The 111,075-nt window shown below is 74.7% G+C and carries 105 protein-coding genes, 1 tRNA gene, 1 other RNA gene, 3 pseudogenes and 1 riboswitch (1 of these 111 only partly in view); of the genes and pseudogenes, 51 read left to right on the top strand and 59 right to left on the bottom strand.

The window, feature by feature from the left end; all coding sequences use genetic code 11:
* Positions 1-292 precede the first annotated feature (292 nt).
* The 3 genes and pseudogenes from ACSUPT_RS08020 to ACSUPT_RS08010 all read left to right on the top strand — a co-directional run bounded on the left by ACSUPT_RS08020 (position 293) and on the right by ACSUPT_RS08010 (position 2,963).
* Positions 293-868, top strand: coding sequence for a TerD family protein (locus ACSUPT_RS08020; RefSeq protein WP_351967605.1), 576 nt, complete (start codon positions 293-295; stop codon positions 866-868).
* Positions 869-968: 100 nt separating this feature from the next.
* Positions 969-2,110 (top strand): annotated as a pseudogene (locus tag ACSUPT_RS08015) (DUF475 domain-containing protein).
* 115 nt (positions 2,111-2,225) lie between these two features.
* Complete coding sequence (locus tag ACSUPT_RS08010) at positions 2,226-2,963, top strand: TerD family protein (protein WP_351968244.1); 738 nt, start codon at positions 2,226-2,228, stop codon at positions 2,961-2,963.
* Between the two features lie 49 nt (positions 2,964-3,012).
* On the opposite strand, the gene ACSUPT_RS08005 is transcribed toward ACSUPT_RS08010, so the two are convergent.
* A complete protein-coding gene (locus tag ACSUPT_RS08005; protein WP_436943873.1) occupies positions 3,013-4,041 on the bottom strand; it encodes a TerD family protein in 1,029 nt (342 codons plus the stop codon).
* Positions 4,042-4,251: 210 nt separating this feature from the next.
* On the opposite strand from ACSUPT_RS08005, the gene ACSUPT_RS08000 reads away from it, so the two are divergent.
* The 3 genes from ACSUPT_RS08000 to ACSUPT_RS07990 all read left to right on the top strand — a co-directional run bounded on the left by ACSUPT_RS08000 (position 4,252) and on the right by ACSUPT_RS07990 (position 8,869).
* Positions 4,252-5,439, top strand: a complete 1,188-nt coding sequence (locus ACSUPT_RS08000; RefSeq protein WP_351968246.1) for an HpcH/HpaI aldolase/citrate lyase family protein — start codon at positions 4,252-4,254, stop codon at positions 5,437-5,439.
* A 65-nt stretch (positions 5,440-5,504) separates the two neighbouring features.
* Complete coding sequence (locus ACSUPT_RS07995; RefSeq protein WP_436943871.1) at positions 5,505-8,015, top strand: phosphoribosyltransferase; 2,511 nt, start codon at positions 5,505-5,507, stop codon at positions 8,013-8,015.
* Positions 8,012-8,869, top strand: a complete 858-nt coding sequence (locus ACSUPT_RS07990) for an HAD family hydrolase (RefSeq protein ID WP_351968248.1) — start codon at positions 8,012-8,014, stop codon at positions 8,867-8,869. The genes ACSUPT_RS07995 and ACSUPT_RS07990 overlap by 4 nt, the downstream gene beginning before the upstream one ends.
* 137 nt (positions 8,870-9,006) lie before the next feature.
* Here ACSUPT_RS07990 and ACSUPT_RS07985 read toward each other — a convergent pair whose 3' ends face one another.
* The 3 genes from ACSUPT_RS07985 to ACSUPT_RS07975 form a co-directional block, all read right to left on the bottom strand.
* A complete protein-coding gene (locus ACSUPT_RS07985; protein WP_351968249.1) occupies positions 9,007-9,228 on the bottom strand; it encodes an FmdB family zinc ribbon protein in 222 nt (73 codons plus the stop codon).
* A gap of 69 nt (positions 9,229-9,297) precedes the next feature.
* Complete coding sequence (locus ACSUPT_RS07980) at positions 9,298-10,686, bottom strand: hypothetical protein (protein WP_361661028.1); 1,389 nt, start codon at positions 10,684-10,686, stop codon at positions 9,298-9,300.
* A 74-nt stretch (positions 10,687-10,760) separates the two neighbouring features.
* Positions 10,761-11,489 carry a DUF4097 family beta strand repeat-containing protein gene (locus tag ACSUPT_RS07975; RefSeq protein ID WP_436943870.1) on the bottom strand — a complete coding sequence of 243 codons (729 nt, stop codon included), beginning with the start codon at positions 11,487-11,489 and terminating at the stop codon, positions 10,761-10,763.
* A 204-nt stretch (positions 11,490-11,693) separates the two neighbouring features.
* Between ACSUPT_RS07975 and ACSUPT_RS07970 the strand changes: the two genes are divergently transcribed.
* Positions 11,694-11,768, top strand: a tRNA-Val gene (locus ACSUPT_RS07970).
* 1,039 nt (positions 11,769-12,807) lie between these two features.
* Here ACSUPT_RS07970 and ACSUPT_RS07965 read toward each other — a convergent pair.
* The gene (locus ACSUPT_RS07965; protein ID WP_351968252.1) at positions 12,808-13,413 is read right to left on the bottom strand and encodes a hypothetical protein; all 606 of its coding nucleotides are present in this window, start codon (positions 13,411-13,413) and stop codon (positions 12,808-12,810) included.
* 185 nt (positions 13,414-13,598) lie between these two features.
* On the opposite strand from ACSUPT_RS07965, the gene ACSUPT_RS07960 reads away from it, so the two are divergent.
* Entirely contained in the window at positions 13,599-14,681 is a 1,083-nt protein-coding gene (locus ACSUPT_RS07960; RefSeq protein WP_399217207.1) for an HNH endonuclease, read from the top strand.
* A gap of 117 nt (positions 14,682-14,798) precedes the next feature.
* Complete coding sequence (locus tag ACSUPT_RS07955) at positions 14,799-15,017, top strand: hypothetical protein (RefSeq protein WP_436943867.1); 219 nt, start codon at positions 14,799-14,801, stop codon at positions 15,015-15,017.
* Positions 15,018-15,110: 93 nt separating this feature from the next.
* On the opposite strand, the gene ACSUPT_RS07950 is transcribed toward ACSUPT_RS07955, so the two are convergent.
* Both ACSUPT_RS07950 and ACSUPT_RS07945 read right to left on the bottom strand, forming a co-directional pair.
* Complete coding sequence (locus ACSUPT_RS07950; protein ID WP_351968254.1) at positions 15,111-15,389, bottom strand: DUF2087 domain-containing protein; 279 nt, start codon at positions 15,387-15,389, stop codon at positions 15,111-15,113.
* A gap of 67 nt (positions 15,390-15,456) precedes the next feature.
* A complete protein-coding gene (locus ACSUPT_RS07945) occupies positions 15,457-16,392 on the bottom strand; it encodes a peptidoglycan recognition protein family protein (protein ID WP_351968255.1) in 936 nt (311 codons plus the stop codon).
* Between the two features lie 47 nt (positions 16,393-16,439).
* On the opposite strand from ACSUPT_RS07945, the gene ACSUPT_RS07940 reads away from it, so the two are divergent.
* Together ACSUPT_RS07940 and ACSUPT_RS07935 are read left to right on the top strand one after the other, a co-directional pair.
* The gene (locus ACSUPT_RS07940; protein WP_436943865.1) at positions 16,440-17,129 is read left to right on the top strand and encodes an endonuclease VII domain-containing protein; all 690 of its coding nucleotides are present in this window, start codon (positions 16,440-16,442) and stop codon (positions 17,127-17,129) included.
* A gap of 431 nt (positions 17,130-17,560) precedes the next feature.
* Positions 17,561-17,635 carry a 50S ribosomal protein bL37 gene (locus ACSUPT_RS07935; protein WP_099048249.1) on the top strand — a complete coding sequence of 25 codons (75 nt, stop codon included), beginning with the start codon at positions 17,561-17,563 and terminating at the stop codon, positions 17,633-17,635.
* Positions 17,636-17,710: 75 nt separating this feature from the next.
* Here the strand turns inward: ACSUPT_RS07935 and ACSUPT_RS07930 are convergent, their stop codons facing one another.
* Positions 17,711-18,268, bottom strand: coding sequence for a flavoprotein (locus tag ACSUPT_RS07930; RefSeq protein ID WP_351968270.1), 558 nt, complete (start codon positions 18,266-18,268; stop codon positions 17,711-17,713).
* An 83-nt stretch (positions 18,269-18,351) separates the two neighbouring features.
* Between ACSUPT_RS07930 and ACSUPT_RS07925 the strand changes: the two genes are divergently transcribed.
* The gene (locus tag ACSUPT_RS07925) at positions 18,352-18,636 is read left to right on the top strand and encodes a DUF2277 domain-containing protein (RefSeq protein WP_361661009.1); all 285 of its coding nucleotides are present in this window, start codon (positions 18,352-18,354) and stop codon (positions 18,634-18,636) included.
* A 12-nt stretch (positions 18,637-18,648) separates the two neighbouring features.
* Here the strand turns inward: ACSUPT_RS07925 and ACSUPT_RS07920 are convergent, their stop codons facing one another.
* Positions 18,649-19,278, bottom strand: a complete 630-nt coding sequence (locus tag ACSUPT_RS07920; RefSeq protein WP_351968258.1) for a DedA family protein — start codon at positions 19,276-19,278, stop codon at positions 18,649-18,651.
* 261 nt (positions 19,279-19,539) lie between these two features.
* Here ACSUPT_RS07920 and ACSUPT_RS07915 point away from each other — a divergent pair, with 261 nt between their 5' ends.
* Positions 19,540-20,328 carry a TetR/AcrR family transcriptional regulator gene (locus tag ACSUPT_RS07915; protein WP_436943863.1) on the top strand — a complete coding sequence of 263 codons (789 nt, stop codon included), beginning with the start codon at positions 19,540-19,542 and terminating at the stop codon, positions 20,326-20,328.
* Entirely contained in the window at positions 20,325-21,380 is a 1,056-nt protein-coding gene (locus ACSUPT_RS07910; protein ID WP_436943861.1) for a DMT family transporter, read from the top strand. The genes ACSUPT_RS07915 and ACSUPT_RS07910 overlap by 4 nt, the downstream gene beginning before the upstream one ends.
* Before the next feature lie 145 nt (positions 21,381-21,525).
* Here ACSUPT_RS07910 and ACSUPT_RS07905 read toward each other — a convergent pair whose 3' ends face one another.
* The 5 genes from ACSUPT_RS07905 to ACSUPT_RS07885 all read right to left on the bottom strand — a co-directional run bounded on the left by ACSUPT_RS07905 (position 21,526) and on the right by ACSUPT_RS07885 (position 25,210).
* Complete coding sequence (locus ACSUPT_RS07905) at positions 21,526-21,969, bottom strand: DoxX family protein (protein WP_351968271.1); 444 nt, start codon at positions 21,967-21,969, stop codon at positions 21,526-21,528.
* A gap of 156 nt (positions 21,970-22,125) precedes the next feature.
* Positions 22,126-23,778: an alkaline phosphatase D family protein gene (locus ACSUPT_RS07900; RefSeq protein WP_403499429.1), complete on the bottom strand. Its 1,653-nt coding sequence runs from the start codon at positions 23,776-23,778 to the stop codon at positions 22,126-22,128.
* 100 nt (positions 23,779-23,878) lie between these two features.
* Positions 23,879-24,079: a DUF397 domain-containing protein gene (locus tag ACSUPT_RS07895; RefSeq protein ID WP_436943860.1), complete on the bottom strand. Its 201-nt coding sequence runs from the start codon at positions 24,077-24,079 to the stop codon at positions 23,879-23,881.
* Positions 24,080-24,170: 91 nt separating this feature from the next.
* Positions 24,171-24,386 (bottom strand): DUF397 domain-containing protein, encoded by a 216-nt coding sequence (locus ACSUPT_RS07890; RefSeq protein WP_436943858.1) that lies wholly within the window; start codon positions 24,384-24,386, stop codon positions 24,171-24,173.
* Positions 24,383-25,210 carry a helix-turn-helix domain-containing protein gene (locus tag ACSUPT_RS07885; protein ID WP_436943856.1) on the bottom strand — a complete coding sequence of 276 codons (828 nt, stop codon included), beginning with the start codon at positions 25,208-25,210 and terminating at the stop codon, positions 24,383-24,385. Before ACSUPT_RS07885 ends, ACSUPT_RS07890 begins: the two co-directional genes overlap by 4 nt.
* Before the next feature lie 106 nt (positions 25,211-25,316).
* Here ACSUPT_RS07885 and ACSUPT_RS07880 point away from each other — a divergent pair, with 106 nt between their 5' ends.
* Both ACSUPT_RS07880 and ACSUPT_RS07875 read left to right on the top strand, forming a co-directional pair.
* Positions 25,317-25,577: a hypothetical protein gene (locus ACSUPT_RS07880; RefSeq protein WP_399217216.1), complete on the top strand. Its 261-nt coding sequence runs from the start codon at positions 25,317-25,319 to the stop codon at positions 25,575-25,577.
* A gap of 42 nt (positions 25,578-25,619) precedes the next feature.
* Positions 25,620-25,967, top strand: coding sequence for a hypothetical protein (locus ACSUPT_RS07875; protein WP_361660991.1), 348 nt, complete (start codon positions 25,620-25,622; stop codon positions 25,965-25,967).
* 522 nt (positions 25,968-26,489) lie between these two features.
* On the opposite strand, the gene ACSUPT_RS07870 is transcribed toward ACSUPT_RS07875, so the two are convergent.
* Both ACSUPT_RS07870 and sigJ read right to left on the bottom strand, forming a co-directional pair.
* Complete coding sequence (locus tag ACSUPT_RS07870) at positions 26,490-27,113, bottom strand: dihydrofolate reductase family protein (RefSeq protein WP_436943853.1); 624 nt, start codon at positions 27,111-27,113, stop codon at positions 26,490-26,492.
* A gap of 163 nt (positions 27,114-27,276) precedes the next feature.
* Positions 27,277-28,212: an RNA polymerase sigma factor SigJ gene (gene sigJ, locus ACSUPT_RS07865; RefSeq protein ID WP_436943851.1), complete on the bottom strand. Its 936-nt coding sequence runs from the start codon at positions 28,210-28,212 to the stop codon at positions 27,277-27,279.
* A 241-nt stretch (positions 28,213-28,453) separates the two neighbouring features.
* Between sigJ and ACSUPT_RS07860 the strand changes: the two genes are divergently transcribed.
* Positions 28,454-28,900 (top strand): YybH family protein, encoded by a 447-nt coding sequence (locus tag ACSUPT_RS07860; RefSeq protein WP_351968267.1) that lies wholly within the window; start codon positions 28,454-28,456, stop codon positions 28,898-28,900.
* 73 nt (positions 28,901-28,973) lie between these two features.
* Positions 28,974-29,534 (top strand): allene oxide cyclase barrel-like domain-containing protein, encoded by a 561-nt coding sequence (locus ACSUPT_RS07855; RefSeq protein ID WP_436943850.1) that lies wholly within the window; start codon positions 28,974-28,976, stop codon positions 29,532-29,534.
* A gap of 523 nt (positions 29,535-30,057) precedes the next feature.
* Here ACSUPT_RS07855 and ACSUPT_RS07850 read toward each other — a convergent pair.
* From ACSUPT_RS07850 to ACSUPT_RS07840, 3 genes are all read right to left on the bottom strand, one after another.
* Positions 30,058-30,684: a hypothetical protein gene (locus ACSUPT_RS07850; RefSeq protein WP_436943848.1), complete on the bottom strand. Its 627-nt coding sequence runs from the start codon at positions 30,682-30,684 to the stop codon at positions 30,058-30,060.
* Between the two features lie 520 nt (positions 30,685-31,204).
* The gene (locus ACSUPT_RS07845; RefSeq protein ID WP_351967385.1) at positions 31,205-32,410 is read right to left on the bottom strand and encodes a peptidoglycan DD-metalloendopeptidase family protein; all 1,206 of its coding nucleotides are present in this window, start codon (positions 32,408-32,410) and stop codon (positions 31,205-31,207) included.
* A 165-nt stretch (positions 32,411-32,575) separates the two neighbouring features.
* Positions 32,576-33,235, bottom strand: a complete 660-nt coding sequence (locus tag ACSUPT_RS07840; protein WP_351967384.1) for an HNH endonuclease family protein — start codon at positions 33,233-33,235, stop codon at positions 32,576-32,578.
* A 189-nt stretch (positions 33,236-33,424) separates the two neighbouring features.
* Here ACSUPT_RS07840 and ACSUPT_RS07835 point away from each other — a divergent pair.
* A pseudogene (locus ACSUPT_RS07835) lies at positions 33,425-34,165 on the top strand (ABC transporter permease); the annotation flags it as partial.
* Between the two features lie 358 nt (positions 34,166-34,523).
* Positions 34,524-35,108, top strand: a complete 585-nt coding sequence (locus ACSUPT_RS07830) for a TMEM165/GDT1 family protein (protein ID WP_351967382.1) — start codon at positions 34,524-34,526, stop codon at positions 35,106-35,108.
* A gap of 292 nt (positions 35,109-35,400) precedes the next feature.
* On the opposite strand, the gene ACSUPT_RS07825 is transcribed toward ACSUPT_RS07830, so the two are convergent.
* Positions 35,401-36,075, bottom strand: coding sequence for an HAD-IA family hydrolase (locus ACSUPT_RS07825; protein ID WP_436943846.1), 675 nt, complete (start codon positions 36,073-36,075; stop codon positions 35,401-35,403).
* A gap of 152 nt (positions 36,076-36,227) precedes the next feature.
* On the bottom strand, positions 36,228-37,430 hold the full coding sequence (locus ACSUPT_RS07820) for a peptidoglycan-binding protein (RefSeq protein WP_436943845.1): 1,203 nt from the start codon (positions 37,428-37,430) through the stop codon (positions 36,228-36,230).
* A 174-nt stretch (positions 37,431-37,604) separates the two neighbouring features.
* Here ACSUPT_RS07820 and ACSUPT_RS07815 point away from each other — a divergent pair, with 174 nt between their 5' ends.
* On the top strand, positions 37,605-39,653 hold the full coding sequence (locus tag ACSUPT_RS07815) for an MDR family MFS transporter (RefSeq protein WP_351967379.1): 2,049 nt from the start codon (positions 37,605-37,607) through the stop codon (positions 39,651-39,653).
* Between the two features lie 261 nt (positions 39,654-39,914).
* Here the strand turns inward: ACSUPT_RS07815 and ACSUPT_RS07810 are convergent, their stop codons facing one another.
* From ACSUPT_RS07810 to ACSUPT_RS07770, 9 genes are all read right to left on the bottom strand, one after another.
* On the bottom strand, positions 39,915-40,424 hold the full coding sequence (locus tag ACSUPT_RS07810; protein WP_365729936.1) for a GNAT family N-acetyltransferase: 510 nt from the start codon (positions 40,422-40,424) through the stop codon (positions 39,915-39,917).
* A 4-nt stretch (positions 40,425-40,428) separates the two neighbouring features.
* Entirely contained in the window at positions 40,429-41,133 is a 705-nt protein-coding gene (locus tag ACSUPT_RS07805; RefSeq protein ID WP_351967377.1) for an O-methyltransferase, read from the bottom strand.
* Positions 41,134-41,347: 214 nt separating this feature from the next.
* Entirely contained in the window at positions 41,348-41,758 is a 411-nt protein-coding gene (locus ACSUPT_RS07800; protein WP_351967376.1) for a transglycosylase SLT domain-containing protein, read from the bottom strand.
* A 242-nt stretch (positions 41,759-42,000) separates the two neighbouring features.
* Entirely contained in the window at positions 42,001-42,975 is a 975-nt protein-coding gene (locus tag ACSUPT_RS07795) for an ECF transporter S component (protein WP_436943844.1), read from the bottom strand.
* Between the two features lie 23 nt (positions 42,976-42,998).
* Positions 42,999-44,849, bottom strand: a complete 1,851-nt coding sequence (locus ACSUPT_RS07790) for an ABC transporter ATP-binding protein (RefSeq protein ID WP_436943842.1) — start codon at positions 44,847-44,849, stop codon at positions 42,999-43,001.
* Positions 44,846-46,075, bottom strand: coding sequence for an energy-coupling factor transporter transmembrane protein EcfT (locus ACSUPT_RS07785; protein ID WP_436943840.1), 1,230 nt, complete (start codon positions 46,073-46,075; stop codon positions 44,846-44,848). Before ACSUPT_RS07785 ends, ACSUPT_RS07790 begins: the two co-directional genes overlap by 4 nt.
* On the bottom strand, positions 46,072-46,779 hold the full coding sequence (locus ACSUPT_RS07780; RefSeq protein WP_436943838.1) for an SCO2322 family protein: 708 nt from the start codon (positions 46,777-46,779) through the stop codon (positions 46,072-46,074). Before ACSUPT_RS07780 ends, ACSUPT_RS07785 begins: the two co-directional genes overlap by 4 nt.
* A complete protein-coding gene (locus ACSUPT_RS07775) occupies positions 46,776-48,137 on the bottom strand; it encodes a prenyltransferase/squalene oxidase repeat-containing protein (RefSeq protein ID WP_436943836.1) in 1,362 nt (453 codons plus the stop codon). The genes ACSUPT_RS07780 and ACSUPT_RS07775 overlap by 4 nt, the downstream gene beginning before the upstream one ends.
* A 134-nt stretch (positions 48,138-48,271) precedes the next feature.
* A riboswitch (cobalamin riboswitch) is annotated at positions 48,272-48,339 on the bottom strand.
* A gap of 154 nt (positions 48,340-48,493) precedes the next feature.
* Complete coding sequence (locus ACSUPT_RS07770) at positions 48,494-49,183, bottom strand: TetR family transcriptional regulator (RefSeq protein ID WP_351967371.1); 690 nt, start codon at positions 49,181-49,183, stop codon at positions 48,494-48,496.
* Positions 49,184-49,449: 266 nt separating this feature from the next.
* Here ACSUPT_RS07770 and ACSUPT_RS07765 point away from each other — a divergent pair, with 266 nt between their 5' ends.
* The 3 genes from ACSUPT_RS07765 to ACSUPT_RS07755 all read left to right on the top strand — a co-directional run bounded on the left by ACSUPT_RS07765 (position 49,450) and on the right by ACSUPT_RS07755 (position 52,632).
* A complete protein-coding gene (locus ACSUPT_RS07765; RefSeq protein WP_436943835.1) occupies positions 49,450-50,769 on the top strand; it encodes a glycosyltransferase family 4 protein in 1,320 nt (439 codons plus the stop codon).
* A 61-nt stretch (positions 50,770-50,830) separates the two neighbouring features.
* Entirely contained in the window at positions 50,831-51,565 is a 735-nt protein-coding gene (locus tag ACSUPT_RS07760) for a class I SAM-dependent methyltransferase (RefSeq protein WP_351967369.1), read from the top strand.
* The gene (locus ACSUPT_RS07755) at positions 51,562-52,632 is read left to right on the top strand and encodes a prenyltransferase (protein ID WP_351967368.1); all 1,071 of its coding nucleotides are present in this window, start codon (positions 51,562-51,564) and stop codon (positions 52,630-52,632) included. The genes ACSUPT_RS07760 and ACSUPT_RS07755 overlap by 4 nt, the downstream gene beginning before the upstream one ends.
* Before the next feature lie 88 nt (positions 52,633-52,720).
* On the opposite strand, the gene ACSUPT_RS07750 is transcribed toward ACSUPT_RS07755, so the two are convergent.
* The 3 genes from ACSUPT_RS07750 to ACSUPT_RS07740 all read right to left on the bottom strand — a co-directional run bounded on the left by ACSUPT_RS07750 (position 52,721) and on the right by ACSUPT_RS07740 (position 55,216).
* Positions 52,721-53,566: a hypothetical protein gene (locus tag ACSUPT_RS07750; protein ID WP_351967367.1), complete on the bottom strand. Its 846-nt coding sequence runs from the start codon at positions 53,564-53,566 to the stop codon at positions 52,721-52,723.
* 95 nt (positions 53,567-53,661) lie between these two features.
* Positions 53,662-54,594 carry an N-acetylmuramoyl-L-alanine amidase family protein gene (locus ACSUPT_RS07745; protein WP_404142682.1) on the bottom strand — a complete coding sequence of 311 codons (933 nt, stop codon included), beginning with the start codon at positions 54,592-54,594 and terminating at the stop codon, positions 53,662-53,664.
* 34 nt (positions 54,595-54,628) lie between these two features.
* Positions 54,629-55,216 carry a class I SAM-dependent methyltransferase gene (locus tag ACSUPT_RS07740; RefSeq protein ID WP_351967391.1) on the bottom strand — a complete coding sequence of 196 codons (588 nt, stop codon included), beginning with the start codon at positions 55,214-55,216 and terminating at the stop codon, positions 54,629-54,631.
* A gap of 481 nt (positions 55,217-55,697) precedes the next feature.
* On the opposite strand from ACSUPT_RS07740, the gene ACSUPT_RS07735 reads away from it, so the two are divergent.
* The gene (locus tag ACSUPT_RS07735) at positions 55,698-57,179 is read left to right on the top strand and encodes a DHA2 family efflux MFS transporter permease subunit (RefSeq protein ID WP_399217232.1); all 1,482 of its coding nucleotides are present in this window, start codon (positions 55,698-55,700) and stop codon (positions 57,177-57,179) included.
* 114 nt (positions 57,180-57,293) lie between these two features.
* A complete protein-coding gene (locus tag ACSUPT_RS07730; protein ID WP_351967364.1) occupies positions 57,294-58,157 on the top strand; it encodes a MaoC family dehydratase in 864 nt (287 codons plus the stop codon).
* 166 nt (positions 58,158-58,323) lie between these two features.
* On the opposite strand, the gene ACSUPT_RS07725 is transcribed toward ACSUPT_RS07730, so the two are convergent.
* Entirely contained in the window at positions 58,324-58,485 is a 162-nt protein-coding gene (locus tag ACSUPT_RS07725) for a hypothetical protein (protein ID WP_351967363.1), read from the bottom strand.
* Positions 58,486-58,534: 49 nt separating this feature from the next.
* Positions 58,535-59,902, bottom strand: a complete 1,368-nt coding sequence (locus tag ACSUPT_RS07720; protein WP_403501547.1) for a hypothetical protein — start codon at positions 59,900-59,902, stop codon at positions 58,535-58,537.
* A 248-nt stretch (positions 59,903-60,150) separates the two neighbouring features.
* On the opposite strand from ACSUPT_RS07720, the gene ACSUPT_RS07715 reads away from it, so the two are divergent.
* The 4 genes from ACSUPT_RS07715 to ACSUPT_RS07700 all read left to right on the top strand — a co-directional run bounded on the left by ACSUPT_RS07715 (position 60,151) and on the right by ACSUPT_RS07700 (position 64,676).
* Positions 60,151-61,194: an ABC transporter substrate-binding protein gene (locus ACSUPT_RS07715; RefSeq protein ID WP_436943833.1), complete on the top strand. Its 1,044-nt coding sequence runs from the start codon at positions 60,151-60,153 to the stop codon at positions 61,192-61,194.
* Positions 61,195-61,597: 403 nt separating this feature from the next.
* Positions 61,598-62,437, top strand: a complete 840-nt coding sequence (locus ACSUPT_RS07710) for a Nif3-like dinuclear metal center hexameric protein (RefSeq protein ID WP_351967360.1) — start codon at positions 61,598-61,600, stop codon at positions 62,435-62,437.
* Positions 62,434-63,177, top strand: a complete 744-nt coding sequence (locus ACSUPT_RS07705; protein WP_351967390.1) for a zinc ribbon domain-containing protein — start codon at positions 62,434-62,436, stop codon at positions 63,175-63,177. The genes ACSUPT_RS07710 and ACSUPT_RS07705 overlap by 4 nt, the downstream gene beginning before the upstream one ends.
* Positions 63,177-64,676 carry a bifunctional RNase H/acid phosphatase gene (locus ACSUPT_RS07700; protein ID WP_436943831.1) on the top strand — a complete coding sequence of 500 codons (1,500 nt, stop codon included), beginning with the start codon at positions 63,177-63,179 and terminating at the stop codon, positions 64,674-64,676. The genes ACSUPT_RS07705 and ACSUPT_RS07700 overlap by 1 nt, the downstream gene beginning before the upstream one ends.
* A 40-nt stretch (positions 64,677-64,716) precedes the next feature.
* On the opposite strand, the gene yaaA is transcribed toward ACSUPT_RS07700, so the two are convergent.
* The gene (gene yaaA / locus ACSUPT_RS07695; protein ID WP_436943829.1) at positions 64,717-65,499 is read right to left on the bottom strand and encodes a peroxide stress protein YaaA; all 783 of its coding nucleotides are present in this window, start codon (positions 65,497-65,499) and stop codon (positions 64,717-64,719) included.
* A gap of 194 nt (positions 65,500-65,693) precedes the next feature.
* Here yaaA and ACSUPT_RS07690 point away from each other — a divergent pair, with 194 nt between their 5' ends.
* On the top strand, positions 65,694-67,136 hold the full coding sequence (locus ACSUPT_RS07690) for an RNB domain-containing ribonuclease (RefSeq protein ID WP_365725461.1): 1,443 nt from the start codon (positions 65,694-65,696) through the stop codon (positions 67,134-67,136).
* Here ACSUPT_RS07690 and ACSUPT_RS07685 read toward each other — a convergent pair.
* Positions 67,087-67,905, bottom strand: coding sequence for a hypothetical protein (locus ACSUPT_RS07685; RefSeq protein ID WP_399217239.1), 819 nt, complete (start codon positions 67,903-67,905; stop codon positions 67,087-67,089). The genes ACSUPT_RS07690 and ACSUPT_RS07685 overlap by 50 nt on opposite strands.
* Complete coding sequence (locus ACSUPT_RS07680; protein WP_399217240.1) at positions 67,902-68,744, bottom strand: MerR family transcriptional regulator; 843 nt, start codon at positions 68,742-68,744, stop codon at positions 67,902-67,904. The genes ACSUPT_RS07685 and ACSUPT_RS07680 overlap by 4 nt, the downstream gene beginning before the upstream one ends.
* 76 nt (positions 68,745-68,820) lie before the next feature.
* Between ACSUPT_RS07680 and rnpB the strand changes: the two genes are divergently transcribed.
* Positions 68,821-69,220: RNase P RNA component class A (rnpB, locus tag ACSUPT_RS07675), an RNA gene on the top strand.
* 428 nt (positions 69,221-69,648) lie between these two features.
* Here rnpB and ACSUPT_RS07670 read toward each other — a convergent pair.
* Positions 69,649-72,069 (bottom strand): hypothetical protein, encoded by a 2,421-nt coding sequence (locus tag ACSUPT_RS07670; RefSeq protein ID WP_436943828.1) that lies wholly within the window; start codon positions 72,067-72,069, stop codon positions 69,649-69,651.
* A 203-nt stretch (positions 72,070-72,272) separates the two neighbouring features.
* Here ACSUPT_RS07670 and ACSUPT_RS07665 point away from each other — a divergent pair, with 203 nt between their 5' ends.
* The gene (locus ACSUPT_RS07665) at positions 72,273-72,821 is read left to right on the top strand and encodes a hypothetical protein (RefSeq protein ID WP_436943827.1); all 549 of its coding nucleotides are present in this window, start codon (positions 72,273-72,275) and stop codon (positions 72,819-72,821) included.
* Positions 72,822-72,939: 118 nt separating this feature from the next.
* Here the strand turns inward: ACSUPT_RS07665 and ACSUPT_RS07660 are convergent, their stop codons facing one another.
* On the bottom strand, positions 72,940-73,167 hold the full coding sequence (locus tag ACSUPT_RS07660) for a hypothetical protein (protein ID WP_436943826.1): 228 nt from the start codon (positions 73,165-73,167) through the stop codon (positions 72,940-72,942).
* A 135-nt stretch (positions 73,168-73,302) separates the two neighbouring features.
* On the opposite strand from ACSUPT_RS07660, the gene ACSUPT_RS07655 reads away from it, so the two are divergent.
* Entirely contained in the window at positions 73,303-74,025 is a 723-nt protein-coding gene (locus ACSUPT_RS07655; RefSeq protein ID WP_436943824.1) for a hypothetical protein, read from the top strand.
* A 9-nt stretch (positions 74,026-74,034) separates the two neighbouring features.
* On the opposite strand, the gene ACSUPT_RS07650 is transcribed toward ACSUPT_RS07655, so the two are convergent.
* Both ACSUPT_RS07650 and ACSUPT_RS07645 read right to left on the bottom strand, forming a co-directional pair.
* Entirely contained in the window at positions 74,035-75,036 is a 1,002-nt protein-coding gene (locus ACSUPT_RS07650; protein ID WP_436943822.1) for a PhzF family phenazine biosynthesis protein, read from the bottom strand.
* A 247-nt stretch (positions 75,037-75,283) separates the two neighbouring features.
* Positions 75,284-76,053, bottom strand: a pseudogene (locus ACSUPT_RS07645) (SDR family oxidoreductase).
* 97 nt (positions 76,054-76,150) lie between these two features.
* Here ACSUPT_RS07645 and ACSUPT_RS07640 point away from each other — a divergent pair.
* The 3 genes from ACSUPT_RS07640 to ACSUPT_RS07630 all read left to right on the top strand — a co-directional run bounded on the left by ACSUPT_RS07640 (position 76,151) and on the right by ACSUPT_RS07630 (position 80,478).
* Positions 76,151-77,773: an alkaline phosphatase D family protein gene (locus ACSUPT_RS07640; RefSeq protein ID WP_436943820.1), complete on the top strand. Its 1,623-nt coding sequence runs from the start codon at positions 76,151-76,153 to the stop codon at positions 77,771-77,773.
* A gap of 240 nt (positions 77,774-78,013) precedes the next feature.
* Positions 78,014-79,372, top strand: a complete 1,359-nt coding sequence (locus ACSUPT_RS07635; protein ID WP_436943818.1) for a Bcr/CflA family multidrug efflux MFS transporter — start codon at positions 78,014-78,016, stop codon at positions 79,370-79,372.
* Complete coding sequence (locus ACSUPT_RS07630; protein WP_436943816.1) at positions 79,369-80,478, top strand: small ribosomal subunit Rsm22 family protein; 1,110 nt, start codon at positions 79,369-79,371, stop codon at positions 80,476-80,478. The genes ACSUPT_RS07635 and ACSUPT_RS07630 overlap by 4 nt, the downstream gene beginning before the upstream one ends.
* Positions 80,479-80,546: 68 nt before the next feature.
* On the opposite strand, the gene ddaH is transcribed toward ACSUPT_RS07630, so the two are convergent.
* The gene (gene ddaH / locus ACSUPT_RS07625; RefSeq protein ID WP_436943814.1) at positions 80,547-81,383 is read right to left on the bottom strand and encodes a dimethylargininase; all 837 of its coding nucleotides are present in this window, start codon (positions 81,381-81,383) and stop codon (positions 80,547-80,549) included.
* 175 nt (positions 81,384-81,558) lie between these two features.
* Between ddaH and ACSUPT_RS07620 the strand changes: the two genes are divergently transcribed.
* Both ACSUPT_RS07620 and ACSUPT_RS07615 read left to right on the top strand, forming a co-directional pair.
* Entirely contained in the window at positions 81,559-82,212 is a 654-nt protein-coding gene (locus ACSUPT_RS07620; protein ID WP_351967345.1) for a TetR/AcrR family transcriptional regulator, read from the top strand.
* Between the two features lie 225 nt (positions 82,213-82,437).
* Positions 82,438-83,187: a bifunctional DNA primase/polymerase gene (locus ACSUPT_RS07615; protein WP_351967344.1), complete on the top strand. Its 750-nt coding sequence runs from the start codon at positions 82,438-82,440 to the stop codon at positions 83,185-83,187.
* Between the two features lie 181 nt (positions 83,188-83,368).
* Here the strand turns inward: ACSUPT_RS07615 and ACSUPT_RS07610 are convergent, their stop codons facing one another.
* Both ACSUPT_RS07610 and ACSUPT_RS07605 read right to left on the bottom strand, forming a co-directional pair.
* Positions 83,369-84,259 (bottom strand): hypothetical protein, encoded by an 891-nt coding sequence (locus tag ACSUPT_RS07610; RefSeq protein ID WP_436946183.1) that lies wholly within the window; start codon positions 84,257-84,259, stop codon positions 83,369-83,371.
* Positions 84,240-85,202 carry an FTR1 family protein gene (locus tag ACSUPT_RS07605; protein ID WP_436943812.1) on the bottom strand — a complete coding sequence of 321 codons (963 nt, stop codon included), beginning with the start codon at positions 85,200-85,202 and terminating at the stop codon, positions 84,240-84,242. The genes ACSUPT_RS07610 and ACSUPT_RS07605 overlap by 20 nt, the downstream gene beginning before the upstream one ends.
* A gap of 141 nt (positions 85,203-85,343) precedes the next feature.
* Between ACSUPT_RS07605 and ACSUPT_RS07600 the strand changes: the two genes are divergently transcribed.
* A complete protein-coding gene (locus ACSUPT_RS07600; RefSeq protein WP_351967341.1) occupies positions 85,344-86,018 on the top strand; it encodes a PhzF family phenazine biosynthesis protein in 675 nt (224 codons plus the stop codon).
* Positions 86,019-86,107: 89 nt separating this feature from the next.
* Here ACSUPT_RS07600 and ACSUPT_RS07595 read toward each other — a convergent pair whose 3' ends face one another.
* Positions 86,108-86,779 carry a heme oxygenase (biliverdin-producing) gene (locus ACSUPT_RS07595; protein ID WP_365730123.1) on the bottom strand — a complete coding sequence of 224 codons (672 nt, stop codon included), beginning with the start codon at positions 86,777-86,779 and terminating at the stop codon, positions 86,108-86,110.
* An 81-nt stretch (positions 86,780-86,860) separates the two neighbouring features.
* Positions 86,861-87,718 (bottom strand): type I methionyl aminopeptidase, encoded by an 858-nt coding sequence (gene map / locus ACSUPT_RS07590; protein WP_399217254.1) that lies wholly within the window; start codon positions 87,716-87,718, stop codon positions 86,861-86,863.
* A 56-nt stretch (positions 87,719-87,774) separates the two neighbouring features.
* Between map and ACSUPT_RS07585 the strand changes: the two genes are divergently transcribed.
* Positions 87,775-88,005: a hypothetical protein gene (locus ACSUPT_RS07585; protein WP_351967338.1), complete on the top strand. Its 231-nt coding sequence runs from the start codon at positions 87,775-87,777 to the stop codon at positions 88,003-88,005.
* 69 nt (positions 88,006-88,074) lie between these two features.
* Here ACSUPT_RS07585 and ACSUPT_RS07580 read toward each other — a convergent pair whose 3' ends face one another.
* Complete coding sequence (locus ACSUPT_RS07580) at positions 88,075-89,349, bottom strand: MFS transporter (protein WP_436943810.1); 1,275 nt, start codon at positions 89,347-89,349, stop codon at positions 88,075-88,077.
* 45 nt (positions 89,350-89,394) lie between these two features.
* Positions 89,395-89,997, bottom strand: coding sequence for a hypothetical protein (locus ACSUPT_RS07575; RefSeq protein WP_361660410.1), 603 nt, complete (start codon positions 89,995-89,997; stop codon positions 89,395-89,397).
* 91 nt (positions 89,998-90,088) lie between these two features.
* Between ACSUPT_RS07575 and npdG the strand changes: the two genes are divergently transcribed.
* Together npdG and ACSUPT_RS07565 are read left to right on the top strand one after the other, a co-directional pair.
* A complete protein-coding gene (gene npdG / locus ACSUPT_RS07570; RefSeq protein ID WP_351967335.1) occupies positions 90,089-90,802 on the top strand; it encodes an NADPH-dependent F420 reductase in 714 nt (237 codons plus the stop codon).
* A 130-nt stretch (positions 90,803-90,932) separates the two neighbouring features.
* Positions 90,933-91,160, top strand: a complete 228-nt coding sequence (locus tag ACSUPT_RS07565) for a hypothetical protein (RefSeq protein ID WP_351967334.1) — start codon at positions 90,933-90,935, stop codon at positions 91,158-91,160.
* 30 nt (positions 91,161-91,190) lie between these two features.
* Here the strand turns inward: ACSUPT_RS07565 and ACSUPT_RS07560 are convergent, their stop codons facing one another.
* Both ACSUPT_RS07560 and panB read right to left on the bottom strand, forming a co-directional pair.
* On the bottom strand, positions 91,191-91,997 hold the full coding sequence (locus ACSUPT_RS07560; RefSeq protein WP_436943808.1) for a site-2 protease family protein: 807 nt from the start codon (positions 91,995-91,997) through the stop codon (positions 91,191-91,193).
* A 221-nt stretch (positions 91,998-92,218) separates the two neighbouring features.
* Entirely contained in the window at positions 92,219-93,118 is a 900-nt protein-coding gene (panB, locus tag ACSUPT_RS07555; RefSeq protein ID WP_351967332.1) for a 3-methyl-2-oxobutanoate hydroxymethyltransferase, read from the bottom strand.
* A gap of 229 nt (positions 93,119-93,347) precedes the next feature.
* On the opposite strand from panB, the gene ACSUPT_RS07550 reads away from it, so the two are divergent.
* Positions 93,348-94,982 (top strand): MFS transporter, encoded by a 1,635-nt coding sequence (locus ACSUPT_RS07550; RefSeq protein ID WP_436943806.1) that lies wholly within the window; start codon positions 93,348-93,350, stop codon positions 94,980-94,982.
* A 256-nt stretch (positions 94,983-95,238) separates the two neighbouring features.
* The gene (locus ACSUPT_RS07545) at positions 95,239-96,246 is read left to right on the top strand and encodes an endonuclease/exonuclease/phosphatase family protein (protein ID WP_399217259.1); all 1,008 of its coding nucleotides are present in this window, start codon (positions 95,239-95,241) and stop codon (positions 96,244-96,246) included.
* A gap of 72 nt (positions 96,247-96,318) precedes the next feature.
* Here ACSUPT_RS07545 and ACSUPT_RS07540 read toward each other — a convergent pair whose 3' ends face one another.
* The 3 genes from ACSUPT_RS07540 to ACSUPT_RS07530 all read right to left on the bottom strand — a co-directional run bounded on the left by ACSUPT_RS07540 (position 96,319) and on the right by ACSUPT_RS07530 (position 100,573).
* Positions 96,319-98,085, bottom strand: a complete 1,767-nt coding sequence (locus ACSUPT_RS07540; RefSeq protein WP_436943804.1) for an NAD+ synthase — start codon at positions 98,083-98,085, stop codon at positions 96,319-96,321.
* Positions 98,086-98,212: 127 nt separating this feature from the next.
* Positions 98,213-99,847: a multicopper oxidase family protein gene (locus ACSUPT_RS07535; protein ID WP_436946182.1), complete on the bottom strand. Its 1,635-nt coding sequence runs from the start codon at positions 99,845-99,847 to the stop codon at positions 98,213-98,215.
* A gap of 261 nt (positions 99,848-100,108) precedes the next feature.
* Positions 100,109-100,573, bottom strand: a complete 465-nt coding sequence (locus ACSUPT_RS07530; protein ID WP_351967328.1) for a hypothetical protein — start codon at positions 100,571-100,573, stop codon at positions 100,109-100,111.
* Positions 100,574-100,847: 274 nt separating this feature from the next.
* On the opposite strand from ACSUPT_RS07530, the gene ACSUPT_RS07525 reads away from it, so the two are divergent.
* Both ACSUPT_RS07525 and ACSUPT_RS07520 read left to right on the top strand, forming a co-directional pair.
* Positions 100,848-101,465 carry a DUF998 domain-containing protein gene (locus tag ACSUPT_RS07525; protein ID WP_436946181.1) on the top strand — a complete coding sequence of 206 codons (618 nt, stop codon included), beginning with the start codon at positions 100,848-100,850 and terminating at the stop codon, positions 101,463-101,465.
* Positions 101,462-102,343, top strand: coding sequence for an alpha/beta hydrolase (locus tag ACSUPT_RS07520; RefSeq protein ID WP_436943802.1), 882 nt, complete (start codon positions 101,462-101,464; stop codon positions 102,341-102,343). The genes ACSUPT_RS07525 and ACSUPT_RS07520 overlap by 4 nt, the downstream gene beginning before the upstream one ends.
* Before the next feature lie 118 nt (positions 102,344-102,461).
* On the opposite strand, the gene ACSUPT_RS07515 is transcribed toward ACSUPT_RS07520, so the two are convergent.
* From ACSUPT_RS07515 to ACSUPT_RS07495, 5 genes are all read right to left on the bottom strand, one after another.
* Entirely contained in the window at positions 102,462-102,881 is a 420-nt protein-coding gene (locus ACSUPT_RS07515; protein ID WP_351967326.1) for a CBS domain-containing protein, read from the bottom strand.
* A 191-nt stretch (positions 102,882-103,072) separates the two neighbouring features.
* Positions 103,073-103,816: a DUF305 domain-containing protein gene (locus tag ACSUPT_RS07510; protein WP_365730245.1), complete on the bottom strand. Its 744-nt coding sequence runs from the start codon at positions 103,814-103,816 to the stop codon at positions 103,073-103,075.
* 104 nt (positions 103,817-103,920) lie between these two features.
* A complete protein-coding gene (locus ACSUPT_RS07505; protein ID WP_361660436.1) occupies positions 103,921-104,580 on the bottom strand; it encodes a DUF3105 domain-containing protein in 660 nt (219 codons plus the stop codon).
* 103 nt (positions 104,581-104,683) lie between these two features.
* Positions 104,684-105,088, bottom strand: coding sequence for a hypothetical protein (locus tag ACSUPT_RS07500; protein WP_436943799.1), 405 nt, complete (start codon positions 105,086-105,088; stop codon positions 104,684-104,686).
* A 169-nt stretch (positions 105,089-105,257) separates the two neighbouring features.
* On the bottom strand, positions 105,258-106,439 hold the full coding sequence (locus tag ACSUPT_RS07495) for a PP2C family protein-serine/threonine phosphatase (RefSeq protein ID WP_351967322.1): 1,182 nt from the start codon (positions 106,437-106,439) through the stop codon (positions 105,258-105,260).
* A 189-nt stretch (positions 106,440-106,628) separates the two neighbouring features.
* Here ACSUPT_RS07495 and glnA point away from each other — a divergent pair, with 189 nt between their 5' ends.
* The 4 genes from glnA to ACSUPT_RS07475 form a co-directional block, all read left to right on the top strand.
* Complete coding sequence (gene glnA / locus ACSUPT_RS07490) at positions 106,629-107,990, top strand: type I glutamate--ammonia ligase (RefSeq protein WP_351967321.1); 1,362 nt, start codon at positions 106,629-106,631, stop codon at positions 107,988-107,990.
* A gap of 319 nt (positions 107,991-108,309) precedes the next feature.
* A complete protein-coding gene (locus ACSUPT_RS07485; RefSeq protein WP_351967320.1) occupies positions 108,310-108,966 on the top strand; it encodes a CAP domain-containing protein in 657 nt (218 codons plus the stop codon).
* A 101-nt stretch (positions 108,967-109,067) separates the two neighbouring features.
* On the top strand, positions 109,068-109,679 hold the full coding sequence (locus ACSUPT_RS07480) for a dihydrofolate reductase family protein (protein WP_436943796.1): 612 nt from the start codon (positions 109,068-109,070) through the stop codon (positions 109,677-109,679).
* 232 nt (positions 109,680-109,911) lie between these two features.
* Positions 109,912-111,075 carry the start of a bifunctional [glutamine synthetase] adenylyltransferase/[glutamine synthetase]-adenylyl-L-tyrosine phosphorylase gene (locus ACSUPT_RS07475; RefSeq protein ID WP_399217268.1) on the top strand. The gene runs 1,824 nt beyond the window's last position, so the window shows 1,164 of its 2,988 coding nt (coding positions 1-1,164); the start codon lies at positions 109,912-109,914; its stop codon lies beyond the right edge, outside the window.

The following is a 111,075-nucleotide window of genomic DNA, read 5'->3' as shown; positions in this document are numbered from 1 at the left end:
GGCCGGTCCGCGGGCACCGCACACCGCGCCCCGCGGGCACCGCACCGCACGAGCGGCCCGCAGGCACCGGCACCACCAGGCACCGGCACCACCAGGCACCGCAGCACCGCGCACCGCGTCGGCACCGCACCGCGCACCACGGCCGCACCGCACCGTCAGGCGCGGCGCCCACAGGCCGACCGGCCGGGACACCGCACCCGGCGGGGGGCGCCCACAGGCCGCCGGCCCACCGGCACGGCACCGCACCACGGGCTCACAGGACAGCAGTACGTCACCGGGGAGGATCATCGTCATGGGCGTCACGCTCGCCAAGGGAGGCAACGTCTCCCTCTCCAAGGCCGCACCCAATCTGACCCAGGTGCTGGTCGGTCTCGGCTGGGACGCGCGCTCCACCACCGGAGCGCCCTTCGACCTCGACGCCAGCGCGCTGCTCTGCCAGTCCGGCAGGGTCCTCGGCGACGAGTGGTTCGTCTTCTACAACAACCTCACCAGCCCGGACGGCTCCGTCCAGCACACCGGTGACAACCTCACCGGTGAGGGTGACGGCGACGACGAGTCGCTGATCGTGGACCTCACGCTCGTCCCCGCCCACTGCGACAAGATCATCTTCCCCGTGTCGATCCACGAGGCGGACAACCGGGGCCAGACGTTCGGCCAGGTCAGCAATGCCTTCATCCGCGTGGTCAATCAGGCGGACGGCCAGGAGCTGGCCCGCTACGACCTGAGCGAGGACGCTTCCACGGAGACCGCGATGATCTTCGGCGAGCTCTACCGCTATGGCGGCGAGTGGAAGTTCCGGGCCGTCGGTCAGGGGTATGCGTCCGGCCTGCGGGGCATCGCTCTAGACTTCGGGGTCAATGTTTCCTAAAGCTCGTCTCAGGGTTCGTGCAAGGCCCGGCGCAATCGGCGTGGAGGAGCCCCTCCCGCAGGCTTCGCCCGGGGGGACCCCCAACACGATTGGGTAGTCAGTGGTTCTGAAAACCTTCGGCTGGTCGTTCGCCGTCACGGCGCTCGGCCTCGCATTCGCCGCCTGGCAGTGGGGGTGGGAGGCGTTCGGGATCGTACTGATCCTGTCGATCCTCGAAATCTCCCTCTCCTTCGACAACGCGGTCGTCAACGCCGGAATCCTCAAGAAGATGAATGCCTTCTGGCAGAAGATCTTCCTGACGATCGGCATTCTGATCGCCGTGTTCGGTATGCGACTGGTCTTCCCGGTCGTCATCGTCGCGATCAGCGCCAAGGTCGGCCCGATCGAGGCCGTGCAGCTGGCGCTCGACCAGCCGAAGCAGTACGAGGCACTGGTCACCGACGCCCACGCGGCCATCGCCGCCTTCGGTGGGATGTTCCTGCTGATGATCTTCCTCGACTTCATCTTCGAGGAGCGGGAGCACAAGTGGCTGGCGTGGCTGGAGCGCCCGGTCGCCAAGCTCGGCAAGGTCGACATGCTGTCGGTCTGCATCGCCCTCATCGTCCTCCTGGTCAGCGCGATCACCTTCGCCACCGAGGCGCACACCAGCGCCGGCCACGCCGACAAGTCGGCGACCGTGCTGCTCTCCGGCGTCGCCGGTCTGATCACCTACCTGGTCGTCGGCGGCCTCTCCGGCTACTTCGAGGACAAGCTGGAGGAAGAGGAGGAGCGGGAGCACGAGGAGGAGGAGAAGGCCAAGAAGCAGGGCAAGCCGGTCTCCGCGGTCGGCCTCGCCGGCAAGCCGCGTTCTTCCTCTTCCTCTACCTGGAGGTCCTCGACGCCTCCTTCTCCTTCGACGGTGTCATCGGCGCCTTCGCCATCACGAACCACATCTTCTGGATGGCGCTCGGCCTCGGCATCGGCGCCATGTACGTCCGGTCGCTCACCGTCTACCTGGTCCGCCAGGGCACGCTGGACGACTACGTGTACCTGGAGCACGGCGCCCACTACGCCATCGGCGCCCTCGCCGTCATCCTGCTCATCACCATCCAGCACGAGATCAGCGAGCTCATCACCGGCACCATCGGCGTGTTCCTGATCGCCGCGTCCTTCTACTCCTCGGTCCGCCGCAACAAGCGCATCGCGGCCGAGGGCGGCGCGGACGGCCCCGGCGAGAAGGCCGAGGTCCCGTCCGGAGTGTGACGGTCACCGCACGATCCGGGGTGTGACCACCCCGGTGGTGCGGAACGCTTCCTTGCGGGGCGGCCGGGAGCTCCCGGCCGCCCCGCCGCGTATCCGTACACCTTTGGGGGGTGGCATGGCCTTCTGGGACAGCCTGCGGCAGAACAGGACGGCGCAGTTCGACTCGGGCAGCGCCGCGACCAACGCGATCGGCCTGACCCGGCGGCGTCCGACGCTCTCGCTGACCAAGCAGGGCGCCGCGACCGGCAATCTCCGCGTCAACCTCTCCTGGAAGATGCGCACATCCGACTTCGACAGCAGGCCCCGGCAGAGCGGCCGGCTGCTGCGGCACCCGCTGAAGTTCTTCCAGCCCGAACCGGTCCAGGCGCACACCAGGGCCGTGGCCAGCGTCGACCTGGACATCGGGTGCCTGTACGAGCTGGCCGACGGGTCGAAGGGGGTCGTCCAGCCGCTCGGCGGCTACTTCGGCGACCTCAACGAACCGCCGTACGTGAAGCTCAGCGGCGACGACCGGTTCGGCTCGTCCGGCGAGACGATCTTCGTCAACCTCGACCACCGCGACGACTTCAAGCGGCTGCTGTTCTTCGTCTACATCTACGACCAGACGCCCGCCTTCGACCGGACGCACGCCATGATGACGCTCTACCCGAGCAGCGGCCCGCGCATCGAGATCGAGCTGGACGAGCGCGCCCCGGAGGCCCGCTCCTGCGCGGTGTTCCTGCTGGAGAACGTCAAGGGAGAGCTGGTGGTGCGGCGCGAGGTCAAGTTCGTCTACGGCTTCCAGGGCGAACTGGACCGGATGTACGGCTGGGGCATGCAGTGGGGCCGCGGCTTCAAGACCGGGGCGTCCTGACGGCCGCGCCGCCGCGCCCCCGCCCGTCCGCCCCGGCCCCGCCCCCGGCTCACCGCTGGAACTGCGGGCCCATCGGCGGCAGCTGGAAGTACGGGTCCGGGACCGGCGCGCCGGCCGCCGCGGCCGCGGGCTGGGGCGCCGCGTGCGGGTAGCCGTACGCGGGCTGGGACGTGGGCTGCGGGTACCCGTACGCGGGCTGGCCCGCTCCGGGGTGCGGGTAGCCGTACGCCGGCGGAGCGGTCGGCGGGGGCGGCGGCACCGGGGGTACGGGCGGGATGGCGGGCGCGGCGGTCGCGCCCGGTGCTGCGGCGGCCGGGGTGACGGCGGCAGGGGTGACGGCGGCCGGGGCCGGGGCGGCGCCGGTGGCCGGGCCGGGTATCGCCTGGGTCGCGTCCGCGTCGGCCGTACCGGCAGCGGGCACTGCGCCGGTCGGCGCGGCCGCGGAAGTGGCGGAGGCGGAGGACTCGGCAGTGGAGGCCGCGGAGGGGGAGGGCAGCGACGGGGCCTGCCCGCCCTCGGAGCCCTCGCCGGACTCCTCCTCGACCGAGATGCCGAACGCCGTGGCCAGGCCGATCAGGCCCGTCGGATAGCCCTGGGCCACCGCGCGGAACTTCCACCCCTCGCCCCTGCGGTAGAGCTCGCCGCAGATCATGGCGGTCTCCTCGCCCGTCTCCGGACGCACATGGAACGACGCCAGCGCCTCGGCGTCCTCGCCCGCGGCGGCGTCGTACAGCACGATCCGCAGGTCCGGGACGTGGGCGAAGGTGCCGCCGTCCGAGGAGGCCGCGATCACCACCTGCTCCACGGACGGCTCAAGGCCCGCGAGGTCCGTCTTGACCGTGTCGGTGAGCCCGTCCTCCACCCGCTTCTTCGCCAGCCGCCGCACCGCGCCGGACGGGTGCCGGGGCTGGTTGTAGAAGACGAAGTCCTCGTCGGAACGCACCCGCCCGTCCTGGCCGAGCAGCAGGGCCGAGGCGTCCACGTCGGGGACCTCCGGGCCAGGGGTCCAGCGCAGTACGGCCCGTACGGCCGCGGCGTCGAGGGGGACGTTCGAGCCCTTCAGCATCTCGTGCGTCATGCCCGTCATCCTGCCTGGCCACCCGCCCGGCGGACAACGCGGGGGCCCGAACCGGGCGCGCCGACCGCGAGGGGCGGCACCCGGAGTCGGTGCCGGTGTCACCCGGCGTTCATATCGACGGGGAACCGGCGACACTTGTCCTTACGTACTATTACCGGCCACATGTCATCAGGCCGGAGGCGGAACGTCACGGCAGTTCGGGGAAAGCGCATGCGTCATTTCGGGCATATCTCGCCTGCTGCTCGGGCCGGGCTGTTCCATCGGGAGCCGTGCGCGTTCGACAGCCACTCGCCGGCCGAGGTCCTCGCGGCCGCGCTCGGCGCCACGCTCTACAGCCCCGCCACCCGCCCCACCCTCGCCGACGACGTGTGCAAGCAGGTCGGACGCGGTGTCGTGTCCATGGTGCTCTGCCTGGAGGACTCCATCGGCGACGCGGACGTCGCCTTCGGCGAGGAGAACCTCGTACGCCAGCTCACCGATCTGGCCGCGCGTGGCGGGGAACCGCCCCTGCTGTTCATCCGGGTCCGCGAGCCCGAGCAGATACCCGACCTGGTCCGCCGCCTCGGCCCCGCCGTACGGCTGCTGTCCGGTTTCGTACTGCCGAAGTTCACCGAGAAGCGCGGCACGCCCTTCCTTGAGGCGCTCGCCGTGGCCGAGGCCGAGCCCGCCGCGGCCGACGCGCTCGCCGGACGGCCGCTGTACGCGATGCCCGTCCTGGAGTCGCCGGAACTGCTGCACCTGGAGACCCGCGCGGACACCCTCGCCGGGATCGCCCGCGCCGTCACCGCCCACCGCGAGCGCGTCCTGGCCCTGCGGCTGGGCGTCACCGACTTCTGCTCCGCGTACGGGCTGCGCCGCTCGCCCGACATGACCGCCTACGACGTGCAGATCGTCGCCCATGTCATCGCCGACGTCGTCAACGTCCTCGGCCGCGCCGACGGCAGCGGCTTCACCATCACCGGACCGGTGTGGGAGTACTTCCGCCTCCAGGAGCGCATGTTCAAGCCGATGCTGCGCCGCAGCCCCTTCCTGGAAGGCCGCGCCGAGGCCCTGCGCACCGCCCTGATCGAACACGACCTGGACGGGCTGCTCCGCGAGATAGAGCTGGACCGCGCCAACGGCCTGCTCGGCAAGACCTGCATCCACCCCTCGCACGTGCAGCCCGTGCACGCGCTGTCCGTGGTGAGCCACGAGGAGTACAGCGACGCGCGGGACATCCTGCGCCCGGAGCGCAACGGCGGCGGCGTCCTGCGCTCCGCGTACACGAACAAGATGAACGAGGTGAAGCCGCACCGCGCCTGGGCGGAGCGGACGCTGCGGCGGGCCGAGGTGTTCGGCGTCGCCAAGGCGGACGTGGGCTTCGTCGAGCTGCTCGCGGCCGGCCTGGCCGTACCGTGAGCCGCGCCCCTGACCAGGCACGACACCTGTACCCGAGAGAGAAGAGGCACGTCATTCACGGCACGGTGTGGACGGGAAGATGGGTCGCCGAGCGGCTCGGCGTCGAACTCTCGGCGCGAGGGGGCGACGACGAGGAGCTGCGCGGCCTGCTGGGGCTCGCCCTGCGGGACAACCCGAAGAGGGCGCACCTCCTCGTCTCGCGGGTGCTCGGCAAGCACGTGCCGCGCAGCCCCGCCGTCGTGCGCGGCACCGGCTACGAGCTGGGCCGCCGCGTGCGGGCCCTGCTGGGCGAGGCGGAGGCGCGGCGCGCGGTCGTCGTCGGGTACGCGGAGACGGCGACCGGCCTGGGCCACTGCGTCGCCGACGGCCTCGCCCACGCCCCGTACCTGCACTCCACGCGCCGCCCCGTGCCCGGGGTGCGGCAGGCGGCCGGGTTCGAGGAGGCGCACTCCCACCACACCTCGCACCTGCTGCTCCCCGAGGACCCGGAGCTGCTGGCCCGACCGGGGCCGCTGGTGCTGGTGGACGACGAGTTCTCGACCGGCAACACCGTCCTGAACACCGTACGGGCGCTGCACGCGCGGTACCCGCGCGAGCGGTATGTGATCGTGGCGCTGGTCGACATGCGCTCCCCCCGGGACCGCGAGCGGCTGGCGGAGTTCGCCGCCGAGATCGGCGCGCGGGTGGACCTCGTGGCGCTCGCCGCCGGGACGGTACGGCTGCCCGACGGCGTCCTGGAGAAGGGCCGCGCCCTGGTGGCCGCGCACCAGCGGCCCGCACCGGACGCGACCGGCGACGTCGCCGCCGTACGGCGCGCCGACCTCGGGTGGCCGGCCGGGCTGCCGGACGGGGGCCGCCACGGCTTCACCCCGGAGCACCGGGCCCGCCTGGAGGCGGCGCTGCCGTCGATGGCGGCGCGGCTGGCGGAGGCACTGGGACTGGAGGTCGCGCGGGAGACCGCGCCCGGCACCCCCCACGCGCCCGCCCCCGCCACGCCCGGCACGTCCCCCGCGCCCCAGGCGCCCGCGCCCGCGGCGCCCGACGCCCGCGCCCCGCGCGTCCTCGTCCTCGGCTGCGAGGAGCTGATGTACGCGCCCCTCGCCCTGGCCGCCGCCCTGGAGGAGCGGGTCCCGCACGCCGACGTGCGGTTCTCCACCACCACCCGCTCGCCCGTCCTGGCCGTCGACGACCCCGGCTACGCCATCCGCACCCGCCTGGTCTTCCCCGCCCACGACGACCCGGCCGACGGCCCCGGCGACCGGTACGCGTACAACGTCGCCGGCGGCGGCTTCGACGCGGTCGCCGTCGTCGTGGACTCGGCCGCCGACACGCCCCTCCTGCACGCCCCGCACGGACTCCTCGGCCGGCTCACCGCGCACATCCCGCGCGTCGTGCTGGCCACCGTCCCCTCGTACGTACCGGAAAGAGCCGGCATGCTGCCCGAGCCGCTGCGCGGACCCGCGTTCTCCTCCTACGCCCCCGACGAGGTCGGCTGGCTCCTCCAGGACCTGTCCGACGTGGAGCTGGAGGCCCCCACCGAGGAGCGGGAGGAGGCCATCCAGAGCGGCGGCGCGCACTACGCCGAGTCGCTGCCCGTCGAGTACCAGCCGAGCGACGACTACCAGAAGCTGTTCCGCTCCGCCCTCGACGCATCCGCCGCCCGGATCGCCCGCGCGGTCGGCGTCGTCACCGAGACGGTCCTCGCGGAGCGCTCCCCGCGCCCTGTGCTGGTCTCCCTCGCCCGCGCCGGCACCCCCGTCGGCGTGCTGATGCGCCGCTGGGCCCGCCACCGGCACGGCCTGGACCTGCCGCACTACGCCGTGTCCATCGTGCGCGGCCGGGGCATCGACACCAACGCGCTGCGCTGGCTGCGCGCCCACCACGACCCGGCCGACGTCGTCTTCGTCGACGGCTGGACCGGCAAGGGCGCCATCACCCGCGAACTGGCCGCCGCGCTCGCGGACTTCCCCGACTTCGACCCGGAGATCGCCGTCCTGGCCGACCCCGGCTCCTGCGTACGCGTCCACGGCACCCGCGAGGACTTCCTGATCCCCTCCGCGTGCCTCAACTCCACCGTCTCCGGGCTGATCTCCCGCACCGTCCTGCGCGCCGACCTGGTCGGCCCCGACGACTACCACGGCGCGAAGTTCTACCGGGAGCTCGCCGGCGCCGACGTGTCGAACGACTTCCTCGACGCGGTGTCCGCCCGCTTCGACGAGGTCGCGGACGCCGTCGCCGCCGACACCGCCCGGCTCCTCGCCGCCGACCGGACGCCCACCTGGGAGGGCTGGGCCGCCGTGGAGCGCATCAGCGAGGAGTACGGCATCCACGACGTGAACCTGGTCAAGCCCGGCGTCGGCGAGACCACCCGGGTCCTTCTGCGCCGCGTCCCGTGGAAGGTCCTCGCCCAGCGCGGCGCGGGCGCCGACCTGGACCACGTACGGCTCCTCGCCGACCAGCGGGGCGTACCCGTCGAGGAGGTGGACGACCTGCCGTACACCTGCGTCGGGCTCATCCACCCCCGGTACACGCGCGGCGCGACCGGCGCCGACGGCCGGGCGGTGACCGCGCCGTGAACCGAGCCGCAACCGGCGCCGCGGCGCCCGGACCCGCGCTGATCGCCAGCGACCTGGACCGCACGCTCATCTACTCGACGGCCGCGCTCGCGCTGACCGCCCCGGACGCGGAGGCGCCGCGCCTGCTGTGCGTGGAGGTCTACCAGGGCAAACCGCTCTCGTACGTCACCGAGGCCGCCGCGGAACTGCTCGACGAGCTGGCCCGCACGGCCGCGTTCATGCCGGTCACCACCCGGACGCGCGAGCAGTACCGGCGCATCCAGCTGCCGTGCCCGACACCCCGGTACGCCATCTGCGCCAACGGCGGCCACCTGCTGGTCGACGGTGAGTCGGACCGCGACTGGCAGGCCGTCGTCGCGGCGCGCCTCGCCGACGAGTGCGCCTCGCTGGACGAGGTGCGGGCGCACCTGATCGCGGCGGCCGACCCGGCGTGGCTGCTGAAGGAGCGGGTCGCGGAAGACCTGTTCGCCTACCTGGTGGTGGAGCGGGCGCTGCTGCCCGACGGCTGGGTCGCCGAACTGTCCGCCTGGGCGGAGGCGCGCGGCTGGACGGTGTCCCTCCAGGGCCGGAAGGTGTACGCGGTGCCGAAGCCGCTGACGAAGAGCGCGGCGGTACGGGAGGTGGCGCGCCGCACCGGCGCCGGCACCGTCCTCGCGGCGGGTGACTCGCTGCTCGACGCGGACCTGCTGCTGGCCGCCGACCGGGCGTGGCGGCCCGGCCACGGCGAACTGGCCGACACGGACTGGCGCGCCGGACACGTGGAGGTGCTCCGGGACCGGGGCGTGGCGGCGGGCGAGGAGATCCTGCGCCGCTTCCTGTCGGCGGCGAGGACGGCGGCGGCAGCGGCGGCGTAGACGCGCGGGCGGGCCCGCAGCCGTTCGTACGACCGGGCCCGCCGCGGTGCGGGTGTCAGCCCCGTACGGACGGCCGGGCCCGCCGGGGTACGGGTGTCAGCCCCGTACGGACGACCGGGCCCGCCGCGGTACGGGTGTCAGCCGCAGCAGCCGCCGCCGCAGCACCCGCCACCGCCGCCGCCGGCGGGCCTGGCGGGTGCCGCGGCCGACGCCGTGCCGCCGACCGCGACGGTCGACAGGAGCTTCACCGTGTCGTCGTGCCCGGCCGGGCAGGCGGCGGGCGCGGAGGACTCCGCCATCGGGCGGCTCAGTTCGAACGTGTCGCCGCAGGTGCGGCAGCGGTACTCGTAGCGAGGCATACGGAAAGACTAACCACCCGCCCGCACCGGCCCACGGCCCTCACCGCCCACCGGCCCCGGCCACCGCCCTCACCGCCCACCGGCCCCGGACCCCCGCTCCTCACGGATCTGCTCCACCACCCGCGCGACCGACGCCCGCACGGCCTCCGTCTCCGTGAGGAAATGCCAGTAGTCCGGGTGCCGCCCCTCCAGACCGCCCACCGCCCGGTCCAGGCGGGCCACCGCGTCGTCCAGCGGCCCGGCGTGCCGGGGGTCCGGGGTGTGGCGGCCGTCCATGGCGAGCCGCTGCGCGTCCCGGATCGTGAAGCGCGTCCGGTCGATCTCCTGCTGCGGGTCCTTCGCCACGGCGTTCAGCCGCTGGAGCCGCTCCCCGGCGGCCGACACCGCCTCGTCCGCCGCGTTCAGCAGTGCCCGTACCGTGCTCAGCAGCGCCGTCGCGTCCGGCCACCGCTGCTCGTCCCGCGCCCGGGCCGCCTCCGCGATCTTCCCCTCCGCCTGCCGTACGGACTCCGCGGCCCGCTCGGGCACCGGCTGGAGGTCCTGCCAGCACGCCAGGCTGAACCGGCGCCGCAGCTCGCTCAGCACCGGCTCCACGGACGCGGCCCGGTTCGCGAGGGCCTGCGCCCGCGTGCGGAGCGACACGAGCCGCCGGTCGATCTCGGCGGCACGCTCCGGAAGCCGCTCGGCGTCCGCCCGTACCGCCTCCGCCTCCCGCAGCACCCGGTCGGCGCGCTGCAGGGTCTCCGCCACGCCGTGCCGGCCCGCGCCTTCGTTGAGCCTGGTCAGCTCGGGCGCGAGGGCGGCGAGGCGGGCCGCGAGGTCGTCGGCGCGCAGCCCCGCACCGCGTACGGAGTCCAGCGCGCCGCTCGCCGCGAGGAGCGCGGCACGGGCCCGCTCGACGGCCGGGGCCAGCCGCGCCAGCTGCGTCTCCGCCGTGGCCAGCAGCGGGGCGAGCCCCTCCTCGAACCGCTCCAGCTCGCCCCGCACCCGCACGAGCTCGTCCTTCGCGCGCGTCAGGTCCGTGCGGGCGCCCGTCGCCGCGGCCGGATCCAGATCGACCCGGTCCAGGTCGTAGCGGTCGACGGCCTCGATGTACGTCTGGCTGACCTCGTCGATGCGCCGCCCCAGCGCGGCGAACCCCTCCGCGGCGCGGCCCGCGGCGGGCGAACGGTCCACCGCGGCGATCGTCTCCATGGAGATCCGCAGGCCCCGCTGCGCGGTGTCCAGCTCGTAGAACGCGGCCGCGGCGGCGTCCTTCGCGGCCTGCGCGTCGGCCCGCAGGCTCTCGACGCGCCCGCCGCCGAACCAGCGCCGCGTACCGCCCCCGGCGCCGCCGCCCGCGAGCGCCCCGGCCGAGCCCAGCACCCCGGCGGCGGCCGCGACGAGCAGGGGCAGCGGCAGCAGTACCAGGGCGAGCGCGTCCGCCGCGTGCCGTCGTGCGCCGCGTGTCCCCGTCACATCCGCTCCCCGTACCGTCCGTCCGAGCTGACCCGGTTCATTCTCCCACCGGGTAGGACGAACGGGAGAGCCGATCAGTTCGCGGTACGCACCGTCACGTCGCCGTTCTCGCTGTACGCGGTCACCGCGCGGGAGCTCTTCGCGTCGTGCGGCGCGTCGGTGGTGACCTTGCCGTTGTCGGTGCCCGCGGTGACGGCGTACGGCGCCGCGGCGGCCGGCAGCTCGACCACGACGCCGCCGTTGGAGCTGTGCGCCGCGACCCTGGTGGGGGCGCCGCCCAGGGCGAGGCGGATGTCGCCGTTGTCGCTGCGGGCCGAGACGGTACGGGAGGTGGCGCCGTCCACGCGGAGGACGCCGTTGTCGGTGCCGAGGTCGAGCGGCCCGCGCGCGCCGCGCACGGTGACGTCGCCGTTGTCGGTGCGCACCGTGAGCGGCGCGGCGAAGCCGTCCGACGAGACGGTGCCGCTGTCGCCCCTGACGGTCACGGCGACACCGCGCGGGACCTTCACCTCGTACCGGGCGTCGCAGTTCTGCACGACGGCGTCGCAGGCCACCCGCAGGGTCAGCGTGCCGCCGTCCATCCGCCACGCCGCGTCGGGCCCGCTGCCCAGCATGACCCAGCCGTCGACCTGCCGCGTCACCTCGACGCCCGTCACGTCGGCGGGCACCAGGACGACGTCGCCGTCCCCGGAGTCCACGGTCAGCGCGTCCCCCCGGAACGCGAACACCTTCCGCTCCTCGGGCGCCCCCGCCGCGTCGACACCCCCGCACCCGGCGACCCCGAACAGCAGCACCCCCACCACGGCGACGGAACGGACGGTACGACGACGAGCACCCTCAGCGACCACGAGCTTCCCCCGGTACGAAACCACTACGACGCGCCCCACGCTACGTACCGCCCCCTCGCCCCCACGATCCGGCGGCCCACCGCCACGGGGGTGGGGCTAACCCCCGCAACGGTTTGCGAACCCCACCAGGGGGCCATGTACGCTGTTGCCTCACTCCACGGGTGCGTAGCTCAGGGGTAGAGCGCTGCTCTTACAAAGCAGATGTCGGCGGTTCGAAACCGTCCGCGCCCACCACCACGAAGGCCCTCGCCGATCACGGCGGGGGCCTTCGGCGTCCGGCCCATGCGGCTGACGGCCTCACGTCGGGGTGTCCTGCGCGACGTGCGTGTACACGTTCATGGTCGCGGCGCTCTGGCTGTGCCCGATGCAGTGACTCCCGAGCTCATAGCGTCACCGCTTCGAGCCAAGGTAGGTTGCGCCCCACGCCCCATGTCAGCAGTTCCGCCGCCCACATGTCCCGACTGCGCCCAGACTATGAGGACCGGCGGCCTTGTCCTCAGCGGCCGGGAGGATGACGGCGCGCGAGCCTGCCGCATGCTGTGGCGCTGCCCCGCTCGGCACGCCTGGTGGAAGTGGCGGACCGTCCGGATGACCCGTTGGAGCCCTGTCCGCACCCCCGGCTCTTCCGGTCCTGACATCCACGGCTGACATCTACGAGGGCGCACAGCCGCGTCCGCGAACCACCGGTGACCTGTAGCAGTTACACCCAGCACCGCCGCCGAACTCGATCCGCGCGCCTCCGGCTACATTCACCGGATGAGTACCCCTTTTGATGATCCGGTGAGCTGCGCGTTCTGTATGGGAGCCACCGACGTCGGCCCCTCGGGTGATGGCGTCACGTTGGAGATCTCTCGGGCCGGGGAAGAGAGCGTGCAGTTCCTCTGGGCCCACATGAGCTGTCTGGACGAGCACCTCCACAGGCACATCACCCGAGGCCCATGGCTCGACGTCTAGAAGCGTGTTCCTCCCGTGCCCGATCGAGCAGGGAATGCCGGGGAACACCGGGTGATCACGGTGCGCGGGCACGGAAGCGACCCCCGACCCGGTTGTCTGGTCCGGGGCCGTTCATCTGCGGTGGGTGTGGGGTTTGAACCCACGGTGACATCGCTGCCACGACGGTTCTCGAGAATGCTTCAGCCCTGGTTGTAGTGCGCGAACACGTGGGAGCGCTCGCGCTCTCAGCTCCAGTCAGGTCGGTGCGATGGCAGGGCCCAGCCTTGGCCGACTCGAAGGTGGGGAGGCCATGGGGCCGGTGGTCAGTCTGGGAGGGGGCCTATTCGCTTCTTGCCTGCGGCGGCAGAGGGAGCCGCTCGTGGTGGTGCCAGATCAGGTAGCGGTCTTCCCGGCGAAGTTCCGCAGAGCCCCATTCAATGCGCATGACTCCTTCAGCCATGGAGCAGGCGTAGGCCACGAGGACGAGCTGGGTGTCCTCTGAGAGCAAAGCGAGGTCGGGGTGCGCATCCGGCTCGTCCAGCTCGTCGAGACCGAGATCGAAGGCCTGCTGCATGGGTTCGGGGCCGTGCCGGCGGATCAGGTCGGCCCGGAAGCCCGTTGCCCGGCGAAGCCGTGCTGCCGTGACAGGGACGTCCTTCTTCGCGTAGCGGAAGGGATAGATCACATGGCCGCTAAGGATCATGAGCGTCCGTCCCTGCAAGCGCACCGGAGTGGCCTCAGGGAGCGAGCCGAGCCCCACTTCCAGTTCCTCGTACTGCGCGGCGTAAAGGCCGTGTCCGTATGCCTCCAGTGTCTGCGTCTGCACTCCTTCGTGCCCGCTGCGCGCTCGGGCATGGGCGCGAACCAAGCTGGCTGGGATCAATTCGATCAGTTGGTTAGCGGTGTCACCGAAGATCTTGTCGGCCCACCCCGTCACGGTCCCCATCGCGTACCGTCCTTCCCCCCTGCGGCACGTGAGTGCCGGCCAGCATTCAACGGAACCGTGCAGAGGCTGACCCGTGCAAGAGGGCGTGGGGCGTACGACGGGGCGCACGGTGCCATGGTGTCCCGGCACCGGCTGCGCCGGGTGGTGGCAAGGGGAGTGTCAGCGGCTGGCCGTACGCTGCCGCCATGCGCAGAGTAGCGATCACGCAGGAGGCCGTACTCAAGGCCATCGCGGAGTACGACCGGCTGGGCCCGGACAGGTTCTTGGAGAAGTACGGCTTCAAAAAGGCCCGATCGTATGTCGTGGTGCATGACGGGCGTCAGTACGACTCGAAGGCCATCGCCGGCGTGGCGCACCAGTGGGACCACGGCCGACCCCTCAAGCCTGACGAGTTCAGCGGAGGCAGAGAGCACGCCGTGGCGTGGCTGGAGCAGGCAGGGTTCCAGGTCAAAGCCGTCAACAATCCTGACTGGGCCAGGGACGAGATCATCCTCGCCTGCCAGCTTGTGATGGAGAACGGCTGGAAAGGGCTGGACGCTCAGGACGCCAGGGTGGTGGAGCTGTCACGCCTGCTGCAACTCCTCCCCATCCATGCTGAGACGGAACGCAACGAAAAGTTCCGCAATCCGAACGGAGTGGCGCGCAAGACGTTCGACATCGCCACGCGGCATCCGGACTACCAGGGCAAGCCCACCAATGGCAGTGCCCTCGACCGCGCGGTGCTGATGGAGTTCCTTGCCCGGCCTGACGAAATGACCGCGGCTGCACGGCTCATTCGCCAGGGCATCACGGCCGGCGAGCTGCAGAGCCTCCCGCTCACCGAGGACGAGGCGTTCGGTGACGACTACAGCGCCCCCGAAGGGCGGCTCCTCATGCGGCGGCACCAGGCCCGCGAGCGCAGCAAGAGCCTGCGCAAGAAAAAGATCGCGTCCGTACTCAAGCGTGGCGGACGGCTGGAGTGCGAAGCCTGCGGGTTCGACTTCGAGCGGGTCTACGGCGACCGCGGTGCCGGGTATATCGAGTGCCATCATGTGGTGCCGCTGCACGAAGCGGGCGAAGGGCAGACCAGACTCCGCGATCTCGCTCTCATATGTGCCAACTGCCACCGCATGATCCATCGACGCGCTCCATGGCCGACTCCGGCGGAGCTGCGGGCCTCAATAGAGCAGAAGCAAGCAGCCGACAAGCGTGCAGCGGAATCCTTGGCGCGGCAGCGCACGGCGGCTGATGTCCAGGTCCCAGTGCCCGTGACGGACCTCCGCTGCTGACACGGACGTCGGCTCACGGCGGCAGCCCAGAAGAGCGCGGCCGCTCTCCGCGGACGAGTTCACCGCGCGGTGGCGGTGGGGCTGGGCGTGGGGATTCGCGGGTGGCAGGATCGCGGTGTGAACTGGGGGACTTGGAGTGAGCGGTTGAGCGTCGCGCTCGACTGGGTCGGGCTGGGTGTGTCCGGGATGATGCTTTTCTGGGCCGTCCAGGATTACCGGGACGGCGGGTCCGTGCGGTGGGTGGGTCTCGGGGGCGTGCTCGTGCTCGTCGGCCTGTGGGTCGTGGGGCGCGGGATCGTGCGGCGGCGGCGCGGGGACCGCGCCGGTTCGCCTTAGGGGGACGCCCGCGTGGAGTTCTGGTCCCGTACGGCGCCGTCTTCGGGTTCGTGCCCGCCCGGGCGCGGGCGCGTATGACGACCCGGCCCGGCGTCAGGCCGCCGGGGAGCGGTGATAGGCGCTGCCGTCCCTCGTACGCGTCAGGTGCCCCGACGTGACCAGGTAGCGGCGCAGCGCCGAGCAGTCCTCGTGGACCGTCCGCAGCGCCTCGTTGACCTCGGGCTCCGTATAGGTGCGCCGCTGCTCGAACAGGGTCTGCGCCAGGTGCGCGAGGAGCTGCTCGCGACGGGCCTGCTTGCGAGGGATGGCCGTCAGGCGGCCGGCGCCGTCGAAGAGGGCGGACACGCTGTGCGATGTGGGGTGCTCGGACATGCCCGGCAGCCTCGCAGTCACGCGTCCGCCCCGCAACGGGATTACGGCGACGCCCCGTTGCCCCCGCTCACAGCGTCCAGAACGGGCCCGACACCGAGCGGTGCAGCAGCCGCACGGGCCGGTGGTCGGGGGTCCTGGCGCGGACCATGAACCGCAGATGACGTCCCGCGCCCACATCCGCCGTGGACGTGAACTGGTGCCCGCCCGCCCCGTACGCCCGGATCGGCAGGTACAGGGAGCGGTCGCCGCCGTTCTTGTCCGTCGTGTAGAAGCAGCCCTCGATCACCGTGTCGGCCGGCGTGTCGTCGCCGAACAGCAGGTGCACGACGGTGTGGTGCCGGACCGGACCGACCAGCAGTATCGCGGTGCGGAACGACAGCCCCGCCCAGTTGCCGGACGCGAGCTCCATGTCGGCGGCGTTGGACTCGTTCAGCAGGTTCGGCACGGGGTCCTCCTCGGGCGGTACGGGTGCCGTGTGGCCGCTGGCGCGGTTCACGATGCCGGGGAAAACGACTTTCCGGAACTGGTCCACCCGCGCGTCCCCCGGGCACGCGGTGCCCCCCGACGACCAGGCGGAGTGCAGCCGGTGGTAGCCGTAGCCGGGGTCGTCGTGGGTGCGGCAGATCCGCAGCGGCAGTCCGTGGTGCTGGTGCAGCCACACACCGACCCGGATCAGCTGCTCGATCTGCTTGTCCGTCCACGGGTCGGTGTGCTTCAGATTCGACGCCGTCTCGATCGACACCGCACCGGTGCCGTCGGGGCGCCTGTTGGCGGCGTAGTTGGAGTCGGCTCGGGTCTCCGTGCCGATGTACTGCGCGAGGTCGCCCTCGTAGCCGAGTCCGAAGTGGGACTCGAGCGAGCTGGACTTCCAGTACTCATAGAGCCGTTGCGCGGTCCATGGCGCGGCCAGGCTGTGGACGATGAACTGCGTGGGCCTGATAGCGGGTTGCTGATCGCTCTCTGGCTGGAGCTCCATCTTCCTGGCGAACGGGCACCAGGCCATCAGGGTGCCTCCTTCTGATTCGAGTGCCACTTCCGGGGGATGCCGATATGGACGCGCTCACCTGTACTGTCGAGGGCTGCAGCCGTCCTGTCCGCGTGCGTTCGCGTGGTTGGTGCGCGATGCACTACGGGCGATGGCAGCGCCATGGGGATCCGGGCCCCGCGGCCGCGTATCGCGTGCATGACGGCGCGGCGACGGAGGCCCGCCGATGCGAGTTCCCGGGATGTACGCGGAAGTACATCAGCAAAGGGCTCTGCGCGAGCCACAACTGGCAGCGCAATGTGGGGCGTGAGCTGACCGCGCTGCCGGACCGCCGGTCCGTCAAACCACATGACCGGAACGCGCGGGGCGAGAAGCAGTGCCGCACCTGTCTCCTTTGGCTCGACCCCGACAGCTTCAACCGGAACGCCGCCGCCAAGGACGGGTTGCAGGGAAACCGCCGAAGCTGCGGACGGGACGCGCAGCGGAAGGCGCTGTACCGGCTGCCGCCTCAACGCTACGCGGACATGCTGGCGCGCCAGGGGGGTGTGTGCGCCATCTGCAAGCAGGCCGAGAGCGACGGGAGCGCCCTCTCCGTGGACCACGACCACGGCTGTTGTCCTGGTTCCCGCGTCTGCGGCGACTGCGTCCGCGGTCTGGTGTGCCGTGCCTGCAACCAGGGACTTGGCAGATTCCGTGACGATCCGGGACTTCTGCGCGCCGCAGCGGCCTACCTTGAACGGCACGCATCCCGGTAATCGTGCCGGCCGGATCGCCGGCCGGCCTTCCGACTTCGGCTGCGACTCCCTGCGCGCAGCCCCCGGATACCAGGCCATGCGTCTCCTCCTCGGGGCGGGCGAGAGGTGCCTCATGGGCTGTGCGGTGGGGGGTGCGGCACCTGACAGTGAGTTGCCCGGTGCGGGCCGTGGTCACTCGGCGCGGCGTGCAGTTGCCAAAGGGGAATGAACGTGCGCGGTTCGTTGGCATGGAGGGCGCGCGGGAGGCGGGTGACCGGGGCGCGGGCGGCGGTGGGGGCGCCGCCGCTGTCCGTGCGGGTGGCCGCGCGTCGCGGTGGCCTGGGGTGCCGTGCCCGTGCGGGGCGTTCCGGGCGCACCTAGACTGACGGGTGCCCGTAATGCACGTACTGCCCGAAACGCCCCCCCCGCGGGGCCATGAAGGGAGCGACCCCATGTCGAAGCGCGGCAACAAGCGGCGGGCCCGTAAGGGCAAGAAGGCCAACCACGGCAAGCGGCCCAACGCCTGAGCGGGCGATGAGGCGGGCCGGTACGGCACGTGCGTACGTACGCACGTGCCGTACGCGCCGGGGCGGCCCCGCGCCTCACTCCGGCCCGTGTGCCGGCTGCGCCGCGTCCACCGCGTCCAGGGCCAGGGCCCACGGGAAGCCGGACGGCCAGTCCTGCCCCGGCGGGTCGGGGACGTAGCCGCCCTCCCCGTACAGCACCGTCACGCCCGCCGCCCGCAGCGTCTCCACCGACCGGTCGAACTGCGGGTGGCGTACGTACGCCGCGTTCGCGCACGGCATCGCGACGATCGGGAGGCCCTTGCCGATCGCCTCCGCCGCCACGCCCACCACGAACGCGCCGGTGATGCCGAGCGCCCAGGAGTTGACCGTGTTAAACGTCGCCGGGGCGAACAGCACCGCGTCGGCGGGCGGCCAGACATCCGGATCGCCCGGCCGCTTGTACGCGAAGCGCACCGGGTGCCCGGTGAGCGCCGCCAGCCCGTCGAGACTCGGCTCCAGCCACTGGGCGGCGCTCGGCGTCAGCCCCAGGCAGACGTCCCAGCCCCGCGCCTGCGCGTCCTCGATCACGCTCGCCACCTCGAACACCGGCGGGGCGGCCGAGCAGAACAGATACAGAGTCCTCGCCTTGATCATGGAGTTCATCTGATCACATGCCGGACGGGTGCATCCTGGCAGTGAGCGAAGTGATGGTCCGCCCGAGAGCCGTGAGGTCCGGTATGTGCCGCAGTATCAAGACCCTCCGTCCGCCCGTGCTGCCCGAGGAGGCCACCGAGGACGACATCCACGCCGCCGCGCTCCAGTACGTGCGCAAGGTCTCCGGGTTCCGCGCGCCCGCCGCGCACAACCGCGAGGTCTTCGAACGCGCCGTCGCCGAGGTCGCGGACGCCACGCGCCGGCTGCTCGACGGGCTCGAAGTGCGCGGCTCCGGCACGGCCAGGCGGTCCGGCGGCGGGCGGCCGGACGCCGTGCCCGCCGCCGTGGGGAGCGGCGACGCCGCCTAGAGCGCGCCGCCGCTACGAGGCCGGCGCGGGGGCCTGTGCCTGCTCGGGGCCCGGGCGCCGCACGACGTACGCGGCGATGCTCCCCGCCAGGAACAGCGCCAGCACCGACACCGCCGCGCTCAGCCAGGTCGCGCCCAGCCACTGGCCGCCGAAGTAGCCGACGCCCACGCTGTACGAGGCCCACGCCACCCCGGCCAGTACCGACCACGGCACGAACTCCCGTGCCCGGCGCCGCGCCGCACCCGCGCCCAGCGACACCACGGACCGTCCGGCCGGGGCGAACCGGGCGATGACCACCAGGGCGCCGCCGCCGCGCCGCAGGGCCGTGCCGAGACGTTCCTGCGCCGTGGTGAGGCGCCGGGAGCGAGCGATGGCCCGGTCGAGGCGGGGCCCGCCGCGCCAGGCGAGGCGGTACGCGACGAGGTCGCCGATCACCGAGGCGGTGGCCGCGCACGCGGCGAGGGCGATGAGCGAGATCCCGCCAGGCGCCGCCGTCGCGGTCGCGGCGGTCGCCGCCGTCGCGGCCGAGATCAGCAGGACGCCGCTCGGCAGGACGGGGAGGAACACGTCCAGCACCACGGAGACGGCCACCGCGGCATAGACCCATGGGCTACCGGCCAGCCACCGCACGCTCTCCAGCACCTTGACTCCCCACCTCCACCCCCGAGAACGCGCAACAGCGTACGCCTTACGCGTCATCGCGCGTGCACGAAGGGCAGCGGAGGACCGACGCGTACCGGCCGCCGGGCGGCGAGATCCCTCCCTGGATCCCGCCGTCGTCGTCCTTCCCCCCGGGGGTCCCCGCCGTCTCGCCGCCGCCGGTCGCCCTCCCGCCTGTGGCGAGCCCCTCAAGCTAGGCTCCATCTAGGTAGACTGACCTACCCAATAACGGAGAGGTGGGCGATGAGCGAGACCGGTACGGCCGCGCCGCGGCCCGGCAGGCGGCGGGGTGCCGCCCGGGAGCGGCTGCTCGCCGCCGCGGCGCGCCGCTTCTACGCGGACGGCGTCGCGGCGACGGGGATCGACACGATCACCGCCGAGGCGGGCGTCGCGAAGATGAGCCTCTACAACAACTTCGCGTCCAAGGCCGACCTGGTGCGCGCCTACCTCGACGCGCGCCACGAGGAGTGGCTCGACCTGTACCGGCGGCGGCTCCAGGAGGCACGGGCCCGCCGGGAGGGCGGACGCCAGGACGGCGGCGGGGCGCCCGACGGCCGGGACGGGGCGCCCGACTCGCGCGACGGAGTGTCTGAGGGCCGCGACCGGGCGCCGGACGGCCGCGAGGAGGCGCCGGACGGGGCGCCGGACAGGCAGGACCGGGTGTCGGACGGGCGGGACCGGGTGTCGGACGGGCGGGACGGGGTGCTGGCGGTCTTCGACGCCTACGCCGACCACGCGGCCCTCGCCTACGAGCACGGCTTCCGCGGCTGCGGCCTGCTGAACGCCGCCGCCGAGCTGCCGGCCGGCGACGAGGGCCGGGCCGTGGTGCGCCGCCACAAGGAGGAGGTCGAGGAACTGCTCGCCGGGCACCTCCGGGAGCTGCTGCCCGGCCGCCAGGAGGAGGCGCGGAGGGTGGCCGAGCACCTGTCGTTCCTGCTGGAGGGCGCGATGGCCCGTGCCGGGCTCGAAGGCGCCGGTACGCGGCTGGACCACGCGCGGGCGATGGCGGCCGACCTGCTGGACCGGCTGTGACGGGCCCCGCCGGGCACGGGCGCGGCGGCACCGCGTCGGGCGCGGGCGTGGGCGCGGTGTGCGTGCTGCTGGCCTCGGTGCTGTGGGGCACCACGGGCACCGCGGCGACGTTCGCCCCGTCGGTGGGCCCGCTGGCGATCGGTGCCGTCGCGATGGGCCTGGGCGGGCTGCTCCAGGCGCTGGTCGCGGCGCCCCGCATCCGCCGGGAGGTCCCGCTGCTGCGGGCGCGGAGGGGGACGGTACTGCTCGGGGCGCTGTCGGTGGGCGCCTACCCCCTGGCGTTCTACAGCTCCATGCACCTGGCGGGCGTCGCGGTCGGCACGGTCGTGTCGATCGGCGCCGCCCCGCTCGCCTCCGCCCTGATCGAGCGGGTCGTCGACGGGCGCCGCCTCACGCGCCGCTGGACGGCCGGCGCCGCTCTGGGGCTTTCCGGCACGGTGCTGCTGTGCGCCGCCGAAGCAGCGGGCGCCCACTCGGGGGCCGGGGGGCGCTCGGCGGCGCAGACGGTGCTCGGCGTGGGGCTGGGCCTGGTCGCGGCGGTCACCTACGCCCTGTACTCCTGGGCGGCCCACCGCCTGATCAGCCGAGGCGTCGGCTCGGGCGCGGCCATGGGGGCGGTGTTCGGGCTGGGCGGGCTGCTGCTGATGCCGGTGCTGCTGGCGACCGGGGCGCCGCTGCTCGACTCCGGGTCGAACGCGGCGGTGGGGCTCTACATGGCGGTGGTGCCGATGTTCACCGGTTACATGCTGTTCGGCTGGGGGCTGGCGCGCGTCCCGGCGAGCACCGCGACCACGCTCTCGCTGCTGGAGCCCGCCGTCGCGGCCGTGCTGGCCGTCCTGGTCGTCGGTGAACGGCTGCCGCTGCTCGGATGGGCGGGCATCGCCCTGGTCGTCTGCTGCCTGGCGGTGCTGACCGTGCCGACCGGCACCCGCACCCGGCCGCGTACCAGGGTCCGTGCCCGGTTCGGGACCGGGGCCCACGCGCCCGCGGGACGCCGGACCGTCCGTACGGACCCGGCCCCGTCCGCGCAGGAGGACGCCGTCGCGCCGTAACGGCCGCCGCACCGGGGGTTGTCCGCGCACCCAGGCGTCCACGCGCCCGAGCGGCGACGCGCCCGAGTGGCGGCGCGCCCGGACGCCGCGGCCCCGGCGGATGACCGCCGCGGGGCCGGGCCTCCGGGCGCGCGCGACGGGAACGTCAGGCCGCCACCGTCGTGCGCTGCCGCGCGTCCTCCCGGCGGCCGGCGCCGAACAGGGTGTCCAGGGCGAGCGCGCCGGGGCCGGTGAAGACCAGCAGGAACAGCGCCCAGCAGAACAGCGCCGCCGTCTCGCCGCCGTTCTCCATCGGGAGCAGGCCGGACGGCTGGTGCGCCGTGAAGTACGCGTACGCCATGGCACCCGACGAGACAAAGGCGGCGGCGCGGGTGCCCAGGCCGACGAGGATCAGCGCGCCGCCGACCAGCTCGATCACCGCCGCGTACCAGTACGGCCAGGTGCCGGACGGGACCGTGGCGCCCGAGCCGTCCGCGCCGCCGAGGACGCCGAACAGCTTCGCGGCGCCGTGGCAGAGGAACAGCAGGCCGATGACGACCCGGAACAGCGCCAGCGCGTACGGCTGGGCTTGCTGGAGACGGCTGGTGATCGAGGACATGGGGGGCTCCTTCGGCTGGGGACTGAACCGATGCGCCCCACGTTAGGCACCCCTAAGCATTACTTGCAAGTTCAATATTCAGGTGTGTGGAGACATTCGGCCAGCGGTGGCCGGTGGCCGGAAATCACCCCCAGGCGCCCGCCCAGCTCACCCCCAGACCCGCTCGTGGTCCGTCACCAGCCGCCCGTCCCGGCGGGCCCGCTCCAGCTCCAACCGCGCCGAACGCCCGTCGAGCGTCAGCGTCATCAGGTGGTTGCCGAACCACGGCCCGCCCGTGCGCGACCAGCCGGACTCCGCCGCGCCGACCCGCCCGTGCCGGGCCAGCGCCCGCCCCAGCCACCGCCCCGCGCGGCTCCAGCCGAACCGGAAGCCCAGCCTCAGCGCGTACGGGATGCGCTGGTGGATCGGCGAGCACGTCAGCTGCAGCACCCGCGCCGCCGTGCCGGGCAGCTCCGGCTCGGCCGCGTACGCGTGGTGCACGTCGCCCGACAGGACCGCCACCGTCGCCGGGGCGTCCGGCCCCCCGGCCGCCTCCGTCAGCAGCCCCGTCAACCAGGCGTACGACTCCGGGAACGCCGCCCAGTGCTCCAGGTCCGACCTGCGGCGCAGCCACTCGCCCCGCCGCGCCCAGCGCTCGCCCCGCTCGCCCCGGCACAGCGCGGCGTTCCACCGTTCGGCGTCGTGGATCAGCGGCGGCAGCAGCCACGGCAGGGAGCTGCCGAGCAGCAGGTGGTCCCGGTCGGCGCGGCCCTCCAGCACCTGATCGGCCACCCAGCGGGCGTCCTCCTCGCCGAGCATGGCCCGCTTCTGCTCGTCGAGCACGCGCCCCGCCCGCGTGTCGACCATCACGAGCCGGGTGCGGCCGAAGTCCCGCCGGTAGCTCCACCGGATGCGCGCGGGGTCGGCGTCCGCCTCGGCCGCGAACCTGCGGAGCGCCGCCGTACCGTCCGGGACCGCGCGCACCCGCGCGTACAGCGGGTCGACGGCCAGTTCGGCGGGGGAGAGGTTTCCCAGATGCTGGTGGACCCAGTACGACATGAGGCCGCTCAGCAGCCGCTCCCGCCACCAGGGCCGCCCGCGCATCCCGGCCAGCCACTCGGCGCTGGTGTTCCAGTCGTCGATCACGTCGTGGTCGTCGAAGATCATCAGGCTGGGCACGGTCGAGAGCAGCCAGCGGACCTCGGGGTCGAGCCAGGACTCGTGGTAGAGCCGGGTGTACTCCTCGTAGTCCGCGACCTGTTCGCCCGGCGGCTCGGCCAGGTTCCGACGTCCGGCCAGCCACTGCCTCGTCGCGTCGGACGGCATGTCCGCGTACACCTGGTCGCCGAGGAGGAGCAGCACGTCGGGGCGTACGGCCTCCGGGTCGGCGGCCAGCCGCGCGGCGAGCGCCCCCAGCGCGTCGGGCCCGGCGGGACGGCGGCCGACCGCGCCCGTCGCGGCCCAGCGGCACGACCCGAACGTGACCCGCAGCGGCCGGTCCGGCGCGGCGCCCGGCGTGGTCAGCGTGCTCGGCGGGAACGGCGAGTCCGGCAGCGGCCACACGCGCTGCCCGTCGAGCAGCACCTCGTACGGGGTGGTGGTGCCGGGCGTCAGCCCCGTGACCGGCACCAGGGCGTAGTGGTGCCCCGCGATCCGGAACGTACGGGCGCTCCCGCCGGCGCCGTCGGCGCACCGCACCTCGGCGGTGCCGGGACCGTCGGCCTCGACCCACACGGTCGCCGCCGGGCGGTACGCGATCCCGCTCGCGTCCGGCCACTCCACGTACCTCAGCAGCGGCCCCAGCCGCAGTCCGGCAGCCATGTCCGGCCTCCCCTCCGTCACCCCGCCCGTACGGTACGGGAACGGGCCGGACACCGGTGACGGAGGGCGCCCCAACTGGGCGAACTGCCAGGCGTTTTGGTCAGACAGTGCCCGTCTTGACGCTCGCGACGAACGCGGCGAAGGCACGGGCGGTGACGCGCAGGTGGGGTCGGGTCGGGTTCTTGGAGTCGCGGAGGGGGACCACGCCGTGCGAGGCGGCGAGGTCGGCGGCGATCTCAACGCACTGGCCGCCGTTGTCGCTGTAGGAGGACTTGTACCAGTGGGGGGATTCGGTCGTCACGGGGTGCCCTTTCGTCGATGGATCGGGACTGCTTGCCGTGCGGCCCGCGCCCTTGCCGCGTTGCGACGCGCGGCGGCAAGGGCTGGTCGGGTCAGACCGTGCCGAACTCTCCGGCCTTGACGCCCGCCACGAACGAGACGAACGCGCTGGCCGGGACGGTCAGGGAGGGGCCGGTGGGGTTCTTGGAGTCGCGGACGGGGACCACGCCGTGCGAGGCGGCGAGGTTGGCCGCGATCTCGATGCAGGCGCCCCCGTTCTCGCTGTAGGAGGACTTGAACCAGTGGGGGGTTGCGGTCGTGGTCGTCACGGGGTGCCCTTTCGTGCCTGTTTGATCATGGCCACGGATGCTGCCTGCGACAGCGCTTCAGCCTGCAGTTGATGGTAGGCCGTCAGAAGGGGCAACACCGAGGTGCTTTCTCGCTCAAGGAAGCCCCGCTGTGCGGATTCGGCGTACGACACGAGCGAGCGATCCGGCATCGTCAATACGTAGAGCGGCAGGCTGAGCGGGCGCCGGTGTCCCATGGTGAACGGGGCGACTTGCAGGACGGTGTTCGGCAGCTCGGCAAACTCGATCAGCCGGTCAAACTGCGCCTCCATGACCGCTGGTTCTCCGACAGGTCGGCGGATGCAGCTCTCGTCCAACACCACAAAGACCATCGGTGGCGGCGTTCGGGCCAGCGTTGCCTGTCGCTCCGTGACGAGCGAGTTCCGCTCCTCCGCCTGGCCGGGCGTGATCGCCCCTCTCCGGAGGGAGCTTTCCGTCAGCACTGCGGCGTACTCCGCGGTTTGGAGGAGTCCGGGGATAACGCCTACCTCGTACAGTCGGATCTCCGCCGCGCGACCTTCATGCTCAATGAACTCTGGAAAGCCCTCCAGCAGCGAACCGTGCCGCATCTCGCGCCACTCCCGCTCGAACGTGTCGCCCGCGCCCAGCGCGGCGTCAGCTCGGCGAGCGAGGCGCAAGGTTGGCATCTTGCGGCCGGTTTCTATGGACGAGAGGTGTGTGCTGGAGTAGCCCATCTCGGCGCCCAACTCATCCTGTGTCCAGCCGCGTTCGACGCGCAGCCTGCGCAAACGTGCCCCGAACGCGGCCTGCGGCGAGCTGTCCGGGTCCAACTCCTTGATGTTCAACGGCCTAACACCGACTTTCCGTCCTTCCCCGACACGTTGAAGCGGTTACGACTCTAGGTCACGCTGGCAGCCCTTGGTAGTGGTGTGACTACACAGAGGAGTTACCGTGCCCGGAGAAACCGTACAGCCGGTGCCGCAGGGCCCCGTGCCCGTTCCGATGACCGGCACCCTCGTGGTGGACACCAGTCGTGGTGACCGGGTCGGGGAGTTCCGGGGGGTGGCCGGCCCGTACTGGGCGTTGCGGCCGGTCTGCGGCGGGGCGGAGTGGGAGGCCGAGCCCGAGGCGGTGCGGCGGGCGACCCGGGAGGAGCGCCTGCACGCGGAGATCGAGCGGTGGAACGCCCGGAGCCGGGGCGAGGTGCTGTGACCCGTACGCGCCCGTTCCCCTTCTCGCCGTCAGGAAGTACCCATGCTCCAGTGCACCGCCGTCACGTCCGTCACCTCATCGCGGGGGGAGGTCGGTTACCCGTTGTGCGAGTTGGGCGCGGGGCACGAGGGGGAGCACGCGCAGTACTGCTGGGACGACGACGCGACAGGCGGGGCGGTCTGGTTCCGGTGGGGTGCGCGCGCCGGGCACTTCGCCGTACTGCCCTGGTGCGAGGCGGCGGGAGGCGAGTACGGGGACGCGTGCATGTTGTTCCTGGACCATCCGGCCGCGCACTCGTGGGACGTCACGGACCCGACGCTGGAGGCCGTACGGGAGGATCTGGAGCGGCGGTTCCCGGAGCTGATCCGGCAGCCGAGGCCGGAGTCGTAGGGGGAATGGTGGGGTCGGGGGCGATCCGTCTCCGCCCCACTGTCGGCGGGGATGTTCCCCCCGTGGCCTGGCCGCGAGCCGGCCACGCGCCGCGTGTGGGGGGGGATGGCGGCGAACACGCCGGCTTGGCGCATGTGCCGCTGCCCGGGAGGCGGTGAGAGGCGCCTCGCCGGTCGTGTCGCGGCCGTTCGGTCGGCGGGCCTTGAGGTGTCCGCCGGTCGCCAGGGTCGCTCGGCCGGGACGGGTCGGGGCGGAGCGCGGGCCGGCGAGCGAGCATGTGTTGGCGCATGGCGGGGCAGAGGCCGCTCATGCCGCTGAGAGAGGTGTCGTCGGCCGTCATCCGGGCGACGGCACCGAGCCGGTGGACGAGCCGTTGCCGGGCGGTCGCGGTTCCCCACGTCCAGTCCCGGTGCGGAATGCGGGCCAGGTGGGCGGTGCTCTCGCGGCGTGCCCGCTCGACCGGCGCGTCGCTGCGGAGCAGCCGGCCGGCTGGCCGGCTCGATCGCGGCGGGTGTCGGTCCCTCAGCGGTCGCGGCCCGTTCCCGCCTGTGGGGCCGGGCGGGTGAGGCGGGTGAGTGTGACCCCGTTGGGGAAGGCGGTGCGCTCGGCGACGTCGAAGACGGTGGGGTCGAAGACGCCGTCGACCAGCGGGATCCCGGCGCCGGACACGACCGGATAGGTCTTGATCAGCAACTCGTCGATCTCGGGCAGCAGGGCGCCCGCCAGCCGGCCGCCTCCGCAGAGCCAGATGTCCAGGCCGCTGCCCGCCTCCGCCTTGAGCCGGCGCACGAGGGCGAGCGGGTCGCCCGGCGCGACGGTGACGGCCGGGTCGGTGTCCGGTGCGAGGGTGCTGGACACGACGTACTGGCGCAGGTGCGCGTACGGGCTGGTGACCCCGTGGTCGAGGGAGAGGCGATAGGTGCCGAGGCCCATGACGACCGTGTCGAAGCGCCGGTTGGGGGCTTCGGCGACGTCGGCGGCAGCGCGGTAGGCGGTCGGGACGGTCTCCGGGTACAGGGAGTTGACCCAGGCGGCGTACGTGGCGGCCTGCTGCTCGTCGCCCTGCGGGAAGAAGCCGAATTCGCCGTCGGGTCCGGCGATGCGGCCGTCGAGCGAGACGGCGATGTAGTACACGAGCTTGCGCAACTGTGACCCCCAGCGAAGTACTGCGTTTGAAGTGCTTTGAACGTAGTACTGCGGCTGGAGTGGTGTCAACGGTGGGCCGGATCGACCGCCGGCGCGCGGCCCTCTCCGGACGGGAGGGGCCTCTTCTCCGGGCCGGACGGACCTCTCCCGGTGAGGCGTAGGGTCAGTCCCGCCGCCAGGGGCGGAGCTTCTCGGGGTTGAGTACGGCCCAGATGTGCCGGATCCGGTCGTCCGCGATGTCGAACGCGTAGACCGCCAGGAGGGCGTCGTCCAGGTGGGCGGCCAGGCCGGGCTGGCCGTTGACGGTGCACTCCCGGAACGTCAGCCGGTCCGGGAGCGCCCGGCCGGCGAGGAAGCCGGCGACCTGCTCGGCGCCCTCGACCGGATGGGCCAGCGCCGTGACCAGACCGCCGCCGTCGCCGACGGCGGTGGCATCCGGGTCGAGCAGCCCGATGAGGGCCTTGATGTCCCTGGCCTGCCAGGCCAGCTTGAACTCCCGCACCACGCGGGCGCGTTCGGCCGTGGGGGAGAGGGGCGCCCGAGCGGCGTCGACGCGGCGGCGCGCCGAGGTGGCGAGCTGACGGCAGGCGGCGGGGGTACGGCCGACGATGTCGGCGACTTCGGCGAAGGGGTAGCGGAAGACGTCGTGGAGGACGAACGCGACGCGCTCCGCCGGGGTCATCGCCTCCAGGACGACGAGGAACGCCATGCTGACCGACTCGTCGAGCGTGACGTGGTCGGCCGGGTCGGCGGTGCTGTCATCCAGGGCGCCGGCGGTCCACTCGGCACGCGAGGGCAGCGGCTCCGGGACCCACTCGCCCACGTACTGCTCCCGCCGCGCCCGCGCCGAACGCAGCACGTCGAGGCAGACGCGGCCCGCGACCTTGGTCAGCCACGCGGCGGGTGAGGCGACGGCCTCCTGCTGCGGCCGGGTCATCGCGTACCAGCGGGCGTACGTCTCCTGCACGACGTCCTCGGCCTCCGCGAGGGAGCCGAGCATGCGGTAGGCGAGGTTGATCAGCCGGCGGCGTTCACCCGTCAGCACGCCCGCCACCGGGTCGAGTCGGCCGTCCTGCGTCGCGGTCGGGCTGAGCGTCATGGTCGTACGGCTCCCTCGGTCGGATGGTCCCTCACCACCATGACGGGGCGGCGCCCCGGAATGTGAGGCCGGCGGCCCCGCCTGACATTCCGCCGGGCCGTCTCGTCGTATCGGCGTACGGGTCAACGGCACACGGAAGCGGACGGAGACGCGGTCTCCGTCGCCGCGGTGCCCAGAGCGGGCCGCGGCCTGATCTTCCCCTGCCGCAGCACACCACGGCACCCCATTGAAGGAGTACGCGATGACCAGCCACGAGACCGAGCTCCGGGCGCTTCTGGCGAGCCGCGCCGAGGCCCAGCAGACCAAGGACATCGACCGGCTGATGTCCTTCTACGCCCCGGACGCCGTCTACTACGACGTGGTGCCCCCGCTGCGGTTCACCGGGACCGACGAGATCCGGCGCAACTTCCTGCGCTGGTTCGACGGGTACGCCGGGCAGATCAGCCTGGACACGCACGAGCAGACCCTCGTGACCAACGGCGACACGGCGTTCGCGCACATGCTCCACCTGGACTCGGGGGAGCGCAAGGGCGGCATGCAGGCCGCGATATGGGTGCGGGAGACGGTCTGCCTGCGGCGGACGAACGGCACCTGGTCGATCACGCACGAGCACATCTCGATCCCGATCGACCCGGTGACCATGACGGTCTGGCTCCCGACGGACAAGGACCAGGCCGCCCCGGCGTGACCCGCCCGTCCGGGCCGCCGTCGGTCCGGCACGGACACCGACGTGGGGCGGGACGCTCGAAGGCGACCCGCCCGTGGAATCCACAGTGAGGAGCATCCAGATGGTCACCAGCGGTACGGAATCACCTGTCACGGGCCGGGGCGAGGGGAAGCGCCCGCGCGGGCGGGCGAGGCTCATGCGCTTCGGAGCGGGAGCGCTCGCCGCCGTCGCGGTCGGGGTGTGGGCCGTCGGCAGCGCGAACGCCGGACCGGCGAAGGGGCGCGTCGAGATCCTGGAACTGAAGGTCCAGAACGACCAGTACACGGCCGCGGACCTCGGCCCGGCGGGACCGAGCCTGGGCGACATGGACGTGTACTCCGGCACGGCCGTCAAGGACGGTCGCAGCGTCGGACGCGGGGGCGGGTCGTGCCAGGTCGTCCACATGAAGGGCGACGAGGTCACGTCGCAGTGCGTGATCACGATGGAGGTCGCGGAGGGCTCGGTGACGATGCAGTCCCTGTGGACGAAGGGAGCGCCCACCCTCGACATGGCCGTCACCGGCGGCACGGGCGCCTACCGCAACGCGCGCGGCATCGCCCGCTTCTGGGACATCGCGACCCCGAACGAGCGCGCGCGGCTGGAGATCACCCGCTGAACGCCCTGCCGCGCCCCCTGGCTGCGGGGGCGGGGGCGCGGCGGGGCGCCGCCTCAGCGGGGCGCCGACGCCTGGCCGCACCCCTGCCGCGGGGCGGCGCCGACGGTGCTTCTTCGTGCGACGTTCGGTCCCTGAGGGGTGGGGGTTGGGGCGCTTGTCCCCTTTGTCGAATTCGGTGAAAGTGGCAAGGAACGGGCCCGTGGGCCCCTAGAGTTGCAGGTCAAGAAGAGTGCTCCCCGCGCCAGCGGGGATGGTCCCCAGTTCGCCTTCACGTAGGCGAACCGCCGGTGGTGCTCCCCGCGCCAGCGGGGATGGTCCTCACCAGCGCCACGTCACTGACGAAGGCCATCGGTGCTCCCCGCGCCAGCGGGGATGGTCCCACAGTGCCCCCGGCCGTACGACGAGTGCTCCCGGCGTCAGCGGGGATGGCCCCCACGGCTACCCGCCCTACCCCTACATCGCCGTGTGCTCCCCGCAGCCCGCGGGGATGGGCCCTCCGGCTTGCCGCGTGCGGGTGTCGAGTTCAGTACTGGCCGTCGAGGGCGGAGGCGGATTCCGCGCGGAAGCACGCCGAGACGACCTTGAAGTGGAGCATGGTCTGGGCGCCTCCATCCTTGTACGCGGTGACGTGCAGGGTGAACTGCTCGTTCCGGTTCTCGGCGTAGATCTCGGGGTCCTGGTTCTCGCTGGGGGCTTTGCCGTCCTTGGTGATCTTCCAGCCGTTCTCGTCGAGCGCCTTGCGCAGATTCCGCATGCCGGTGTCGACCTGGTCGTCGGTCAGCCCGTACACCGACCAGGGATGCGACGTCGAGAACAGGTCGTCGCCGTACTCGTAGCAGCGGGAGACCCCCGGACCGGGCTCGGTCACCTTGCCCTTGACCCCGGTCATCGCGAGCAGGCGGCTGGAGACGCCCCTCGCCTTCGTCCGTGCCTGGTCGGGGTCCATCCGCACCGGCGTGTAGCCGAGCCGTTCCGTACTCGAACACCCCGCAGTCAGCGCCGACAGCGACGCGACGGCGACCACGAGAGCCAGGGCCCTGACACCGGAGACCGCCCGGCGTCCGACCGCGCTTCCCCTGCCGACCCGTTGCCCCAAGCTGTACTGCTTGGCGGCTTCGGTCTTGAGGTCGTTCCGCTCGGCCCGCGACATCGGTGCCCCTCCACGGTGAGTCTGTCCTACGGCCCGCCAGGGCTCCCGCAGTCAACCTAACGGCGTAGTGGGTAACGGCTCTGAGTACACGTACTCATCTGCGGCAGCGGCGCCGTCAGCCTGCGACGTGCGGCGACTCCAAGGGCCCGCGGCCGGCAGGGCCCCCGTGTGGGGGGGTGATTGTCAGGTGAGTGAGGCACGCGTGAGGCCCAGGCGTTCGATGCCTTTCGGGAGATGATCGTCTCCGCGGCGCGGGAGTTCCCGGGCCGCTATCCGGGGCTGGTGGACCACGGAGTGCTCCCCGCGCCCGCGGGGATGGCCGTTGGCGTCATGAGGACGATCTCGTGGTGTAAGCCGGGGAGGGGCGGCGTGAGCGGGCCGTGGTGGTGCCGGGGGAGGAGGAGTGCCTTCTCGGCCCGCTCCCGGTGCGGCGCTTCACCGTCGCGTCCTTGGACTGCACGTCCCGGCGGGCGCGGGTGCGGACGCGGGTCGTGGTGTGGCCCGCGTCCGCATCGGCGTGTCAACAGTAGCCGTTGACGGGGCCGTTCACGCCGGTCCACATGTAGGCGTCGCTCACCCAGGTGCCGTCGGAGAGGCGGTTCCACAGGGCGGTGCTGCCGTACCGGCCGGTGTGGGTGGTGCCGTTTCGGGAGCAGGACACCGTGACGGTGGCGCCGTCGGCGACGGTGCCCACGACGGCGTACCCCGTACCCGGCCCGCTGCGCTTGTTCAGGGCCGTACCGCTGCCGTTGGTGTCGATGATGCCCTGGGTGAACCCGAGTGCGCCGTAATTGTAGAGCTGCCCGCCCGCGGCGACGCGGTGGCTGCCGTGCAGTGCGGAACCGCTGTAGGCGGCGCCGCCGTTCTCCGGGCGCCAGCGGCCGAAGTCGTGGCCCGCGATCCCGATGTAGGCGCCGTTCTGCCGCAGCGCGAAGTGGACGTGGCGGCCGGTCGACGAACCGCCGCAGGTCACGTCGTTGCCCGTGTAGCCGAGGTACGCGCCGGCGGCCACGGCGGCGCCGTCCACGGTGATGTTGTTCACCAGGTGGTAGTAGTCGGTGGCGTAGCCGCGGTCGTGGACCACGCGGATCCAGCCCTTGCACATGGTGTACGCGGTGCCGCCGCGCGGGGCGCGCACGATCTGGTCGCCGCCCGCGAAGTCCAGGGAGCTCCACGGCGTGTTGGACCCGGACCAGCCGTGCGGGCCGCTCGTCATGTACCAGGTCTGGCCCACCGTGAAGGGCAGCGCCATGCCGGTGCGGTAGTCGCCGTTGGCCAGCTGGGTGGTCATGCCGCCCTCGGCGGTGCCGGAGGCGAACGCGCGCCGCTCCTCGGCCCTCAGCACCGGCTCGGCCCTGGTGGACAGGCCGGTGAAGGCGGGCTCGCCCTCCAGGGCGACCTTCCACGCGCCGTTCTCGCGGTGCGCGACGAACAGCCAGCCCTGGGGCAGCTCCGCCGAGCCGGGTGCCGTGGCGAGGACGGCCGTGCCGAAGGCCCAGCCGCCGGCCTGGCGCTTGACGCTGACGCGCGGGTTGGTCTCCGTACCGGACCTCATGGCCGAGCGCGCCTTGCCGCGCAGGTGCTCCGTGACGGCGGCCTCGGGGCCGCGGTCGGCGGCGGGCGCCGCCGGGGAGGCGGCGGAGGCGGCGGGGATCGCGGTCATGCCGAGGGCGAGTGCGGCCGCGAGGGTGCAGGTGCGCGCGACGGCGGTGAACCGTCTGAACATGTGGACTCCGTTTCACCGGGGAAAGGCGGGGGGTGGCATGTTCACGACAATGCAATCTACGCGCGATGAGGCGCCGGGAACAGATGTGCTTCCCGGGAAGGGCGTGGCGGGCGTCCCGGCGGGGAGGGGTCGCCGGGACGCCCGCTCACACGGCGTGACGTATCGTCAGGAGCAGTTGTTCAGGACCGACTGGAGCGCGCTCTTCTCGGCGGAGTCCACCGACAGGTTCCAGTGGTACTTCACGTGCACCCACATGCGGGCGTACGTGCAGCGGTACGCGGTGCGCGGCGGCATCCACTCGGCCGGGTCCTGGTCGCCCTTGGCCTGGTTGACGTTGTCCGTGACCGCGATCAGCTGCGGGCGGGTCAGGTCGTTGGCGAACGAGCGGCGCTGCGTCGTCGTCCAGGAGTTCGCCCCCGAGCGCCACGCCTCCGCGAGCGGCACCACGTGGTCGATGTCCAGGTCGGAGGCGACCGTCCACGTCGCGCCGTCGTACTCGGAGTACCAGCTGCCGCGGATCGCCGCGCAGTTGGAGTCCTGCACCACGTTCACGCCGTCGCGCTCCAGGACGACCTCGCGGGTGTTGCAGGTGTCGTACTGGGTGATCCAGTGCGGGAACAGGTCGCGGCTGTACCCGGTGGAGGAACCTTCCGCCTTGACCGTGAGCTGGCTCAGGTACGTGCGCGCGGTGGCGGCGCTGACGGGGGTGGGCGGGGCGGCCTGGGCGGCGGGCGCGGTGGCCAGCAGGCCGGTGACGGCGAGGGCGGCCGTCGAAGCGAGCACGGTGATGCGGCGCGCCAGTCGACGCGCGTAGACGCGGGACATGCGAACTCCCTGGATCGGTGGGGGCGTTGGCCTCGGCGCCCGGTGGGCGCGCCCGGCCATGGTGGTGGCGCCGGGTGTCCTGCGGATGGGCGCCAGGTAACAGAGTGGCGACATGGACACGTCACATCAAGGGCCGTGTCCAGTTCTTGACAAACGGACAGGAGCCCGCACGCGCCCTAGGGTTGAGCCGTGTTGCTGCCGGTCGACCTCACCCTCGGCGCCGTACTCGCCGTCCTCCTCGCCTCCGCCGCCGCCGTCACCGCCCTCGCCCGGCTGCGCCCGCCCCGCGAGACCCTCACCGCCGGGCTCCGCGCGGCCGTCCAGCTCGCGGCCGTCTCGCTGGCCATCGGCTGGGTCGTCGGAGCCCTACCGCTGCTCCTCCTCTTCCTGCTGCTCATGTACGCCGTCGCCGTCCGCACCGCCGGGCGGCGCCTCACCCCCGGCCGCACCTGGTGGTGGGCCGCCGCCCCCATCGGCGCCGGGGTCGCCCCGGTCGTCGCGGCCCTGCTGCTCACCGGCCTCGTGCCGCCGCGGGGCATCGCCCTGATCCCCGTCACCGGCATCCTCATCGGAGGGGCGCTCACCGCCACCGTCCTCGGCGGGCGCCGCGCCCTCGACGAGCTCGCCACCCGGCACGGCGAGGTCGAGGCCGGGCTCGCCCTCGGGCTGCAGCCGCGCGACGCCCGGCTGGAGATCGCCCGGCCGGCGGCCGCCGACGCCCTGCTGCCCGGCCTCGACCAGACCAGGACCGTGGGCCTCGTCACCCTGCCGGGCGCGTTCGTCGGGATGCTGCTCGGCGGGGCGTCACCGCTGCACGCGGGCGCCGTCCAGCTGTTCGTGCTGGTCGCGCTGATGGCGGTGCAGGCCGTGGCCGTCGCGGTGGTGCTGGAGCTGATCGTCCGGGGGCTGCTGCGCCGCGAGGAGGCCGGCCCGCGGGGAGCGCCGGCCCCGGCGGCCGCGGTCGCGGGCCCGCCGCCCTCCGGGGCGGGAACCGGCGGCGCGCGGGCCTCCCGGGGGCGGCGCTGGGCGCTCCGCCGGAGGTCGCGTACCCTGGACGGAGCAGAAGGGGAGTAGCTCTTCGCCGGACCGTCGACATACTGCTGGGCCTCGCGCCCGGCCGGCGCCCGGAGGCGGCTCGTAGCAGGGACCGCCAGCGAGACCTTCGGCACCAGCAGAATCCATGTACCCATGGCCTCTGCCGTGCCGAAGCGACCCCGGAAACGCGCGGACGCGCGAGCGAAGGTCTCTCGGCGGGGCGGCGGCCCCAACCGATTGAGGAATCCAGCCCGTGCTGAGCTTCACGATCATGGCGATCACCTTCGGTGTCGTCTTCCTCGCCGAACTCCCCGACAAGACCGCCCTCGCCGGCCTCATGCTGGGCACCCGCTACCGCGCCTCCTACGTCTTCGCGGGCGTGGCCGCGGCCTTCGTCGTCCACGTCGCGCTCGCCGTCGCCGCGGGCAGCGTCCTCACCCTGCTGCCGCACCGGCTGGTGCAGGCCTTCGTCGGCGTGTTGTTCCTCGCGGGCGCGGCGATGCTGCTGCTGAAGAAGGACGACGACGAGGAAGAGAAGATCAAGGCGCCCGCCGACCAGTCGTTCTGGAAGGTCTCCGGCGCGGGCTTCATGCTCATCCTCGTCGCCGAGTTCGGCGACCTGACGCAGATCATGACCGCGAACCTCGCCGCACGCTACGACGACCCGCTCTCCGTCGGCCTCGGCGCGGTCCTCGCCCTCTGGGCCGTCGCCGGGCTCGGCATCGTCGGCGGGCGGACCCTGATGAAGTACGTGCCGCTGCGGCTCATCACCAAGGTCGCCGCCTGCCTCATGCTCGCCCTCGCGGGCTTCAGCCTCTACGAGGCCGTGATGGGCTGAGCCGGGGCCACCCGTACGACGAAGGCGGGGCCGGGTCCGCCCGCCCGTATCGGCTCGGGGGGCCGGTGCGCCTGTACGGCGCGGGGCCGGTGCGCCTGTACGGCGCGAGGCCGGGCCGCCGGCCGTACGACAGGGGACCGGGTCCGCCCGTACGACAGGGGACCGGGCCCCCCGTACGAAACGGGGCCGGGTCCGCCCGTACGAAACGGGGCCGGGCGGTCGGTCGCCCGGCCCCGTGCCGGGGCGCGGCCGGTCGGCCGGGCGGTTCGCGGCCCGGTCGCCCGGACGCGGATCAGGCCGTGGCGCTCAGGCGGATCGCCCCGTCGGCGCCCGCCTCCACCCGCAGCCGGGTCAGGTCCGGTACGTGCAGGTCGGGGCCGTACGCCGCGGCGCGCGGGCCCACGCCCACGACCCGCATCCCGGCGGCCCGGCCGGCCGCGATGCCCGCCTCCGAGTCCTCGAACACCACGCAGTCCGCCGGCGTGAAGCCCAGCTCCGCCGCGCCCTTCAGGAAGCCCTCCGGGTCCGGCTTGCTCGCGCTCACGCACTCGGCGGTCACCCGCACCTCCGGCATCGGCAGCCCCGCCGCGCCCATCCGGGCCACCGCCAGCGCGGCGTCCGCCGAGGTCACCAGGGCGTGCGGCAGCGCCGCGACCGACTCCAGGAACGCGGGCGCGCCCGGAACGGGCACCACGCCGTCGAGGTCGGCGGTCTCCTCCGCCAGCAGCTCCCGGTTCTCCGCGTGGTTCAGCTCCATCGGGCGGTCCGGCAGGAGGACCGCCATCGTGGCGTACCCCTGGCGGCCGTGCACCACCTTCAGCGCCTCGTCCGGGTCCAGCCCGTGGCGCAGCGCCCAGCGCCGCCAGACGCGCTCCACCACCGCGTCCGAGTTCACGAGCGTGCCGTCCATGTCGAGCAGCAGCGCGCGGGCGGTCAGGGTGGCGGGGGCGGAAGCGGTGGCCGGCATGGCACTCCAGACGCGGGAAGACAAACGAAGTGGGCCCGCCCGCCGGTCAGGGAATACGGGCGGGACCACTTTGTTTTTGTACGATACAAAACAAAGGGCGTGCGGCGCCACCCCGGCCCCTGTGACACATCTCCCGGCGCCGCGGCGCCGGCTCAGCCGCCGCTCGTCTCGCCCTCCAGCGCCGCCCGCGTGGCCGGCCCGTAGACACCCGGCGCGTCCCCGGTGATGCCGCGCCGCTCCTGGTACTCGGCGACGGCGCGCTCGACGTTCTTGTCGTAGCGGCTGTTCATGGCGTTGTCGTAGACGCCGATCTCCCGCAGCCGCTTCTGGAGCTCCAGCACCTCCTCGCCCCGGTCGCCCCGGCTCAGGGTCGAGCCGCTCACCTGCCCGGTCTCCCGCGTGGGGCTCGGGGCCTGCGAGCGGGGCCGTGCCGAGGCGGTCTCCCGCACCTCGGGCGCCTCGACCGGGACGGGCTCCGCCGAGGTGCTGGGCGTGGCCGGCGCGGACGGCGAGGTCTCCGCATCGGACGGCGGAGCGGACTCCTCCGGCGAGGCGTCGACGCTCGGCGACGTGCTCGCGCTCGCGTCCACCGAAGGCCAGGGCGGCGCGCTCAGGTTCGGCTCGGGCGCCACCCGGTCGGAGGTCTCCTCCCCGTCGAACAGGCCGCTCGCGAACGCGGCCGTGCCGGCCACCGCGACGACCGCCGCCACCGCCGCGATCACCGCCCCCGGCCGTTTCCGGCCGCCCTGCTGCCGCCGCGACCGGCGCGGACCGGGCGTCACGTCCACGCCGTACTCACCGCCGGTGCCGCCGCCGTACGGGGCGTCGGGAGCGGGGTGGCCGTGCGGGGCGTGCGCTCCGTACGGGCCGGGCGCCTGGTGCGGGGCCTCCGGGGGGTACGCGGCGTGGGCGTCGTACGGGGCGTACGCGGCCGGGGCCGCCCCGGCGCCTTCGGCCGACCCGGCGCCTCCCGGCGCGCCGCCCGGCAGTGCCGCGCCCAGGTACAGCGGCGCCGTGGTCTCCACGTCCGGCTCCGGCTGCCCGGCCCCCTGGCGCGCGGCCGACGCGGGCGGCGTCCCCTGCGCGGGCGGTGCCTCCGGCGGGAGCGGTACGCCCGTGGCGGCCGGCGGGGCCTGCGGAGCCGGGCCCTGGCCGTACCCGTCCGGTGCGACCGGAGCCGTACCGTGCGGCTCCGCGCCGTCGGCGGCCGGGCCGGACGGCGGCTGGAGGTTCACGTACGGGCGAATCCGCAGCGGCTCGAAGGCGGCCTGCCCCGCGCCGGTGCCCCGCGCCCCGCCGCAGGCGCATCCCGCGCCCTGCGGTCCCGCGGGCATGCCGCACTCAGGACAGACCATTCCGGCCACTGTGGGTCCCTCCCCTAGAGGTCCTGCTGACTGAATACCGCCCCCATGAACTGGCAGCGATTATGCAGCCCCGACGTGACGTGCCCAACATCCGAATCCGGTCTCGGCAGGCCATAACGGGGCACACCGCCCACGATGGATGGGGAAACAGAGAAGGAGGCGCCCATGACGCGGCCAGTCAGCACTCCGGCCACCAGCCCCGCCCCGGGAGCGGGCTACAACCGGCGCGCGGTCCTGGTGCCCATCGGGGCGCTGCTGCTGGGCATGCTGCTCGCCGCACTCGACCAGACCATCGTGTCGACCGCCCTGCCGACGATCGTCAGCGAACTGGGCGGCATGGACCACCTGTCGTGGGTCGTCACCGCCTACATGCTCGCCTCCACCGCCGCCACCCCCCTGTGGGGCAAGCTCGGCGACCAGTACGGGCGCAAGAGGCTCTTCCAGACGGCCATCGTCATCTTCCTGCTCGGCTCCGTGCTGTGCGGCGTCGCCCAGGACATGCCGCAGCTCATCGCCTACCGCGCGATCCAGGGCCTGGGCGGCGGCGGGCTGATGGTGCTGTCCATGGCGATCGTCGGCGACCTCGTCCCGCCCCGCGACCGGGGCCGCTACCAGGGCGTGTTCGGCGCGGTCTTCGGCGCGACCAGCGTCCTCGGGCCGCTCCTCGGCGGGGTCTTCACCGAACACCTCAGCTGGCGCTGGGTCTTCTACGTCAACGTGCCCGTCGGGATCGTCGCCCTCTTCGTCATCGCCGCCGCCCTGCACATCCCCGTCCACCGCACGCCCCACCGGATCGACTACCTCGGGACGTTCCTGATCGCCTCCGTCGCCACCTGCCTGGTCCTCGTCGCCTCCCTCGGCGGCACCACGTGGGAGTGGGGCGACGCCCGGATCATCGGCCTCGCCGTCCTCGGCCTGATCCTGCTGGCCCTCTTCGTCCGCGTCGAGCGGCGCGCCGCCGAGCCGGTGCTGCCGCTGCGGTTGTTCCGCATCCGCACCTTCACGCTCGTCTCGGTCATCAGCTTCGTCATCGGCTTCGCGATGTTCGGCGCCATGACCTACCTGCCGACCTTCCTCCAGGTCGTCCAGCACGTCAGCCCGACCATGTCCGGCGTCCACATGCTGCCGATGGTCGCCGGCATGCTGCTCACCTCCACCGTGTCCGGGCAGATCGTCAGCCGCACCGGCCGGTGGAAGGTCTTCCCCGTCGCCGGAACCGCCATCACCACCGTGGGCCTGCTGCTCCTGCACCGGATGGAGACCACCAGCCCCACCTGGGAGATGAGCCTGTACTTCTTCGTCTTCGGCGCCGGGCTCGGCCTGGTCATGCAGGTCCTGGTGCTGGTCGCGCAGAACGCCGTCGGCTACGAGGACCTGGGCGTCGCCACCTCCGGCGCCACGTTCTTCCGCTCCATCGGCGCCTCCTTCGGCGTGGCCGTCTTCGGCACGATCTTCACCGGCCGGCTGACCGGGAAGCTGGAGGACTCCCTCTCCGGCCAGGACATCCCGCCCGGCGCCACCCCGGACGCGGTCGCCGCCGACCCGCGCGCCATCGCCGAGCTGCCGCCCGCCCTGCGCCCCGCCGCCCTGGAGGCGTACTCCAGCTCCATCACGGACGTCTTCCTCTACGCCTCGCCCATCGTCCTGGTGGCCTTCGCCATCGCCTGGCTGCTGCGCGAGGACCGGCTGCGCGGCTCGGTCACGGCGCCCGACCCCAGCGAGACCCTGGCGTCCAACCCGGTCGAGCGGTCCTCGTACGACGAGGTGGCCCGCGCCCTGTCCGTGCTCGGCTCCCGCGAGGGCCGCAAGGCCGTGTACGAGAAGATCACCGCCCGCGCGGGGCTCGATCTGCTGCCCGCGGCCAGCTGGCTCGTCCTGCGCATCCGCCGCCACGGCACCGTGGAGCCCGGCCGCCTCGCGGAGAGCGCGAACGTGCCGCTCCGCGCGGTCACCGAGGCGTCCCGGCAGGTGGAGGAACGGGGCCTCGCCCGCCGCGAGGGCCTTCAGCTGATGCTGACCGACGAGGGCGTGGAGGTCGCGGCCCGGCTGGCGCGGGCCCGCGAGGAGTCGCTCGCCGAGATGCTGGGCGACTGGTGGGGGCCCGACCGGCCCACCGACCTCGTCCAGCTGGTGGAGGAGCTGACCGCCGAGCTGTGCGGCTCGGACCGGGAACGCCCCGGCGCCGGGCCGGCGCACCCGGACCACGGGGCGTGAGGGCCGGCGGGGGCCGGACCACCGGGCGTGCGGGCCGGCGGGAGCGGACGCCCTAAGGGGCCGGCGGCGCGGCCGAGCCGGGGCCCGAGCCGTCGGGCCGGACTTGGAGGCCCGAGCCGTCGGGCCGAGCCCGGGGCCCGCGCCTGAGCCGGGGGCCCGGCCTAGCCCAGGGCCCGCGCCTGAGCCGGGGGCCCCGGGCCGTGCGGCCGTACCGTCGCGGCCGCGCCGGCCCCGTCGCGGCCGCGCCGGCCCCGTCGCGCCTCACCCGCCCGCTGCCAGCTCCTTGCCGTACCAGACCTCCATGTACGGGCCCTCGCAGTACGCCGGGATCTCCCGGTAGCCGTTGCGGGTGTACAGGGCGCGGGCCTCCACCAGGTCCAGGCGGGTGTTCAGCACCATGCGGCGCGCGCCCAGCTCCACGGCCGCCTCCTCCAGCGCGGCCAGCAGCAGCCGCGCGCCGCCCGTGCCCCGGAAGGCGTGCCGGACGAAGACGCGGGTCAGCTCCGCCCGCCCGGCGTCGAGCAGCAGCACCCCGCCGCAGGCCGCGGGCTTCCCGTCGTACCGGCCCACCAGGAACTGCCCGGTCGGCGGCGCGAGGGCCTCCACGCCGTCGCCGGCCAGCCCCTCGTCCACCTCCCGGGAGGTGGCGGGGCGGCGCCAGTAGCGGCTGGCCACGTCGTCGTAGTAGTCGCGGCGCAGCGCGGTCGCGTCCTGCGTGTCGTACCGCTCCGGGCGTATGTCCCAGCCGGCCGCGAGGCCGTTCGCCGTCATGGCCTCAGGACACCACCCGGGCGATGAGCAGGCCGTCGTAGCCCTTCACGCCGACCGTCTGGACCGCCGTCGCGTCCAGCCGGGGGTCGCGCGCGACGAGGTCGAACATCTCGCGGGTGGCGACGATCGCCTCGTCCGACGACTCCTCGTCCGTGATCTTGCCGCCGCGCACCACGTTGTCCACCACGATGACGCTGCCCGGCCGGGTCAGGCGCAGCGCCCACTCGACGTAGTGCGGGTTGTTCTTCTTGTCCGCGTCGATGAAGACCAGGTCGAACGGGCCGGCGCCCTCGGCCTCCAGCTTCGGCAGCGAGTCCAGGGCGGCGCCGGTGCGGACCTCCGCGATCCGGTCGAGGCCCGCGCGGGCCAGGTTCAGCCGGGCGACCTCGGCGTGCGCGGGGTCGTACTCCAGGGAGACCAGCCGGCCGTCCGGCGGCAGCGCCCGCGCCAGCCAGATCGTGCTGTACCCGCCGAGCGTGCCGATCTCCAGGACCGTGCGGGCGCCCTGGACGCGGGCCAGCAGGTGCAGCAGCTTGCCCTGGTTGGGCGCCACGGCGATCTTCGGCAGGCCCGCCTCGTCGCTCGCGGCGAGCGCGGCGGTCAGCGCCTCGTCGGCGGGGGCGAGCTGGTCGGTGAGATAGGCGTCGACGGCGGTCCAGCGGGCCTGCGGGTCCGCCGCGTCCTGGGTGCCCTGTGTGTGCTGAGTCATGGTCAGGAACGTAGTCGAACAGGGCCGCCGGCGCGGACCCGTTTACGCCCGCGCACGGCCGCGGGCACGGCGAAGCCCCCTGTGAGCGTACTCACCGGGGGCTTGTCGCCACAGCCTGCCGCGGGGCGTACCGCGCGGGGCGGCGGTCCGGCGCCGGCCGGTCGGCGGTGCCGGGGACTCACCGCCCGCGGGCCGCCGCCCAGGGGGTCGCGGCTCAGTACCAGTGGTTGTTCTGCCAGAACTCCCAGGCGCCGCACGGGCTGCCGTAGCGGTCGTTCATGTAGTCCAGACCCCACTCGATCTGGGTGGCGGGGTTGGTCTTCCAGTCGGAGCCCGCCGTCGACATCTTCGACGCCGGCAGGGCCTGAACCAGGCCGTACGCACCGGACGAGGCGTTCGTCGCGGTGTGGTCCCAGCCCGACTCGTGCTCGACGATCTTGCTGAAGCACTGGTACTGGCCGGCCGGGACCATCTTCTTGGCGATGGCCTGCGCCGAGGTCGGCGCGGCGGCCGAGGCCGGGGCCGTCACCGCCATGACCGCACCCGATGCGCCCAGCAGCACGGTGGCTGCGGCGACGGCGGACTTGTTGCGGGCGGAGAAGCGGCTGGAGATGGAGCGGAACACGTAAGAGACCTCACGTCGGGGACAGGGCTGCCGCAGGCATGCCGGAACCAGGGCCCGGGGGAGTCCCGGCGGCTCGGAGGCTTGCCATGAGGCACGGTGCGGCCGGACCGCGAGGCGGTCGCGCTGCCGTCGGTGCCCGGCGACGTCATCCACCAAAGCAGGGCCGCCGGGTCCTGGCAACGCCCCCGAGTACGAGGCGCGACCGGAGAACGGGCCCCGCCGCGCGGCCCCGCCCGGACGCGTCAGCCCAGGTCGCCGCGGGCGGACCGGGGGCCCTCGGCGACCCCCGCGGGGCTACTAGCCGGGGTCGTATGTGACGTGGCTCCTGTGGGGCGCCTCACCCCGGAATGCCCCGGATAGGGCTTTTCGTCGCCTTCGAATGTGACCTGGGCCTCGAAGGCGGCCCGTCGAGTCGCACGCCGGAGCGCCTTCAGCACCGTCGATCCGATGGTCAGCGTCAGCACCACCGTCAGCGCGGCCCGCCCCAGATCCCAGCCCATGGAGGTCGCCAGGCAGTACGCGGCGAACCGCACCAGGTTCTCGTGGACCGGCTCGCCCGCGTGGAACGCGATCCCGCTCGACCCCTCCGGCAGCGCCAGCACCCACCCCTGGAGATTCATCGCCGTCCCGTACGCGAACGACGCCGCCGCCCCGTACGCCGCGAGCATCAGCAGCTCGCCCCGCCCCCGCAGCCGCCCCGGCCCCGGCAGCAGCCCGGCGCCCATCGTGAACCACGCCATCGACAGCATCTGGTACGGCATCCACGGCCCGACCCCGCCGGTCAGCAGCGCCGAGGCGAACATCGTCACCGCGCCCAGCACGAAGCCGAAGCCCGGCCCCAGCACCCGGCCGCTCAGCACCATCAGGAAGAACATGGGCTCCAGGCCCGCCGTCCCCGCGCCCAGCGGCCGCAGCGCCGCCCCCACCGCCGCCAGGACGCCCAGCATCGCGACGGCCTTCGCGTCCATGCCCGCGTCGGCGATCGTCGCCACGACCACCCCGACGAGCAGCGGCAGCAGCCCCGCGAACAGCCACGGGGCGACCCCCGCGTGCGCCCGCGCCAGACCCGAGCCGCCGTCCGCGAGCAGCGGCCAGCCGAACGCCGCCACCCCGACGGCGCTGATCAGCACCAGCGCGGCCACCGCGCGCGGCCCGAGCCGCACGGGCCGCGCCCGCCCCGCCGGACCCTTCGACGCGACCACCCCGGACTCCCGCACCTCGGATCCCTGCGCCCGTGCTCTCACAGGGCAGCCTCCACCTGGGCGACGGTCAGCCACGGCTGCGGGGCCAGGACCTTCGCCACCTGCGGCGCGAACGCCGGGGACGAGACGACCACCTCGTGCGTCGGCCCGTCCGCGACGACCTCGCCCTCCGCGAGGATCACCACCCGGTGCGCCAGCTCCGCCGCCAGCTCCACGTCGTGCGTGGCCATCACGATCGCGTGCCCCTCCGCGGCCAGGCGCCGCAGCACCTCCACGAGCCGCGCCTTCGCCGCGTAGTCCAGGCCCCGCGTCGGCTCGTCGAGCAGCAGCAGCCGGGGCCGCCCGGTCAGCACGACGGCCAGCGCCAGCGCCAGCCGCTGCCCCTCCGACAGATCGCGCGGATGCGTGTCGTCCGGGACGCCCGGCAGCAGCCCGGCCACCAGTGCCCGGCAGGCCCCCGGCTCCGCCCCGGCGTCCTCGTCGGCCGCCGCGCACTCGGCGGCCACCGTGTCCGCGTACAGCAGATCGCGCGGCTCCTGCGGCACGAGGCCCACCTCGCGGATCAGCTCGGCCGGCGGGGTGCGGTGCGGGACCCGCCCGGCCACCAGGACGCGGCCCGACGTGGGCGCGACCATGCCGACGAGCGAGCCGAGCAGGGTGGACTTGCCCGCGCCGTTGCGCCCCATGAGCGCCACGGTCTCACCGGACCGCACGACCAGGTCCACACCGCGCAGCGCCTCGACGCGCCCGCGTGTGACGACGAGGCCGTCCACACGGGCGGCGTCCGGTCCGGCGGGCTCACGGGAACCGCCGCCCGCGCGGCCGGTGCGGTCCGTACGGCCCGAGCGGCGGCGGAACGGCCACCAGGAAGCCCCCGCAGCCGTGCCCGGATGCCCGGCGGTGTCACGCGGACCGGTGACCGCGTCGGCGGCGCCCGGAACGACGGCGTCCACCTGCGCGGCGCCCGGAACGGCGGGGTCCGCCTGCGCGGCGCCCGGGTTCGCGGCGTCCGCCTGCGCGGGGGCGCCCGGAGACGCCGCCCGCGCCGGCACCCGTACCGGCTCCGGCTCGCGGTCCGCCAGGCGTTCCCGGAGGAGGGCGGCGCGGCGGCGGGCCTCGCGTACGGTCAGCGCGGGCGGCTCCCAGCCGGCCAGCCGCGACAGGCCGACCACCGGCGGGTACACGGGCGACACCCGCATCACCTCCGCGGGGGCTCCCACGACCAGGGGCGCGCCGGGCTCCCGCAGCAGCGCCACCCGGTCCGCGTACTGCACCACCCGCTCAAGACGGTGCTCGGCCATCAGCACGGTCGTGCCCAGGTCGTGCACCAGCCGCTGGAGGACGGCCAGCACCTCCTCGGCGGCGGCCGGGTCCAGCGCGGACGTCGGCTCGTCCAGCACCAGCACCTTCGGGTGCGTCGTCAGCACCGAGCCGATCGCCACGCGCTGGCGCTGCCCGCCCGACAGGGTCGCGATGGGCCGGTCCCGCAGCGGCGCGAGGCCCAGCAGGTCGAGGGTCTCCTCGACGCGCCGCCGCATCACCCCGGCCGGAAGGCCCAGCGACTCCATGCCGTAGGCGAGTTCGTCCTCCACCACGTCGGTGACGAAGTGCGCGGCCGGGTCCTGGCCCACCGTGCCCACCACGTCGGCCAGTTCGCGCGGCCGGTGCGTACGGGTGTCCCGCCCGCCGACCGTGACCCGGCCCCGCAGCGTGCCGCCCGTGAAGTGCGGGACGAGGCCCGAGACGGCGCCCAGCAGCGTCGACTTGCCCACGCCCGACGGGCCGACCAGCAGCACCAGTTCGCCCTCGGGCACGTGCAGGTCCACGTCCCGCACGGTCGGCCCGGCGGAGTCCTCGTAGGTCACCGTCACGTTCTCGAAGCGGATCACCGGGGCTCCTCGCGGTCTTCGTCAACGGCCCGTGCGGCCTGAGCGGCGGCCTGTGCGGCCCGTGCGGCCCGTGCGGCCCGTGCTGCCTTAGCGGCCTGTGGGGCCTGTTCGGTCTGTTCGTTCTGCGTGGCCCCGGCGGCCTTCGGCACGGGCGCCACGAACGCGGGCACCAGGCCCACCAGCACGGACAGCGCCGGCCACAACGGCAGTCCGGGGGCCGTCAGCGGGGTCACCCCCGGCCGCAGCGCGTCCCCGGCGGGCCCGGCCGCCGCCCACGCGACGAGCGCGGCCACCGCGACCCCCGACCCGGCGACCAGCCAGGTGCGCGGACCCCACCGGTCGGGCCGGTAGCGGGTGCGGGGCGTGCGCCTGCCGCCCAGCCACAGCCCGCCGAGCGCGGCCGCCACGCCGCCCGCGAGCAGCGGCACCCCGTAGCCCGCGCCCTCCACGGCGAGCAGCCCGTACGTGCCCGCGCACACCCCGAGCAGCCCGCCCAGCGTCAGCGCGGTCGTCGTGTGGCGTACGGCGGGCGGCACGGCGGCCGTGCGCCCGTACCCGCGCGCGTCCATCGACGCGGCCACCGCCACCGACCGCTCCAAGGCGCCCTCCAGCACCGGAAGGCCGATCTGGAGCACCGCCCGCACCCCGCCCGTGGGCCGCCCGCGCAGCCGTCGCGCGGTGCGCAGCCGGGCCACGTCGGCGACCAGGTTCGGCGCGAACGTCGTCGCCACGACCACGGCGACCCCCGCCTCGTACAGCGCGCCCGGCAGCGACTTCAGCAGCCGCGCCGGGTTGGCGAGCGCGTTCGCGGCGCCCACGCAGACCAGCATCGCGGCCAGCTTCGCCCCGTCGTACAGGGCGAACACCAGCTGCTCGGCGGTGACCCGGCCGCCGATCCTGATGCCGCGCGCCCAGTCGGGCAGCGGCACCTCGGGCAGCGTGACCAGCACGTGCGTGCCCGGGATGGGCGAGCCGAGCAGCGTGGAGAACAGCACCCGGACCACCAGGACGGCCAGGCCCAGCTTGAGGAACGCCCCGTAGGAGCGGGCCCAGGGCGCGTCGGTGCGGCGCGCGGCGACCACGTACCCGGCGACGCCCACGACGAGGGCGAGCAGCAGCGGGTTGGTGGTGCGGGACGCGGCGACGGCCAGACCGAGCGCCCAGAGCCACCAGGCGCCCGCGTGCACGGCGTTGGAGCGGTGCGCCTCGGGAGCGCGCAGCCTCATCGCCGGCCGCGCCGCCGGGCCCGTACGAGCGCGGCGGCGCCGAGCGCGGCGACGGCGGCCGCCCCCGCGTACAGGCCGAGCTGCGGGCCGCCGTCGCCGTCGGCCGCCGCCTCCGGCGCGGCCGCCGTGGCGGACGGCGCCGAGGGGGTGGCCGGTCCGGTGGCGGGGGTGTCGACCTGCTCGCCGCACCCCTTCTCCGGGTAGCCGGAGATGGCGCACAGCAGGGCCTGGCTGTCGTAGCGCAGCGGCGCCGCCACGGCGGCCAGGGCCTCCGCGCCGGTCGCGTCGGCCGCCACGCGCGCGCAGGCGGTGCGCGGGGCGGGCGGGGTCCCGCCTGCCGGGGCGTCGGCGGGGGTGCCGAAGTCCAGGACCAGCGCCACCCGCTTGCTGCCCTCCCGCGCCGGGGTGTCCGCGCAGATCGCCGCGAAGTCCGGGGCGCCGCGGGGCCGGTCGGCGTCCCGGCTGTCGGCGCTGACCGCGAACCGGTAGCCGTGCACGGCGCCGTCGGCGGGCCGGATGGTGGCCGGGCCCTGCGTGGCGTACGCCCAGGTGCCGCCCGCGCCGCCCTCCCAGAACGACCAGTACCGGTACCCGGCGGCGTGCGCGGTGCCCGACGCGAGGGGCACGCCGGCCAGCACGGCCAGGCACGCGGCGGCGGCCGTCGCGCCGAACCGGCGGCGCGCGCGGGGGGAGCGGCCCGTCACGGCTTGCGCTTCCCGCGTCCGCTGAGCAGGAAGCCGACGCCGGCGCCCGCGGCGAGGAAGATCGCGACGATCAGCCAGACCGGGTACGAGGGGCCGTCCTCTTCCTCCGCGGCCTTCTCCTGCCCGGCCTCGGGCGTCGAGGCGGGCTCGGGTCCCGTCGCGTTGAGCTGCCGGACGAGGTCGGCGCCGCCGAAGTCGCGCGGGTCGGCGCCGGCCGTGTGCGCGGCGAGGATCAGCTGCGCGTACGCGGCGGGGCCGCCCTCCTTCGCCCACGCGGCGCTGTTCTTCTCCAGCCAGGCGATGCCGGTGTCGGCGGCCTCGCGGTGCCCGGCGGCGGCCAGGGCGAGCACGGCGTCGGCGGTGTTGCCCACGTCCGGCAGGTCGGCGGGGGCGGTCGCGCCGGGCATGGGCGGCAGGTTCAGATGGCCGGTCCGGCCGATGACGGCCGTCAGGTGGGCGGCGCCGTTGCGGGCGGCCCGCTCGGCGGTCGGCTTGGCCGCGTCCACGCAGGTGGGCTTCTGGTCCGGGGTGACGCCCCGCACCAGCAGGTGCTTGCCGAGCCCGGCCAGCACGGCGGCGGCGGTGGCGTCGCCGTTGGGGCGCAGGGTGCCGTCCTTCTCCGGCTGGTAGGCGAAGGCGCCGCCGCCCGGCTCGGCCGTGCAGGGCAGCGCGAAGGCGAGCAGCGCGTCGTACGGGTTCCTGCCGGCCGCCGAGCGGAACTCGCCGGGGCGCTCACCGGTGCCGGCGAGGGCGCTGATCACCAGGGAGGTGGAGTTGGCGTCGCTGGGGGAGCCGGGGTTGTAGCCCCAGCCGCCGTCCTTGTTCTGCACCTGCTTCAGCCACGCCACGGCGTCCTGCCGGGCCTTGAGGGTCTTGTCCTCGTGGCTGTCCACGCCCTTGAGCGCGTGCAGGGCGACGGCGGTGGCGTTGGTGTCGAGGAGCAGGTCGTCGGCGCACGGCTTGGAGGTGTCGGCGCGGAAGGACGGGAAGCCGCCGTTCGCGCACTGCTGGCCGAGCAGCCAGGCGACGGCCTGCCCGGCGGGCTCCACGCCCGTCGACTGCTGGGCGAGGAACGCCAGCGACTGCCGCCACACGCCGTCGTACGTGGGGTCCTTCGTGCCGTACAGCCCGGCGGGTATCGCGGGGGCGGCGGGCGTCCCGGGGGCGGCGGGGGCCGCGGGCGCGGCCGGGGTGGCGGGGGCGGAGGCGGCCGGTTCGGCGGGCGCGCCGGTGGCCGTGGGGGCGGACGGGGCCGGCGACGGGGCGGCGAGCGCGGTGGGGGCGACTGCTCCCGCGCCGGCCGCGAACAGCACGGCGGTGGCGGCGAGCGCCGTGGCGCCGCGGCGGACGGTGGTCATGGCGGGGTGCCTCTCTCGCGGGGGCCGGTGGCCGGGCACCGGCGCGCGAGGGCACCAGGCTCGGCTCCGTACTCCTCGACGGTGCCGGTCACCGGGCCGTTCCCGGGGACGCGAGCCGGTCAGACCCGTGACGAGGCATTCCGGCTCACCGCGTGGGCGGTTCACGGTTGCGGGGTCAGCGCCGGATTTGCACCGGCTTCCCCCCGTACGGGCATGAAGCGACGCCCACACTCTACCCGCGCCCCCGGAACCCGCCCCCAGAGCCCGGAGCCCTACCGCGGCAGCGCGGCAGCGGAGCGCGGCTCGCAGGGTGGTGCCGGTTCACGGGGTCAGGCGCGGGCACGTGGGGCGCGGGGTCAGGGGGCCGGGGGGAGGAGGCGGCAGGCCGTCCGGAGGTCGGTTTCGACCTGCTCGATCGACGCCCGCCCGGACAACCACGAGATCAGCGCGGAGTACCACGTGTGCTCCACCACCCGCACCGCCGCCAGCTCCTCGGGCCCCGCCCCCGCCGGCCCTGCCGCAGGCAGCTCCTCCGCCCCTGCCCCCGGCAGTGCCCCCGCCCCCGCCGGCCCCGCCGCAGGCGGCTCCTCCGCCGTCGGCGCCAGCCGCATCGCGTCCAGGATGATCGCCGTCGTCTGCCGCGACACCGCCTCCACCTCCTCGCTGACGCTCCGGTCGGCGAACGTGAGCGCCCGCACCATCGCGTCCGCCAGCTGCGGCTCCCGCTGGAGCGCCCGGAACGCCCGCATCAGCGTCTCCGCGACCCGCTCCGCCGGGCCGTCCCCGTCCGGGGGCCGCTTCCGCAGCGTCGCGTGGAGGCCGTCGAGCTGGTCGCGCATCGTGGCCACGAGCAGATGGACCTTGGAGGGGAAGTAGCGGTACAGCGTGCCGAGCGCGACCTCCGCCTCCTCCGCCACCTCCCGCATCTGCACGGCGTCGAAGCCGCCCCGGCCCGCCAGGCGCACGCTGGCGTCGAGGATGCGGCGGCGGCGTGCCTCCTGCCGTTCGGTCAGGGGCGGCGGCACCGGCCTGCCTTCCACTGTCATAGGTCCCCGTCGATCCGTGCGTCGAACGTGTCCGTCGTATCCGTGCCGTGCCGTCGTGTTCCGCGCCGTGGTGCGCGACAGTATGGCCCCGCCCCCGTCGTGGCGCGAATCACCTGTTCCGGCCCTCACAGCGGCGCTACCTGCCGGTAGATTCGAAGCTCATCCGAGCGCCCGGGAACGATCAGCAACGCTCAACTCTGAAACTTGTTCTAGATTAGCGCGACCGGTTACGCTCCGCCGAAACGCAGGGATGGAAGGGGCCGCGAGTGACCGCTGAGGCCGTAGCGACAGGCCCCCGCGCGGGTGCGGCGGCCGACGCCGGGCGCCCGCTGCGCATCGCGCTCCTCACGTACAAGGGAAACCCGTTCTGCGGCGGCCAGGGCGTCTACGTACGGCACCTCTCCCGCGAACTGGCGCGCCTCGGGCACACCGTCGAGGTGATCGCCTCCCAGCCGTACCCGGTGCTCGACGCCGTCGGCGAGGGCGTCACCCTCACCGAGCTGCCCAGCCTCGACCTGTACCGGCAGCCCGACCCGTTCCGCACGCCGGGGCGCGACGAGTACCGCGACTGGATCGACGCGCTGGAGGTCGCCACCATGTGGACCGGCGGCTTCCCCGAGCCGCTGACGTTCTCGCTGCGCGCCCGCCGCCTGCTGGCCGCCCGCCGCGGCGACTTCGACGTCGTCCACGACAACCAGACGCTCGGCTACGGGCTCCTCGCCCCGCTCGGCGCGCCGCTGGTCACCACCATCCACCACCCCATCACCGTGGACCGGCAGCTGGAGCTGGACGCCGCCGCCGACTGGAAGCGCCGCGCCTCCGTACGCCGCTGGTACGCCTTCACCCGCATGCAGAGGCGCGTCGCCCGCCGGCTGCCCTCCGTCCTCACCGTCTCCGGCTCCTCCCGCCAGGAGATCGTCGACCACCTCGGCGTCCGCCCCGACCGCGTCCACGTCGTCCCCATCGGCGCCGACACCACCCTGTGGTCACCCGACCCGTCCGTGCCCGAGGTCCCCGGCCGGATCGTCACCACCTCCAGCGCCGACGTGCCCCTCAAGGGCCTCGTGTACCTGGTGGAGGCGCTCGCCAAGCTCCGCACCGAGGTCCCCGACGCGCACCTGGTCGTCGTCGGCAAGCGCGCCGAGGACGGGCCCGTCGCCCGCGCCATCGAGCGGTACGGCCTCGACGGCGCCGTCCGGTTCGTCAAGGGCATCAGCGACGCCGAACTGGTGGACCTGGTGCGCGGCGCCCAGGTCGCCTGCGTGCCCTCCCTGTACGAGGGGTTCTCGCTGCCCGCCGCCGAGGCCATGGCCACCGGCACGCCGCTGGTCGCCACGACCGGCGGCGCCATCCCGGAGGTCGCCGGAGCCGACGGCGAGACCTGCCTGGCCGTACCGCCCGGCGACGCCGGCGCCCTCGCCGCCGCGCTCGGCCGGCTCCTGGGCCCCGACGGCGCCGGACTGCGCGCCCGCCTCGGCGCCGCCGGCCGCGCCCGCGTCCTGGAGCGCTTCACCTGGGCCCGCGCCGCGCAGGGCACCGCCGACCGGTACCGCGAGGCGCTCGCCGCGCACGGAGCCCGCCGGTGACGGCCGCCTGCCCCCTCGTACCCCCGCCCACCGCCACGGACCGTGAAAGCAGGCCCCGCACGTGCTGACCGTCGACTTCACCCGCTTCCCGCTCGCCCCCGGCGACCGCGTGCTCGACCTGGGCTGCGGCGCCGGACGGCACGCGTTCGAGTGCTACCGGCGCGGCGCGCGGGTCGTGGCCCTCGACCGGAACGGCGACGAGATCCGCGAGGTCGCCAAGTGGTTCGCCGCCATGAAGGAGGCCGGCGAGGCCCCCGAGGGCGCCACCGCCACCGCCATGGAGGGCGACGCCCTCAACCTGCCGTTCCCCGACGCCTCGTTCGACGTGGTGATCATCTCCGAGGTGATGGAGCACATCCCCGACGACAAGGGCGTCCTCGCCGAGATGGTCCGCGTCCTCAAGCCGGGCGGCCGCATCGCCGTCACCGTCCCCCGCTACGGCCCCGAGAAGGTCTGCTGGGCGCTGTCCGACGCGTACCACGAGGTCGAGGGCGGCCACATCCGCATCTACAAGGCCGACGAGCTCCTCGCCAAGGTCCGCGAGGCCGGACTGCGCCCGTACGGCACCCACCACGCGCACGCCCTGCACTCCCCGTACTGGTGGCTGAAGTGCGCGTTCGGCGTGGACAACGACAAGGCCCTGCCCGTCCGCGCGTACCACAAGCTCCTCGTCTGGGACATCATGAAGAAGCCGCTCGCCACCCGGCTCGCCGAACGGGCACTCAACCCGGTCCTCGGCAAGAGCTTCGTGGTCTACGCGACCAAGCCCCACCTCCCGGCGGACGCCGCGCTGTGATGCGGCCCGAGCGCACCGAACGCCTGACCCTGCCCGGCGTCCTGACCGCCGGTCAGGCCGCCGAGACCGCCGCCGCCATCCTCGCCGTCCAGCGCGCGGACGGCGCCATCCCCTGGTTCCGCGGCCACCACCTCGACCCGTGGGACCACACCGAGGCCGCCATGGCCCTCGACACCGCCGGGGAGCACGAGGCCGCCGCCCGCGCCTACGAGTGGCTCGCCCGCCACCAGAACACCGACGGCTCCTGGTACGCCGCCTACCACGACGGCGACGCCGGGCAGCCGACGGACCCGGCCCGCGAGACCAACTTCTGCGCGTACCTGGCCGTCGGCGTCTGGCACCACTACCTGGCCACCGGCGACGACGCGTTCCTCGACCGCATGTGGCCCGCCGTCTACGCCGCCGTCGAGTTCGTCCTCGCGCTCCAGCAGCCCGGCGGGCAGATCGGCTGGAAGCGCGAGGCCGACGGCACCCCGGTCACCGACGCCCTGCTCACCGGCAGCTCGTCCATCCACCACGCCCTGCGCTGCGCCCTCGCCATCGCCGAGCACCGGGAGGAGCCCCAGCCCGACTGGGAGCTCGCCACCGGCGCCCTCGCCCACGCCGTCGCCCGCCACCCCGAGCGGTTCCTCGACAAGAGCCGCTACTCGATGGACTGGTACTACCCCGTCCTCGGCGGCGCGGTCACCGGCGCGGCGGCCAAGGAGCGCATCGACAGCCGCTGGGACGAGTTCGTCGTCCCCGGCCTCGGCGTGCGGTGCGTCGTCCCCAACCCGTGGGTCACCGGCGGCGAGAGCTGCGAACTGGCCCTCGCGCTCTGGGCGATCGGCGAGTCCGACCGGGCCGTCGACATCCTGCGCTCCATCGGCCACCTGCGCGCCGAGGGCGGCCTGTACTGGACCGGGTACGTCTTCGAGGGCAACCGCGCCGTCTGGCCCGAGGAACTGACCACCTGGACGGCCGGGTCGCTGCTCCTCGCCGTCGCCGCGCTCGGCGGCGACGAGGCCACCACGGCCGTCTTCGGCGGCGAGCACCTCCCGAGGGGCCTGGCCCCGGACTGCTGCTGAACCCGCCGGACCCGTCCGCGGACGAAACGGGCCCGCCCACCAGCCTTCCGGCGTGGTGGGCGGGCCCGTTCTCCCGTAGCGGCGGGGATCAGCCCCGCTGGATGCCCGTCGTGTCCTGGAGGACACCGCGGCGGCCGTCCTGCGTCTGCGCGACCAGGGCCGCGCCGCGCTGCTCGACGGCCAGGTACCAGGTGCCCGGCGCCAGCTCCGCGATCGGGGTCGGCGAGCCGTCCTCCGCGTACAGCGGCCGGGCGACCGGCACGGCGAACCAGAACGGAGAGAAGTCACCGGCCGGCGCGCCCTGCTGGGCCGCGGCCGGAGCCCCCTGCTGCTCCGGCTGCGGCTGCGGGTGGGCGCCGTCCGCCGGACCCGGCTGGCCCGGCTGCTGGCCGGCGGCGGGGTAGCCGTAGCCGCCCGTACCGCCCGGCTGGCCGGCGAACTGCTGGCCGCCCGGGTAGCCGTAGCCCGCGCCGCCCGGCTGGGCGCCGTACGGCTGCGGGGTCTGCGGCTTCGGGGCGCCCATCAGCGGCGCCTTCAGGGCCGGGACCAGCGGGGACGCCACCGCGCCCGCGGCGAGCGCGATCGTGGCGAGCAGGCCCAGGATCATCCCGGCGCCCGCGGAGCTCATGTCGATGATCGTCCAGAAGGCCGTCCACAGCGCGAAGACGGTGAAGGCGAGACCGAACTGCCCCAGGTCGAGACCGGCCACCTTGCGGCCGGGCATGGCCCGCGAGACGACGACGAGCGCCGCGCCGATGATGCCCGCGATGTACACGCTCATCACCAGGCCCAGGTCGTCCCAGGCGTTGGGCAGGTCGCAGCTCGTCCCGGTGGCGCATTCGACGCCGTACAGGCTGAGGAACGAGGCGATGAACAGCACCACCGCTGCTCCGATCACCACGCCATCGCCTCGAGTGAGGGAGCGGATGTTCACGTGAAAAGTCCTTCGTCGGTTCGTGTCGTCGTCAGGGGGTGGCGCGAAGCACGGGGGGCGCCCCATCGTAGGGACGAATGTATCGTCCGTACGGCCTACCCGAGCAGGTAGGTGCTGACCCCGTTCGCGATCCCCTGAGCGGCCTTCTGCCGCCACGCCGCGTCCGACAGCGAAGCGGCGTCCTCCGGGTCACGCATATTGCCGCATTCGACGAACACCTTGGGCACGGTCGACAGATTCAGCCCGCCGAGGTCCTTGCGCACGTCCAACCCCGTACCGCCGCCCAGGTAGTTGGCCGGGGCGGAACCGGTCGCCCGGGCGAACTCGGCCTGGACGCGCTCGCCGAGCCTACGGGACGGCTCGACGATCGGAGCCGTGTCGGCCGCACCCGCCTTGACCAGGCCCGGAAGGATGACGTGGTGGCCGCGGTTGCCGACCGCCGAGCCGTCGGCGTGGACCGACACCACGGCGTGGGCGCCCTTGCCGCCGCCCGCCTGGTTGCCGATGCGGGCCCGCTCGTCGATGCACGGCCCGAAGGGCCGGTCGGCGTCGTGGGTGGTCACGACGGTCGCGCCCATGCGTTCGAGGACGGCGCGGAGGCGGCGCGACACGTCGAGGGTGAACGCGGCCTCGGTGTAGCCGTCCCGTGTGGAAGTGCCGGTCGTGTCGCACTCCTTGCGGTTGGTGCCGATGTCGACCTGTTTGTTGATCTCCGAGGTGTGCTGAAAATTCCCCGGATTGTGACCTGGGTCGATCACCACGACCTTCCCGGCGAGCGGCGCGGCGGACGCGCCCGGTGCCGTACCGGACGGCGCCGGCGTGCCGGCCGAGGGTGACGTGCCGGCCGACGCCGGCGCGGGGGCGGCGCCCCCGCCACGTCCGTCGGTGCCGGGCCGGCCGCCGCCGCCCGGTCCCGCGCCCGCCAGGGCCCACCCCCCTGCGAGCAGACCGGCCGCGGCGAGCGGCACGGCGGCCAGGAGGACGGCCTTGCGGATACGGGCGCGCTGGTGCGTGTCGTCGTCGTACACGCGGGCGAGCCTAAGCGGTGCGCGTCCTTCCGGCTCAGTGGCCGGGGGCCGTTCGGCGCAGTACGCGCAGCGAGTCGGTGACGGAGACCTCGGTGAACGCGCCCGACTCCAGCGCCCGCAGATAGATCCGGTACGGGGCCTGGCCGCCGTCCGCCGGGTCGGGGAACACGTCGTGGATGACCAGCAGGCCGCCCTCGGCGACGTGCGGCGCCCAGCCCTCGTAGTCGTTGGCGGCGTGCTCGTCGGTGTGCCCGCCGTCGACGAACACCAGCCCGAGCCGCCCGGCCCACACCCGCGCCACCTGCGGCGACCGCCCGACGACCGCGATGACGTGGTCCTCCAGGCCGGCGGCGTGCAGGGTGCGCCGGAACGTCGGCAGGGTGTCCATCAGGCCCACCTCCGGGTCCACGACGTCCGGGTCGTGGTACTCCCAGCCGGGCTGCTGCTCCTCGCTGCCCCGGTGGTGGTCGACCGTGACGGCGACGGTCCCGGCCGCGCGCGCCGCGTCGGCCAGCAGGATCGTGGAGCGCCCGCAGTAGGTGCCGACCTCCAGCAGCGGCAGCCCGAGCCGCCCCGCCTCGACGGCCGCCGCGTACAGCGCGAGCCCCTCCCGTACGGGCATGAACCCCTTGGCCGCCTCGAAAGCGGCGAGCGTCCCCGGCGACGGCAGCGGGCTCGGCCCGGCGCCCGGCTCGCGGCTCGGCTCCGGGCTCTCCGGCGTGGGTGCGGGGCTCATGGCGGGTCCTCCAGGTCGTGCGGAACGGGTCGTGGGACGGGACGTACAGAGGGGCCTGCGGGACCGTCGTGGGACGGGTCCTGCGGAGGCGCCGTACGGCCGCGCCGTGCGGACAAGCGGAGAGCCATCGTCCCCCACCCCCCGCCACCCTCCGACGGCACCCCGGTCCCTGGCGCCTGTCGTGTGGATCCGCCCGACCCCGCCTTCGGCGACGGCCGTGGGACGTGGGCGACCGACGACAACACCGCAGGGTGCGCGTGCCGGCTCCGCGGCGGCCCGAGACGAACCAGGAGGCAGGACCTAAGTCCGCGGGCCCACGTCCCGTACCCCGTTATCGGGATGTACGGGGCGCCGCCCACCTGCGACCATGACGGTCATGGCCCAGCCCCGTACCGGAACCACCCCGACGAAGACCGCCGCCGATCCCCAACTCCCCGACCGCCCCTGGGCGGTGATCCTCGCCGCCTGCGCCGGCACGTTCCTCGTCGTCCTGGACGTGTCCGTCGTGAACGTCGCGCTGCCGTCGATGCGCGCCGACCTCGGCATGTCCGCGCTGGCGCTGCAGTGGGTGGTGAACGCCTACTCCATAGCCTTCTCCGGGTTCATGCTGCTCGGCGGGCGGGCCGCGGACCTGTTCGGGCGGAAGCGGATGTTCCTGGTGGGCCTGGCCGTGTTCACGCTGGCGTCCGTCGCGGGCGGACTGGCGCAGGAGGGCTGGCAGTTGCTCGCCGCGCGGGCCGTGCAGGGCCTCGGCGGCGCCGTGCTGTCGCCCGCGACGCTGACCATCGTCACCAGCGCCGTACCGGAGGGCCCCGCCAGGACGCGGGCCATCGGCACGTGGGCGGCGGTCGGCGCGGGCGGCGGCGCGGCGGGCGGCCTCGTCGGCGGCCTGCTCACCGAGCTGCTCGACTGGCGCTGGGTCCTGCTGATCAACGTCCCGGTCGGCGCGCTCGTCCTGATCGCGGGCGCCCTGTGGGTGCGCGAGTCCCGCACGGGAGCGGGGCGCCGGCTCGACCTGCCCGGCGCGGTCCTCGTCACCACGGGCCTGGCGACGTTCGCGTACGGCGTCGTGCAGACCGAGCAGTCCGGCTGGGCCGACCCGGCGACCCTGGTGCCCCTCGTCGGCGGACTGGTGCTGCTGGCCGCCTTCGTGGCCGTCGAGTCCCGCACCCGCGAACCGCTCATGCCGCTGAAGGTGTTCCGGGCGCGGGCCGTCTCGGCGGCGAACGTCACCCTGTTCGTCATCGGTTCGGCGACGTTCTCGTCCTGGTTCTTCATGACGCTGTACGCGCAGAACATCCTCGGCTACGGTCCGCTGGCCGCCGGGGCCGCCCTGATGCCCAGCTCCGCCGCGGTCGTCGTCGGCTCCAAGCTGTCGCCCCGCCTGATGCCGCTGCTCGGCGCCCGGCGGCTCGCCGTCGGCGGCGCGCTCACCACGGCGACCGGCTTCGCCTGGCAGTCCCTGATGGACGTGGACGGCGCCTACCTGACGGACGTGCTGGGGCCCGGCATCCTGATGATGACCGGCGTCGGACTGGTCCTGACCCCGCTCGCCTCGATGGCCACGTCCGGCGCGGCGCCCGGCGACGCGGGCCTCGTCTCGGGGCTCGTCAACACCTCCCGCACCATGGGCGGCGCCGTCGGCCTGGCCGTCCTGTCCACGGTCGCCGCGTCGGGCGCGGCCGGGGCCACCACTCCGGAGGCTCTCACCGCCGGGTACGCCCTCGCCTTCCGCACCGGCGCGGGCATCCTCCTCGTGGCGGCCGCGCTGATGCTGCTGTGGCTGCCCCGCCCGGTGACCGCCGCGACCACCGCGACGAGCGACGCGCCCCGCGCCGACCGGGCCTGACGCACGGGCCGTCCCGCCCGCCGCGCGCCGGGCGTCCTTCCGCGCGGGCGGCGGCCGCGCTATACAGGCCGGGCCCGGAGCCGTACCCCCGCCGCGACGAGGAGCGAGCCGACCATGCCCATCGACGTACCGAGGGTTCTGGGCGCCGCGCCCCGGACGCGGCACCTGAGCTGGGACGACGCGGACGTCCGGCTCTACCACCTCGGGATCGGCGCGGGCGTCCCCGCCGCCGACCCCGCCGAACTGCGCTACACCCTGGAGTCCCGGCTCCACGTCCTGCCGGCGTTCGCGACCGTCGCGGGCGGCGGGCCCGGCGTCCTCGCCGCGCTGACCGTGCCGGGCGTCGACGTGGACCTGGCCGCCGTCCTCCACGCCGGCCACCGGCTCGCCGTCCACCGCCCGGTCCCGCCGCGCGGCGACGCGACCGCCACGTCCCGCGTCACCGCCGTGTACGACAAGGGCGGGGCCGCCCTGCTCGTCCTGCGCTGCGAGACCGCCGACGACGACGGACCCCTGTGGACGACGGAGGCGGACCTCCACGTACGCGGCGAGGGCGGCTTCGGCGGCGGACGCGGCCCCTCGGGCGTGCCGGAGGGCGCACCGGAGCGCGTACCCGACCGGATCGTGGAGCGCCCCGTACGGGAGGACCAGGCGCTGCTGTACCGGCTGTGCGGCGACCGCAACCCCCTGCACGCCGACCCGGAGTTCGCCGCGCGCGCCGGGTTCGACCGGCCCGTCCTGCACGGCCTGTGCACCTACGGGATGACCCTCAAGGCGGTCGTCGACACGGCGCTCGGCGGGGACGTCGGCCGCGTCCGCTCGTACGGCGCCCGCTTCACCGGGCCGGTGTTCCCCGGCGACACCCTGCGCTTCCACCTGTGGGAGGACGGCGGGGACGTGCACGTCACCGTCACCGCGCCCGGACGGGGCGACGCGCCCGTCCTCACCGGCGCCGTCTCCGGTGCGGCGGCGCCCTGACCGGCCTTCCGCGGCCCGCCGGGAACGCCGGGGCCGGCGGGAACGCCGAGGGCCGGCGGGAGCGCCGAGGGCCGCCGGAAGCGCCGAGGGCCGGCGGGAACGCCGAGGGCCGCCCCGGCAGGCTCCGGGACGGCCCTCTTCTCGACTCGCCTTCGGTCGGCGGACGTTACGCCGCGCCACCGCCCTGGCCGGACTCCCTGCGGTGCCGGCCGTGCGGCTGCGCCGACGTGTCCTCCGACGCCGCCGGGCCCCCGCGGTGCTTTCCGGAGCCGCCGGCGTCCCCGTGCGCCCGCGTCGCCTGGGTCGTGTCGGTGCTGGCTTCAGACATGTGGTGAAGTCACCCCGTAATGATCGCTGTTGTCGTGCGGCCCGTGAGTCTAACCGGGCACCGCGCGCCCCGTGAGCGGTGCCTGCTGCAACGGCACCGGCCGGCGCGCACCGCCCGGAACCGCGCCGCCGTCCGCGCTCCCACCTGCGGGTTCACCCGGCCCGGGGGCCGCCGCCCCGTCCCGTACGGGCGCGGCCGCCGGCGCTCCCGCGGCCCCGGGCCCCGGCTCCCGCGAGGGCGTCCGCGCACCGGTGCCGGGCAGGGGACCGCGGACCTCCCGCACGGGGCCCGGCGCGTCCCGCAGGGGGCCCGCGGCCTCCCGTACGAGCGCGTCCGCCGCGCCCTCGATCCGGGCCAGCCCGCACGGCACCGAGGCGTTCGCGTACGGCAGCGACAGCACGCCCTCCCGCGACCACAGCCCGGCGCCCGCGAACCAGCCCTCCGGCGCGGGAAGTTGCAGCAGCCGGCCCGCCGCGGGCCGCCACACCCCGACCCAGCTCCCGGCCGCCCCGTCCACCCGCAGCGCCACCGCGCACGCCTCCGGGGTCAGCACCTGCCCCGGCTGCACCGCGAACGGCGTCAGCACCGCGTCCGCCGACCGCAGGCACTCGGGGAACCGCACCGGCCGCGTACTGCCCAGCACGCCCCAGCCCAGCCGCTCCCGGCCCGGTGACGGGGCGTCGGAACCGATCAGCAGCAACCCGCTGTCCAGGTCCGCCAGGAGCAGCCGGTCACGGCTGTCCTCCGTGATCTGGAGCAGCGGCGTGACCTCCCCGCCGCGCCGCAGGTCCACCGCGACGGTCTTCACGGGCCCGCCGTCGGCCTCCCGGTCCAGGGCGAGCAACCGCCCCTCCCGGTCCAGCCACACCCCGCCCGAGCAGCGGCCCGGCACCTCGGCGACGTGCTCCGGCCCCGCCGCGCCACCCGCCACCCGCCAGACGCCCGTCGAACGCCCGCCCGGCACCAGGGCGTACGCGCACCTCCCGTCCGGCGCGGGCGGCAGCAGCAGGACCGATTCCGCAGCGACCGCTCCCAGCGGCAGCTCACCGGTCTCCGGACCGGTCGGGTACAGCAGCGAGAACATCTGGCGCTCCGCCACCCGCCGCGCGATCAGCACCCGCCCGTCCGCGAGCGGCAGCAGCTGGGCGTGCGGGTCCTCCGGCTGCCCGAGCGGCAGCGGAACGGCGTACGGCTCGGGCCCGTCGAGCGTCCACCGCTCGGGGTACAGCGCCTCCCCCTCGCCGGCGAGCCGGGCCGCGTAGGAGCCGTCCGCCGCGATCGCGAACCCGGACCCGTACCGGGACGCGGACACGGGCCCGGACCCGGCGGCGTCCGCGCGGGCGGTGTCCCGGGCGCCGTCACGGGTGGTCTCCCGGATTCCGTTTCCGGCGGCGGTCTCGATGGCACAGGCTGTCATGGCTCGTCACCTCCGGGCCCCGACGCTAGTTTTCGCCATTCCGCCCGAACGGCACGAGCCGCCGCGCTTCACACATAAGGGTGGCCCTCACCCGGTTCGCCTGAGGGGAAGGGGGGCGGTGTGCTGGCCTGAAACAGGTGGCGAGTAAGGTAAGGCGACCCTAAGCGGAATTTCACGGTCCATGGTCCACGCTCCACGGTCCGGGTTCCGCGGGGCCGTCCCCGTCCCCTGTCCCTTCAGGAGCCACCATGTCCGTACGGTCCGTACGACGCCGACGCGGCACCGCCGCCGTCATCGCCCTCGCCGCCGCGCTGTCCCTCGCGGCCTGCGGAACCCAGGACAAGGACGCTCCGGACGCCAAGCCCGGCGCCGCCGACAAGAAGTCCGTCGCCCAGGGCGGCCAGGACTTCGGGGACGCCCGCGCCAAGACCGCGGCGCTCGGCACCGACGCCAAGCCGGGCCAGTTCCCGCGCACCGTCACCCACGCCATGGGCAAGACGGAGATCAAGGCCGCGCCGAAGCGGGTCGTCGTCCTCGACGTCGGCGAGCTCGACAACGTCGTCTCCCTCGGCATCAAGCCCGTCGGCTACGCCCCCGCCGAGGGCGACCCGGACCTGCCGAGCTACCTCGCCGAGGACGGCGGCAGCCCCAAGAGCGTCGGCTCCATCAACAGCCTCAACCTGGAGGCCATCGCCGGTCTGAAGCCGGACCTCATCCTCGGCAGCCAGCTGCGCGCCGCCGACAAGTACAAGGAGCTGTCGAAGATCGCCCCGACGGTCTTCTCGCTGCGCCCCGGCTTCACGTGGAAGGAGAACTACCTCCTCAACGCCGCCGCGCTCGACAAGACCGCCGAGGCCAAGGCGAAGCTCGCCGCGTACGAGGCGAAGGCGAAGAAGCTCGGCGCGGACATCGGCGCCGACAAGCCGACGATCTCGATGGTCCGCTACCTGCCGGACCGCATCCGCCTGTACGCCCGCGCCTCCTTCATCGGCGTGATCCTGGACGACGCGGGGCTGCCGCGGCCCGCGAACCAGCAGATCGACGACCTGGCCACCGAGGTCAGCCCGGAGAACATCGACGCGGCCGACGCGGACTGGATCTTCACGGGCGTGTACGGCGACGTGAAGAAGACCAAGCGCGACACCGCCGAGGCCAACCCGCTGTGGAAGAACCTCAAGGCCGTCAAGTCCGGTCAGGCGGTCGACGTCCCGGACGAGACGTGGTACCTCGGCCTGGGTGTCACGGCGGCGGACCGGGTCCTCGACGACCTCCGCACCCACCTGGTCAAGTAACCACCCCCCGCCCCCACCAGGTGCCCTTGCCCCCTGGACCCTCGGACCCCCAGGGCCTCCCGGCCTCCGGGTCCCTTGACCTCCTGGGCCTCCGGGCCCCCCGGGTCGCTGAACCCTCTGGGCCTCGGCCCCTGGAACTCCGGGGCCTGGGACCCCAGGGCCACAACGGGGCGGGGCCCGGTACAGCGCGCCTACCGCTCAACAGGGGCGGGCCCCGGTTCGGCGCCTGGCGGGCACAACGGGGCGGGGCCCGTGCCGCTCAGGTCCCGGAGGCCGGGGCTCACCGGGGGCTCGGGCCGGGAGCCGGGGCTCAGGGGGCTGGGGCTCGGGTCCAGGAGGTCGGCGTTCGAGGGGGGCTCGGGCCCTGGGAGGGGGTGGCGGCGTTGCGGGTAGCCTTGTGCCCGTGCCACGCCTTACCGAAGTCCTCGCCGAGCTCGACGCCCTCTGGCCCCCCGAGCGGGCCGAGCAGTGGGACGCCGTCGGCACCGTCTGCGGCGACCCCGACGCCGAGATCGACCGCGTGCTCTTCGCCGTCGACCCGGTCCAGGAGATCGCCGAGGAGGCCATCCGCCTCGGCGCCCAGCTCGTCGTCACCCACCACCCCCTCTACCTGCGCGGTACGACGACCGTCGCGGCCTCCCACTTCAAGGGCCGCGTCGTGCACACCCTCATCAAGCACGACATCGCCCTGCACGTCGCGCACACCAACGCTGACACCGCCGACCCCGGCGTGTCCGACGCCCTCGCCGGCGCCCTCGGCCTGCGCGTGCTCGGCCCCCTCGTACCGGAGAACGGCCTCGGCCGGATCTGCGAGCTCGACCCGCCGGAGACCCTCCGCGACTTCGCCGACCGCGCCGCCCGGCGGCTGCCCGCCACCGCGCAGGGCATCCGCGTCGCCGGCGACCCCGACGCGACGGTCCGCCGGGTCGCCGTCAGCGGAGGCTCGGGCGACAGCCTGTTCGACGCCGTGCGCGCGGCGGGCGTCGACGCGTTCCTCACCGCCGACCTGCGCCACCACCCGGCCTCCGAGGCCACCCAGCACTCCCCGCTCGGCCTCGTCGACGCGGCCCACTGGGCCACCGAATGGCCCTGGTGCGAACTGGCCGCCTCCCAGCTCGACGAGATCTCCGACCGCCACGGCTGGAACCTGCGGGTGCACGTCTCGAAGACGGTCACCGACCCGTGGGCCGCCCACCACACGTCCTCTTCCGCTCACCACACCTCTCCTGGAGCCCCCAACTGAACGCCGCGCCCGCCGACCAGATCCGCCTCCTCGACGTCCAGGCCCTCGACACCCGCCTGTCGCAGCTCGCCCACAAGCGCCGCAGCCTGCCCGAGCACGCCGAGATCGAGTCCCTGACCAAGGACCTGACCCAGCTGCGGGACCTGCTCGTCGCCGCGCAGACGGAGGAGAGCGACTGCGCCCGCGAGCAGAAGAAGGCGGAGCAGGACGTCGACCAGGTCCGCCAGCGCGCCGTCCGCGACCAGCAGCGCCTCGACTCGGGCGCCATCACCTCCCCGAAGGACCTGGAGAACCTCCAGAAGGAGATCGTCTCCCTGTCCAAGCGCCAGGGCGACCTGGAGGACGTCGTCCTGGAGGTCATGGAGCGCCGCGAGTCCGCGCAGGAGCGGGTGGGCGAGCTGACCGAGCGCGTCGCCTCCGTCCAGGCCAAGGTGGACGACGCGACCGCCCGCCGCGACCGCGCGCAGGAGGAGCTGGACGCCGAGGCGGCCGCCGTCGCCAAGGAGCGCGAGCTGGTGGCCGGTTCCGTGCCGGCGGACCTGATGAAGCTGTACGAGAAGATCCGCGGCCAGCAGGGCGGTGTGGGCGCGGCCCGCCTGTACCAGCGCCGCTGCGAGGGCTGCCACATCGAGCTCAACATCACCGAGGTCAACGACGTCCGCTCCGCCCCGGCCGACGCGGTCGTACGGTGCGAGAACTGCCGCCGCATCCTCGTCCGCACCTCGGAGTCCGGCCTGTAATGAGCGGTGCTGCGGGGGTGCGCGAGCTGATCGTGGAGGCCGACGGCGGCTCCCGGGGCAATCCGGGCCCCGCCGGGTACGGCGCGGTGGTGCTGGACCCGGTGACGGGCGAGGCCCTGGCGGAGGCGGCCGAGTACATCGGCGTGGCCACCAACAACGTCGCCGAGTACAAGGGCCTCCTCGCCGGGCTGCGCGCCGCCCGCGAACTGGCGCCGGACGCGTCGGTGCGGGTCCGCATGGACTCCAAGCTGGTCGTGGAGCAGATGTCCGGGCGCTGGAAGATCAAGCACCCGGACATGAAGCCGCTCGCCGCCGAGGCCGCCCGGATCTACCCGCCGGGGCAGGTCACGTACGAGTGGATCCCGCGCGAGCGCAACAAGCACGCCGACCGGCTGGCCAACGAGGCGATGGACGCGGGCCGCCAGGGCCGCCAGTGGCAGCCGTCCACGTCGCGCGCCGCCCTGGACGCGGGCGCGGCCCGCGTCGCCGGAGAGGCGACGGGCAGGGGGCGTGTGACGGGCGACACCGAGGGCGGGCCCCGGGTCGTGGGCGACGCGGCGGCAGGCGCGGCCAGGGCCCGCGCGGCCCTCGCGGCCACGGCCTCCACCGGCACGCCCGCGCCCGGTACGGCTTCGACGGGCACGCCCGCCACCGGTACGGCTCCGACGGGCACCGCCGCGACCAGCGCGGCCGCCTCCTCCGCCACGGGTGCGGCCGCCCCCGGCCCCCGCCCCGGCACGGCCGACCGCGCCCTCGACGCCCCGCGCCCCGCCGACGCGCCCCGCCCGGACGCGACCGCGCCGGCGCCCACCGGGGGCGACGGCTCCGCGGCGACGCCCGCCACCCCGTCCCGGGGCTGGGCCGCGCCCGCGGACCTCGGCGCGCCCGCCACCTTCGTCCTGCTCCGGCACGGGGAGACCGCGCTCACGCCCGAGAAGCGGTTCTCCGGCAGCGGCGGCAGCGACCCCGAACTGTCGGCCGCCGGACGCCGCCAGGCCGACGCCGTCGCCGCCGCGCTCGCCGCGCGCGGCACCGTCCAGGAGATCGTCTCCTCGCCGCTGCTGCGCTGCCGCCAGACCGCGCTCACCGTCGCCGAACGCCTCGGCCTCGACGTACGGATCGACGACGGGCTGCGCGAGGCGGACTTCGGCGCGTGGGAGGGCCTGACCTTCGCGGAGGTCCAGGAGCGCTACCCGGACGACCTGAACGCGTGGCTGGCCTCCCCGAAGGCCGCGCCCACGGGCGGCGAGTCCTTCGCGGCCGTCTCCCGCCGGGTGGCCGCCGCCCGCGACCGGCTGACGGAGCGCCACGCGGGCCGCACCGTCCTGCTGGTGACCCATGTGACGCCCATCAAGACGCTGGTCCGCCTCGCGCTGGGCGCCCCGCCCGAGGCGCTGTTCCGCATGGAGCTGTCCGCCGCGTCCCTGTCGGCCGTGGCCTACTACCGGGACGGCAACGCCTCGGTGCGGCTCCTCAACGACACGTCGCACCTGCGCTGACCCTCCGGGTGCCGCCGCGCGGCGGCACCCTCCCGCGGCCTCAGTGGACCTGGTCGACCAGCACGTCCAGCGACCACGCCGTGCCCGCCCGCCGCGGCGGCTCGCACTCCACGGTGTGGCCGAGGTCGCGCAGGGCCTCCACGAGCTCGGCGGGCGTGCCGGGAGCCGCGCCCGCCTCCAGCAGGGCCCGTACGATCCGGCCCTTGGTAGCCTTGTTGAAGTGGCTGACCACCTTGCGGGTCGGCGCGTGCAGCACCCGCACCGTCGCCGTGCGCCCGGCCACCTCGCCCTTCGGCTTCCACGCCGCCGCGTACGCCGCCGACCGCAGGTCCAGCACCAGCCCGTCCCCGGCGGCCTCGGGCATCACCTCGCCCATGGGCCCGCGCCAGTACGCGCCGAGCGCCCCCAGCCCCGGCAGCTTCACGCCCATCGAGCAGCGGTACGACGGGATGCGGTCGTCGACCCGTACCGCGCCCCACAGCCCGGAGAACACCAGCAGCGACGCCCGCGCCCGCTTCCGTGCCGCCGCGTCGAGCGTGGCCAGGCCCAGCGCGTCGTACAGGACGCCCGTGTACACCTCGCCGGCCGGGCGGGCCCCGGCGGTCAGCAGCGCGGCGTTCTTCGCGACCTCGCCCCGCAGGCCCTCGCTGAGCCCCAGGACCTCCCGCGCCTTCTCCTCGTCGGCGGCGCACAGCTCGACCAGCTCCGCGAGCACGGCGGCCCGCGCCCCGGCCAGCCCGGGCAGCGACAGGGCCTCCGGCTTCAGCGGCGCCCCGCGCCCCGAGGCGGCCTTGCCCTCCGAGGGCGGCAACAGGACGAGCACGGCGGTTCTCCTCACGTACGGACGGCGGCGGGGGTTGCGGCCCCGACCAGCAACCCTACAAACCCGCCGCCCCGTCCGGGCCCCGCACCGGTCCTCCCCGCCGCCGCCCGCCGCCCGCGCCCGCCTCCCTCGGCCTTCCGTTCTCTCCCCCCGCCCGACATGCCGCACGGCCGCACGCGTCCTACGCTCGGCGTATGCCCCGCCGCCAGCTTCATGTGACCGGCGCCGCCGAGGCCCCCCTGCGGACCGCCCTGCGCGCGCTGCGGAACCAACCGGACATCCCCGGGGCCTTCCCGCCCGACGTGCTCGCCGAGGCGGAGGCCGCCGCGAAGTCGCCGCGCCTGCCCGGGCGCGACGACACCGACCTGCCGCTGTTCACCATCGACCCGCCCGGCTCGGTCGACCTGGACCAGGCGATGCACCTGGCGCGCCGCGCCGACGGCGGGTACCGGGTGCACTACGCCATCGCCGACGTGTCCGCGTTCGTCGCCCCGTCCGGCGCGGTCGACGCGGAGGCGCACCGCCGGGTGCTGACCCTGTACTTCCCCGACGGCCGCGTCCCGCTCCACCCGCCCGTCCTGTCGGAGGGCGCCGCGAGCCTGCTGCCCGGCGACGCGGTGCCCGCGCTGCTGTGGCGGATCGACCTGGACGCGTACGGGCGGCGGGTCGCCACCGAGGTCCGCCGCACGATGGTCCGCAGCCGCGCCCGCCTCGACTACGCGACCGTGCAGCAGCAGATCGACGCGGGCACCGCGGAGGAGCCCGTCGCCCTGCTGCGCGACATCGGCCGGCTCCGCGAGGAGCTGGAGGCCGAGCGGGGCGGGATCTCCCTGAACGTGCCCGAGCAGGAGATCGTCGAGGTGGACGGCTCGTACGAGCTGGTGTACCGCGCCCCGCGCCCCGCCGACGCGTGGAACGCGCAGGTCTCCCTGCTCACCGGCATGGCCGCGGCGGACCTGATGACCGCCGCCGGGACGGGCATCCTGCGCACCCTGCCGACCGCCCCGGACGGCGCCGTCGCCCGGCTGCGGCGGTCCGCGCAGGCGCTCGGCATCGACTGGCCGCACCATGTGTCGTACGCGGCGCTCGTGCGCACCCTGGACCCGCGCCTGCCGCGGCACGCGGCGTTCCTGCAGGACTGCACGACGCTGCTGCGGGGCGCCGGGTACACGGTGTTCACGGACGGCAATCTGCCCGACCCGGCCGTGCACGCGGCCGTCGCCGACGAGTACACGCACTGCACCGCGCCGCTGCGGCGCCTGGTCGACCGGTACGCGGGCGAGCTGTGCGTCGCCGCCGTGGAGGGCCGCGAGCCGCCCGGGTGGGTGCGGGCGGCGCTGGGCGCGCTGCCGCGGGAGATGGCGGACGGCACGCGGCGCGCGAACCGGGTGGAGCGGGAATGCGTGGACATCGTGGAGTCGGCGCTGCTGATGGACCGGGTGGGCGAGGTGTTCACCGGGACCGTCGTGGACGTGCGCGACGACGACCCGGCGACGGGCACCGTGCACCTGGAAGCCCCGGCGGTGGTGGCCCGCCTGGAGGGCGCGGGGACGCCCCTGCCGCTGGGGGAGCGGCTGGACGTACGGCTCACACAGGCGTACCCGGGGCGGGAGAAGGCGCTGTTCGTACCCGCCTGACCGCGGCCAGCAGCGCCTTCGGGTCGTCGGCGTGGAACCGTACGGTCCGCACCTCGCGCCGCTTGCCGAGCAGGCCGACCGCCTCGACGGGTGAGGCGAGCTCCAGGGTGACCGACGTCTGCCCGCCGACCTGGAGGTTCAGCTCCCCCTCGGCCTTCTCGTGGGTGAACAGCGGGGCGTGCCGTACGGAGGCGATGGCGTCGAGCGGTACGGCGAGGTCCGTGTGGCAGCCCTGCCGCAGCCGCAGCACCCGCCCGTCCTCCAGGAGGTGCGGCCGCGTGACGGACGCGGCGTGCAGGCCCAGCACGAAGAGGACGCTGTACACGTCGAGCAGGAGCATGACCCGGGCGATCGCGGGAGCGTCGCGCAGCAGCAGATGGACGCCGACCGTCTCGACGGCGCACACGAAGGCGAAGCCGTACATGATGGCCGCCTGGTCGCGGGCGTGCCCGAACGCCTCCACCCCGTCGCGTATCCCGTGGCGCCGGCGCCCGGCCCACCGCACGAGGCTCACGAGGAGGCCCAGCTCGTGCCGGACGAGCCGGACGACCGGCTCGGGCACCACCTCGTACAGGGCCCGGACGGGCGGGAGGCCGGCGCTGCGGGCCCGTCGGTAGACGAGGACGCCCAGCAGCACGGCGGTGACGGCCAGCAGCTCGACGGCGTACAGGAGGGGCGCGGGGACGGCGAGCCCGGCGGCGAGGCAGACGACGAGGAGGACCTCGGCGGGCAGCGCGGCGTACCCCACGGCCTTCAGCACCCGCCTCACCGCCCGTCCTCCGCCCGCTCGGCGCCCTCGCCCCGCGTGTCCGGCCCGGTCTCCGGGGCGGCGGCGAGGCGCATGGCGCGCCGTACGACCTCGGCCTGGGCGGGCGAGAACTCGGCGAGGAACGCGCTTTCGAACCCGCGGCCGTCGGCCCACGCGTCGGGGTCGGCGCGCCGGATCTGCCGGACGACCTCGTCGGGCAGCAGCTCCAGCAGCAGGGAGACGGCGGGCGCCACACGGGGGTCGTCCGCGGGGGCGTCGGCGAGCTCGTCGAGCCGGGCGTACAGGTCGTAGGCGCGCGCCATCGCCTCGGGGGTGGCGATGGCGTCCCGCATGGCGGCGACCATCCGGGTCCCGTCCTCGTCGGTGAACGAGGAGTCCATGAGGGCGAGCAGTTCCCGGTCGAGCGCGGCCATCCGGGGCTCGGGCCGCCCGAGCCCGGCGCTGACGCGGGCCATGTCGGCGAAGAGCGCGGCGAGCTCGGGCGAGACGGGGCCCTCGGCGGGCAGCAGCCCGTCGCGGGCCTGGGCGAGCAGCGCGGCGAGCCGCTCCCGGCGGGCCCGGACGTCGGCCTCCTGCCGGGCCAGGTCGGCGTCGAGCTCCTCCAGCACCTCGACGAGCTCGCGCCCGGCGTCGTCGGCGAGCACGTCGCGCACCTCGTCCAGGGAGAGCCCCAGCTCGGTCAGCCGCCGTACGCGCACCAGCAGGACGGCGTCCCGCAGGGCGTACTCGCGGTAGCCGTTGGCGAGCCGGGGCGGCTCGGGCAGCAGCCCGATGCGGTGGTAGTGGCGTACGGCGCGCGTACTGACCCCGGCGAGCCGGGCGATCTCTCCGATCCTCATGCGCCCAGTAGAAACGTTGACGTCGCGACAAGGTCAAGGGCGGCGGCGGGGCGGGTACCATGGTCGGCACGGCAGACGAGCCGGGCGGACGGCCGCGTGGGGACCTTCGAGGTCCTCCCGAGGAACGTCCGGGCTCCACAGGGCAGGGTGGTGGGTAACGCCCACCCGGGGTGACCCGCGGGACAGTGCCACAGAAAGCAGACCGCCGGGGGCCTCGGCCCTCGGTAAGGGTGAAACGGTGGTGTAAGAGACCACCAGCGCCTGGGGTGACCCAGGCGGCTCGGTAAACCCCACCCGGAGCAAGGTCAAAAGGAAACACCCCGGTGTTTCTGCGCGGACGTTCGAGGGCTGCCCGCCCGAGTCCGCGGGTAGACCGCACGAGGCCGGCGGCAACGCCGGTCCTAGATGGATGGCCGTCACCCCGACGACCGCGAGGTCCCGGGGAACAGAACCCGGCGTACAGCCCGACTCGTCTGCCGCTCTCCCCCCCCCGCGGCTTCCCGCGCCCCCCTTGTGTCCGCAGGACGCGCGCGACCGGAACCCGGTGCCCGGCGTGCGGGCCCCTGTGATCGGGCGATCCGGTGATCCGGGCGGGACGGCCGCCCGCCGATCGCGTCGGACGTAGGCTGCTCCCGGACCGGGCGCGGGTGGCTCCTCGCGGGCCGACAGCAGGGGCCGTGGCCGAAGGCTCGGTGGTCCTGTTCCCGGCGCTTCCCGCGTAACCGCACGCGAGCCGGGGCGCATGCCCGGTGGGGCGGGGCGGGGCGCCCGTGTGAGGCTCCTCGCTGCCGCTCACCCGACCGGAGCGCGGGCGGCGGCACCGAGCGGACGACGGACGGCGAGGCCCCCTCCCCGTGGTGCGGGGAGGGGGCCCCGTCGTGTCCGTGCCGGTCGGGGATCAGGCTCAGCTGGTGCCGGTGTCCGCCTTGCGGCGGCGCGTCCACCAGGTCAGGGCTCCGCCGGCCGCTACGGCGACGGCCGCGAGCGCGGCGATCAGGCCGACCGGGGTGTCCGATCCCGTGTCGGCGAGGCCGCCCTGCGGGTCCTTCGCCGGGGGCAGGGCAGGCGTGCCGCTGTTGCCGGGGCCCGGCGTGGTGGGGTCCGGCGCCGGAGTCGACGGGGTGTCGCTCGGCGTCGGCTTCACCGTGCCCGAGGGGCTCGGCGTGGGGGTGGGCGTCGGCGTGGGAGTCGGGATGGGCTGCCCACCGCCGCTGTCCGGGGTGTCGCTCCCGCCGAGGAAGGCCACGTCGGCGTCCCGCGCGGAGGTCTGCGCCCGCACGCTGTCCTTCGTGGTCTGCGGAAGGTCCCGGTGCCGTACCTGGAACTCCGCTGCGGTGATGTTGCGCTTGGGGGCCTTGGAGAAGTCGACGCCGCCCACGAAGAAGGTGTAGACGCGTCCGTCACCGAGGGGCCATTCGTAGGTGAAGTCGCCCTTGGTGAAGGACTCCACCATCTCCTCCCACACGGTGCGCTTGTCCCAGTCGGCGTTCTCGCCGCGCAGCGGCCAGCGCCTGAGGTCGTTGCTGTCGATGATGGGCCGGAAGTCGGTGGCCTTCCTGGCGTCCTGCTGCCGGATCCACTCGGCGGCCACACGGGACTTGTAGACGCGGCGCAGGTCGGCGTACTTCTTCTCGGTGTTGATCTGCTTCTCGACGTGCGGCACGAGGTAGTGCGTGATCAGCTGGTGGCTGCGCTCCTTCTCGGCCGCGGTGAGCTTCTTCGAGCAGTCCTCCCCGTTCACCGGGGTGTCGAAGTCCATCGCCGCGTGGTTGACCTTCAGCGGCGCGTCGAGGATGTAGATGCCGCCGTCCTGCTCGCGGACCTTCGCCGGGCCGGGCACGATCCAGTTGCGCCCGGAGCCCCAGCACGGCACGCCGTCCACCTTGGGCGCGGCGTTCATGAACTCCCTGCCGGGGGACTTCTTCGGGTCCATGGCGCGGGAGAAGTCCCGCTTCATCTCCATGTCGGCTTCGAGGAGGACACGTCCGGCGTCGGTCTTCCCGAAGCCCTCGTCCATGATCTTGTCCGGCTGGTCCGGGTTGAGGTTCACCCACTGCCGGTCCGGGGTGAGGGCCAGCCAGGTGAACAGGGCGTCGGAGGCCATTTCGAGCTTCGCCTGGCCGCCCCAGCCGGGGTCGTTGTCCTCGTCGGGCATGAAGTCGGCCTTCATGCTGTAGTCCAGTCCCCTGCCCTTGACGGGGGTGCCGACGTACTGGAGCTCCAGGGTGGAGAAGTCGACGCCGCCGGGGCCGCGGCCGAGGGCTCCGCGGGTGTTCATCTGGTTGTGCTGGTTCTGGATCTGCCGCGCCTCCGCGGGGGTCTTCCCGGACTCGTGGGCGAGGGAGTTGATCGGGCCCTGGGTGCCGGTGTTGGGTCGCGGATTGAACAGCGGGTACGTCTTGGTGTACTTCGTCTGCGGCCACAGCGGCTTCGCCGTGGCCCGCCGCTCCGCGATCCGGATCGGGTTGTTGCCCACGCCCCGCTCGGCGCGGAGCTTGCTGTTCTCCGCCTGGTACTCCCTGGTGGTGGCGCGGTTGGGCTTCTCCCCGGCGTACATGGTGAGGTTCGACTTCGTGAAGTCGTACTTCGCGTCCTTGTGGCGGAGGATGACCTTGTCGTTCTTGAACTGCTCCGACTTCCGTATGCCGTCGGCCTTGAACTCGCCCAGGTCGCCGGTGCGCTGGTTGTACGCGTCGTACCGGCGGGAGGCGATCTTGTTGCCGTCCTTGTCGAAGATCTCGACCTTCACCTCACACAGCCAGTCGGGGCCGATGAGTTTGAAGTCCTGGACGGTCTTCCGCTCGAAGACGCCGCCCTTCTCCCGCGAGTGCTGGGCGCCGATGAGGTGCTGCGGCACCCACTTCGCGAACGGCTTCGGGGACGGCTTGCCCTGGAGGTAGCGGGCGTAGCGGGCCCAGATGGCGCGCTTCATGTCCTCGGGGTCCTTCGACGCCCGGTAGGCGGCGTCCCACTTCCTGACGTCGGCGTCGGTGTTGCCGACGAGCTTCAGGTCGGCGCGGGTCGGCGCGGGGACGTTCTCGAAGCCCTTGAACTCGAGGTTGAAGTAGTACTCCTCGTCCGGGCCGCTCCTGGTCCAGTGGTGCCGGCCGGTGGGGGCTCCGGAGTCGTTCGGGGTACGGGGGAACGTCTTGCCGAGGTGCATCTTGTCGCACCGCCCGCCGGACGTGACCTTGGCGTAGTCGCCGGGCGCCGCGGTGGCGGTGGCGGGAAGGCCGACGAGCACCATCCCGGCCGCCGAGACGACCGCGAGGCAGGAGGCCAGGCGTCGCCGGAGCCGGGTACGAATGGGCGTCTGTGTTCTCATGCGTGTCCCTCGTCGTGGGGGCCACGGGACCTGGGCTGTGCGGGCGAGCGGCTGGCGGGGCCCCCGTGTCAGCTTTTCGCCGCCCGTCGGCCCACACACTAGAGGACCCCAACGCCCCGTAAGCAAGGGATTGTTGGCGCGTGGGGTGTCGTCCCGGCGGCGCCGGAGCGGGACCGCCGGCGGTGTCCACTACCGTCGACCGCATGACCGACCCTGACGAGACGTACGACGCGACCCGGCACCCCGACCTGCTCAGGTGGCTGGACGAACGCCGGGACGCCCACGAGAGGTGGGCCGAACAGACCTCCCACGCGGACGCCCTGGACTTCACCCCGGCGTCCCTCGCGGTCCTCGACGCGCTGGTCCGGGAGTCCGCGGACACCATGGAGGAGATCACCGACCGGCGCATGACGCCCTTCTTCCAGGGCGCGATCTGGTACGTCGGGGAGGTGTTCCGCCGCCACCGGGAGATGGTGTGGAAGTACATCCCCGACATCGTCAGCGGGGAGCTCGAACCGTTCTTCGGCGCGGCCGGGGAGACCTCCGCCCTCGACCACCCCTGCGTCGGCGCCCCCGACGACCCGGAGAGCTACGTGTACCCGCTGAACATGCTCCGCCGGATCGCCCTCACCGAGGACGAGGTCGGCGATCCGGTCGAGGACACGCTGCCGTCCCTCTACGCCGACCCCTTCGACGAGGAGGACGAGGAGGACGGGGAGGACGGGGAGGAGTCGGACGGCGAGGGGGGCTAGGACGGCGTGGAGCCGGAGGCTGCCGGCGGCTGGGACCCCCGCTCGGGGGTCCGGCGCCCGAGCCCTCGGCCCGCCGACGCGCACTGCCACGTGCCGAGACGTCATGGCGGACAGCGCGTCAGAAGACCAGCCAGTAGATCAGGAAGGCGATGACGGCCAGGGCCAGCAGCCCGCCCGGGCTGCATCCCACGCCGCCCCCGCCTCCGCCGCCCCCACCGCCTCCGCCGCTGTTGCCTCCGCCTCCGCCCCCGCCGCCCGTCGAGGATTTGCGGAGGCGTTCGCGTTCGGCCTTCTGGATGCCCTTGGCGATGGCCTTCTCCAGCTCCTTCTTTTCCTTCCAGTCCACGCGTCTGCCCCCGTTCGCGACATGGTGTAGACCTCCATACCCTTGCGTATGGCGGCCCTCCATACCTTGCCGTATGGCGGCGTGGGAGTCCACCGGAAATCGGGCGCGCGCCGCCCGCCGTGTTGAATGGCCGCCGTGGTGAACTGGTCCGAGGCGTACGACTGTTACGGGGAGACCCGGCGCGTTCCCGAACTGCTGGAGCGGGTCGCGCGGGGGGAGGATGCCGACGCCTGGGATGAGTTGGGCCGACGGCTCGTGCTGGAGGGCTCGATGGTGTTCCCGGCGTCCTTCGCCGCGCTGCCCCGTCTGGTGGCGCTCGCCCCGCGCGGCGCGCGGGCGCGCGGGCTCGCCGGGGCCGTCGTGCGGTGCGCCGCCGGGCCGCACGGCTGCGACGACCTGTTCGCGCGCTGCTCCGGGGCGGTCGCGGAGCTGGGCGACGTGCTGGACCGGCACCTCGCGGCCCGGCCCTCCGCCTACCTGCCGGCCTTTCTCGACCTGCTCGCCGTGCGGGGCGCGTACCACTGGAGCGCCGTCCTCGGGGACTTCTCCGATGACTTCTACGAGGTCGCCTGCCCGCACTGCGCCACCGACGTGACCATCGCCATCGGCGTCCACGGGCGGTACTCGGCCATCCGGGACTGGCATCGGGGCGACGTGGACCTGCGCCCCCTGAGGCCCGCGACGCACGGGACGCTGTACGGAACCGGGCGGTGGATGCACGCGACCGCCGTACGCGACGGGCAGGGCGCCCTCGCCGACGGGATCGCCCATCTCTTCGGGCGGGCCGAGTGCCCCCGGTGCGCGAGCGTCTTCGGCGTCGCCGACGAGTACGCCGCCGCCCACCGCCCCGTCATGTGACCCGCCCGGCTACCGCATCCGCGCGCCCGTGCCCGAGACGCGTACGCGCGGGTCGGCCGTGCGCAGCTCGACCGTCAGTTCCGCCGGGCGGCCCAGGTCCTCGCCCTGGTGCAGGGTGAGCACCGACGCCTCCGGGACCAGGCCCAGCTCGCGGGCGTACGCGCCGAAGGCGGCCGCCGCCGCGCCCGTCGCCGGGTCCTCCACCACCCCGCCCACCGGGAACGGGTCCCGCACGTGGAACACCGTCTCCGACGCGCGCCACACCAACTGCACCGTCGTCAGGTCCAGCCGCAGCATCAGCGCCTTCAGCCGCTCGAAGTCGTACCGCAGCTCCGCCAGCCGCTCCCGCGACGCCGCCGCCAGCACCAGGTGCCGGGCGCCCGCGAACGCGACGCGCGGCGGCAGCGCCGGGTCCAGGTCCTCCGCCGGCCAGTCCAGCGCCGCCAGCGCCTCCGCCACGTCCTCGGCGGCGGCCTCCTCGACGTACGGCTCCACGCTGGTCAGCGTCGCGCGCGGCGCCCCGTCCTCCACCGCCACCGACACGGGCACCGTGCCCGCCCGCGTCGCGAACAGCAGCTCGCCCGGCCCGATCCGCTCGCCCAGCGCCACGGCCGCCGCGATCGTGGCGTGCCCGCAGAACGGCACCTCCGCGACCGGGCTGAAGTACCGCACCGTGAACGCGCGGCCCTCCGCGCCGCCGCCCAGGCCCTCCGCGCCGCCGCCCAGGCCCTCCGCGCCGCCGCCCAGGCCCTCCGCGCCGCCCAGGCCCTCCGGCGGGGCCGTCAGGAACGCGCTCTCGCTGTAGCCGACCTCCGCCGCGACCGCCAGCATCTGCGCGTCGCTCATCCCGGACGCGTCCAGGACCACCCCGGCCGGGTTCCCGCCCTCCGGGTCCGCCGAGAACGCCGTGTAGTGGAGGACCTCCGGAGCCGGGGAGTCCGGGGCCGGGGCGGAGGGGGAGTCCGGGGAGGCGGGGGACTGGGGCCGGGGCGTGGGCTCGGTGTGCGTCATGGGAGGCACAACCCCCGTACGCCCGCCTCTTGTTCCCGGGCCGGAATAGCCCCGCGCCCGCGCCGCCCCGCGCCCTCGCGCCGCCCCGCGCCCTCGCGCCGCCCCGCGCCCTCGCGCCGCCCCGCGCCCTCGCGCCGCCCCGCGCCCTCGCGCCGCCCCGCGCCCTCGCGCCGCCCCGCGCCCTCGCGCGGCCCGCGCCCTCGCGCCGCCCCCCCCCGCCGTGCGCCACCCGGCCCGGGAGGGCCCCTCAGCCCCGTCCCAGGTACGGCATCCCCGTCGCCATCACCGTCACGAACGGAATGTTCGCCTCCAGCGGCAGCGACGCCATGTGGACCACCGTCCGCGCCACGTCCGCCGCGTCCATCACCGGCTCGGGGCCAGCGTGCCGTTGGCTTGCAGGATGCCCTCCTCCATGCGGCGGGTCATCTCCGTCGCCGCGTTGCCGATGTCAATCTGCCCGCACGCGATGCCGTGCGCCCGCCCGTCCAGCGCCAGCGACCTGGTCAGGCCCGTGACCGCGTGCTTCGTCGCCGTGTACGCCACCGAGTGCGGGCGCGGCACGTGCGCCGAGACCGAACCGTTGTTGATGATGCGCCCGCCGCGCGGCGACTGCTCCTTCATCTGCCGGTACGCCGCCTGCGCGCACAGGAACGCCCCGGTCAGATTGACGTCCACCACCTGCCGCCAGGTCTCCGGGTCCAGGTCCTCGACGGGCGTGCCGCCCCCGGCGAACGAGCCCGCGTTGTTGAACAGCAGGTCCACCCGCCCGTACGCCTCCCGCACGGCGGTGAACAGCGCCGCGACCTCCCGCGGCGACGTCACGTCCGTCGGCACGCACAGGGCGCCGCCCGCCGGCCCGGGCGCCGCGCGGACCAGCTCCGCCGTCTCCTCCAGGGCATCGGCGCGCCGCCCCGCCAGGGCGAGCGACCAGCCGGCCCCCGCCAGCGCCACCGCCACACTCCGGCCGATCCCCGAACCGGCCCCGGTCACCACCGCGATCCTCCGCACAGCGTCCATGGGCGCGCAGCGTACGGGACGGTCCGGCACCTGGACCTCACGCGCCCGCCATGCGGATGTTGTGTCCCGGACAATCCCACGCGGTGTACTCCCGCCCATGACGTCCGACACCTCCGAACTCCGCGCAGCGGCCCGCCACTTCGGCAGACGGGGCCTCCTCGGCACGGGTGCGGCCGCCGCGCTCGCCTTCGCCGTCGGCATCCCCGCCGCGGGCGCCGCCCAGGCCGCCGAACTCGACGAACGCCGCGTCACCGAGGACCCCTTCACGCTCGGCGTGGCCTCCGGCGACCCGCACCCCACATCCGTCCTGCTGTGGACGCGCCTCGCGCCCCGCCCCTACGAGCCCGGCGGCGGCCTGCCCCCGGAGCGCGTCCCCGTCCACTGGGAGATCGCCCACGACGAGCGGTTCCGCCGCGTCGTCCGGCGCGGCCGCACCACCGCGCACCCCGAGTTCGACCACACTGTCCACGTCGAGGTCGCCCACCTCCAGCCCGGCCGCGTCTACCACTACCGCTTCCGCACCGGCACCTGGACCAGCCCCGCCGGCCGCACCCGCACCGCCCCGGACCCCGGCGCCCGCCCGGCCGAGCTGCGCATCGCCGCGGTGTCCTGCCAGGCCTACCACGACGGCTACTTCACCGCGTACCGCCACCTCGCCGACGAGCCGGACCTGACGGCCGTCGTCCACCTCGGGGACTACCTGTACGAGTACGCCGTCAGCGCCACCGGCGGCGCCCGCGCCTACACCGACCGCCGCCTGCCCGCCCACTTCAACCGCGAGACGGTCACGCTGGAGGACTACCGCCTCCGGTACGCGCTCTACAAGACCGACCCGGACCTGCGCGCCGCGCACGCCGCGCACCCGTTCGTCGTCACCTGGGACGACCACGAGACGGAGAACAACTACGCGGGCGGCACCCCGGAGAACGACGTGCCGCCCGAGGAGTTCCTGCTGCGCCGCGCCGCCGCGTACCGCGCGTACTGGGAGAACCAGCCGCTGCGCCTGCCGCAGCGGCCGAGCGGCCCGGACATGCGGGTGTACCGGCGGCTGCGGTTCGGGCGGCTCGCCCAGTTCGACGTGCTGGACACCCGCCAGTACCGCTCCGACCAGGCGTACGGCGACGGCTGGCGCGTGCCGGGCCCCGACTCCGCGGACCCGTCGCGCACCATGCTCGGCGCCGAGCAGGAGCGCTGGCTCCTCGACGGCTGGCGCGCCTCGGACACCCTGTGGAACGTCGTCCCGCAGCAGGTCGTCCTCGCCCAGCGGCGCAACGTGCCCCGCCCGGACTTCAAGGTGTCCATGGACGCCTGGGACGGCTACCCCGCGGCCCGCGCCCGCCTCCTCGACGGGGCGGCGGCCGCGGGCGTGGAGAACCTGGTCGTCCTGACCGGAGACGTCCACGTCGGCTACGCCCTGGACCTGAAGGCCGACTTCGACGACCCGGACTCGCGGACCATCGGCACCGAGCTCGTCGCCACGTCCATCAGCAGCGGCAAGGACGGCGCCGACCGGCCCGCCAACTGGACCGACCTGACCACCGCCAACCCGCACATGCGCTACTACAACGGGCGGCGCGGCTACCTCCGCGTCACCTTCGACGAGCGGCGGGCCCGCGCCGACTACCGCACGGTGAGCGCGGTCACCACCCCCGGCGCACCCGTCACCACGGCCGCCTCCTTCGTCACGGAGGCCGGCGACCCCGGCCTCCGGGAGGCGTAGCCGGTACGAGCCGCCGGGAGGGCGGCGGCCCCGCCCCCGCCCTCCCGGCCGGCATCGCCACGGCCCCGCGCCCGCCCTCCCCGCGGCCGGCATCCCCGCGACCCCGCCCCGCCCCGCGCCGCCCTCCCGGCCGGCAACCGCGCCGCGCCCGCCCCGGCCGCCCCCGACCGTTCTATTGAGGTTTAAACCATTGCCGTGGAGCTGCGACCATAGGGGGCGCCACTCAGGACAGGAGACGACATGCCGGAGAGCGGCCCGACCAGCCAGGGGCAGACCACCCGCGGACCCATACCCACCCCCCGCACCGAGACCGCGCACCCGGCCGCCGCGCCGCCCAGCGCCGCACCACCCAAGGCACCGCCCGCCGCCGCGCGCCGCGTGGGCCTGCTCGTCACCCTGGTCCTCGGCGGGCTCACCGCGCTGCCGCCGCTCTCCATGGACATGTACCTCCCCGCCCTCCCGGAGGTCACCGAGTCCCTGCGCTCCCCGGCCGCGACGGTGCAGCTCACGCTCACCGCCTGCCTCGCCGGCATGGCGCTCGGCCAGCTCGTCGTCGGCCCCATGAGCGACAAGTGGGGGCGCCGCCGCCCGCTGCTCGTCGGCATGATCGTGTACGTCCTCGCCACGGCCGCCTGCGCCCTCGCGCCCAACGTCGCGCTGCTCGTCTCGTTCCGGCTGCTCCAGGGCCTCGCGGGCGCCGCCGGCATCGTCATCGCCCGCGCGGTGGTCCGCGACCTGTACGACGGCGTGGAGATGGCCCGGTTCTTCTCCACCCTCATGCTGATCTCCGGCGTCGCGCCGGTCGTCGCCCCGCTGATCGGCGGGCAGATCCTGCGGATCACGGACTGGCGGGGCGTCTTCCACGTCCTCACCGTCGTCGGCGTGCTCCTCACGCTCGTCGTGTGGAAGTGGCTGCACGAGACGCTGCCGCCCGCCCGCCGCCACGACGGCGGCGTCGGCTCCGCCCTGCGCACCATGCGCGGACTGCTCGCCGACCGCGTCTTCACCGGCTACATGCTCTCCGGCGGCTTCGCCTTCGCCGCCCTCTTCGCGTACATCAGCGCCTCGCCCTTCGTGGTGCAGGAGATCTACGGGGCGTCGCCGCAGACCTTCAGCCTCCTCTTCGGGATCAACTCCATCGGCCTCGTCGCCGTCGGCCAGATCAACGGCAAGCTCCTCGTCGGGCGCGTCAGCCTCGACAAGGCCCTCGCCACCGGCCTGGTCGTGATCACCCTCGCCGCCGCCGCGCTGCTGGTGATGACCAGCGGCGTCCTCGGCGAGGTCGGCCTCCTGCCGATCGCCGCCGGCCTGTTCGTGCTGATGTCGGCGATGGGCCTCGCCATGCCCAACACCAACGCCCAGGCCCTGATGCGCACCCCGCACGCCGCGGGCTCCGCCTCCGCGCTGCTCGGCACCTGCTCGTTCCTCGTCGGCGCGGTCGCCTCCCCGCTCGTCGGCATCGCCGGGGAGCACACGGCCGTGCCGATGGCCGTCGTCCAGGTCGTCTGCGCGCTCGCCGCCCTCGGCTGCTTCCTCGGCCTGTGCCGCCCCTGGCAGCGGACCGGCAGCCCCGCAGCCCCGCCTACCATGGGTCGGTGAACGCCACCCTCCCGACCTCGGACGTCCTGCGCGCCGCCCTCGCCGGGCTGCTCGACGGGCTGCCGCCCACCAAGGCGGCGCAGGCCGTCGACCGGCTCATCGCCAGCTACCGCGGCACCACCCCCACCGACGCGCCCGTCCTGCGGGACCGCGCCGACGTCGCCGCGTACGCCGCGTACCGGATGCCCGCCACCTTCGAGGCGGTACGGTCCGCGCTGGCCGCCCTGCGCGACGCCGCGCCCGACTGGCGGCCCGCCACCCACACCGACGTCGGCGGCGGCACGGGCGCCGCGAGCTGGGCGGTCGCCGAGGCGTGGGAGGACGAGGACGGCGGCGAGGGTGCCGGCGAGGGCACCCCGACCGGCGAGGCCGCCCCGACCGGCGGCGGCACCCCGACCGGCGAGGGCGTCCCGACCGGCGGCAGCACCCCGACCGGCGGCGGAGCCCCCCGCACCACCGTCCTCGACTGGGCCGAGCCCGCCCTCGCGCTCGGCCGCGAGCTGGCCACCGCGTCCGGCGTGCCCGCGCTGCGCGCCGCCGAGTGGCGGCGCGCCCGCATCGGCGGCGCCCTGACGCTCGACCCGGTGGACCTCGTCACCGTCTCGTACGTGCTGAACGAACTGACCGAGGCCGACCGGGCGTCGCTCGTCACCGAGGCCGCCCGCGCCGCCCAGGCCGTGGTCGTCGTCGAGCCCGGCACCCCCGACGGGTACGAGCGGATCATCGCCGCCCGCGACCTGCTCGTCGGGGCCGGGCTGCGGATCGCCGCGCCGTGCCCGCACAGCGCCGCCTGCCCGATCGCGCCCGGCAGCGACTGGTGCCACTTCTCCGCGCGGGTCAGCCGCTCCTCGCTGCACCGGCAGGTGAAGGGCGGCTCCCTCGCGTACGAGGACGAGAAGTTCGCGTACGTCGCCGCCGTGCGCTTCCCGGCGCGGCCGGCCGCCGCGCGCGTGGTGCGCCGCCCGCAGATCCGCAAGGGCCAGGTCCTGCTCGACCTGTGCGCCGAGGACGACGGGCTGCGCCGCGACACCGTGACCAAACGCCACGGCGGCCTCTACAAGGAGGCCCGCGACGCCGAGTGGGGCGACCCCTGGGACCGCCCGTAGCGGACGGGAAGCGGGACGGGCGGCCGCACCGGCCGCCCGCCCCGCGCCCGCCACCGGGCGGGCGGGCGTCAGTCCGCCGCGCCCGGCGGCGTACCCCGCAGCTCCTGCGTGCAGCACTTCACGCTGCCGCCGCCCTTGAGCAGCTCGCCCAGGTCCATGCCGATCGGCTCGAACCCGCGCCCGCGCAGCGGGGCGAACAGCCCCACCGCGGCCTGCGGCAGCAGCACGTGCCGTCCGTCGCTCACGGCGTTCAGGCCCAGCGCCGCCGCGTCCGCCTCCTCGGCGATCAGCGCGTCCGGGAACAGCCGCTCCAGCACCCGCCGGCTGCCCGGCGAGAACGCGTCCGGGTAGTACATGACCTCGTCGGCCGCCTCGTCCAGGACGCACAGCGCCGTGTCGAGGTGGTAGTAGCGGGGGTCCACCAGGTCCAGGCCGATCACCGGCCGCCCGAAGAACTCCTGCGCCTCGTCGCCCGCCAGGGACGTCGAGCGGAAGCCCCGGCCGGCCAGCAGGTACGAGGCCGTCACGGCGAAGTCGCCCTCGCCCTCGTTGACGTGTTCGGGCTCGTGGACGTCCCGGTAGCCGTGCGCGCGGAACCAGGCGCGGTGCGCCTCCGCCTCCGCCGCCCGCTCCGGGTACAGGAAGCGGGCGCCGAGCACCCGGCCGTCGACCACGGTGGCGCCGTTGGCCGCGAACACCATGTCGGGCAGGTCCGCGCGCGGTTCCAGCAGTTCGACGGTGTGGCCGAGAGCGCGGTAGCGGTCCCTCAGGTCCTCCCACTGGGCGAGGGCGAGCGGGAGATCGACCGGTTTCGCCGGGTCCATCCACGGGTTGATGGAGTAGGTCACCCTGAAGTGCGTGGGTGGGCACATCAGGTAGCGGCGGGGTGAAGCGTCACGAGGCAACGAAGGCTCCTCACGAACGACCGGCGCACGCGGGCTCGCGTGCACCGCCATGGTGCGCCGTGACACGCCCTTCGCGCATCGGACCGTACGGGTGGTTGGCCGGAGGTTCACCGGCAGGACCCGAGACGAGACGTATCGGACCGCCCGCCCGGCGCCCCCTTGGTACATTGCGGCCATGCCCGATCCCAAGGCGGCGTCCCCCAGGACGCCCGACGCGACGCGCCGCAGCGAGCGCTCGCGGCGCGCCATCTTCGACGCCGCCCTCGCCCTGGTCGTGGAGGCCGGGTACGCCAGGACGACCGTCGAGGGCATCGCGTCCCGGGCGGGCGTGGGCAAGCAGACGATCTACCGCTGGTGGCCCTCCAAGTCCGCCGTGCTCCTCGACGCCTACCTGGACCTCGCCGGGCAGGCCGCCGCGCAGGCGCAGGAGGGCCGGGCCGGGCAGGACGCGCCGCCGCCCGTCGGGCTGCCGGACACCGGCGACCTCGCCGCCGACCTCAGGACCGTCCTGCGGGCCACCGTGGACGAGCTCAACGACCCCCGCTTCGAGGCGCCGACCCGCGCCCTCACCGCCGAGGGCGTCGTCGACCCCGAGCTCGGCGCCCGCTTCGTGGAGCGGCTTCTCGAACCGCAGCTCCAGCTGTACGTCGACCGGCTCGCCGCCGCCCGCGAGGCCGGCCAGGTGCGGACCGGCGTGGACCCGCGCGTCGCCGTGGAACTGCTCGTCGGCCCGCTCACCCACCGCTGGCTGCTGCGCACCCGCCCGCTCACCCACGCCTACGCCGACGAGCTGGTCGAGTACGTCCTCCGCGGCATCGGCCCCCGCTGAGCCCCGCACTCCGCCGGGCCGCGGGGGGTCGCGCGTGGACCTCCTCACGGTGAACGCGAACCGAACAGCGGGCATACCCGGACGAAATCCGGCAAGCCGAACGGCTCGGGGGCGCTTCCCGCTCCGGCGGCCGTCCCCCGGTTGAGGAGTCCGGTCACCTGCGGTCCGCGATGGTGGGACCATGGCAGGGACCACAGGGGCTCGTATTCAGGTGTGAGGGGATAGATGGGCGACGGTATCGGCCGCTACCGCGGCACGGAGAGCAAACTCGCGCAGTGGCTGCGCCGCCGCCCGAGGAAATCCGCCGCCGACACCCCGAGCCGGGAGGAACTGCTCCTGGCCACCGCCGCCGCAGGACTGCCGCTCGCCCCCGCCGCGTATCCCGTCGGCTACCGCTGCTCGTGCGAGCGCATCGGCTGCCCCACCCCGGCCCGCCATCCCGTCTCCTTCGCCTGGCAGACGCAGTGCGCCACCGACCCGGCGCAGATCGAGCGGTGGGCGCGCAGCCAGCCGCAGGCCAACTTCATCACCGCGACCGGCATGGTCCACGACGTCCTGGACGTTCCGTTGGAGGCCGGTCGCGCCGCGTTGGAGCGCCTGCTCGCCGAGGGCGTCGAGGTGGGCCCCGTGGCGGAGGCGGGAGACGCGCTCGGCGGGGGCCGCGCGCTGTTCTTCACGGCCACGCGCGGCACGCCCGAGGACGAGGACGAGTGGTGGCCGTGCGAGCTGGACTGCCACCCCGAGACGATGGACGAGCACCCGGGCCTGCGCTGGCACTGCCGGGGCAGCTATGTCCTCGTACCCCCGGCGAGGCTCCCCGGTGACCACGCGGTGGAGTGGGTACGGGGCCCCGAGCATCCGCTGCCCGACCCGCTGACCCTGCTGGAGGCGCTCACGGACGCCTGCGCCCGGCACGCCGAGCAGTACGACGACGAGCACGGCCACCACACGGTCGCCTGGCCGCTGAGCCGCTGAGCCGCTGAGCCGCTGAGCCGCTGAGCCGGGAGCCGGCAGGCCGGACGCCCACGGGTGCCTCGGGTGCCGGACACCACGTCCCCCCGCGCCGCCCGACGACGCCCGCGCGGCCCCGCGCCGTCCGCACCGAGCGCCGTCCGCGCGGCACCGGGCGCCCGCGCCCCTGCCCGCGCCGGGCCCCTCAGGAGCCCTTCAGGCCCGTGACGCCCTGGAAGCGGTTGAGGATCGTCACCCGGTCCTTGTCGGCGCCGCCCGGCTTGACCAGGGCGGTCAGGCTCGTCACCCACTCCTTGGTGACGGTGTTGCGCACCTCGCCGGTCAGCAGCGGCTTCTCGTCGGCCGTCACGCGCGGCCGGTAGCCGTCGGCGGTGGTGGCCCGCTCGTAGATCCGGTTCGAGAAGAACACGAGCGCCCCGCCGTCCCCGGTGACCAGGCCCACCGGGGCGAAGGCGCCCGTGTCCAGCGCCTGGTCGGCGAACTGCAGCGCCAGACCGGGCCGGTTGGAGATCTTCGCGCGCTGCTCGCGCAGCCCCGAGGTGTGCGGGCCGTCCGCGAACACCTTCGGCTCGCCCGACTTCAGGTACGCGGCGTAGTCCCGGCTCAGGTCGCGGGGCGCCGCGGCGAGGGACGAGCCGTCCGCCGGCGCGGGCTCGGCCCAGCCCTCCGCGTCGGTCCGGAACTCCGGCACCTCGCCGGGGGCGAGCAGCGCCAGGTGCGCGGCCTCCCACAGGGCGTCGGGGCTCTCGCGGACGAACAGCAGCAGCCAGCGGTTGTCGTCGGGGCCGCTGTCGGTGTCCGTGTTGGAGTCGGTGTCCGCGACGAACCAGCGCGGCCAGCCGGCCTTCTTGGGGATGACGTAGCGGACGTCGGTCAGCTCCAGCGGCCGGTGCTTCGGGTTGCCGTCCGGGTGGGTCACCGAACGGACCTTCAGCCCGGCCTGGTTGATCGCGCCGAGCGAGCCGGTCACGCGGTGGGCGTCCAGTGTCGGGTCGTACGCCTTGTCGGCGGCGTTGTACGCCTCGGTGAAGTCCTTCAGCGCCCGCGCGGCCTCGTCACGCGTCGCCGTCGGCACGACCGCCGTCTCGCCGTGCACCGTCACGCAGCCGCTCGCCGCCAGCGTCAGCGCCACCGCGACCGCGACCGCCGACAGCGGCCTCGGGCCCCCGCGGACCAGCGCCCGACCCCGCCCCTTCACCAGCCCTCGCATCGGTTTTCTTCTGCTCCTCGACCCCGACCGGCACTGACCGACCGAACCCTACCGGGGCCAGGGCGAGCACGAGCGCCGGGACCAGATACAGCACCCACACCGTGACCTGGAGCACCGACGGGTCCGGCGGCAGGTTGAACACGCCCTCCAGCACCGCGCCCGGCCACCGGTCCGGCGCCACCGCGCCGCCCAGCTCCACCGCGGGCCCCGCGAGCACCCCGCCCAGCGGGCCGCCGTCCTGGAGGTCGCGCACGCCCCGCGCCAGCACCCCCGCCGCGACCACGACCAGGGCCCCGCCCGCCCACACGCGCCGCCGCGCCGCCGGCAGCCGCCGCACGCCCGCGTGGACCGCCCAGCCGGCGAGCGCCGCCACGGCCAGGCCCAGCAGGAACACGCCCAGCGGCCCCGCCGAACCGGCCTCCTCCCGCGCCGCCCACACGGCGGCCCACAGGAACAGCCCCGTCGCCAGGCCCTCCCGCGCCACCACCAGGAAGCCGGTCACGCCCGCGAGACGGCCGCCCGGACCCCGCAGCACCGCCCAGGTGACACACCCGGCCGCCGCCACCGACAGCACGCCCCCGACGGCCCTCACCGCCTCGGGCGTCAACTCCCGCTCCCCGTACGTGAACAGCCACCCCGCGGCCAGCGCCGGCGGCACCGCCGCGCCCGCCCCGGCCCACAAGTACCGCGAAGCGGAAGCCCGTCGGCCGGGGGAGGCGCCGTCGCCGGCGAGCCACACGGCGAGCAGTCCGAGCAGCAGGGCGGCCTCCAGGCCGCCGCGCAGACCCGTCAGATGGGAGGCGAGCACGGGGAGCCTTTCGATCGGTCGGGCGGACCGCCCGCGGCGACGCGCTCGCCGGCACGGGCGTTGAGGGCCCGGCCACCGTACCGGCCGCCCGTGACGCGCGCGGTGCCGCCCCGCGGCCCGGTGCCGTGCTTGAATGCCCCGGTGAACCGGGAGAACACTGCGATCGACGTCCTCGCCGTCTTCTGCGGCCCCGACGGGCGGCACGGCAACCGGCTGGGAGTCGTACGCGAGGGCCGGGCCTGCCCCGACGAGGCGTCCCGGCAGGCCCTCGCCAAGGAACTCGCGTTCAGCGAGACGGTGTTTGTGGACGACCCCGAGCGCGGCGCTCTGGACATCTACACGCCCGGCACGCGCCTGCCGTTCGCCGGGCACCCGGTCGTCGGCGCGGCCTGGCTGCTCGACCTGGAGGTGCTGGACCTGCCGGTCGGCGAGGTGTGGGTGCGCCAGGACGGCGAGTTCACCTGGATCGAGGCGCGCGCCGAGTGGGCGCCGCCGCGCACCCTGCGCCGGTACGGCTCCGCCGCCGAGGTGGACGCGCTGGACGTGCCGCCGCCGGGGGAGTGGCTGTACGCGTGGGCGTGGGAGGACGAGGCGGCCGGGCGGGTGCGCGCGCGGGCGTTCCCGGGGCGGGGCGACGGGATCGACGAGGACGAGGCGACGGGCGCGGCGGCGCTCCTGCTGACCGCGGAGCTGGGCCGGGCGCTGAACATCGCGCAGGGCCGCGGCTCCCAGATCATGACGGCCCCGGGACCGGACGGCCTGATCGAACTGGGCGGCCGGGTCCGCCGCCTGGGCGCGGGCCCGGACACGTACTGACGGCCACGCGCCCGGTAGGGGCCGGCCCGCCGCGCCACGCGCGCCGAGCGCGTACGGAGGCCGGCCGGGCCCGGCGGCGTACGGCGCCGTCACGCGCTGAGCGGGTACTCCTCGCCCAGCTCGCGGAAGACGGCCGTGTTGAACGCGAAGGCCCGCTTGCACTCGTCCACGATCCGCTGCCGCTCCAGGTCGTCGGCGTTCACCGCGTCCAGCAGCGCCCGGTACTCCCGCTTGAACGCCGCCGGGTTGCCGATCGTGTCGAACACGTAGAAGCGGACGCCGTCGCCCTTGCGCGCGAAGCCCCACTGGCGCTCGGCCCGGTCGCGGATGACCTGCCCGCCGGAGAGGTCGCCGAGATAGCGCGTGTAGTGGTGGGCGACGTACCCCGCGGGCCAGGTGCGGGCGCACTCCTCGACGCGGGCGGCGTACGCGGCGGTCGCCGGCAGCGGCGCGACGCGGCCTGGCCAGTCGTCGCCCATGAGGTGCGCGAGGTCCCGCTCCAGCTCGGCCGTGCGGTACAGCTCGGGCCGTATGAACGGCCCGGCGACCGGGTCGTCCGCCAGCCCGCCGGCGGCGTCCTCCAGCGCCCGGTACACGAACCACAGCTGCTCGGTGTACCGGGTGAAGGCGTCCACACCCAGGCGCCCCCCGAGCAGATCGCTCATGAAGGTCGACGTCTCGGCCTCGGTGTGCGCCTCGTGGGAGGCGGTGCGGATGAGCGTCGAGAACGGGGTGGCGGTGGCGGTGGCGCTGGCGTCCAAGGCGGGCCTCCGGAGGACCGATGGGGCGGGAAGCGGATGCTTCCCGACGACCTGTCGGTAAAACCGTACCGCCTCGCCGGGTCAGGGCAAGGTGAGGATTTCGGCCCCGGTCTCCGTCACCACGAGCGTGTGCTCGAACTGAGCGGTCCGCTTGCGGTCCTTGGTCACGACCGTCCAGCCGTCCTCCCACATGTCGTACTCGTGGGTGCCCAGCGTCAGCATCGGCTCGATCGTGAACGTCATGCCCGGCCGCATCACGGTCGTGGCGTGCGGGGCGTCGTAGTGCGGGATGATCAGACCCGAGTGGAACGACGAGTTGATGCCGTGGCCGGTGAAGTCCCGCACGACGCCGTAGCCGAAGCGCTTGGCGTACGACTCGATGACCCGGCCGATCACATTGACCTGCCGGCCCGGCTTGACCGCCTTGATCGCCCGGTTCAGGGCCTCGCGGGTCCGCTCCACCAGCAGCCGCGACTCCTCGTCGACGTCGCCGCACAGATAGGTGGCGTTGTTGTCGCCGTGGACGCCGTGGATGTACGCCGTGACGTCCAGGTTCACGATGTCGCCGTCCTTCAGGACGGTCGAGTCGGGGATGCCGTGGCAGATCACCTCGTTGATCGACGCGCACAGCGACTTGGGGAAGCCGCGGTAGCCGAGCGTCGACGGGTACGCGCCGTGGTCGCACATGTACTCGTGGGCGATCCGGTCCAGCTCGTCGGTGGTCACACCGGGCGCGATGTGCCTGGCGGCCTCCTCCATCGCCCGCGCGGCGATGCGGCCCGCGATCCGCATCCGCTCGATCGTGTCGGAGTCCTGGACCTCGGGGCCCTCGTACGGCTTCGGCGCCGGCTTGCCGACGTACTCGGGCCGCCGGATGGAGCCGGGGACGGAACGGGTGGGGGAGAGCTCCCCGGGGACGAGCAGCGACTGGCCAGACATGCCAGCGAGTCTAACCAGGCCGCGCGGGGCACGATGGCGTCAGAGGAAGGAGCGACATGGCCCTGTTCAAGAAGCGCGCGGTGGGCAAACCGGGCGAGTGGTACTACTGCCTCCAGCACAAGAAGGTGGAGGAGGGGCCCGAGTGCCCGGCGAAGGACCGCTTCGGCCCGTACCGGACTCCCGAGGAGGCCGGCCGCGCGATGGAGACGGCCCGCGAACGCAACACCGACTGGGAGACCGACCCCCGCTGGCACGACACCCCGGAGGACGGCCCCCGCGAACCGTAGCCGCCCCGGGCCCGCGCCGCCGCGCCCCCCGCGGCCGGCGGGCCCCGCCCCGTCCCCGCGGGGCGCCGGTCAGCCCCGTGCCGCCGCCGCCTCGCGGCGCCGCAGGGCGTCCTCGTCGGTGGCGGCGTCGTAGCGGACCAGCTTCGGCAGCGCCGCCGCCAGCAGCGCCACCGCCGCCACGCACGCGACGCCGCCGCCCCAGATTGCGCCGCGCGTGCCGGTCCAGCCGGCCATCGTGCCCGCCCGCAGCTGCCCCAGCTGCGGGCCCACACTGTAGGAGAGGACCTCGATCCCCGCCAGACGGCCCCGCAGCTCGTCCGGGATCGTCTGGTTCCAGATCGTGGAGCGGCCCAGACCGCTCAGCATGTCGCCCGCGCCCGCGACGGCCAGGCACACCAGCACCGGCCACACGTCGTCGAACCAGCCCGCCCCCGCGATGGCCAGCCCCCACACCGCCGCGCCGACCACCACCATCAGCCCGTGCCGCCGCACCCGCGACGTCCAGCCGCTGGTCAGGCTCAGCACCACCGACCCCGCGGACCCCGCCGCGTACATCAGCCCCAGCGCCCACGGCGCGCCCAGCTCGTCCGCCAGGAACGGGTACAGCGTCGGCGGGTACGCCAGCAGCATCGCCGCCAGGTCCACCGCGTAGGTGCCCAGCAGCACCGGCCGCGACCAGGCGTACCGCGCGCCCTCCGCGATGCCGCGCAGCGACGGCTTGTCGGCGCCGCTCGCGGGCGGGGCCGGGGACAGCCGCAGGCACAGCAGCACCGACACGGCGAAGCAGCCGACGGTCGTCGCGTACGCCGTGCCGTGCCCCGCGAACGCCACCACCAGACCGGCCACCGCGGGACCCGCGATGGCGCCCACCTGCCAGCGCAGCGCGTTCAGCGCGGCCGACGCCGGCAGCTGGTCGTGCGGGACGATCCGGGCCAGCAGCGAGTCCAGCGCGGGCCGCTGCAGCCCCGCCATCGCGGACACCCCCGCCGCGACCACGTACAGCGGCCACAGCAGCGGCTCCGGCAGCAGCGCGTTCACCAGCAGGACCGCCGCGAGCACCGCCATGCCCGCCTCCGTGGCCAGGATCACCCGCCGCCGGTCCACCGCGTCCGCGAGCGCGCCCCCGTAGAGCCCGAACACGACCAGCGGGATCAGCTCGACCGCGCCCATCGCTCCGACGGCGAACGGCGAACCCGTCAGCTCCTTGATCTGGAGGGGCAGCGCGACCATCGCGGTGAAGCTGCCGAAATACGCGATCAGCCCCTGCGTCCACAGCAGGCGGAAGTCACGGGAGGAGCGCCAGGGGGCGAGGTCGGGGAGGACCGCGGCGAGCTTCGATGTCACGGGGCGCCATGCTGCGCGCCCGCCCCCGGCCCGGGCAAGCGGATTTCACCAGGGGTAGGGCGGCGGCGACGTCAGCAGCTCCGCGAGGCGCGACAGCCGGTCCCGGAACCGCCCGCGCGGCCCCGGCACGCCGTTCTCCCCGGCCGCCGCGCTCACCAGATGCTGCACCGTGTCCAGGTCGACGGGGTCGCCGCCCGCCGGGTCCACGGCCAGCGACTCGTGCGCCAGCGCGTGCACCTCCCGGTCGCCGCCGTCCAGCGACAGCACCGTCGCGCCCGCCCTGCGCGCCCCGTGGACCCGCTCCAGCAGCCCCCCGTCCGGCCGGTCCGGCGCCACCACGAGCAGCGTCGCCCCGCGCCCCGCCGCCTCCAGCCGCCCCAGCCCCACCGCCAGGTGCGCCGGGTCGGCCGGCCGCACCCGGTGCCGCACGAGGGTCGGGGACAGCTCCGGCAGCCCCGCCCACCGCGCCTCGTCCACCAGGTGCGCGGCCAGGTGCCACGGCTCGTACTCGGCGGTGCCCACCAGCAGCAGCCCGCCCCCGTGCCGCACGACGGACGAGCGCAGCGCACCGGCGAAACCCCGCGCCGCCGCGGGCCACGCCGTCCCGGCGAGCACCTCACGCAGCAGAGCGACCCGTACGGCGTCCATGGCGCCGCATCCTGCCCGGCCGGGGCGGCCCGGCGCGGCGCTTCACCGCCCCATCACCCGTACGGGGGTGGTGGCACGTAGTGTCGGCACCATGAGTGAGACGGAGACCAAGAAGCCGCCCGCCCGCGACCCGTGGGACCTGCCTGACGTGTCCGGCCTCGTCGTCGGCGTCCTCGGCGGCACCGGCGACCAGGGCCGCGGCCTCGCCTACCGGCTGGCCCGCGCCGGCCAGAAGGTGATCATCGGTTCGCGCGCCGCCGACCGGGCCCGCGCGGCCGCCGCCGAGCTGGGGCTGGGCGTCGAGGGCGCCGACAACGCCGAGTGCGCCCGCCGCAGCGACATCGTGATCGTCGCCGTGCCGTGGGAGGGCCACGCGGCGACGCTCACCGCGCTCCGCGACGACCTGCGCGGCAAGCTCGTCGTGGACTGCGTCAACCCGCTGGGCTTCGACAAACAGGGCGCGTACGCGATCCGGCCGGAGGAGGGCAGCGCCGCCCAGCAGGCCGCCGCGCTGCTTCCCGAGTCGCGGGTGACCGCGGCGTTCCACCACCTGTCGGCGGTGCTGCTCCAGGACGAGGGCGTCGAGGAGATCGACACGGACGTGATGGTCCTCGGCGACAAGCGCGCCGACACCGACCTGGTGCAGGCGCTCGCCGCGCGCATCCCCGGCATGCGGGGCGTGTTCGCCGGGCGGCTGCGGAACGCCCACCAGGTGGAGGCGCTCGTCGCCAACCTGATCTCCGTCAACCGCCGCTACAAGGCCCACGCCGGGCTGCGCCTCACCGACGTCGAGCAGCCGCGGTAGCGGGCGCGGCCCCCGCCGCCAGGGACCGGGCGCGGCACCCCCGCCAGGGGCCGGGCGGCGGGGCGCGCGGGGCCGCCGGGCGGGCCGGGCGGCGGGGCGTGCGGGGCCGCCGGGCGGGACACCGGGGCGCATGGGGGACACTGGACGGGCACGACCCGCCCGTACCGGACAGGAGCAGACCCCCATGCCCCGCCTCGCCCTCTACTCGCTCGTCGTCTGCGTCCTCGCGACGGCGGCGGCCGTGGTCTCCTTCGTCCGGGGCCCCTGGTGGCTCGGCGTCATCTGGGTCCTGCTCGCCGGTGTCTCCTCCAACATGAGCTGGTACTACTGGCGCCGCTCCCGCCAGGCCCGAGGCTGACGCCCGCGCCGCGCGCCGGGGGCCGCGGGGTCACCGGGTGACGCCCGCGTCCGCCAGATACCCGCACGTCGGGTCGGCCGCCTGCCAGAAGCGGTAGAGGTCGCGCCCGCAGTACGTCTCCACCTCGCCGACGCCCAGCGCCCCCAGCACCCCGTCGACCAGGCCGAAGAACACCTGGTTCACCTCCGGCGCCAGCAGCAGCACGAACACCGCGATCAGCCCGTACGGCGCGAACGGCTCGACGGCCCGCCGCGCCCGCTCCGACAGCCACGGCTCCAGCACCCCGTACCCGTCGAGCCCCGGCACCGGCAGGGCGTTCAGCAGGGCCGCGGTCACCTGGAGCAGCGCCACGAACCCCAGCGCGAACCGAAACCCGACCGGCACGCCGTCCAGCGCGCCCAGCCAGAACGGCGCCGTGCACACGAGGGCGAACAGCACGTTGGTGAGCGGGCCCGCCGCCGAGACCAGGCTGTGCCGCAGCCGCCCCGGGATGCGGTGCCGCTCGATGAACACCGCCCCGCCGGGCAGCCCGATCCCGCCCATCACCAGGAACAGCACCGGCAGCAGCACGCTCAGCACGGGATGGGTGTAGCGCAGCGGGTTCAGCGTCAGATAGCCCTTGTCCGCCACGGTCCGGTCACCGCCGCGCAGCGCGGTGACGGCGTGCGCGTACTCGTGGAGGCACAGCGACACGATCCACGCGCCGGTGACGAACAGGAACAACGCGACGGCCAGCCCGATGCCCGACGCGCCCCACACCGCCCAGCCCGCGGCTGCGGTGACGGCGGCGATGCCCAGGAACACGGGGCTGACCCGGCGGGACGCGACGACGGCCACGGGCGGACCTCCTCCTCGTTCTCGACCGGCCCCCCCACCGGCCCGGGACGGGTTCCGGGACCGGGCCGCGGGACCGGGACGGGAACCTACCCGCCGCGCGCCGCCGGACACCCCCGGACGGCGCGGCCCCCCGCACCACCGGCCGGGGAAGGCCGACGGCCCGCCGATGGGGGAAGTCGGCGGGCCGTCGTCCGTACCGCGGTGGCTCTGGAGCCGGGCGGCTAGTGGAAGGTGTGCTCCTCGGCGGGGAACGCCCCGCCCGCCACGTCCCGCCCGAACGCCTGGGCCGCGTCGCCCAGCGTGCGGCGCAGATCGGCGTACTGCTTGGTGAACCGCGGCACCTTGCCGCCGGTCAGCCCGGCCATGTCGGTCCACACGAGGACCTGCGCGTCCGTGTCGGGGCCCGCGCCGATGCCGATCGTCGGGATGTGCAGCGACCGGGTCACCTCGGCGGCCAGCTCGGCCGGTACGAGCTCCAGGACGACCGCGAACGCGCCCGCGTCCTGCGCGGCCTTGGCGTCCCGCAGCAGCCGGTGCGCGTCCTCGTCGGCGCGCCCCTGCACCCGGTAGCCCATCGTGTTCACGGACTGCGGGGTCAGGCCGAGGTGGGACATCACCGGGATGCCCGCCTGGACCAGCATCCGCGTCTGGGGCAGCGAGCGCTCGCCGCCCTCCAGCTTGACCGCGCCGACCCCGGACTCCTTCACCAGCCGCGTCGCCGACCGCAGGGCCTGCACGGGGCCTTCCTGGTACGAGCCGAACGGCAGGTCGCCGACGACCAGGGCGCGCTTGGTGCCCCGTACGACGGCGGCGGACAGCAGGGCCATCTCGTCCATGGTGACCGGGACGGTGGTGTCGTAGCCGAGGTGGCAGTTGCCCATGGAGTCCCCGACGAGGAGGACCGGGATGCCGGCCTCGTCGAACACGGACGCCGTCATCGCGTCGTACGCGGTGAGCATCGGCCACTTCTCGCCGCGCTCCTTGGCGGCGGCGATGTCGTGGACGGTGACGCGGCGGTTGCCCTTGCCGCCGTACAGCGCCTTCGGGTTCGCGGCGCTCTGCCCCCCGCTCGCGCCGGGGCCGGTGTCGCCGGACTGTTTCGGGGCAGGCTGAAGCGTCATGTGAAACGGCTCCTTCGTCATCTCGAGGCGCCCTGACGGCGTCCCCGGACCATGTCCATGGTGGCACTTCGTGCCGCGCGGGGGGAAGTGGGGGAGCGGCCGGCGTGCCCGTGCGGGCGCGGGCCGCCCGCACGGGCCGGTGCCGGGCGGGGCCGGTGCGGCGGGCGGGGCGGCGCGGGCGGAGTAGCAGGACGCGGCACCGCCCCGGGACGCGGCCTACGGTGAGCCCATGGACCGGTCCCCGCCCCCGCCGCACGGCCCGCCCCAGGCGCCGCCGCGCGGCACGCCGGAGGTGCCGCCCGAGGTGCACCGGCGGCGCTGGGCGATCCTCGCGGTGCTGATGCTGAGCCTGCTGTTCGTGGTGCTGGACAACTCGGTGCTGAACGTGGCGGTGAAGACCGTCGCGAGCCCGCCGCCCGTCGGGATCGGCGCGACGCAGAGCCAGCTGGAGTGGGCGATCAACGCGTACGCCCTGGTCTTCGCGGGGCTGCTGTTCACGGCGGGGCTGCTCGGCGACCGGATCGGCCGCCGCCGGACGCTGCTGTTCGGCACGGCCGTCTTCGGGGTCGCCTCCGCGCTGGCCGCGTTCGCCGACTCACCGGTCGAACTGGTCGCCTACCGGGGAGTGATGGGCTTCGGCGCGGCGTTCGTGATGCCCGCCACGCTCGCCATCCTCATGAACGTCTTCGAACGGGACGAGCAGCCGCGCGCCATCGGCGTGTGGGTCGGCGCGGTCGGCGTGGCCATCGCGGTCGGCCCGGTCGTGGGCGGGCTGCTGCTCGAACACTTCTGGTGGGGCTCGATCTTCCTGGTGAACGTGCCGGTCGTCGCCGTGTCCCTGGCGGCCGTGGCACTGCTGGTGCCCGAGTCCCGCGATCCCGCGCCCGGACGGGTCGACCCGCTCGGCGTCGCCCTGTCGATCGTCGGCCTGGTCCTGCTGGTGTTCGGGATCATCCGGGGCGGAGAGCTGGCCGACCTGACCGACCCGACCGTCCTGCTGCCCGTGGCCGGCGGGGCGCTGGTGCTGGCCGGGTTCGTCGTCCACGAGCGGCGCACCCCGCACCCCGCGCTGGACATGTCCTACTTCCGCGCGCCCGCCTTCTCGGCGGCGGTGGGCGGAATCGCGCTGGTCTTCTTCGCCCTCATGGGCGTGACCTTCGTGTCGGTCTTCTACCTCCAGTCGGTGCGCGGCTTCAGCCCCCTGGAGGCCGGTCTCCTGCTGCTGCCGCTGGCGGTGACGCAACTGCTGTTCGCGCCGCGCTCCCGGCTGGTCGTACGCCGGTTCGGGGCGCGCGCGGTGTGCGCGGCGGGGCTGCTGGTGGTCGCCGCGTGCCTGGCCGCGTTCGCCGGGTTCGACACGGACACGCCGGTGTGGGCGGTGGAGCTGGTGCTGTTCGCGCAGGGCGCCGGCATGGCGCACGTCATGCCGCCCGTGACGGTCGCCGTGATGCAGTCGCTGCCGCGGGAGAAGGCCGGCACCGGGTCGGCGGTGAACAACACGTTCCGGCAGGTCGGCGGGGCGCTCGGGGTCGCCGTGCTCGGATCGCTGCTGTCGGCCGTGTACCGGGGCGGCATCGAGGGGCACCTCGACGCCGTGCCGCCGGGCGCGCGGGCGGCGGCGGGCGAGTCCGTGGAGGCCACCCTCGCCGCCGCTCGGCACCTCGGCCCGGCGGGTGACGCGCTGGTCGCACCGGCGCACGCCGCGTTCCTGTCGGCGATGCACGTCACCGCCCTGTGCGCGGCCGCGGTCGCGGCGGTGGGCGCCGCGGTGGTCGCCGCGTTCCTGCCGGGCCGCCGCCCGGCCCGCGACGGCGGCCCGGACCGCGCGCCGGAGGACGGCCCGCGCCAGTCGGTCGGCCGCTAGGCCGTGTCCCGGGGGCCCGCGGACCGGTCCGTGCCATCTCCGCGACCCCGCTGACCTGCGGCGGGACGGGCGCGACTGTGCGCGTTTCGTCACAACCCGCCCCTCGGGCCCGTCCCCCGGAACCCCCGCCGCGACCCCCGTCGTCCCTCAGGCAGTACGGCCCTGCCGCGACCCCTGGCCATCCCCTAGGGTCGGGGTCCGGCACGGGAAGGGACCAGCAGCAGGTGAGGACGACGGAATGGCGCGGGTGGACGGTATGACGGAGACGGGGAACGGCGCCGCGGAGGAACGGCGCGCGGGGTCCCGGGTCCGGTCGACGGCCGCCCGCTGGCGGCGCGACCCCGGCATCTGGCGGCGCGGCGCGGTCGTGGCCGCCGCCGCGGTCCTGCTCGCGGGCCTGATGGTCCTCCACCGCCACATCCCGAACGACATCGGCAACCTCGGCAGCCTCATCGAGACGTTCCTGCCCTGGTTCGGCCTGCTCGTGCCGCTGCTCGCCGGGCTCGCGCTGCTGCGCCGCTCGGCGACCGCGCTGATCGCCGTGCTCCTCCCGGCCGTCGTGTGGCTGAACCTGTTCGGCGGGCTGGTCACCGACAAGAACGGGCCCGGCGGCGACCTCATGGTCGTCTCGCACAACGTGAACGCCGACAACCCGGACCCCGAGGGCACCGCCTCGGCGGTCGCCGCGTCCCGTGCCGACGTGGTGGCGCTGGTGGAGCTGAAGCCCGCGATGGTGCCCGTGTACGAGCGGGCGCTGGCCGACGCGTACCCGTACCACTCGGTGCGCGGCACGGTCGGCCTGTGGAGCCGGTACCCGCTGGACGACTCCCGCCCCGTGGACATCCGCCTGGGCTGGACCCGCGCCATGCGGGCCACGGTGAGCGCGCCGCAGGGGCCCGTCGCCGTGTACGTGGCGCACCTGCCGTCCGTGCGGGTCAAGCTGCACGCCGGGTTCACCGCCAACCAGCGCGACCGCAGCGCCGACCAGCTGGGCGAGGCCATCGCCGCCGAGCCCAACCGCCGGGTGATCCTCCTCGGCGACCTCAACGGCACCATGAACGACCGGTCGCTGAACGCCGTCACCTCCCAGATGCGCTCCACGCAGGGCGCCGCGGGCGACGGCATGGGCTTCAGCTGGCCGGCCGCGTTCCCGATGGCCCGGATCGACCAGATCCTCGTCCGGGGCGTCGAACCGGTCGCCTCCTGGTCCCTGCCGCGCACCGACAGCGACCACCTGCCGATCGCCGCCCGCGTCACCTTCTGAGCCCGGCCGGCCGAGCGGTACGGGCAGGGGGGCGCCCACCGGACCCGGTGGGCGCCCCCCTTCCGCGTGCCGTCAGGGGCGCGTCGCGGTCGACTCGCGCCAGTGGTTGGTGATGGGCAGCCGGCGGTCCTTGCCGAAGCCCTTCGCGGAGATCTTCGTACCCGGCGGGTACTGGCGCCGCTTGTACTCGGCGACGTCCACCATCCGCAGGGTCCGCGCCACCAGCTCCTCGTCGAAGCCCGTCGCGACGATCGCGTCCTTGCCCTGGTCCCGGTCCACGTACAGCTCCAGGATGCGGTCGAGGACGTCGTAGTCGGGCAGCGAGTCCGTGTCGACCTGGCCGGGCCGCAGCTCGGCGCTGGGCGGCTTCGTGATCGAGTTCTCCGGGATCGGCGGGGTCTGGCCCCGCTCCTCGGCGACCCGGTTGCGCCACCGCGCCAGGCGGAAGACCGTCGTCTTGTAGACGTCCTTGATCGGCCCGTACGCGCCCACCGAGTCGCCGTACAGCGTCGAGTAGCCCACCGCCAGCTCGGACTTGTTGCCCGGCGCGAGGACGATGTGGCCCTCCTGGTTCGACAGCGCCATCAGCAGCGTGCCGCGCAGCCGCGACTGGAGGTTCTCCTCGGCGAGCCCGGTCAGCCCCAGCGACCCCATGTAGGCGTCGAACATGGGCTCGATCGGCACGGTGCGGAAGTTCAGCCCGGTACGCCGCGCCAGCTCGGCCGCGTCGGACCTGGAGTGCTCCGACGAGTACCGCGACGGCATCGACACGCCGTACACGTTCGCCGCGCCCAGCGCGTCGCAGGCGATCGCGGCGACCAGCGCCGAGTCGATGCCGCCCGACAGGCCGACCAGCACCGACCGGAAGCCGTTCTTGGCGACGTACGCGCGCAGGCCCACGACCAGCGCCGAGTACACCTCCTCGTCGTCGTCCAGCCGGTCCGCGTAGCCGCCGGCCAGCTCCGGCTCGTACGCCGGGAGCGGCTCCTCGGACAGCACCACCCGCTCGATCCGCAGCCCGTCGTCGACCACGCCGGTCACCGGCTCGGCGGACGCCGCCGGCAGGTCGAGGTCGAGGACGACGCTGCCCTCGGCGAACTGCGGGGCGCGCGCGACGACCTCGCCGTGCGCGTCGACCACGATGGAGTCGCCGTCGAAGACCAGCTCGTCCTGGCCGCCGATCATCGCCAGGTACGCGGTGACGCAGCCGGCCTCCTGGGCGCGCTTGCGGACCAGCTCCAGACGCGTGTCGTCCTTGTTCCGCTCGTACGGCGAGGCGTTGATCGAGACCAGCAGTCCCGCGCCGGCGCTGCGGGCGGCGGGGACGCGGCCGCCGTCCTGCCACAGGTCCTCGCAGATCGCCAGCGCCACGTCGACGCCGTGGACCCGCAGGACCGGCAGCGTGTCGCCCGGCACGAAGTACCGGAACTCGTCGAACACGCCGTAGTTCGGCAGGTGGTGCTTGGCGAACGTCAGCACCACCTCGCCGCCGTGCAGCACGGCCGCGGCGTTCTGCGGGGCCCCGGCGGGCTGCCCGTACCGGGGCTGGGCGCGCTCGGAGCGGTCCAGATAGCCGACGATCACCGGCAGGTGGCCGAACCCCTCGGCGGCGAGCCGGGCGGCCAGCGCGCGCAGCCCGGCGCGCGACGCCTCCACGAACGACGACCGCAGGGCCAGGTCCTCGACGGGGTAACCGGTCAGCGCCATCTCGGGGAACGCGATCAGGTGCGCTCCCTGCTCGGCGGCGTGCCGGGTCCAGTGCACGATCGCCTCGGCGTTCCCGGCGAGGTCGCCGACGGTCGAGTCGATCTGGTTCAGGGCGAGGCGTAGTTGAGGCACGCCGCCCAGTGTAATCGTCAAATCGACGCTATGTCCTGCGGGGGCGTCCGGAAGCCCGTCCCCGCAGGGGCGCGGCGGCCCGGAGCCGGGGGCTCCGACGGGCCGCCGCGCCATGGCCGCGCGGGGTCTACCTCCGGTAGCCGAGGACCGTCATCATGCCCGCCTCCGCGTGGTAGACGTTGTGGCAGTGCAGCATCCACAGCCCCGGATTGCCGGCGTCGAACTCCACGGCCAGCCGCTCGCCGGGCAGGATCACCGCCGTGTCCTTGCGCGCCCCGCCGGGGCCGCCCAGCGCGAACGTGTGGCCGTGCAGATGCAGCGGATGCCACATCTCCGTCGCGTTGGTGAACACCAGCCGCACCCGCTCGCCCGCCTCCACCGGGTGCCGCTGGTCCGCCGTGTACGGCTTCCCGTCGAACGCCCAGTCGTACGCGGCCATCCCGCCGGTCAGCCGGATCGGCAGCGTGCGGTCCGGGGTGCGGGGCTCGAGCGCCACCTGCTCGGCCGCCCTCAGCCGCGCGGCGGTGAGCACCGGCCCGGCCAGCTCCGCCGGGCGGACACCCGCGGCGGGCGCCGCGCCCGCGCCGGTCCGCAGCACGGCCAGCGCCGCGGCCTTCTTGCCCTCGGCCGCGGCCACCAGCGGGAACACCCCGTCCCGTACGGTGACCACCGCGTCGTACCGCTCGCCCATCCCGATCAGCAGCGCCCCCGTCTCCACGGGCCGCACCGGGAAGCCGTCCGTGTGGGTCACCGTCATCCGGTGGCCGCCGAGCGCCACGCGGAACGCGGTGTCGCCGCCCGCGTTGACGATCCGCAGCCTGACCCGGTCGCCCGGCTTGGCGCGGAACTCCGAGGGCGCCTCCGGCGTACGGCCGTTGACCAGGTAGTACGGATAGGCCACATCGCCCGCGTCGCCGCCCAGCAGCTCGCTGGTGGCGCCCATCATCATCCGGGACGGCCCGCCCGTCGCCGCGGGCGACGACGGCGCGGCGGGCGCGGGGGAAGGGGCCGTCTCGTGGCCCTGATGGCCCGCGTGGCCGCCGGACGAGCCGCCGGACCCGCTCGCGCCGCCCGCCGAGTGGCCCTCGTGCCCGCCGCCGTGGCCGCCCCCGTGGCCGCCGCCCATGCCGCGGCTCAGCTCGGCCAGCACGGCGTCCGGTGTGGAGCCGTCCACGCCGTCCAGCCAGTCGTCCAGCACGACGACCCACTCCGCGTCGTACGCCAGCGGCTCCTTCGGGTCCTCCACGATCAGCGGCGCGTACAGGCCCCGGTCCTGCTGGGTGCCCGAGTGCGGGTGGAACCAGTACGTGCCCGGATGCGGTACGGCGAACCGGTACGCGAACTCCGTGCCGGGCGCGATCTCCCGCTGCGTCAGGCCCGGCACCCCGTCCATGTCGTTGCGCAGCGCCAGGCCGTGCCAGTGCAGGGACGTCGCCTGCGGCAGGTGGTTGGCGAGCGTCAGCGCCAGCGTGTCGCCCGCCGTGACCCGCACCTCCTTGCCGGGCAGCTCCCCGTCGTACGCCCAGGAGCGCACGGTGCGGCCACCGCCCAGGTCCAGCGTGGCGGGCGTGGCGGTGACCCGGACGGTGCGGACCGGGCCGCCGCCGCGCGCCGCCTCGGCGGCCGCGACCTCCGGGCCGTCGGGCGCGACGAACCCGGCGGGGGAGGCCGACGCCCCGTGCCCGGCGTGCGGGGACCCGCCGCCGGAGCCCGAACAGGCGGACAGCGCCGCCGTGCCGGCGACGGCGAGCCCCGCGCCGATGAGCGCGCGGCGGGACGGGGGCGCGGAGGCGGCGCGGCCCGGCTCCGGGGCCGGGCCGCCGGTCCGGGACCCGGAGTCGGACCCGGACCCGGACACAGCCCGGGACCCGGGCGTGGATCCGGACATGGGTGTGCGGAAGTCACGCATGACGAAGAACACCTCGTATCGGTGTGAAGTGGTGCGAATCACTGGCATGCCGGGCGCCGTGAGGGCGCGCCGGGGGAGCGGAGGGGCACGGCGGGGCGCCGTGCCGCGCCGTGCCTAGATCCGCAGCACCGAGAGTTCCGCGAGGGCCACGCGCAGGGGCGGCGGCGGGGGCGGGTGCCACGAGGCGCCGGGTACCCACCCGGCGGCGGAGCGCGCACCCGGAGCGCGTACGGTACGACGACCGCGCCGCAGCAGCCGCAGCGCGCCCAGCCCGGCGAGGCCCGCCCCTGCCGAACCGATCAGGGCCAGGCACACCGCGGTCGCATCCAAACCGCTCAGCGGCGCGTCTTCAGGGGCGTCAGGCGCCGGGGCCCCGTGCGCGGCCGCGTGCCCGGAGGGCTCCGATTCCGGGTACGCCGTGCCGTGGGCGGGCGCCGCCACCGAACGCGCACCCGCATGCTCCGAAGGATGGCCCCACGTGTGCATCGTCACGATGCCGAACAGCAGGGCGGCGAGCAGCACGAGCTGCCCGTACCGCGACGTGCCCCCGGCACGCCGCACGCTCACCCTGGCGACCATGCTCCGCAGCCTACCCCTCCGGGGTACCGCCAGGCCGGCCGCCCGGCGCGGGGACGGCAGGGTGCGGGCCGGGGGCGCACGCGACGGTGCGGCGCGGGGCGGCGGGGCGCTCGACGGCGGCGCACGCGACGGCGGGGCGCGGGGCGGCGGGGCGCTCGACGGCGGAGGGGTCCCCACCTCGTCCGGGCCGTCCGGGTCTCCCGCGGCGCCCGGCCCCTTCGGGCGGTTCCGGGCCGTCCTCGTCGCGCTCGGCGCCCTCGCCTACAGCGTCTGGCTGCTCGAACTGCCGCTCGCCACCGGCCTCGACCCCGTCCAGTCGTACGTCAGCGAACTGGCCGCCACCGACCAGCCGCTGGGCGCCCTGTTCCGCACCGCCGACCTGGTGGCCGGGCTCCTGCTGCTGGCCGCCGCCCTGCCCGCCCTCGTGGCGGCCCGGCGCCGCTTCTGGGCGGCCGCCGGGTGGGCGGCGCTCGCCCTGTTCGGCGCGGCCACCGCCGCCGACTCGCGGCTGCCGCTCAGCTGCGCGCCCACCGCCGACACCGCGTGCCAGGCCCGCGAGGACGCCGGCCTGGTCCCGTTCACCCACGCCGCCCACGCCGTGAGTTCCGGCCTCGCGATGGCCGGCGCCGTCACGGCGGTCGTCGCGCTGACCGTCGCCGCCCGCCGCTACGGCTGGTGGCCGCCCCTCGCCCGCACCGGGCCCGTCCTCGTCGTCCTGGAGCTGGCCGCCACCGCGTGGACGCTCGTGGCGGTCGCCGCGTTCGAGGCGGGGCGCGGCCACTGGGCGCTCGGCGCGGGCCAGCGCGCGCAGCTGCTGCTGGTCGCGGTGTGGCTGCTGCTCCTGGCGTGGAGCCTGCGGGCCGCCCGGACCGCGCCGGGGCCGCGGCCGTGAGCGGACACGGCCGGTTCGTACGGATCGGCGGCGTGCCCCACCACGTGGTCGTCGAGGGCTCGGGGCCGGTGTGCGTGCTGAGCGCCGGGCTCGCGCTGTGCTGGTTCGACTGGGATCCGGTCGTGCCGCTGCTGGCCCCCCACCGCACGGTCGTCCGCTTCGACCGGCCGGGCCACGGGCTGAGCGGCCCCGCCCGCACGGCGCCCACCGCGCGGGGCGAGGCGCACCGGATCGCGGCCCTGCTGGACGCGCTCGGCATGGGCGGCGAGCGGGTGACCGTCGTCGGGCACTCCCTCGCCGGGTTCCACGCGGAGGCGTTCGCGCGGCTGTACCCGGCGCGTGCGGCCGGGCTGGTCCTGGCCGACGCCTCCGTGGAGGAGGCCGCCCGGATGCCGGGTCCGCGCGGCGCCGCCCTGCGCACGGCCGCGGCGCGGGCCGGCGGGGCGGTGCTCACCGCCGCGGGCGTGCCGGCCGCGCTCGGGCCGTACGCCCGCCGCGCGCTGGTCCGCCTCTCCCGTGCGGGGTACGCGCCGGACCCGGCCCGCCCCGAGTCCGTACGCCGCTGCTACCGGGGCCGCAGGGTCCTGGAGGGCGCCCTGCTGGAGAACGCCCACTACCGGGCCGTCGCCGCCGGGCTCCTCGCCCTGCGCGCCCGGCACCCGCTGCCCCGGGCGCTGCCGGTGACCGTGCTGGCGGCCCCGGACTCGCCGGACGGCACCGACCGGTGGACGGCCCGCCAGCGGGCGCTCGCCGCCGCGCTGGACGCCCGCTTCACCCTCGTACCGGACGCGGGGCACCTGATCATGCTGGACCGCCCCGGCGCGGTCGCCGAGGCGGTCCTCCACCCGCCGGTCCGCCGAGGTGGCGCGGTCCGCTGAGACGGCCGGCCCGCTGAGGCCGCGTGTCCGGTGGGACGGGGTGTCCGGCGGACTGGGCGTCCGGTGGGACGGGGCGTCCGGCGGGACCGGGCGGGCGGGCGGATGCGCGGGTGCGGGGTCAGGCGCGCGCGTAGACGCCCTGGGCGAACTCGGCGACCTGGTCGTCGGGCAGGTGCCGGGCGACGTCGGCCTCGCTGATGATGCCGACCAGCCGCTTGTTCTCGATGACCGGGAGGCGCTTGATCCGGTGGCCCCGCATCTCCTGGAGCACCTGGTTCACGTCCGCGTTGGCGTCGATCCAGCGGGGGGTGCCCTCGGCGATGTCGCCGCAGGTCACACGGGACGGGTCATGGCCCGCCGCGACGCACTTGACGACGATGTCACGGTCCGTGACGATGCCGCAGAGCCGCTCGTTCTCGTCGGCGATGGGCAGGGCGCCCACGTTGTGCTCGCGCATCAGCTGCGCGGCGCGGTCCAGGGTCTCGTGGGCGGGAATCCAGTGGGCCCCGGGGTGCATGATGTCTCGGGCGGTGGTCATGAGGCGCGTACCTCCGTAAAGGGCATACGTGGTCTCCCCGAGCCCCTCCATTCTGGACGCGCCCACCTGCCCCCGCGACCGCTGGCGGCCACCCGCGTCCCGGCCGGCCGGGGGCCGCGGCGACCGGCCGGTGCCCACCGCGACCCCCCCCGGGAGGCGGCGGCCGCGGTGGGCGCGGCGGCCGGAGCGGGTCAGCCGCGCGGCTTCGCGCCGCGCTTCGCCAGCAGGTCGGTCATCAGGTCGATCTCCGACTGCTGGGCGTCGACCATGCCCTGCGCGAGGTTCCGCTGCACGTCCACGCGGCACGCGTCCACGCAGCCCTGCGCCATGGCGACCCCGCCCTTGTGGTGGTCGATCATCAGCTGGAGGTACAGCACCTCGGCGGCGACGCCCTCGGCCGTACGCAGCCGCTCCAGCTCGGCCTTGGTGGCCATGCCGGGCATCAGCGCCCCGCCGTCGGTCCCCGCACCGGCCCCGTGGCCGCCGCCGTGGCCGCCGCCCTCGCTCGCGCCGTGCGACGAGCCGTGGCCGCCGCCGTGCGAGGAGCCGTGGCCGGCGCCCATCCAGGACATCGGCTCGCGGTCCGGCGCGGTCTTCGGCAGGCCCCACAGGTCGAGCCAGCCCAGCATCATGCCGCGCTGGTTGGCCTGGGTGTTGGCGATGTCGTACGCCAGGCGGCGCACCTCGTCGTCCCGCGTGCGGTCCCGCACGATGAACGACATCTCCACCGCCTGCTGGTGGTGCACCGACATGTCCCGGGCGAACCCGGCGTCCGCCGACCCGTCGCCCGGTACCGCGCCCGCCGACGCCGAGGACCCGGCGCCGTCCCGGCCCAGCGCCGTGAGCGTGGCCCAGCCGGCGAACAGCAGCGCGAGGAGCACCGCGCCCGCCGCGAACCACAGCGTCCGGCCGCCGGGGCCCGTACGGGTGGCCACCCCGGCCCCTTCACCGCCGCCGGCCACCCCGGCCCCTTCGTCCTCGCCGGCCACCGGACCGGACCCCGAGGGCCCCGGTCCGGCCTCCGGCTCCGTACGGGAGGTCACTTCTCCGCCATCCCGTTCAGCCCGCCGGTGCACGCCGCGCCCGGCTCGGGCGTCTGCGGTCCCTGCACGTACTTGCTGAAGAACTGGTTGACCCGCGGGTCGTCCGCGCTGTCCACGGTGACCTGCTTGCCCCACGCCGACAGCATGATCGCGCCCGCCTGGTCCTTGACCGGGCTCATCATCGTGTACGGCGTCCGGGCGACCTTCTTCTCCAGCGTCTCGACCGCGTCCTTCGGCGCCTTGTCGTTGTACGTGACCCACACCGCGCCGTGCTCCAGCGAGTGGACGGCGTTCACCTCGGGGACGGGCTCCTTGTAGACGGAGCCGTCGCAGTCCATCCACACCTGGTGGTGGTCACCGCCGACCGGCGGCTTCATCGGGTACGCCACGGTCTGCGTCACGTGGTCGCGGCCCAGCTTCTTCGCGTCCCAGCTCTTCTCGCCCTTGACGGGGGCCTTCGCGAGGGCCTCCTGCTGCTGCTTCTCCTGCGACTCCTCGTTGAGCACGTACGCGCCGAAGCCGACGAGACCGGCGACGACGGCGCCGCTCAGCGTCAGCGTGAGGACGCGGGTGCGGCGCTCGCGGGCCTGCTCGGCCTTGCGCATCTGCTCTATCCGGGCCCGGCGGTCGGCGGACGAGGAACGGTTGGCGGCCATGGTGAATCGATGTCCTTCGGGAAGAGCGCTCCGTCGCGGGTACGCGGGAGCGCGGTGGGAACTGACGAGGGGGAGCCGGCACGAGGCCGTGCCGCACCGCCCGTCAGGTCCGCAGCACCTGGAGGACGTGCAGGTCGGGGGCGCGCGGCGGGGCGCGTGTGCCGTCCGGCCGCACCGCGCCGGTCGCGGGCCCGAGCGGCGCGAGCCCGTCGGCGTACAGCGGCGGGTCCGGCGGCGGGACGGTCAGCACCGCCGGGTTCAGCGGCGGGAAGAGGCCGCACTCGCGGTCCTCGTACGGGCAGCCGAACCGGCTCCAGACCGCGCCCGCCGGGTCGGACGGCAGCGGATCCGCCACCGCGGCCGCGCCCGCGGGTGTCGCGTGCCCGGCGGCGTACGCGGTGCCGCCGCCCCCGCCGGGGTGCGCCCCGAGCCCCGCCGAGTGGCCCGCGGGCCCGGTGCAGAGGTACAGCGCGGCGAGGAGCGTCGCCACGGCGCTCAACAGGGCCATGGGACGCACGATGCGCGCGGGGCGCGTGTCGCGTATGAGCCGCAGGCCCTCCATGGGCGTGATGGTAATCGGCCACCCCCGGGACCCGGCCACCCCCTGGCACCCCGCACCGCCCCCGGCACCCGGCACCGCGTCCGGCACCCGCACCGCATCCGCCGCTTGCGGGCGTTCAGCCGCCGGGGTTCACCCGCAGCGCGAGCAGCGCCACGTCGTCGGCGATCTCACCCGTGTACGCGGACACGTCCCGCCACACCCACCGCACCAGCGCCACGGGGTCGAGTTCCGGCCGCAGCCGCTCGCACAGCGGGTAGAACGCGCCGTCCGCGTCGCGCGCCTCCGTCACCCCGTCCGTGTACACCAGCAGCACGCACGACGGGTCCAGCCGTACGGAGACGGGCTCGGGCGCCGCGAACTCCATCACGCCCAGGCCGAGCGGCGGACAGGACTCCAGCTCCACCTCGCTGCCCCCGGCGCGCGTCACGACGACCGGCGGCGGGTGCCCGCAGCTCAGCACCCGCGCCACCACCTCGGGCCCCGACCCCGCACCCCTGCCCCGGCCACCCTGCCCGCCCTCGCCGCCCTCGCCATCCTCCCGGCCGTCCCCGCCCCGCGCCCCGTCCCCGCCCGGCCCGCCGGCCTGCACGACCTCTTCCGGGAACTCCACCAGCACCGCCGTGGCGAACAGCTCCGTCTCGGCCTGCCGCGAGGAGTCCACGACCAGCCGCCGGTCCAGCCGCGCGGCCACCCCGGTCAGCTCCGGCTCGTCCAGTACGGCCTCCCGGAAGGTGCCGAGCAGCGCCGCCACCGTCGACACCGCCGAGAGCCCGTGCCCCTTCACGTCCGCCACGATCGCCCGCACCCCGTACGGGCCGGGCTGCACGTCGTACAGATCGCCGCCCACCAGCGCCGTGCGCACCGCCGCCCGGTACAGCGCCCCGCACCGCACCGGCCCCACGCGCGGCGGCACCGGCGGCAGCACCGCGTACTGCGCGGCCTCCGCGACCGTCCGCACCGTCACCAGCTGCGCCTCGCGCCGCTGCCGCGCCCACGCCAGCAGCACGCTCACCGCCCCGATCAGCCCCAGCGCCAGCAGGTCGCCGGGGCTCAGATGCTCGGCGCGCACCTTCGGCAGGGCCAGCAGCCCCATGAGGACGACCGACACCAGGGCCGTGCCGAGCATCCCGTACGCCAGCGACGCCAGCGGCGGCACCACGGCGAACGCGAAGCCCAGCTGCACCGTCTCCGGCGTCAGGAGCTGCCCGGCCAGCACCGCCGCCAGCACCGCCCAGGGCAGTGCGCGCAGCCAGCCGGGGGCGCTGGCGCCGGGCAGTTCCCTGGGGACTCGGTCCATAGGGTCAGTCTGCGCGAACCCACGGCGGCCCGCCCCGCGCACACCGCCGTACGCGCCACCCGCCCCCCGGGCCCGCACCGCCGCCCCTGGCGTTACGTACGCCACACCCAGGCGGGCACTATGGGTTCGCAACGCGCACGAAACCGTGTGGTGGCATGCTGGCCCTGATCAGCGAGGATGGGTGTGGAAATGGACAAGCAGCAGGAATTTGTGCTCCGAACCCTCGAGGAGCGCGACATCCGCTTCGTGCGCCTGTGGTTCACCGACGTGCTCGGCTTCCTCAAGTCGGTGGCCGTCGCCCCCGCCGAACTGGAGCAGGCCTTCGACGAGGGCATCGGCTTCGACGGGTCCGCCATCGAGGGCTTCGCCCGCGTCTACGAGTCCGACATGATCGCCAAGCCGGACCCGGCCACCTTCCAGATCCTGCCCTGGCGCGCCGAGTCGCCCGGCACGGCCCGGATGTTCTGCGACATCCTCATGCCCGACGGCTCCCCGTCCTTCGCCGACCCGCGCTATGTCCTCAAGCGCATCCTCGCCAAGACCTCCGACCTCGGCTTCACCTTCTACACCCACCCCGAGATCGAGTTCTTCCTGCTCAAGGACAAGCCCGTCGACGGCAGCCGCCCCACGCCCGCCGACAGCTCCGGCTACTTCGACCACACCCCGCAGAACGTCGGCATGGACTTCCGCCGCCAGGCCATCACCATGCTGGAGTCCATGGGCATCTCCGTGGAGTTCTCCCACCACGAGGGCGCCCCCGGCCAGCAGGAGATCGACCTGCGCTACGCCGACGCCCTGTCGACCGCCGACAACATCATGACGTTCCGCCTGGTCATGAAGCAGGTCGCGCTGGAGCAGGGCGTGCAGGCCACGTTCATGCCGAAGCCGTTCTCGGAGTACCCGGGCTCGGGCATGCACACCCACCTCTCCCTCTTCGAGGGCGACCGCAACGCCTTCTACGAGTCCGGCGCCGAGTACCAGCTGTCCAAGGTCGGCCGCTCCTTCATCGCGGGCCTGCTGCGGCACGCCGCGGAGATCTCCGCCGTCACCAACCAGTGGGTCAACTCGTACAAGCGCATCTGGGGCGGCTCCACCCGCACCGCCGGCTCGGGCGGCGAGGCCCCCTCGTACATCTGCTGGGGCCACAACAACCGCTCCGCGCTGATCCGCGTCCCCATGTACAAGCCCGGCAAGACCGGCTCGTCCCGCATCGAGGTCCGCTCCCTCGACTCGGGCTGCAACCCGTACCTGGCGTACGCCGTCCTCCTCGCGGCCGGCCTGCGCGGCATCGAGGAGAACTACGAGCTCGGCCCCGGCGCCGACGACGACGTGTGGGCCCTCTCCGACGGCGAACGCCGCGCGATGGGCATCGAACCCCTCCCGCAGAACCTGGGCGAGGCCATCTCCCTGATGGAGCGCAGCGAACTGGTCGCGGAGACCCTCGGCGAGCACGTCTTCGACTTCTTCCTCCGCAACAAGAAGCAGGAGTGGGAGGAGTACCGCTCCGAGGTCACCGCCTTCGAACTCCGCAAGAACCTGCCGGTGCTGTAGCCGCGGGCAGGGCGGTATCGGGAAACGGCTCCGGGCCGGCGGCACTCGCCGCCGGCCCGGAGCCGTTTCGGAGGCCCTGTGCCGGGCCGCGTTCCACGAATGGCGTACCTCGGCCGCCGAGGGCATCCTGAAGTGGTCCCGGCCCGGTGGTACGCGCCGGCCGGGGCCTGGAGTGCCCCTTCTTCGCACTCGGCCGCGAGCGCCCCGCCTCCTTGAGGGCGCCGGCCCTCTCGAATCCCCGACGCCCCTGCCGATGCACGACTGCGTCGACTTCGCCGCAGGCCTCGTGCGTCGGCGCGTACGAAAGGGAGGAGACCCCATGAGGATTCGGACTCCGCGGTGCAGATCCGCTGTCTCCCTCGCCGTGGCGGGTGCCCTGGCGGTGACCCTCGTCCCGATGACCGCGCCGCCGGCCGCCGCCCAGGAGTACTGCCGCCAGATCGACGCGCACCCGCGGTACTACGACACATCGCCCGCCCGTGAGCCGGGCCGCTTCGGCTACGGGGTCCTCTTCCACATCGTCGCGACGATGTGCCTCCTCAACAAGGAGCGGCAGCGGCTCGGGCTCCGGGAGGTCGAGGAGTCCGCCGAGCTGAGGGCGGCGGCGCGCGCGCATCTGCTGGCCTCACTGGAACAGAAGTGGTGGGGGCGGAGCGATCCGCACGCCGACCCGAGGGTCTCGGGCACAGGCAGCCAGCAGATCATCAAGCGGATCCAGGCGGCCGGGTACTGCGCGGGCGGCAGGTCGTGGAAGGGCTACGAGATCCTCTACGCCGGGTGGGGATCGGGCGGCACGCCGAGGTCGGCCGTCCACTGGTGGCTGAACGTGAGCACCCAGGGCCACGACCGGGTCATCCGCGATCCGGAGCACACGCACTTCGGTGTCCAGGCGCGCGGCGGGTCCGCGTACCGCGCCGATGACGGCAAGAGCGGAGCGGCCACCTACGTGGTGACGTTCGGCAGCTGCCAGAGGTAGTCGCGATCCCCGCCGCCCTCCGCGGCGGACCTCCCGGTGCCGGGCTCCCCGCCGGGCTCCGTCGCGGTGCGGGTGGGGCGGGGGCGGGTCAGCATGGGGGGATGAGCAAGGTCTTCGCGAGTCTCGGGATCTCCCTGGACGGGTACGTCGCCGGGCCGCACGCCGGGCCGGGCAACCCCCTCGGGGACGGCGGCGAGCGGCTCCACGAGTGGCTGTACGGCGTCGAGGCGTGGCGTGACCGGCACGGGCTCGGCGGCGGGGAGACCGGGCGGTCCGGCCTGGTCGTCTCGGAGATCTTCGACCGCGCCGGGGCGTACGTCATGGGCCGCCGCATGTTCGACGAGGGCGAGCGGGCCTGGCCCGACCCGCCGCCGTTCCGGGCGCCGGTGTTCGTGCTGACGACCAGCGCACGCGACGCCTGGGTCCGCGAGGGCACCGTCTTCACCTACGTCACCGACGGCGTCCACGCCGCGCTCGACCAGGCGCTGGCCGTGGCGAGCGGCAAGGACGTGCAGATCAGCGGCGGCGCCCACACCGTGCGCGAATACCTCAACGCCGGGCTCGTCGACGAGCTGGAGCTGCACGTGGTGCCCGTCCTGCTGGGCGACGGCGTCCGCCTCTTCGACGGCGTCGACCCCGCCCTGCGCCTGGTGAAGGACCGGGTGGTGGACGCCCCGGACGTCACCCACCTGCGGTACCGCACCGTCCGCTGAGCCACCCCGCCCCGGCGCCCGCCCTGTACGGGGAGCCGCCCCAGCCCCCGCCGCGTACCGGCAGCCATCCGCCGGGTCCGCCGCGCACGCGGAGCCCCCGCCGCGACGCCCTCCGCGCACGGGCCGACCGGGACGCGGAGCCCACGCCCCCACGCCCCCACGCCCTCCGCGCACGGGCCGACCGGGCCGATAGGCTCGGACGCAGCGTGTACGGGTGGAGGGAGAGGCCGACATGACGACGGCGCCGGGGCGTAGGAGCAGCACCTTCACACGGCTGCTGCGGCACGGCTTCACCGACCCGTCCGCCGCCGAACGGCTCCTCGAAGGCCCGGCGCTCGCCCCCGTGCGCTCCCACCCCGTCCTCCTCGACGCCCTCGGCGCCACCGCCGACCCCGACCTCGCCCTGCGCGGCCTCGTGCGGCTCGCGGAGGCCCAGCCCGAAGGGCCGCAGGAGCTGCTGTCCACGCTGGTCACCGCCAAGCCCCTGCGGGACCGCCTCCTCGGCGTGCTGGGCGCGTCCGAGGCGCTCGGCGACCACCTGGCGCGCCACCCGCTGGACTGGCGGGCCCTCGTCACGTACGAGGCGGCCGACCTCCACCCCGGTGTCGCGGAGTTCGAGCGGGACCTCGCCGCCGCCGGCGATCCGGTCGCGCTGCGCGTCGCCTACCGCCGCTGCCTCCTGGGCATCGCCGCCCGCGACGTGTGCGGCACCACCGACGTCGCGCAGACCGCCGCCGAGCTGGCCGACCTCGCCACGGCGACGCTCCGCGCCGCGCTCGCCATCGCCGGGGCCGCCGCCCCCGACGACGCCGCCCGCTGCCGGCTCGCCGTGATCGCGATGGGCAAGTGCGGCGGCCACGAGCTGAACTACGTCTCCGACGTCGACGTCATCTTCGTCGCCGAGGCCGCCGACGGCACCGAGGAGCGCGACGCCCTCCAGGCCGCGACCCGCCTCGCCTCCCATCTCATGCGGATCTGCTCCGAGACCACCGTCGAGGGCGCCATCTGGCCCGTCGACGCCAACCTCCGCCCCGAGGGCCGCAACGGCCCCCTCGTGCGCACCCTGTCCAGCCATGTCGCCTACTACCAGCGCTGGGCGAAGACCTGGGAGTTCCAGGCCCTGCTCAAGGCCCGCCCCGTCGCCGGGGACCCGGAGCTGGGCGCCGCCTACGTGGACGCCCTGTCCCCGATGGTGTGGCAGGCCGCCGAGCGGGAGAACTTCGTCACCGACGTGCAGAAGATGCGCCGCCGCGTCGTCGACAACATCCCGCCCGCCCACCTGGAGCGCGAGCTGAAGCTCGGCCCGGGCGGGCTGCGCGACGTGGAGTTCGCCGTCCAGCTCCTCCAGCTCGTCCACGGCCGCAGCGACGCCACCCTCCGCAGCGGCACCACCCTC

This window comes from Streptomyces sp. SudanB25_2051, assembly GCF_964272635.1.
GTDB lineage: Bacteria > Actinomycetota > Actinomycetes > Streptomycetales > Streptomycetaceae > Streptomyces.
The sequence above is the reverse complement of the archived record's forward strand: the minus strand, read 5'-3'. Positions and strand labels throughout refer to the sequence as shown.

What these genes read in the sequence shown, in the direction of transcription:
- ACSUPT_RS08020 (WP_351967605.1), top strand. Translation starts at nt 293, where the DNA reads ATGGGCGTCACGCTCGCCAAGGGAGGCAACGTCTCCCTCTCCAAGGCC.
- ACSUPT_RS08010 (WP_351968244.1), top strand. Translation starts at nt 2,226, where the DNA reads ATGGCCTTCTGGGACAGCCTGCGGCAGAACAGGACGGCGCAGTTCGAC.
- ACSUPT_RS08005 (WP_436943873.1), bottom strand. Translation starts at nt 4,041, where the DNA reads ATGACGCACGAGATGCTGAAGGGCTCGAACGTCCCCCTCGACGCCGCG.
- ACSUPT_RS08000 (WP_351968246.1), top strand. Translation starts at nt 4,252, where the DNA reads ATGCGTCATTTCGGGCATATCTCGCCTGCTGCTCGGGCCGGGCTGTTC.
- ACSUPT_RS07985 (WP_351968249.1), bottom strand. Translation starts at nt 9,228, where the DNA reads ATGCCTCGCTACGAGTACCGCTGCCGCACCTGCGGCGACACGTTCGAA.
- ACSUPT_RS07965 (WP_351968252.1), bottom strand. Translation starts at nt 13,413, where the DNA reads ATGGGGACCGTGACGGGGTGGGCCGACAAGATCTTCGGTGACACCGCT.
- ACSUPT_RS07960 (WP_399217207.1), top strand. Translation starts at nt 13,599, where the DNA reads ATGCGCAGAGTAGCGATCACGCAGGAGGCCGTACTCAAGGCCATCGCG.
- ACSUPT_RS07950 (WP_351968254.1), bottom strand. Translation starts at nt 15,389, where the DNA reads ATGTCCGAGCACCCCACATCGCACAGCGTGTCCGCCCTCTTCGACGGC.
- ACSUPT_RS07945 (WP_351968255.1), bottom strand. Translation starts at nt 16,392, where the DNA reads ATGGCCTGGTGCCCGTTCGCCAGGAAGATGGAGCTCCAGCCAGAGAGC.
- ACSUPT_RS07940 (WP_436943865.1), top strand. Translation starts at nt 16,440, where the DNA reads ATGGACGCGCTCACCTGTACTGTCGAGGGCTGCAGCCGTCCTGTCCGC.
- ACSUPT_RS07930 (WP_351968270.1), bottom strand. Translation starts at nt 18,268, where the DNA reads ATGATCAAGGCGAGGACTCTGTATCTGTTCTGCTCGGCCGCCCCGCCG.
- ACSUPT_RS07925 (WP_361661009.1), top strand. Translation starts at nt 18,352, where the DNA reads ATGTGCCGCAGTATCAAGACCCTCCGTCCGCCCGTGCTGCCCGAGGAG.
- ACSUPT_RS07915 (WP_436943863.1), top strand. Translation starts at nt 19,540, where the DNA reads ATGAGCGAGACCGGTACGGCCGCGCCGCGGCCCGGCAGGCGGCGGGGT.
- ACSUPT_RS07900 (WP_403499429.1), bottom strand. Translation starts at nt 23,778, where the DNA reads ATGGCTGCCGGACTGCGGCTGGGGCCGCTGCTGAGGTACGTGGAGTGG.
- ACSUPT_RS07875 (WP_361660991.1), top strand. Translation starts at nt 25,620, where the DNA reads ATGCTCCAGTGCACCGCCGTCACGTCCGTCACCTCATCGCGGGGGGAG.
- sigJ (WP_436943851.1), bottom strand. Translation starts at nt 28,212, where the DNA reads ATGACGCTCAGCCCGACCGCGACGCAGGACGGCCGACTCGACCCGGTG.
- ACSUPT_RS07860 (WP_351968267.1), top strand. Translation starts at nt 28,454, where the DNA reads ATGACCAGCCACGAGACCGAGCTCCGGGCGCTTCTGGCGAGCCGCGCC.
- ACSUPT_RS07850 (WP_436943848.1), bottom strand. Translation starts at nt 30,684, where the DNA reads ATGTCGCGGGCCGAGCGGAACGACCTCAAGACCGAAGCCGCCAAGCAG.
- ACSUPT_RS07845 (WP_351967385.1), bottom strand. Translation starts at nt 32,410, where the DNA reads ATGTTCAGACGGTTCACCGCCGTCGCGCGCACCTGCACCCTCGCGGCC.
- ACSUPT_RS07840 (WP_351967384.1), bottom strand. Translation starts at nt 33,235, where the DNA reads ATGTCCCGCGTCTACGCGCGTCGACTGGCGCGCCGCATCACCGTGCTC.
- ACSUPT_RS07825 (WP_436943846.1), bottom strand. Translation starts at nt 36,075, where the DNA reads ATGCCGGCCACCGCTTCCGCCCCCGCCACCCTGACCGCCCGCGCGCTG.
- ACSUPT_RS07820 (WP_436943845.1), bottom strand. Translation starts at nt 37,430, where the DNA reads ATGGTCTGTCCTGAGTGCGGCATGCCCGCGGGACCGCAGGGCGCGGGA.
- ACSUPT_RS07815 (WP_351967379.1), top strand. Translation starts at nt 37,605, where the DNA reads ATGACGCGGCCAGTCAGCACTCCGGCCACCAGCCCCGCCCCGGGAGCG.
- ACSUPT_RS07810 (WP_365729936.1), bottom strand. Translation starts at nt 40,424, where the DNA reads ATGACGGCGAACGGCCTCGCGGCCGGCTGGGACATACGCCCGGAGCGG.
- ACSUPT_RS07805 (WP_351967377.1), bottom strand. Translation starts at nt 41,133, where the DNA reads ATGACTCAGCACACACAGGGCACCCAGGACGCGGCGGACCCGCAGGCC.
- ACSUPT_RS07785 (WP_436943840.1), bottom strand. Translation starts at nt 46,075, where the DNA reads ATGAGGCTGCGCGCTCCCGAGGCGCACCGCTCCAACGCCGTGCACGCG.
- ACSUPT_RS07775 (WP_436943836.1), bottom strand. Translation starts at nt 48,137, where the DNA reads ATGACCACCGTCCGCCGCGGCGCCACGGCGCTCGCCGCCACCGCCGTG.
- ACSUPT_RS07770 (WP_351967371.1), bottom strand. Translation starts at nt 49,183, where the DNA reads ATGACAGTGGAAGGCAGGCCGGTGCCGCCGCCCCTGACCGAACGGCAG.
- ACSUPT_RS07740 (WP_351967391.1), bottom strand. Translation starts at nt 55,216, where the DNA reads ATGCCCGTACGGGAGGGGCTCGCGCTGTACGCGGCGGCCGTCGAGGCG.
- ACSUPT_RS07735 (WP_399217232.1), top strand. Translation starts at nt 55,698, where the DNA reads ATGACGGTCATGGCCCAGCCCCGTACCGGAACCACCCCGACGAAGACC.
- ACSUPT_RS07730 (WP_351967364.1), top strand. Translation starts at nt 57,294, where the DNA reads ATGCCCATCGACGTACCGAGGGTTCTGGGCGCCGCGCCCCGGACGCGG.
- ACSUPT_RS07725 (WP_351967363.1), bottom strand. Translation starts at nt 58,485, where the DNA reads ATGTCTGAAGCCAGCACCGACACGACCCAGGCGACGCGGGCGCACGGG.
- ACSUPT_RS07720 (WP_403501547.1), bottom strand. Translation starts at nt 59,902, where the DNA reads ATGACAGCCTGTGCCATCGAGACCGCCGCCGGAAACGGAATCCGGGAG.
- ACSUPT_RS07715 (WP_436943833.1), top strand. Translation starts at nt 60,151, where the DNA reads ATGTCCGTACGGTCCGTACGACGCCGACGCGGCACCGCCGCCGTCATC.
- ACSUPT_RS07700 (WP_436943831.1), top strand. Translation starts at nt 63,177, where the DNA reads ATGAGCGGTGCTGCGGGGGTGCGCGAGCTGATCGTGGAGGCCGACGGC.
- ACSUPT_RS07690 (WP_365725461.1), top strand. Translation starts at nt 65,694, where the DNA reads ATGCCCCGCCGCCAGCTTCATGTGACCGGCGCCGCCGAGGCCCCCCTG.
- ACSUPT_RS07680 (WP_399217240.1), bottom strand. Translation starts at nt 68,744, where the DNA reads ATGAGGATCGGAGAGATCGCCCGGCTCGCCGGGGTCAGTACGCGCGCC.
- ACSUPT_RS07670 (WP_436943828.1), bottom strand. Translation starts at nt 72,069, where the DNA reads ATGAGAACACAGACGCCCATTCGTACCCGGCTCCGGCGACGCCTGGCC.
- ACSUPT_RS07665 (WP_436943827.1), top strand. Translation starts at nt 72,273, where the DNA reads ATGACCGACCCTGACGAGACGTACGACGCGACCCGGCACCCCGACCTG.
- ACSUPT_RS07650 (WP_436943822.1), bottom strand. Translation starts at nt 75,036, where the DNA reads ATGACGCACACCGAGCCCACGCCCCGGCCCCAGTCCCCCGCCTCCCCG.
- ACSUPT_RS07640 (WP_436943820.1), top strand. Translation starts at nt 76,151, where the DNA reads ATGACGTCCGACACCTCCGAACTCCGCGCAGCGGCCCGCCACTTCGGC.
- ACSUPT_RS07635 (WP_436943818.1), top strand. Translation starts at nt 78,014, where the DNA reads ATGCCGGAGAGCGGCCCGACCAGCCAGGGGCAGACCACCCGCGGACCC.
- ACSUPT_RS07620 (WP_351967345.1), top strand. Translation starts at nt 81,559, where the DNA reads ATGCCCGATCCCAAGGCGGCGTCCCCCAGGACGCCCGACGCGACGCGC.
- ACSUPT_RS07615 (WP_351967344.1), top strand. Translation starts at nt 82,438, where the DNA reads ATGGGCGACGGTATCGGCCGCTACCGCGGCACGGAGAGCAAACTCGCG.
- map (WP_399217254.1), bottom strand. Translation starts at nt 87,718, where the DNA reads ATGTCTGGCCAGTCGCTGCTCGTCCCCGGGGAGCTCTCCCCCACCCGT.
- ACSUPT_RS07585 (WP_351967338.1), top strand. Translation starts at nt 87,775, where the DNA reads ATGGCCCTGTTCAAGAAGCGCGCGGTGGGCAAACCGGGCGAGTGGTAC.
- ACSUPT_RS07575 (WP_361660410.1), bottom strand. Translation starts at nt 89,997, where the DNA reads ATGGACGCCGTACGGGTCGCTCTGCTGCGTGAGGTGCTCGCCGGGACG.
- npdG (WP_351967335.1), top strand. Translation starts at nt 90,089, where the DNA reads ATGAGTGAGACGGAGACCAAGAAGCCGCCCGCCCGCGACCCGTGGGAC.
- ACSUPT_RS07565 (WP_351967334.1), top strand. Translation starts at nt 90,933, where the DNA reads ATGGGGGACACTGGACGGGCACGACCCGCCCGTACCGGACAGGAGCAG.
- panB (WP_351967332.1), bottom strand. Translation starts at nt 93,118, where the DNA reads ATGACGCTTCAGCCTGCCCCGAAACAGTCCGGCGACACCGGCCCCGGC.
- ACSUPT_RS07550 (WP_436943806.1), top strand. Translation starts at nt 93,348, where the DNA reads ATGGACCGGTCCCCGCCCCCGCCGCACGGCCCGCCCCAGGCGCCGCCG.
- ACSUPT_RS07545 (WP_399217259.1), top strand. Translation starts at nt 95,239, where the DNA reads ATGACGGAGACGGGGAACGGCGCCGCGGAGGAACGGCGCGCGGGGTCC.
- ACSUPT_RS07530 (WP_351967328.1), bottom strand. Translation starts at nt 100,573, where the DNA reads ATGGTCGCCAGGGTGAGCGTGCGGCGTGCCGGGGGCACGTCGCGGTAC.
- ACSUPT_RS07515 (WP_351967326.1), bottom strand. Translation starts at nt 102,881, where the DNA reads ATGACCACCGCCCGAGACATCATGCACCCCGGGGCCCACTGGATTCCC.
- ACSUPT_RS07505 (WP_361660436.1), bottom strand. Translation starts at nt 104,580, where the DNA reads ATGGCCGCCAACCGTTCCTCGTCCGCCGACCGCCGGGCCCGGATAGAG.
- ACSUPT_RS07500 (WP_436943799.1), bottom strand. Translation starts at nt 105,088, where the DNA reads ATGGCCCTGTTGAGCGCCGTGGCGACGCTCCTCGCCGCGCTGTACCTC.
- ACSUPT_RS07495 (WP_351967322.1), bottom strand. Translation starts at nt 106,439, where the DNA reads ATGGACCGAGTCCCCAGGGAACTGCCCGGCGCCAGCGCCCCCGGCTGG.
- glnA (WP_351967321.1), top strand. Translation starts at nt 106,629, where the DNA reads ATGGACAAGCAGCAGGAATTTGTGCTCCGAACCCTCGAGGAGCGCGAC.
- ACSUPT_RS07485 (WP_351967320.1), top strand. Translation starts at nt 108,310, where the DNA reads ATGAGGATTCGGACTCCGCGGTGCAGATCCGCTGTCTCCCTCGCCGTG.
- ACSUPT_RS07480 (WP_436943796.1), top strand. Translation starts at nt 109,068, where the DNA reads ATGAGCAAGGTCTTCGCGAGTCTCGGGATCTCCCTGGACGGGTACGTC.